Genomic DNA, 115,343 nt, shown 5'->3' with positions numbered 1-115,343 from the left:
GCGCTTGAAAAAGGTCTAGTCGATACCATAGAAACCAGTGATGACACATTGCTTAAGTATCAAGATGAGCGACAAATATATAAAATTAAATATAAAGTTAAAAAGAGCTTAAGCGACAAGCTTGCTATCGGGTTGAGTAACACTGTTAACAAAACCGGTATATCATTATTGTCTCGTTTAAAAGGGCTAAACCCATAAAGGTTTCCGTTATTAAATGATAAAAAAACCCGCAAATTTGCGGGTTTTTTTTATTTTTACAAGCACAACTTTAGTCAGTTGATCTGTGATAATCCTCTAAGTCTTTTGCTGCATTAGGGTCGTTAAATACGGCCTCATCTAGTTCACCTTCAGATTTAGCCACTACACATGTCACCATGCAATCGCCCGTTACATTGACCGCTGTGCGGGTCATATCAAGTAACCTATCAACGCCAATAATTATGGCAATGCCCTCAACAGGTAAACCAACTTGATTCAGGACCATGGCAAGCATGATTAATCCTACGCCAGGAACACCAGCGGTGCCTACAGACGCTAAAGTGGCGGTTAAAACTACCATTAAGTAATCTGAAATTGTTAGATCAACACTGAAGACTTGTGCAATAAATACCGTAGCCACACCTTGCATGATTGCTGTACCGTCCATGTTAATAGTGGCACCGAGTGGAATTGTAAATGACGCAACTGAATTTTTTGCCCCTAATTTTTTAGTGGCTGTTTCAAGTGTAATAGGCATTGTTGCACTTGAACTTGAAGTGCTAAATGCAAATAAACAGGCATGCTTCATTTTTTTCAAAAAGATAACAGGGTTTAATCCAGTTAAAAATTTCAGTAATAAACTGTAATTAATAAATGCATGGAAAAATAATGCAGCCACAACAACACCAAAATATTTAGCTAAGCTGACTATCAAGTTCAACTCGATAGTAGTGAAGAGCTTTGCCATTAAACAGAATACCCCATAAGGAGCTACGTTCATTAATAAGGTAACTAATTTTAAAATCACGGTATTTAAATCTTCAAAAACAACCGCTACTCGTTTACCTGCACTGCCGCCAAGTGCCATGGCAATACCAAATAGTAATGCAAATACAATAACTTGTAACATGTTTCCACTGGCCATGGCATCAATTGGATTGGTTGGGAACATGCCAATGATTACTTGTGCAAGAGTTGGTGCTTCTTTTGCGCTATACGTCGCTTCAGAAGGTAAGTTAATCCCTTCCCCTGGATTAACTAATAATGCCAAGGTAATCGCAACCGTAATTGCAATTGCGGTAGTAATAAGATAAAGAGCGATTGATTTACCGCCTAAACGGCCTAATTTTTTCGGATCACTTAAGCTACATGTACCACAAACAAGTGAAACAAATACCAGTGGTACAACTAACATTTTCAAACTGGCGATAAAAATTTGTCCACCAATATGAAATAAACCATCAACAAAAAAGCCTTTAATTGGCAAAGAGAATAATCCAAGTGGGATTAGATAATCGTCTTCGCCAGCTAATATTGCTTGGAATATGAAGCCTACAGCAACCCCTAGAAACATACCTATCATGATACGGGTGGTTAAACTCATTGAACGGATTTTTGACATAGTAACAATCTATTTTTTATAAATTTGCCATAGCCTACCAGCATGCAGATTTTTATACAGAAAAAATCGATAAATATGAAAAAAAAATATGGATCAAAAAAACAACAAAAAACAAATAAAAGTTGTGATTTCCAAGCGTGTTATAGGTTAATATTGAGTAAATGTATTATTTAAATAATTAATAACAAAGCTAGGGAGAGGGCAATGCCTTTAATGCGATGGCTCAGTGTCATACTGTTAAGTTTTTTTATCACTGCGTGTGGTGGCGGTGGAACACTTGAAAAGGACGGTGGAGGCCTTGATGGAGGGGGCACTGATTCTCCTTCATATACACTAAGTATTAATGGTTTGTCAGAAACCACTGGTGAAGCTGCTAACGACGTTTCTTCTGAACAACGTTTAGTGCTCGTGGCTAAGTTATTGAAAGATGGTGTAGCAGCACCTAATGTAATTGTCACTTTTACTACTGATGGCGGATATGGTGTGCTTGATCCTGAATCAGGCACTGTCAAGACTGGAACTGATGGTAGCGCTAAAATATACCTTTCCGTGGGTAATACAGCTGGAGCCGGTACCGTTAATGCGTCGGTCACAATTAATGGTGAAACGTTTAACACCACAGAGCCTTTTACTTTTACGTCGACAGGTGATCAAGACAGTACAGCCCAAGACACTTATACAGTTACTCTTCAAGGCTATAGCCAAGATACCGGAGCAATTTCAAATAGTGTAACAAGTCAAGCGCCTTTAGACTTAAGAGCAACTTTAAAGCAAAATGGCGAAATAGTCGCTGGCAAGCGTATTTTGTTCACGCTGACAGATGGGATTGGCCTATTACAGCCCACAACAGGCTCAGCATTAACTCAAAATGATGGTATTGCGACAATCGAACTTACTGCAGGTAAAGATGCGGGAGCAGGTAAAGTGACTGCCACTTATAATGTCGGTGGGGAGTCTTATTCTGGAACTTTTGATTTTCAGACTACGGGTGGCCAGGGTAGTGATACAGGGGTCTCGGGTACTATAACTCTAGAGCTAAATATCTTAGATCAAAATGGAGCAGTATTTACTGAGCTAAATCCGGTTAGTAAAGATAATAAAGGTGTTGTTTCTGCTACATTAAGAGATGATGGTGTGCCACTTGCTTCTCAATTAATTAGTTTTACATCTAAATTCACGGGTAAAATCACCCCAGAGTTAGGTACTGCATTAACTGATCAGAATGGTGTAGCCGTAGTAACACTAAGCAGTGGCAACTTCAAAGGAGCTGGTCAAGTTGTTGCAAGCTATGAATCTGAAAGTAACGAGATAATAACAAAAACAGCTGGCTTTGTTTCAAATGGTGACGATGCTCCGGTTGAAAGTGCTCAAGCAGAATTAGATATTAAACTTCTCCAAGGGTGTAATGCTAATTGGGATACAAATCGCAATACTGTCGCATTAAATCCGCTAGACCCTTCTAGTGGTTGTACAGTGACCAATACATTTTCATCCGATTCACTTATTGACGTACTCATTAAGGTTGTAGACACCAGTAGTGGTGATGGTATTTCAGGGATTATTGCTGAGTTATCTACAGATTTAGGTCAATTACTTCCTGATTCAGGAAAAGCCTTAACTGATAACTTTGGATTTGCGCTATTAAAACTACAACCAGGAGCAAGTAGTGGAGCCGGTACTCTAACTGCTACAGCAAAAGATACAAACTTAAATAAAGCATTTTCAATTAGTACGGCAGAATTAAAAGTATCAATAGATAATGGCTTGCCTAATTTATTAGATAGCTTAGGTAATCCAATTGAGGGTCAATATCAGCCACTAGCTGCAGGTGCAACAACCGTTATAACTGTTGAAATTAGAGATACTAATGATGATTTAATCGTAACGCCTTTTGATGTTCAGTTTACATCAAGTTGTGTTGAGAGTGGTAAATCAATTGTTGATGAAAAAGTGATCAGTATTGGTGGTATTGCTACGTCAACATATAGAACAAATGGCTGTAAAAGTGCACAAGGTGATACTGTTATTGCAACAGTATTAACAGGGGGCACGCCCGAAATAGCGTCAGTTAATATTCCTGTTTCTGAAGCTGATGTGGCGTCGATTGAATTTATTTCAGCGACTCAAAATGTAATTGCGTTAAAGGGTACTGGTGGTGTTGGTCGTAAAGAAAATAGTGAACTAACATTTAAATTAATCGACAAAATTGGCCAAGATGTTACGAGTAAACGCTTAGATTTCCGTCTTACTTCTACTAATGGTGGGATCAGTTTATCGCATCATAGTGTTGACACTGATGCTGCTGGCTTGGCCCGAGTTCAAGTGAATTCAGGTTTTGTGCCGATGGCAGTGCGAGTGCAAGCATGTTTTATTCCTGATGAGCAAATACCAGCCGATCAAAATGATAATGTAACTTGCTGGCAAGATGTATATACGCAATGCCAAAAAGCAGAGGCAGACCGTGACCAAGGAGTAAGCTGTCCAACAGGTAACTTGTCGTTGGTGTCATTGGATCAGCAAATTATCACCGTGTCTGATTTACTCTCTATTAGTACAGGGCTTCCTGATAATAATAGTTTTACCGCTTCGATTACTAACTATGCTACAGAGACTTTGCAATACGATAATGAAACGTTTGATATAACAGTGCTCATTGCAGACCATTTTAATAACCCGGTTCCAGATGGTACCTCAGTGTATTTAACAACAGAGGGGGGCGCTATTGGTACTTTAGATGGTGAAGAGGGCAATCCACAACTAGAGTGTCTCTCTGTTGATGGTGCATGTACAGTGCAATGGCGAAGCCAGAACCCTAGACCATTTACTGAAAATAAATGGGGAAATAAATTATCTGATTACAACCCTAAAAAGCTGCTACGTGTTAAAGCAAAATATTTGGAGGATATAGTTGGCGTTACTAATCCTACATTTGTACAAAGTAATGCCGTCACACTTACTCAGTTAAATGCAAATGCAAATTTTGCAGGATTGGTTGAAGAAACACGTAACTGCGATTTATATAAGAATAACCCTGCGCCTTGTATTGATGGGATTTTGAATGCTAACACGAATGAATTAGGTGTACCGCTTGGGGCACGTGCTACAGTTTTAGTTACAGCTAAAGGGCAAGAGTCTTTTATTGATATTAATGGTAATGGCCTATTCGATAGCAATGAATACTATTCAGGCTATGACTTAAATGAAGCGTTCGTTGATCATAATGAGAGCGGAACTTACGACGGTTTATCGGCAATTTATGACCCAGTGACAGCTTCATTAACTAAAGATGCACAAAGCTGTACAGATGGCTCAGATACTGATCCATGTAGTGAGTTTGCAACGAACGGAGCCCATTTTGAGGAGCCAATAGGTGATATAGACTCTAACGGTATGCATACATTACTAGATGGCAAATATAATGGGTTATTATGCACCGAAGCAGCACAGGCTGCTAACATGTGTAATAAAGAGCTTATTGATGTACGCCGTTCATTTGAAGTTATTATGTCCGGCAGTACAGTTTATTACCGTTTTGTAATTGACAAAGAATCATTACGTAATAAGTTTGCTGCGGCGTTAGCTGAAATTGAGTTAGATGACGCTGGTAATCCCACTGGAAATCTTTCAATAAATGCTCTGGGAGTAGCCAATAGTATTGATAGCTGTGAAAACATCACTAATCAATATGATGTTGGGACTACATCTGAGGTGATTCTTGGTCTTGAGGAGAGTGTTAACGATCAAATGTGTGATATCACAGAGCTCAATATTGCAAGCTATGATTCGGGTGTTCAGTTAGCTTCGTTATCTTTTAATTTTTATTACTCTGATATTTACAATAACCCGTTAGCTGCGGAAACAAATGTTGAGATAAGTACAGAAAACGGAGATTACAGTGGTACAGACGGATTTGTGATTGGCAATTCTTCAGCAACAAATGCTGCATTAATTGGCCTTTCTATAAGTCGTGAAGCGGAGCCGAATAAAAAATCTATTGGATTTTTAAAGCTTTCATTTACTTCGCCTAAAGAGAACAATACCACTGCACAATTACAAATTAGTGATGATGGTTAGCTAGTTTCAAACATTTAAATAAAATAAATGCCAACCATAAGGTTGGCATTTTTGTTGCTATTCTATATATTCCACTGCAAATACCTTAAAACACCGTTTTGTCTAAATTAACGACAATAATTGTTTAATTATTCATTAAAAGCAGAAAAGTTTGTATTAAAAGCTTGTAACAATTGGTGTTTGTAGATATACCTATAAATATTCGCGCCCGTAAATGGGCAAAACACATTTAAAATACTTGGTTAGAAATAGGCAACTATGGGCAAATCGCTAGTAATTGTAGAGTCTCCTGCTAAGGCTAAAACAATTAATAAATATTTAGGAAACGATTTTATCGTCAAGTCCTCTATTGGGCATGTACGAGATCTTCCTACCTCCGGTTCAGGCAAAACCAAAACGGCTGCTGTAAAAACACCTGCAGAAGTACGTAAAATGGCACCAGAAGAAAAGGCCGCGTACAAAAAACAGCGTGATTATACAAATTTAGTAGCTCGAATGGGGATTGATCCAGATAAAGGCTGGGAGCCACATTACGAAGTGTTACCAGGTAAAGAAAAAGTTGTTCAAGAATTACAAAAGCTCGCTGAAAACGCCGACCAAATCTATCTCGCAACGGATTTGGATAGGGAAGGAGAAGCGATTGCTTGGCACCTGCAAGAAATTATCGGTGGAGAGCCAGAAAAGTATAAGCGTGTCGTATTCAATGAGATAACTAAAAATGCCATTCAGGCCGCCTTTGAGGCCCCTGGTGAGCTAAATACCGACATGGTCTATGCCCAGCAGACTCGTCGCTTTTTAGATCGTGTTGTAGGCTTTATGGTATCGCCATTATTGTGGCAAAAAGTTGCCCGTGGTTTATCCGCTGGACGAGTACAGTCTGTCGCAGTACGTTTGTTAGTTGAGCGCGAGCGTGAAATTAAAGCGTTTATTCCTGAAGAGTTCTGGGATATTCATGCCGATGTGAAAAATACAGAGTCGGCACTTCGTTTAGAGGTGTTCAAGCAAGGTGATAAAGCCTTTAAGCCAGTCAATGAAGCGCAAGCTATGGCAGCTACTGCATCTTTAGAGCAAGCTGAATATAAAGTTGTTAGTGTTGAGGAAAAGCCAAGTAAAAGTCGTCCTAGTGCGCCACTAATTACTTCAACAATGCAACAAGCTGCGAGTACGCGTTTAGGCTATGGCGTTAAAAAGACCATGATGTTAGCGCAACGTTTGTATGAAGCAGGTTATATCACCTATATGCGAACTGACTCAACCAACTTGTCGAAAGATGCAGTTGCAATGTGTCGCGAGTATGTTTCGCAGCAGTTTGGTGATAAGTATTTACCAAAAGAAGCTATTAGTTATAGTTCAAAAGGCAATGCACAAGAGGCGCATGAGGCGATCCGTCCTTCAAGTGTTACTGTGTTATCTGGTCACCTAGAAGGCGTAGACCCGGATGCTAAAAAGCTTTATGAGTTAATTTGGCGTCAATTTGTTGCGTGTCAAATGGTCCCTGCTGAATATGACTTAACAACATTAACTGTTACTGCCGCCGATTTCCAATTAAGAGCCAAAGGACGGGTGTTACGTTTTGATGGTTGGACTAAAGTACAACCAGCAGTTCGAAAAAAGAACGAAGAAGATCAATCACTACCAGCTATTAAAGAAGGCGAGATATTAAGCCTTGTTGAACTTGATCCAAAACAGCATTTTACTAAGCCGCCAGCACGCTTTAGTGAAGCGAGTTTAGTAAAAGAACTTGAAAAGCGTGGTATTGGTCGTCCATCTACCTATGCATCGATTATTTCAACGATACAAGATCGTGGATATGTCCGTGTTGAAAGCCGTCGTTTCTTTGCAGAAAAAATGGGTGAAATTGTCACCGATCGTTTAGTTGAGAACTTTACTGATCTGATGAACTTTGACTTTACTGCAAAAATGGAAGGCCGGTTAGATGACATCGCTGAAGGTGAGCGTGTCTGGACACAGGTACTTGACAAGTTTTACGCTGATTTTTCTACACAACTGACTTTAGCCAGTGGTGAAGAAGATGAAGGTGGGATGCGTAAAAATGAAATGGTCGAAACTGATATTGACTGTCCAACATGCGGCAGAAAAATGGGTATTCGAACAGCCTCTACTGGCGTTTTCTTAGGCTGTACAGGTTATAATTTACCGCCAAAAGAACGTTGTACTACCACTATGAACTTAGTGTCAGGTGATGAAGCGGTTGCCGCTGACGTTGAAGATGTCGAAACCGAAACATTGATGCAAATGAAGCGTTGCCCAATTTGTGAAACGGCAATGGATTCATACCTGATAGATGAAACTCGTAAATTACATGTTTGTGGTAATAACCCTGCTTGTAAGGGCTATGTCGTTGAGCAGGGCACGTTTAAAATTAAAGGCTATGATGGCCCTATCATTGAATGTGATAAATGCTCATCAGATATGCAGCTTAAATCAGGGCGCTTTGGTAAATACTTTGGCTGTAGTAATGATGAGTGTAAAAACACCCGTAAATTACTGCGTAACGGCGAAGCAGCGCCACCAAAAGAAGACCCTGTTCAGTTACCAGAATTAGAGTGTGAAAAATCGGATGCATACTTTGTGCTACGTGACGGCGCTGCAGGTATTTTCTTAGCAGCGAATACCTTCCCTAAATCACGTGAAACTCGTGCCCCTAAAGTGGAAGAGTTACAGCGTTTTAGAGATCGTATTTCACCTAAGTTTTATTATCTAGCTGATGCACCAGTAAAAGATCCTGATGGTAACTTAGCAATTGTTCGTTATAGCCGTAAGAATAAAGAACAATATGTAATGACTGAGGTTGACGGTAAAGCAACAGGCTGGACTGCACATTTCAATGCAGGAAAGTGGGTTGAAGAGGCAAAGAAGAAAGCCGCACCTAAGAAAAAACCAGCCGCTAAAAAGGCAACAGTCAAGAAAGCCGCACCTAAAAAAGCCGCTGCAAAAACAAAAAAGGACGCTGAGTAGAATACTAAGCTCTGAAAACAAAAAAACCGGAATGCACACCCTTGTGTCAATTCCGGTTTTTTTATATCAAAAATTATGTCTTTAGAGGCATTTTTGACGTTAGATTTTTACGTCAGTGACTTTTTTATAGCCTTCTGATTCAAGTTCATCATTTACGCACTTTAGTACGTATGGTTTAAGCTCTTCATTGCTGATGTCGTCGTCTTTAGCCCAGTTTAAACACATCTCAGTGTATTCTTTAATTGTTTCGGCGGAAGCTTCAACAGCATCGTCAGCAACAGCAAAAGTTGCATAAACTGCAAATAATGGCGCTACGATAAGCGCTAGCAATGCTTTTTTCATTCGTGTATTCCTAAAAAATGTAGTGACTGCTGTTTTATATTCAAAAACAACAGTGATCCAATCAAGCAACATGCTGTTGGTAAGTGATTCTTAAACGAAATGACAATAAAAGATAACGAAATATTTTTATCGTAAAGACAAATATAATGTAATAAGAGACGGTAAAATAATGAGAAACTTATGTTAATCAATGCTATCTTACGCCAGCTATCAATTTAGGAATAATTATGTCTCAAAGCCAACTACCTGACACCACACCTCGTGTTGCATCTAAACTAGAACAGTTTGTTGAAAGCTTTATTTTTCGAGCCCGCTGGCTACTAGCTCCCTTTTTTATAGGCTTACTCGTTGCAATTGTACTGTTACTTTTGAAGTTTTTTAAATACCTGTATCAAATGGCGATAAATACATTTAGCGCTACTAATGAGCAACTACTGGTGGGTATTTTGACCTTGGTTGATACCGCATTACTGGCAGGATTATTATTAATAATTATTTTTAGTGGCTATGAAAATTTTGTTTCTAAATTAAATATTGGTAATCATGAAGATCGCCCTGCATGGATGGGTAAAGTAGGTTTTTCTGGTCTTAAAATGAAATTGATCAGCGCAATTGTTGCCATTTCTGCAGTCGAACTGTTAAAGGTGTTTATAAGCTCTACTAGTCACTCAAGTGATGAATTGATGTGGAAAGTAATAATTCATGTTACTTTTGTGATATCAGGTGTGCTATTTGCTCTCACTGATTTTATAAATAGCAAAACTCACAATCATTAAATAGCAGATAACGCAACGCTATCTGCCTATATGTTTTGTTATTTAAAGATACTCAACCACATAGCCTTTAAACTCGGTTCTTTTGCGTACATATTCATACCCATTTTAAAAATACGAGCGGCAAATATACGTAAGTAATAAAAACAGCCAATACTGAGAAGCAGGGATAAGAGTGCTTGCCAAATTGGTATTTCAACTAATGACATGCGCACCGGCATAACCGCAAATGCCGTGATCGGCAAGTAACTAAGCACGATTGTTAAAACACTGTTTGGTGCATCGATAACAAAAAATGCAATCACAATAGGTGCCAATGGCAGCATCATTAAGGCACTTTTACTACTGTGATTAGGATCATCAATACCCGCTGCGATCGCAGCCATAAATGCAGCGCAGATGCCAAGACCTACAATCGCATAGGCTAACAACCAAGGCAGTAATGACCAATTAATAAAGTCTAAATTGAGGGCTTGTTGTTTAATGATAACGGTAAAAAATAGCATCGATAAAATAATCGATAGCAAGGTGCCAATCATGGTTTTTACTGCAAGTAATATTTGCCCAAGTAGCTTACCATCTATCCATGTTTGTGGTGTCATGGTGGCCAGCAATTGCTCCGTTACGCGGTTTTGCTTTTCACCGGTAATACTGACAAAGAGTTGGCCAAAGATCCCAAACATCGCAACAAATAATAATATCAGTACCCCAAATGCTGTGTATGTTTGACTACGATCAGCTTGATTTTTCAAAAGCTCGTCAAGTACCCTATGTTCAATTGAAATATTTTTCGTCAATCCTAGTCGTTGTTGCTCGCTTAAGCCTAAGCTATCAAATTGAGCTTGTTGCAATTGCGCTCTAAGGAGCGATTGCAATGTTGTTTGCCATGCTGATTTTACAGCCGTTATTAACGTATATGAGTGAGTCGCTTGGTCAAACTTAAGTACGCCATCATAGCCAGTATCCTCAGCTAAATTTGCAATGATGGCAGTTAAATCATCATGTTTGGTAAACTTAAATTGTGTCGATGTAGGCTCTGTTTTGACGCTAAACTCGAGGTTGCTTGCTAAATGATAACCTTGTTCAAGTTGACTGTTTGCAGTGGCAAAAAAATAAATAACTCCAGCAATAGCGAGCATGATCAACTTCGAAATAATTTCTTGTTTTAATTTAAAAAAATGCAAGAACTCCCATTTTGCAACAATCCAGAGCTGTTGCTGTGTAAGCGATGATTTATTCATAGCGTCGTTCCTTGATCCAGTTTAGCGTTATGCTCAGCTACTGCGTGTAAATAAATTGCATGCAGTGACTGAGCTTTATTTTTGAGTTCACATATTTCCCCGATGCTGATTAACTGAGGAAGTAACTGGTTAAGTGATTGGTGTTGCTTTAGGGTGATAGTTAGTTGCTGTGCTTTTATTTGCTCAACACAATAATGTTCACATAGTTGCTCAAAGTAAGTTTGATTAATTGGATCGTTGAATACGACTTGAATACTATTATTTTGCGCGCTTTGAAGTATATTACTGAGTTTGCCGTATAAAACACTTTCACCTTGATTTAATAGCAATACCCGATCAGCAAGTTTTTCTACCATCGCCATCTGATGTGCACTTAAAATAACGGTCATGCCTTGCTGTTTTAATTGCGCTAAAAATTCAACAACTAATTCCTGATTAATAGGATCTAAGCCAGAAAATGGCTCATCTAAAATTACCCATTTGGGCTTATGTAAAATTGCAGTGATCAATTGGATTTTTTGTTGGTTCCCTTTAGAAAGTGATTTTAAGGGGTCATTCAAGCGTGCGGTTAAATTAAATTTAGCTAACCAATAGTCACAGCGCTGCGTAAATTCGCTATCTTTTACGCCGTGTAATGCTGCAAAAAATTGTAGATTTTGTTTTATTGTTTTTTCTGGATAGAGGCCTCGGTCTTCTGGTAGATAGCCCAGTAAATGTGCCGGAATAGATGAATACGCTTGTCCTGCATCATTGAGTTGAATAGAGCCACTATCTGGAGAGGAAAAACCAACGATCATTTTTACTAATGATGATTTCCCCGCACCATTGGGGCCAAGTAAAGCAAAAATCTCTCCTGGTTGCACATCAAATGACAGCTTATTAACCGCAGTAACCGTTTTATAGTGTTTTTCAAGGTTGTTAATAATTAACGACATGTGATCCCTACAATATTGTTTTTTTTGAGTTTAATCGGTTACAACCAAGAATGTAACTACTACCAGAGATGAAATTGTAAGCAAAGATTATGCAATAATTAAATAAGAAGTGTGCAGACACTGCAGTTAATACATATTTGCAAAGCTAATATAGTAAAATTACAAGTTGATTAACTTTTCCTTGATGATAGTTGGGTATTTATTAATATTATTTTCAATTGATTAATAATGAGTGCTGTAGTCTTACAGTTACTTTAGATGCGGTTCATGATGAAGCAAAACGACGGATAGTTTCGCTTTAATGAGCGGTATGATTTAGTCACTTAGGGTGCAAATCTTCGCCATTATAGGCATAATGAACGCGATATTTCGCGAATTCGGTGTAAGCAATGATAAAACAGTTTTTAGACGATCCAACTTTATTACTCAACGCTGTTGGTGAGGGAATATATGGCTTTGATTTAAGTGGTAATGCGGTATTTGTAAACCCCGCTGCTGAACGCATGACTGGATGGCATGCAGATGAGTTGCTGGGTAAAAAAATTCATCAGTACCATCATCATAGTCATGCTGACGGGCGGCCATATCCAGCAGATGAATGCCAGATTTATTGCACTATGTTTGACGGCAAGCATCGGCATGTTAAAGATGAGGTATTTTGGCGTAAAGACGGCAGCTGTTTTGCGGTAGAATATACATCTACACCCGTTTATAAAAATAATCAGTTGATCGGCGCTGTCGCGATATTTCGCGATGTATCAAAACAACACCAGACAGAGCACGCACTGCGTGATGCTTTAGCGCAAGTGAATCACTTAAGTGAGCAATTAAAAGAGCAAAATAGCTATTTGATAGCAGAACTTAATGAAGATTGGCAAGAGTCTGGTTTGGTAGGCAAAAGCCACGTATTTCAAACCATGCTTGAGCAAATAAAACTTGTTAGCCCGACCGATAGCACTGTGTTGATTTTAGGTGAGAACGGCACAGGAAAAGAATTAGTCGCTCGTAACTTACATCGCTTAAGTGGGCGCAGTGGGCAATCCTTTATTAAGGTCAATTGCGCCGCATTTACGCCAAGCTTACTTGAATCTGAGTTATTTGGTCATGAAAAGGGGGCTTTTACGGGGGCTAAGGAGCATCGTAAAGGACGTTTTGAGTTGGCTAATAATGGCACCATTTTTTTAGACGAAATTGGAGAGCTTGCTCTTGAAGCGCAAAGTAAGTTGTTACGGGTATTGCAAGAGCATGAATTTGAACGTGTTGGCAGTAGCCAAACACGTAAAGTTAATATTCGTGTAATTGCTGCGACTAATCGTGACTTATGGGCAATGGTGCAGTCAGGATGCTTTAGAATAGATTTATATTATCGACTAAATGTATTTCCAATCACAGTTCCACCACTGAAAGCGCGTAAAGAAGATATTCCATACTTGTGTAGTAATTTGATTGCACAATTAAATAAACGTCTTGGTAAACAGCTCAAAGGACTCAGTGAGAAAGCCATAACACAGCTACAAGCGTATGATTGGCCGGGTAATATTCGTGAATTACAGAATGTACTAGAGCGAGAGGCTATTTTATCAAAGCAGTCTGTATTGCAGTTATCGCAACCACTTGATGCCAATGCTAGCGCTAACCTAAACACGGATCTGAGCCTTGACGAAGCGCAGAGACAGCATATCATCGCAGTATTAGAGCTATCAAATTGGCAAATTTCTGGCAGTCAAGGCGCGGCAGTTAAATTAGGCATGCCGGAGAGTACGTTACGATCAAAAATGCGCAAGTTGATGATCCGTAAAAATCGTTAAATATCACGACACTCGCTAAATATCGCGATTTTAGCGAATTTATTAAATAAAAATTCATTAATATTCAGTTGCTTAATTTAATTTCAGTTTGGTCTGAAACTTGCAAACTTACAGGCCTAACCGTCACAGTAAGTAGTTATTATGAAATTTGATATTAAAGAAGAAGATATGATCATCAAGCCCTATAAGCATGAAGGGCCTATTTATATCCGTGAGCAAAAAGGATTTTTCCAGCGTATTCGCCGTAACCTTGGTTGGTTACTCATGCTTACATTCATTCTTATTCCTTGGATCCCATACAAAGGCCAGCAAGCGGTATTGCTAGATGTTGCGAGTCAAAAGTTTGCTATTTTTGGGCTGACCTTACTGCCCCAAGATTTTATGATCTTGGCGTTGTTATTTATGTTAGGCGCTTTTGCGTTGTTTTTTGTTACCAATTGGCTTGGCCGGGTATGGTGTGGATATACATGCCCACAAACAATTTGGATGCTGATGTTTTCATGGGTGGAGCAACGTATAGAGGGAACACGTAATCAACGTATAAAGTTAGATAAATCCGCGTGGACGTTATCAAAATGGCAGAAAAAAACAATCAAGCATAGCGCTTGGTTAATCATATCATTGTTTACAGCAACGTCATTTATGGCTTACTTTATTCCGGCTAAAAGCTTGTATGGGGATATGTTTACTCTGCAATGGTCGGGCATCACTAGTTTTTGGGTATTTTTGTTTGCCTTTTGTACTTATGGAAATGCCGGTTTCTTAAGAGAAAAAATGTGCACCATTGCTTGTCCATACTCACGGTTTCAGGCTGTAATGTTTGATAAAGATACATTACTTGTCACTTACGATAGTGCGCGTGGGGAAAGTCGTGGTCCACGTAAACGTAAGGCCGATCCTAAAGCGTTAGATTTAGGTGATTGCGTAGATTGCAATTTATGTGTGGAAGTGTGCCCTGCAGGGATTGATATTCGTAACGGCTTACAATATGAATGTATTAACTGTGGTTTATGTATCGATGCGTGTGACGACACAATGGATAAGTTTGGCTATCAAAAAGGCTTGATCAAGTACGCAAGCGAAAAACAGATGGCTGGCGAGCAAACTAATCCATACCGGTTGAAACTGGTTGGTTATGGCGCACTCACGGTTTTATTAATGGTCAGTATGTTAGCGTGGTTAGTTCAACGCACGCCAATCGAAGTGTCAGTACTGCGTGATCGTAATGCATTATATCGAGTAAATTATGAGGGCTTAGTTGAAAACCCTTACACCTTGACAATAATTAATAAAACACAACAGTTACTGCATTACCGAGTAGCGATTACCGGTCTTGATGTGGCTAAGTTACAGAGCCCTCAACTTACAGCTGTCGAGCCTGGTCAAATGAAGCGCATCCCGGTCACTGTGGTTGCAGATGGCTATGATTTACCAAATAAGCTCAACCAACTTGATTTTGTGATCACAGCCGAAGAAGACCGCGGTATTAAGGCATCAATAAGTAGTGTTTTTTATCGTAACTAAGTTATGCAGAGTGAAATTGAGCTGCTTTATCGTTCATTGTTTGGTGAACAAAGGTTTTAGCTTGCACTAAACATTTAAACAGACGATGGCGAACATCCACGCTAAGGCCTGCATTGTGAATAATGCGTTGCATTTGATTGATTACGATAGCTGAATCAAAAATATAAGCGCTAGCAATACATCCATTACGAACCATGGCAGAGGCCAACACTGTAAGTTGTTGCTCTGCCTGAGGAGTTGCAGCCAACAGGTTTTGAGAATTACTAATATATCCCCATGGTTTATTGGCAAGCTGACTAACCTGCTCAAATAAGCCATTGCTAAATGCAGTCACTAAACTGGCGTTAAGATTACCGTAAAAATCAGCAATGATAATATTTTGATCGCGGTGTAAACTAACCTGCCCATGTTTATTGCTAAATTTCAACGTGCTTCCTTGTGAGAAAATTTAAGAGCGCGAATTTTATACAATTTAAACGCGGAGTCTAGGTATTTTTTAATTTTTTATCAATTTGCATTAATTAATCAGTGAATAATATATAAGCAGATTAAAAATGTCAGAATAGGGCCTAAATATAATTACCAATAGACCCTCGCAATAATTATTTTGTAAGCAGGTGATCTAATGCACCTTTAATTGCAGCCACCTGTGCTGTAATACATAGCTCATCTGTTGCCGTCGGACTATCTGGGTACACTTCTGTCGTCGTGACATACTGTGCATTTGTAAAGCCCATGCATAAACCGAGTTCTCGTGCTGCATAATTGATCACACCATGTTGTTCTAATGGCACTCCAATGAGTTGATTGTTTTCATCACTGGGGGCAATTTGAGTCACATTAGCAACAGTGTCAATAATCGCTTTTTGGAATTGCGCTTCAGGTTTATTGCTATCAGCGACAAGATAAAAACCATCAGGAATATTCCAATTAGTGTTCACCTTGCCATCACGAGCCGCAAGTGCAGGGCGAAACTCACTGTTGTCAGTGTCAGTTGTTTCATGCAGATCAATATGCGCTAATAAAGGTATATTTTGTGCTTTAATATAATTTATTAGTGCTGCTGACTCTGGTGCTGGGCTTGGTGAATAAAACGAACGATTTGGATCTATGGCTGCTGGGTTCCAGCGATTAATGGTTTCATATCCCCACGGGCTAATACAAGGAGCAACCAGTAAGTTAAACTCTTTAGCATATTTCATACCTAGCGTTTTCATAAAATGTAATGCGCCATGAACACCGCTTGTTTCATAGCCATGTACGCCACCGGTGATCAATATGCTCGGTTTATTCGATGCCCACTGTTTTGATCTAATAATAAAAAGAGGGTAGCGAGTAGGATCAAAACTGAGCGCACCATATTGCTCAACCTCGAAATTATTATCCAGTTCGTTGATTAAAGTTACAACTTCAGATTGATAACTACGTTTAATCGTTTGTAGGTTAAACCAGCACTGTTTATCTTTATCATTCCAAGGCGTGCCTTGAGTACCTATTGGATAGTTATTTTCGCTCATAGAACCTTCATTTATTACAATAAAGGTTTAGCTTATCGCTGTACTAACCTCACTGCAACTAGCTGCGACTAATACACAACTGTGAATTATATTTATAAGCTGTTTGTGGACTCATATAAATTGGCATTTTGGCGCTTATGGGCTTCAAATAAATAAGCCCTTAGATGTTCTTTCCCTTGATGAATATGAGTGATCTTGGCAGCCATGCCTCGCTTACTAAAGCGTACCGGTTTGATGTCGATAGTAATATTTTTTTTGTTTGGAAGGGTTAATTTTATCTGTTGCTCAATCGCTAAAGGAGCTTTTTGAGTCGTTGATTTTAGAAAAAGTCCAGTACTTGAGATTGATTCAACTTCAAAGTCTTGGCTCTGAATATTGAGGTTCCCGCCACGCCAACAGCGCTTTATTCCTTGTGTGTCGATGACCTCTGGTGCGCTTAATACAGGGGTTACAACGCCTGTTTTATCAATTCTAATTTCAAGTGGAAACCATAATTGATAATCGCCAACTTCAGCCAGTAGTGTTAATTTTGTATTATTTAGTAATTCAGCAATATTGGCAGGGATAGAGCTTTGTAATGTCAGTGTATGATTGTCCCTCAATTTTGAAGGAACCGTCACTTGGAAAAGATCTGATATAAAATTTAGTTCTTCATTGGTCATATCCATTTAGCATCTAATCCCATGCGCGCGATAATGTAGTTAATACCGTATTTTTAAGTCGAGAGTTTAATTTCATACAATAATGTATAACGGCAGTGTAGTAACATACTTGAGTTATTTAACAAAATAAGCATATTGTGCGCCACAAAGTCGTCTTTTTGGATTGTTAAAATATATAAGAGCTAGCACTTTTATACACTGTCAGATGATAAATCTACCCTTATTTATTCTTACATGATAGTTTTTTGTTTGTTTAATGAACAGCGGCTAAGTTTTATTGCTAAAATAACGTAAATTACTGGACCTGATAAAGTTATTAAGGGTATTTTTAAATTGCGATTTCACTTTTATATTGTTTACATTAATCAACTGCTCTTTACGAATTTTCTCACGCCGAATATTTTCATCTGCTTACATTCCTTTAAATTATTCTGGTGTACTTCCAAGTGCATGTTTTTATGCACACGTAATTAATGGGCAATATATATGGACTATATTTTCTATCAACAATCAATAATTAACTTCGTTGCACAATATGCTGGTAATTCTACATCACAATTAACAGTGATGGTTGATGACACGCGCAGTATTTTAAGAGTTGATGCGTATAGGCTTTTTGAAAATATTCTTTTAAATTATCAACAATTGGGAGTAATTGAATATAGTAAAGTAGATTGCCTACTTAAAAGTGTTGCCGTGAATTTGAAAACTTCAAGTGAGTCTGAGTATTTTCTCGTTTCACAGTTAGCAACCTGGTGGCAAGAATGGCATTTCGCGCTATCGATGCGTGTAAAAACGAGTCAAAATAATGCTGTTATCGTGCAAAATAGTGATTGTTCAGCGCAAGATAATAAACCACTAACCCGTCAGCATGATTTGAGTGAGTACGTTAATTTATTTATGCAAGTGCCAATACCGTTGTGTAATGTATGTATGCTCGCTAAGGAATAATCCTTATAAACCAACGCTTTGTCGATGTGTTCGGTTACACTGTTGACGATGTTCCAACACTTAATGATTGGTGGCTTAATGCTTACCCAGATCCACATTATCTTGTGGGTGCGACAAACGTGGCAACAAGCTCTTAGCTTTGCGTTAGAAAATGATACTGATATTGAAAGGCTTTACATAGTGCATTTCAAATCCAGCAAGCAGTTAATAAATTAGCTATTAAGCATGAATATATAGATATTGGCTATATAACACTAAGCATGGGCATTAAAACTTTGCATAATCCCCAAACTGGCGATTATATCTATTTTGCTGATGCGGCAGATAAAGCTTTGTACCAAGCAAAAAGACAAGGGCGTAATTGTATCGTTGTTAGTGAAGATTGATACAAAAAATCAGCTGAGCGCTGCTAGGCATATTTGAAATAGCTGCGCTCAAGCACAGCTATAGTTCATCTGCGATTATTTTAAAATGGCCATTATCAATTCCTTTTAACGTATAGTCACCAATACGATAGCGGATTAAACGTAAAGTAGGGTGGCCAATATGTGCTGTCATCCTTCTTACTTGGCGATTACGTCCTTCGGTAAGGGTAATACTGAGCCAACTGGTTGGAATGTTTTTTCGCTCTCTAACGGGAGGATTACGTGGCCATAAAGTTGGCTCATCTATGCGTTTAACACCGGCTGGTAATGTTAATCCGTCTTTGAGCTCGACGCCTTGGCACAGTTGTTTAATTGCTGCATCAGTTGGTTCACCTTCAACTTGTGCCCAGTAAGTTTTACTGGTTTTTTTGTTTGGCGCTGTTAAAGTGTTTTGTAATTTCCCACAATTAGTGAGCAATAGCAGGCCCTCACTGTCTCTATCTAATCGTCCTGCAGCATATACATCTTTAATGGTAATAAAGTCAGCTAAGGTTTGTCTGTTTGCTTCATCAGTAAACTGGCACAGCACATCAAATGGTTTATTAAATAAGACAATTTTTCGCTCACTGGCGGCAATGGCTGGTTTTATCTCGCGCTTTATTGAGTTATTCACTTTTTTGGTTGTAATTGCACCGCGATTATAGCTACGGCCGCTATTTCGGCGTTTTGCTGTATTATTTGGTTTAGCTGTTGTCATTGCTAGATGCACCGTGCGGGTTTTGGTAAGCCAGCAATTTTAGTTGCTTGCTTAGCTGGGCCTTTAGGAAAAAGAGTATACAGATAAATACTATTGCCTTTATCTTCACCCAGTGCTTTTGCCATTGCTTTAACTAACATTCTTATTGCTGGGCTGGTGTTGTACTCCAAATAAAAATTACGCACAAAATGAATCACTTCCCAGTGTTGGGAGGTTAATTCAATGTTTTCTTGCTCGGCAATAACGCAGGCTAATTGTTCACTCCATAACGAGTGATCAAGTAAGTAACCTTGTTTATCCGTGTCGATAATTTGATTATTAAATTCAAGCATGTATTACCACGTAATAGAGTGAGATGTTGCTAATGTTAGTGCGACAAAGTCGTCATAACTAAGCGAGTGATCGGGCTGATTGATTGTGATATCTCGTACCTTGGCGTCATCAGCAAGTATTAATAAGTGCGTTGCAAGCTGTCTAAATTGGGCAATAGCGAAGCATGCGTCACTTAATAATAATACTTTGTCTGTTGACTGGATCAGGTTAACTAATTGATCCGTGTTGTAATAGCCAAGTGGCTTGGAAAATATGTGTAAAGTGCTCATAAGTTCACTATGTGTTGTTGCTGGGCAATAAGTTGAGTTTGCTGCTGATAATTAAGCGCTTTTACTTCTACTAACAAGTTATGTTTATCAAGGCCATACTCGAGCAGAGACTTTTCACATACATAAATGTTTTCAACATCGTAAATTTCTAGCGTTCTGATGGTCTTAAAGTAGTTCTTTAAACCTATATGCTCAGGTTGTTGATGTTTTTTTAGGGCAAGTACCGCAGGGCCGCTAAATAACCAACTAATATTTTGCTCAACAGCAGCGAATATTAATGTCATATCTAATGCATCACGAATATGTAAATCATCGAAAGGACTATGGTGGCTTAAGACTAATACATTGATCATTTAAATTGCACCCATTTATCCGCATCACTGGCAAGCATTGCAAACTCAGCTAACCCTGCGACTGCAAAAACACCGGTATTATTTATATCAAGGCCACGCTTTTCGGCAGCAGTAACACACAACATAAGATGAATCCCTTGCTCATGTAATTGTTGCCATAAAGCATTAATCGCTAATTCATCAGCTGCCAAATCTAGTTGCTCGCTGGCATGAAAAACGCCGTTTTGATACAAAAAAATGGCATCAATGTTATGCCCTTGTGTTAAACATGCTTGTGCAAATTTAACCAAACGTTGCGTGGTATCATGATCCGATGGTGCGCTGTGCAGAGAAAGTACAAATCGTGCCAAAACTATTCCAATAAAAAAGCCCCTAAAGAGGGGCTATTTTAACAGAACTATTTAATTAGTCATTATTTGCGCCAAGCAGTGCAAGCAATGAAGTAAACAAGTTATATACACTTAAATATAAAGAGACTGTAGCGCGAATATAGTTTGTTTCGCCACCATTGATGATGCGGCTTGTATCAAACAAGATTAAGCCAGACATGATCAATACAACCGCTGCATTTAATACCATAAACATTAGCGAGCTGTCGATGAAGATATTAACAATGCTGGCCACAATCACAACAATAAGGCCTACCGTTAAAAAACCGCCCATAAAAGAGAAGTCTTTTTTAGTATTTAGTGCATACGCAGACAAACCAAAGAAAATCAGTGCAGTTGAGCCTAACGCTTGCATGATAAGCATTGGGCCATTTGGCATCGCTGCATAATGGTTAAGTAACGGACCAAGTCCCGCACCCATTAAACCCGTAAAAGCGAATACCCATGCAACGCCTGACGCGCTTTCGGCTTTTTTATTTACAACAAATAAAAGGCCAAATGAAATAAGAGTAAAAACTAACCCCATAAAATAAGGTAGTTGTAATGCCATTGAGATACCAGCCGTCACAGCACTAAATGCTAATGTCATGGCCAATAAGAAATAGGTGTTTTTAAGTACCTTGTTTGTTTCAATGGTCGACATAACCGGTCTAGCGGTATTGTACGAATGATTAAATGCCATTTTAGAGCTCCTTTAGAAACCTATTGTAAGTTCCGATAATTAAACTGAAGTTAGATTACCAAGACTTCTATATTTGGGCAAACCTTTGTAGTTCAATAGACCGATAATTAAAAAGAAAAGTTCAATTTAGTGTGATTTTTACTCAGAGGTGAGTTAAGAATAAACAAATCAATGATTTTTTAAGCACTTGAACACTTTTTTGAAAAAAAAGCTTCACAAAGAGCACTGCCTTCTCTATTATGCAGGCCGTGCGGAGAGATGGCAGAGTGGTCGAATGCACCGGTCTTGAAAACCGGCAGGGGTTTATAGCCCCTCTAGGGTTCAAATCCCTATCTCTCCACCACCTAATTAAAATAATTGCGAGTACATTCTTATTCGTGATTTATAAATGTTTCGGAGAGATGGCAGAGTGGTCGAATGCACCGGTCTTGAAAACCGGCAGGGGTTTATAGCCCCTCTAGGGTTCAAATCCCTATCTCTCCACCATATAAAACAAAAAGGCCGTTGATAATCAACGGCCTTTTTGTTTCTGAAGTTCTCCATAAAGATTGACTAAGACAATGTATTTTCATAATGCGCCAAATAACATGCACTTCATATAAATCCGCATAAGCCTTTAAATAAATTAACGGATCAAATCACACGCTAAACTATTGGTCGATTTATCTGATAAGTTAATTGTTATCGGTGGAGTTGTTAGCTACTTGCAAGGCTTTGGTAATATCATTCATCGGGGCGCTGTGACTCTTCTCTGACCTGCGATATCAGATCATCATTCTTGTTCAAAGCAATAATGACTGTTTTATTATTATCTGGTGGTGCACCCAATGCTTTTTCTTTTAACTGTGAGTCAGAATCTAAGTTTGATCGTGGGAGTGTTGATGCACATCTTTCTTTGGTCTGGCCAATGACGTCCTGTTCTGACATAAAAAATGGTAAACTAACAGCCAATACGTCGCGAATCTGATATTTATTATGATCTATTTTTGAGCGTAATATGGTAACTCACTCCAGAGCGAACTTTTTTTGCTAGCTTGATAGACCGTTGAAATTTATTCATTGTTAATATTATCAAGCCATTGATGAGCTTCATTCAAAATTAAATTGTTTCTAATCTTTCATATATATCGGGTACATCCCAGTCAAAAATAGCGCGATACTTCTTAATTAAATTATTCACGTCTTCGATGATATCGTTGCGATGGGCTGCTAACTCTAATTTTTTATTTTAGCCATTTCAGTTCACCTTAGAATTTATAGATAAATCTAGACTAGGCTTTTATTCATGCCAGTTCTGTGCGAAAGCGAACAGATTTAATGAGAAATTTGTTGCAAGCTTTTAGATGAAAACTCTATCAGCGAAACAATGATTTATTGTTTATCATTTTTAATCTGGAGCAAATACGCCATGTTACATACTCTGAATAATTTAAAAAATTTAGCTATTCATGCATCGGATGGAGATATTGGGCTTACCAAAGATTTTTACTTTGATGATAAACATTGGGTGATCCGATATCTGGTGGTCGAAACTGGATCTTGGCTATTAAGTAAAAAAATATTGCTTTCACCTATATCAATCAAAGAGTTGAATCAGAAACCACAGACGCTCACTGTTACAATTTCAAGAAAACAAGTTAAAAACTGCCCTGACATGGATAGCGAAAAACCAGTTTCTAGGCAGTATGAGCTAGAATACATGCGATATTATGGTTACTCACATTATTGGGATAACACTGATATATGGGGTGATTATTCAAGCCCTAATATGATGTCACCTGGTTATTATAGTGTCGCACCAAAGCCTGATAACTTAGATGCACCAGATAATTTCGCAGATGTTGATGCTGCATTATCTCAAGATAATGATCATCATCTACGCAGTAGTAATGCAGTAACGGGTTATAAACTTGATGTCATAGACGGTGATCTAGGTCACTTACATGGTATGTTGATAGATACCGACACCTGGGAAATTCGTTATTTGATTATTAACACCAGTAATTGGTGGTTGGGTCATCTGGTTTTGATTGCCCCAAAATGGATTAAAGAGGTGAGTTGGCCCACTTCTAAAATCTATGTTGATATGACGCAGCAGCAAGTAAAAGATGCACCCACTTTTGATCCCTCAGTGCCTTTCAGTCTAGAGCATGAGCAAAGTCTGCAAACTCATTATGGTCGTAATGGTGAATAACAATATTACCTTTGAGTTAGGTGTTTGCTTGTCTTTTTTACGTTATTTATTTAAAAATTGTTATGTTAGTAAGTCATTTATTTCAAATATTTTATTCGAGAGTTTGGGTTTAAATCCCTATCTTTCGATCTTATAAAAAAAAGGCCTACTGCTTACCTTTATTAATGCTCCATTGAATCTATACACATTCGTTGGTATGACGCGTGAGGTAGTAATATAGAAGACTTCAAACACTATTTATCAGCGGCATTAGTAAGTTGTATACCTATGTTAATAGGCTACGTTTTTTTAAGTAATGAGCTAAATCTTTCTATATCAGAGGTTGTAACAGATTTATATATGCAGGCTTTTTTGAAGAGCTAGTCTTTAGAGCTGCTTTGTTTGGTATGTTGTTTCGTTTTTATCTTTGGGGTCATCCCAGCAGCACTAATTAGTACTATAATATTCTGCTTGGGTCATATTTATCAATGACATGATGCCATTTCAGCGCAAATGGCTGTTACCATCTCAACAATAGCAGATACATGGTTTACTTGGTTATATTGCGAATGCGGCTTACGTTATATTTAATATGTCTGGTGGCGCAGCTGGCGATTTAAAAAAATCTATTCAAAGCAAAAGCCATTATTCTGAGTATCGTTTACGTTAACCTACATATCCGACGTGGGAAAAAGCGTGAAGTAACACTCTCGTCACTATTTCAAAATCAACCACATAGTTCGACTCTGTTTATTAGAACACCCACTCAAAATATTTAATGGAGATAATGATGCTTGGATTGTTTTGGTCATGATAGTTTTTAGTTCACCTTTTGTATTATTGCTAATAATTAAACATTACTTTTTTTAGAAAAAATTAGTTAAAAGAGAGTTGTTTTTCTTAGAACAAGCAAAGAGAACCGATACTGTCTTAGCGATGCAAAAGAAATTAGAGATTCTAGTTGCAAGAGTCATTGAACTTGAAGAAATAGTGACCACAGTAGCATTGATTTATCGAGAAAAATCAATCAACTGTAAATTTATAGCCTCTGTATATACAGAGGCTAAATTATACTTTTCTGTAAAGTGAATAACGCTAAACTCTATAACGGTTTAAAACTGGATCTTGCTTAGGTTAAACGGGCATCAAAATTAGCCTATCATGATTGCTGTATGATTTATCATCGTAAATTACGACCATAGTCTCTATTTCGATGTTGTAAAACATCATGCATCCTTAGTATTTATTCAGGTATGATTTTAAGGACGCATTATGAAACATCGGCTTGCAAAAAGTGTTGGGTTATCATTACTTTCACCTGTGATCATTGGCAGTGTGTTAGGAGTTTATTATGCATTAACGCTCAATACCGATCCGCTGACTACCTTTTTTCAGTTACTTATGAGTGCGATAGCTAACGCGCATATTGTCGGTTTAACCATGGCTGCTTTTGTAGTACCCGGATATTTATTGATGTACAAGTACGCGAAAGTTAATTATTCGGGAGTACTGACATTAGGTTTACTCGGTGGTGCAATTTTTAGTTACTTACTCAGTGCAACAGGTGGTATGGTCTTTTTAATTAATACCGCGATGTCAGCTTTAGCGGCGGGACTGTTTTTATATGGATTAAGGTTAGGTGCGATAAAACAACAACCTCCTCAATAGCAGAATTATTAACCAAGCTTGCTGAAAATTAGGGCAAATTGCTTTTTTTTGCCCTGAAAAGGTTTCAATTATTGGCGACAAAGAGTACCTTTAGCTACTGTATGTTTGATAAGAAGTAGTTTGGTATGCAAAAGCAAGAATTTTACCAGTCATTAGTTAAACAAACTGAATCGCTAATTACTGGTGAACCTAACATTATTGCCAATATGGCGAATATTAGCGCGCTGTTATTTACGTCACTCGATGATGTAAATTGGGCTGGTTTTTATTTGATGGATTCACCAACTGAATTAGTGCTTGGTCCGTTTCAAGGTAATCCTGCATGTATCCGAATTCCTGTCGGAAAGGGTGTCTGTGGAACTGCCGCTGCAACTGCACAAACTCAACTAGTTGAAGATGTACATGCATTCGCAGGTCATATTGCCTGTGATGCAGCGTCTAATTCTGAAATAGTAATACCTATTCATAAAAATGGTGAAGTATTTGCTGTTTTAGATATCGACAGCCCAAGTATTGCTAGGTTTGATGTTGATGATAAGCAAGGTTTAGAAGCACTCGTCGCATGTTTTGAGGCAACTATTGCATGAAAGACTTAGTAAATGTACAGGATTATCTGTTTGCCATCACTGATGTAGGTGATTGGGAAGGGGATGAAGAGCATGTAGCGGAAACGCTCAACGATTTAATTCATATTGCATGGGATCGTCTTCCTGATGACACTGAATGTGAATTAATTGATGAAATAATTAACGGTATTTGGGAACACCTTCGAGGCGATATGGCTGTAATTGAAGCCGACTTTGAAGAGTTGGTCGACTGGGTAACACACTACGTCGATTCGTCCCTTGATGAAAAGATGTGAAAAATAGGTTCTAAAATGGAAACCACAAACAAGCTAAAAGATATTAATGAAGTATTGGAATTTTTATACCAAGAATTCCCAGAATGTTTTAAACAAAAAGACGGTATCAAGCCGCTGAAAGTAGGTATCTTTAAAGATATCGCTGAGCGAATTGAAGGTTCTGAAAAAGTAAGTAAGACGCAAGTACGTCAAGCGCTGAGAAAGTATACGTCTAACTGGCGTTATTTAGAAGCTGTTACTAAGTCTGAGTTTCGTATTGATCTTGATGGAAATCAAGGTGCTAAAGTGGAGCAAGAACATATTGATCATGCTCAAAAAGCACTTGAAGAAAGTCGGGCGAAAATGGCTAAACGTAAAAAGTCACAACGTCCACGTAATGATTCAGACACAAAATCTTACAAAAAGAAACCAGGCCAATTCGCTAAACCAGGCGATAAAAACGCTAAAGTTAATACCACACCAGCAAAAGCTGCGCCGGTTAAACGTTCAGGTAAAATTGAACCTTTACCAGCAAGTGAGGTCAAGGTTAATAACAAAGTTAAAGTTAAACTTGGCCAAGCCCTTGTTAATGCAGTAATCACTGAAGTGAACAAAGAAGACGTTCATGTAGAGTTGGTAACTGGCATGCAAGTTAAAACTAAAGCAGACAGCCTGTACATTATTTAAGCTGTATATAAATTAAGGAGTTGTGTATGAGTCAGAAGTTTAAGCTCATTCCGTTAGTTGCCGCCCTGTATTCAGGTTTATTATTTGCATCAGATATTGCTGATGTTAATGATGTAGTTACAGCAAAAGACTTGCCAGTACTTACGCAAGAGAGTCAGCATAGTACGGCTAGCAAACGGGTGACAAACTTATTTACTCGTGCACATTATAAACCAATTCGTTTTGATGACGCACTTTCAAGTAAAGTGTTTGACCGTTATATCGAATCCCTTGATTTTAATAAAAGCGTCTTTTTGGCTGCGGATATTGCCTCATTTGAGCAATACCGCAACCAATTTGATAATGCATTAACGACCGGTAAACTTGATTTTACCTTTGATATTTTCAACCTAAGCATGCAGCGTCGTTTTGAGCGTTATGAGTATTCTTTAAAGTTACTTGAAACACCAATGACCTTTGATAATGCGGATGAATATTACTTTGATCGTGAAGATGCTGATTGGTCACAAACGCAAGCTGAGTTAGATGAGCTTTGGCGTGAACGTGTAAAATATGATGCATTACGATTAAAAATGACCGGCAAAGATTGGCCTGGTATAAAAGAATTATTAACTAAGCGTTATCACAATGCACAAAAACGTTTAGTGCAAACCAATAGTGAAGATGTATTTCAGATAGTAATGAACTCTTTTGCGCGAAGTATTGAAGCACATACCTCCTATTTATCGCCACGCAGAGCTGAACAGTTCAAAATGGACATGGATCTTGAACTAGAAGGTATTGGTGCAGTACTAAGCTACGACGAAGACTACACGGTTATTCGCAGCTTGGTTCCAGGTGGACCTGCTGATAAATCGGAGCAAATTAAAGCTGACGACCGTATTATCGGCGTTGCTCAAGACAAAGAAGAATTTGTTGATGTCATTGGCTGGCGTTTAGATGACGTAGTTGATTTAATCAAAGGACCAAAAGGCACTAAGGTGCGGTTACAATACTTAAAAGGTGCTGATGATCATGGCGCGCCTAAAGTAGTTGAAATTATTCGCGATAAAATTCGCCTCGAAGATAGAGCTGCAAAATCAGAAGTATTCAAAGCAAAATATTCTGATTTAACCAGCAAAATAGGTGTTATTGAGATCCCTGGTTTCTACAACAACTTGTCTAAAGACGTTAAAGTAGAATTGGCGAAATTAAAAGAAGCCAAAGTAGATGGCATTATAATTGACCTACGTCAAAATGGTGGTGGTTCATTATATGAAGCAACACAACTATCTGGTTTGTTTTTTGACCAAGGTCCAGTAGTACAAATTCATACTCTAAATAATCGCATTGAAGAGCAAAAAGACCGTGATGGTGTTACGTTTTACGATGGTCCTCTTACGGTGCTTGTTGATCGTTACAGCGCATCTGCCTCTGAGATTTTCGCCGCAGCGATGCAAGACTATGGTCGAGCAGTAATAATTGGTGAGCAAACGTTTGGTAAAGGCACTGTGCAGCAGCATAAGGGCTTAGGCCGTGCTTACGATTTATACGATAATCCACTTGGCAGTGTGCAATATACGATTGCAAAGTTCTATCGTATCAATGGTGGTAGCACACAGCATAAAGGTGTGATCCCAGATATTTCATTCCCATCAGCAATTGATCCAGCGGAATGGGGTGAAAGCCAAGAGGATAATGCATTACCGTGGGACAGTATCGTACGCGCCAAATATAACTCGGTTGATGACTTACACCCAGCCATTGCTTACTTAAGCAAAGCGCATGCTGAACGCATTAAATCAGAACCAGAGTTTAACTATGTTTTTCAAGATATTACGCGTTATAAAGAAGAGAAAGACCGGAAAACTATTTCTCTTGTAGAAGCGCAGCGTATTAAAGAAAAAGACGATGGTGAAGCGCGTGCATTAGCTCGTACTAATGAAAGGCTTACTCGTTTAGGTGAAAAACCGATTGAGAGCTTGGATGATGCGCCTGATGTCTTAGACGACTTAGATCCATTCCTAGAAGAAGCTGCATTAATTACCCAAGATTATATTAAGTTTGGTCGTGTAGCTAAGAAATAACTTGTTTTACATATTAATAAAAAAGGCGCTTTGGCGCCTTTTTTGCTGCCTAAAACTCTTGATATTGCTATAATTACTGATTAAACGCTGACAAAAGTAAGTAACTTAGTTAGGCTAAGCGTCGCGTCTGTGCTAAAAAATAATAATTAAACGCGCATAAAAATGCGCGTAGGAGTCTCAATTTTGAATTCACAAAAAGAAAAACCCATCCTACAGGCCAGCTTTTTCGATGCCTTGATCCCAATTTCTGTACTGATTTGTTTATTAGGTGCTGCGGTCTATTTATTTGGCGATAGTTCGTCATCAGGACCGAATCAAATTGCGCTACTGTTTGCTACATTTACAGCTGCACTTATTGGCCTTAAAAATGGCTATACTTGGAAAAAACTTGAACAAGCGATGATAGAGGGGATCACTCTATCTTTGGGCGCTATATTAATTTTGTTAATGGTTGGCGCGCTGATCGGCACTTGGCTGCTGTCAGGCACTGTACCTACGCTTATTTATTATGGTTTACAGGTAATTAATCCTAGTTGGTTTTACGCAGCAAGCTGTTTAATTTGTGGCATTGTAGCAATGAGTATTGGTAGCTCTTGGACCACGGCGGCGACAATAGGTGTAGCGCTACTCGGTGTTGCTACTGGCCTTGGATTAGAGCAAACAGTGACGGCCGGTGCCGTAATATCTGGGGCTTACTTTGGCGATAAACTCAGTCCACTGTCTGAAACAACAAATTTAGCTCCTGCGGTTGTGGGAGCTGATTTATTCGAGCATATTCATCATATGCTATGGACGACTGTACCAAGTTTTGTGATTGCACTAATCATCTTTATTTTTATGGGCTTTAATGCCACAGCGTCAAGTGAGGCTGGGCGTATTGATGAAATAACCGCTATTCTACAACAAAACTTTAATATAGGTTTAGAGATGCTGGTGCCACTGATTGTTTTACTGGTGTTAGCAATTAAAAAAATGCCTGCATTTCCGGCAATTTCAATCGGTGCGGTACTTGGTGCAGTATGGGCAATGATCTTTCAATCAGACCTAATTGCAACACAAATTGATGGCTCTCAGGGGCAAATTGTCGGTTATTTTAAATTGGTTTGGAGTACATTTTTTGATGGCTTTAGTATCCTCACAGGCGATGAAAAAATGGATTCATTACTCAGTGGTGGTGGAATGTCTGGCATGTTAACCACAACGTGGCTGATTATGACGGCATTGATGTTTGGCGCCATTATGGAAAAAACAGGTTTATTAGATATTTTTGTAAAAAGTATTCTTAAAATTGCGAAAAGCACTGGCTCTTTAATTACTGCTACTATTGCGACCTGTATTGGTACCAATGTAATTGCTGCAGATCAGTATATCGCTATTGTGGTCCCTGGTCGGATGTTTAAAGAAGAATATGCAAAGCGTGGTTTGAAACCTGTTAATTTATCAAGAACATTAGAAGATGGCGGGACGATCACCAGTCCCCTGATCCCTTGGAATACCTGTGGTGCATATATGCAAAGTGTATTACTGATCAACCCATTTGATTATGCGCTATATGCATTTTTTAATCTTATAAATCCATTACTAGCTGTTATTTATGCTTACCTAGGCATTAAAATTTTACGTATTAAGCCAAAACAATAGCCATAAATTATACGCTCCTCTGCTAAGAGGAGCCACTTTGGAGTTTCACATGACTGCATTAAAAAAACCTCAAGCACAGTATCTTAAAGATTACCAAGCTCCACCATTTTTAATTGATCACATTGATTTGACCTTCGATTTATTGCCGTTAAACACCCGTGTTACGAGTGTAATGACGATCACGAAAAAAATAGCTGGTGTGGCAGATTTAGTGCTTGATGGCATTGATTTGACGCTGATCTCAATTACTGTAGATAATAACGCATATACAGATTATGACCTACTTGATGAGCAGCTTGTGATCCATAATTTACCAGCGCAATGCCAGCTTACAATCGTTAATGAAATAGCGCCAAAAACTAACACATCTTTAGAAGGTTTATATCTATCTGGCGGTGCGTATTGTACACAATGTGAAGCGCAAGGCTTTAGAAAAATAACCTATTATCTTGACCGCCCAGATGTACTTGCAAGCTTTGACGTGACGATTATTGCTGACGAGCAGTTTACTCATTTATTATCAAATGGTAATAAATTAGCGGAAGGTAAATTAGACAATGGCCGTCACTTTGCAAAATGGCAAGACCCATTCAAAAAGCCAAGTTACTTGTTCGCACTTGTTGCAGGGGACTTTGATGTACTTGAAGATACCTTTGTTACTCAAAGTGGTCGTACAATAGATTTAGCCTTGTTTGTTGATAAAGGGAATTTACCGAAAACTCCTCATGCGATGGCATCACTTAAAAAATCAATGCAGTGGGATGAGCAGCGTTTTAATCTTGAGTATGATTTAGATATTTACATGATCGTTGCTGTGGATTTTTTCAATATGGGCGCGATGGAAAATAAAGGTCTGAATATTTTCAACTCTAAATGTGTGTTGGCTAATCAAGAAACCGCCACTGATAAAGATTATCACACTATAGAGTCAATCGTTGGCCATGAGTATTTTCATAACTGGACAGGGAACCGAGTGACTTGTCGTGATTGGTTTCAACTGTCGTTAAAAGAAGGCTTAACAGTTTTTCGTGATCAAGAGTTTAGCAGTGATTTAGGCTCGCGGGCACTGAATCGTATTGATGCGGTTAAAGTAATGCGTACTCATCAATTCAGTGAAGATGCCGGTCCTATGGCACATCCGATCCGTCCTGAACAAGTGATTGAGATGAATAACTTCTATACAGTAACTGTGTACGACAAAGGCGCTGAAGTTATCCGTATGATGCACACGTTATTGGGAGAAGAAAAGTTCCAGCAGGGCATGGCACTTTATTTTCAGCGTCATGATGGGCAAGCCGTTACCTGTGATGATTTTGTTGCGGCTATGAGTGATGCCTCAGGTATCGATTTAACTCAGTTTAAACGTTGGTATAGCCAAGCTGGCACACCACGGCTAATCGTAAAACAAGAGTATGATAAGCTCAGTGGTACTTTTTCACTGCATATAGAGCAGCTGGCACCGCTTAATCAGCCAGAAAATGCGCCATTACATATCCCATTTGCTATTGAGCTACTTAATCAACAGGGCGAGTCTGTCTCTTTACAGTTTGAAGGACAGCCACTTGATCATGTCTTAGATGTCACAACAGCGCAGCAAACGTTTAGCTTTGATGGTTTAACCGCGAAGCCTGTAGCGGTGCTACTAGAGGATTTCTCTGCGCCGTGTATTGTTGAGCAACAAAATACAGCCACTGAATTATTACACATTATGCGCTTTGCGCGCAGTGACTTTTCGCGTTGGGATGCTCAACAACAATTGTTCATTGGGGCGGTTAAAGGGGCCATTATAACACCTGAAAATAATCAATTGGATCCAGCAATTATTACTGCATTACGTAGTTTATTAGTTGATCAGGAGGGAGATTTAGCTTTAATTGCTGAATTATTAAAGCTGCCTAGTTTTGATACCCTCGCAGCTGAGTTTAATGTGATCCCTGTGGATCAATTGGTTGCGGTGACAAATCAGTTTGAGTTACAAATTGCTCAGCAACTGCGTAGTGAGTTATTAGACTGTTATCAAAGTTTAATTGATGACGGCTCTGTAAGTGCAACAGCTGTCGCTATACGTGCATTAAAAGGTATGTGCTTGCATTATTTGGCAAAAATTAATGAGCTTGATATCAATCAACTTCTTGTTAGTACTGCTAATTCAAACAATATGACCAATGTACTCGCCGCGCTCAGTGCAGTGGTAAAAGCTGATAATCCATTAGCAAAAGAGTTGTTAAACCAATTTGACAGTCAGTGGCGCCATGATGTGTTAGTGATGGATAAGTGGTTTGCATTGCAAGCAATGCAAGGTGGCGATGACGCCATTACTAATATCAAAAAGTTATATGATCACCCTTGTTTTGATTTTTCAAACCCAAACCGTGTCAGGGCACTAGTGGGCAGTTTTAGTCATTTTAATACCGCACAGTTTCACCGTGAAGATGGTACAGGTTATCAATTGCTAGGTGACTTACTAGTTAAGCTTAATGCAATCAACCCCCAAAATGCATCACGTATGTTAACGCCATTTATGTCATGGCGCAGATATGATGAGGTACGTTCAGTTGCAATCAAAGCTCAGCTGCAACGCCTAGCTTTGCTTGATAATTTAAGTGATGACTTGTTTGAAAAAGTTGATAAAGCACTACAATAAATTATGATCGAATATTATTTTTTACTGAACTTAACCTACAAGCAGTGCATGGATTACTACGAAGGTAAGTATACATCAGTTCAAGTAATTGAAGATGGTGGCAAAAAAGTACGTTTTGCCGCCAGCCATTTGCGTCCTTTTATTTCCTCTTTAGGGGTAAGAGGGCGCTTTCGACTTTTGCTTACTCCAGAGTATAAATTTTTACGTTTGGAGCGTATTGCCTAAAACAATATTTTAAAATAATCACTTATAATATTGTTTTTTTGTTAATTCGATTTGTCCTATTGTTAATTTACGTGTATAAATTATCTGGTAGGACGTCTTACCATTAGGTTAACGTCAACTAAACAGAAAAATTATGACCGATTGAACGCGTTCTATTTGTAATTTCTTTATTTCGCTTCTATCGTTACGACTACACTAAAAACAATAACTTGATCACAAAATTACCCGCGACAGGGGGAACACACAATGATAAGAAGATCGCTTTTTGTTAAAAATAAACTAGTACTAGGCATCGCAGCCGCTACTTTAGGGTTATCAGCAGCACACACACAGGCTGCAACGTTTGAGGCTGGAGGGTTTGATATAACCTTCGACTCTGCTTTTTCTTATGGACAAAGTATCCGTGTTGAAGACCGAAACTTTAACTTAATAGGTAAAAGTAATAACCCGTCTTTTGATTGGACAGGTTATAACTCTGTATTAAATCCAATTTATTCAGCGCAAGATGTCTGGGCCCAACCTGGCTCTTACTCTAATAACGGCGACGCTGGTGATTTGAACTTTGATAGCGGTGAATCTTTTTCAAAGCTGTTGAAAGGGACGCATGATTTATCTATCAACAAAGATAACTATGGTCTATTTACTCGATTTATGTATTTTTATGATTTTGAATTGATGGATGGCGATCGTGCCTATGTTAATCCAACTTCAGGGCAAGGAGTTGATCCTTGTGATGATAAAGACACAAAGAAACAAAGCTGCGCAGATATTCGTCTATTAGATGCTTACGTATGGGCTAACTTTGATTTAAATGACGGCAATAACCCACTTTCTATTCGTCTAGGACAACAAGTTATAAACTGGGGAGAAAGTACATTAATTTCTCACGGTATTAACGTAAATCCGGTCGATATTGATCGGTTAAAAGCGCCGGGTGCAGAGCTTAAAGAAGCTTTTATTCCAGTTGGTATGTTATGGGCATCTTTAGGGATCACTGAAAATGTGACTTTGGAAGGCTTTTACCAATACCAATGGCATGAAACACGTTTACCTGCAGCTGGAACGTATTTTTCAACCAATGACTTTGCCGCTGAAAATGGTTATCAGCAAAATGTACAGCTTGGTTTTACCTCCAACCCAGATATCGATTTAGCGTTTTTAACTGATAGCTTAAATAATTTGATGACTACCTTTGGTCAAGCTGCTGCCGCTAAAGGGATCGACCCTGCAAGTCCCGCAGGGCAAGCATTATTGGCACAAACTTATCTGGCATACCCTACTAAAGTCGCTCTTAAAGGCAAAGGGGATGATGGTAAAACTGAGCCTGATGATGGTGGTCAATATGGTTTACGTTTAGGTATGTTTTTACCAGATTTTTATGACACTGAAGTTGCACTTTACCATGTAAACTACCATAGCCGCCGTCCTCTTATTTCAGGTCGCGTATCTAACTTTACACAAGCGTCACTGGCCCAAGATTTAGCCATGTTAGCAACGACTAAAATTACCTCTGACAATGTCTCTGATTTAAAAGCATTTGCTAAAGCAACCAATGAGTATCCAGAAGATATTAAATTGTATGGGTTAAGCTTTAATACATCAATAGGTGAAACGGCGTTTGCTGGTGAGTTCACCTTCCGTGAAGACGAACCACTACAAATCGATGACGTAGAATTGCTTTATGCTGCTATGCCTGAGCAATTAGCGTTAGCGGGACTTCGTCCTGAGTTTGCCGGTATTTCACAAATGAGTCAGGGTAACGCAGTTAGTGTTGTAGGCCCTGGGGAATTAGCAAAAGGTTATATTGAGCGTAATACTAGCCAATTGCAGTTTACAGCAACACATTTATTTGGCCCATCACTGGGTGCAGATAGCTGGGCTGTAGTGGGTGAAATTGGCGGCGTGCGCATAAATAATATGCCTGAATACGATGAAATGCGTTTAAATGTTTCAGGCACTGGTCGAAGCGGTATTATGACCGGCCCTAATGCAGATGATTACTCAACACTTCATATGGCTTTGTCTAATGGCCCCGAACAAAAAGAGTTTGCGACAGCATCATCATGGGGATATCGCTTAATTGCTAAAGGCGATTATTACAACTTCTTTAAAGGAGTTAATTTTTCACCTCGCTTTGTTTTCTCACATGATGTAAATGGTAACACACCAGACCCGATGTTCTTGTTTATTGAAGATCGCAAGTCACTTGGAGTGACAGCCAACTTTAATTATCAAAATGCATGGTCATTTGACTTTAGCTACAACTCTTTCTGGGGTGGCGGAGATACCAATACTTTCTCAGACCGTGATTTTGTTTCTTTTAATATTAAATATTCAATTTAAGGGTATCATGATGATAAAAAAACCTACCCTCATTGCACTAACGCTATGTAGTTTATTTTCTACAACAGCGGTCGTTGCAAAAATGACGAGCGAAGAAGTTGCGCGCTTAGGTGCAGATCTAACCCCATTAGGTGCTGAAAAAGCGGGTAATGCTGATGGCTCAATTCCGGCATGGACAGGTGGTATTACTAAAGCACCGGCAGGTTATACGCCGGGAATGCATCATCCAGATCCGTATGCTGACGACAAAGTACTTTTCACCATTGATAAATCAAATGTTGATAAATACAAAGCAAATTTAAGTCCTGGTCAAGTAGCTCTTTTTGAAGCGTATCCAGATACGTTTAAAATGAACATCTATACTACTCATCGCAGTGCTTCAAACCCACAGTTTGTCTATGATGCAACAAAACAATACGCACCAACTGCAGAGTTGATTGAAGAAGGTAATGGGATAAAAAATACTGCTATTGGCATTCCTTTTCCTATTCCAAAAACTGGCTTAGAGGCAATTTGGAACCATTTATTACGCTACCGTGGTCTGTCAATTGAGCGTTTTGGCGGTCAAGCGGCTCCAACAGCCTCAGGTTCGTATAATATGGTTGGCTTTGATGAGCAACTGTTAGTTAAGTACTCAGATCCAAAAGCAACACCTGCAGAGTTACAAGAATCTAATATTTTGTTTAAATTTAAACAAAAAGTCACCGAACCTGCGCGTTTAGCTGGCACGGCGCTATTAGTTCATGAAACCATGGACCAAATTTTAACTCCACGACAAGCGTGGACTTACAATTCTGGCCAGCGTCGTGTTCGTCGCGCGCCTAATGTTGCTTATGATGCACCAGGAACAGCAGCTGATAGCTTGCGTACAACCGATGATTTCGATATGTTTAACGGTTCGCCAAACCGCTATACATGGACGCTCAAAGGTAAGCAAGAGCTTTATGTACCATACAATAGTTATAAGCTACACAGTGATAAGTTACAGTATGACGATATTCTGATGGCCGGTCACATCAACCCGGAACATGTGCGTTATGAAAAACACCGTGTTTGGGTTGTAGAAGCAGATCTGAAAGGCGACACTCGTCATATTTATAAGAAGCGCGTATTTTATATTGATGAAGATAGCTGGCAAGTTCAAGTGACGGATATCTATGATAACCGTGACCAAATGTACCGTGTAGCGATGGCTCATACAATTAACTATTACGATGCGCTCACTAACTGGAGTACGTTAGACGTTTACTACGATTTGAATTCACGCCGTTACCTAGCGATTGGTTTAGATAACCAAGAGAAAATGTATGATTTCTCACAATCGTTTAATGATAATGAATTTACCTCAAGTGCACTGCGCCGCGAAGGTCGTTAATACACTCTAAGCACCTGGAATTATCTAGGTGCTTTTTTATTATTTCAAATCGCGTTTGTCACTCTGACACGCACTGGGTCATGACACTAACCGAGTCCCCCGACTGCACGTTATATACCGACAAACACATTCTTTTCAAGGCGATTTTAATTTATGAAGTACATGCTTTATGCAGGTCTTGCCGCTGTGGCGAGCCTTTCAACTCTTTCTATTGCAGCTGAACCACTTGCTGCAATTGTCGCAACTAAAGCAGATAAAACCCTGTTGACTGATATTGAATACACAGGAAAGCAACTGGTCGCTGTCGGAAAACATGGCACTATAATTACAAGCAGTAATGCAAAAAATTGGCAACAAGCGAGCGTTCCAACGCAAGTGTTATTAACGGCGGTTGCCTTCAGTGGCAGTGAACTTGGTTGGGCTTGCGGGCATGATGCGACTATTATTCATACCAATGATGGTGGTGCAAACTGGCAGTTGCAACAGGTGAACACGCAATTAGATAAACCTTGCTTAGATATTTTATTTACCAGTGAACTTCACGGCTTTGCTGTGGGTGCCTATGGTATGTTTTATGAAACCAGTGATGGTGGCAAACATTGGCAAAAGCGATTTCTGGATTCTTTATTATTTGCAGATGATAGAGATTACTTAAATGATTTAAAAGAATCAGATCCACAAGGCTATGAAGCCGAAACTGCATCAATATTGCCGCACTTTAATCGTATTGTCACAACAAAAGATAAACTTATGTTAGTGGGCGAAATGGGTTTGTTAGCGCACAGTACAGACAACGGAAAAACATGGCAACGCGATGAAGAAATCTACCGGGGTTCCTTTTTTGCTTATGCCAGCGATGAACAAGGGCAAGAAATAGTTGCGGGTTTAAGAGGCAATATTTTTAGCCGTCAGGTAGGTGAGCAATGGCAACCAATAAGTAATAATAAAACCGCCACAATCAATAGTATTATCGCTAGCGGTGATAATCAATGGTTGTTACTTGCCAACAGCGGTGTGATTTTCCACTATAAAAATAATCAACTTACTATTGAGCAGTTAGCGGATGGTAAAGCAATTCTTGATGCCGTTATTTTTGAAAATCAATTGGTTATGGCATCAGAAAATGGCATTAAAGTGAAGGGGATGGCTCCATAATGCACACAATCGTCAATTTTTTAGAGAAAGCAGTTTTTCGTCATCGATTAATGATGGTGATAAGTTTTATTTTAATAACATGTTTTTTAGGTTTTAAAGCCACACAAATCCAACTTGATGCTTCATTTAATAAAAATATTCCGCTTAATCATGATTATATGAAAGTGTATTTAAAGCATGAAAAGCAATTTGGTGGCGCAAATAGTATTTTGATCTCAGTGTGTGATGATAGCGGTGATATTTTTAATCCTGAGTTTTTCACCCAATTAAAAGCCGTTCATGATCAGTTATATTTTATTCCTGGGGTGAATCGTCCGTTAGTGAATTCAATTTTTTCACCCAGTGCACGTTTTGTTGAAGTTGTTGAAGACGGTTTTGCGGGTGGGCCAATTATTCCCGCCAATTTTACTGCTGATCAACGAGGCTTAGCGGTTGTTAAAGAGAATATCGAAAAAGCGAAAGTCGTAGGCAGGATGATTGCCTCTGATTATTCGTGTGCGATGGTAACCGCGCAGTTGATGGAAACTGATCCGCAAACGCAAGAAAAATTAGATACGTTAGCGTTTGCACAAAAGCTAGAAAGCGAAATTAGAGAGCCATTGAGCACTGATAAAGTAAGTATCCACATTATTGGTTTTGCCAAAATGGCCGGTGATATTGCCGAAGGTGCGAAAGGGGTTGTGTTATTTTTTGCTATTGCTATCGCGTTTACTTTCATCATGGTGTGGTTATTTTGCGGCAGCATCAAGCTCACTATTTTACCTATAGCCTGTTCAATTATTGCCGTGGTTTGGCAGTTAGGGATATTGTCGAGCTTAGGCTTTGGTCTAGATCCAATGTCGATTCTAGTACCATTCTTAGTGTTCGCAATCGGCGTAAGTCATGGCGTACAGATGATCAATGCAATAGGTAAAAAAGTCGCCGAAGGAAGCAGTAATACGCGTCTTTGCTGTCAGGCTAGTTTTAGATCGCTGTTAATACCCGGTGGTATTGCATTGCTGTCAGACACGGTCGGCTTTTTGACGTTACTAACCATAGATATAGGTATAATTCGTGAACTGGCTATCACAGCAAGTTTAGGTGTGGCTGTTATTATTTTTACTAATTTGATTTTATTGCCAGTATGGGCATCGTATATGCGCTTTGAAAACACAGTTCATATTCAATCAGGCAACAGCGAAAAACCAAACTTACTTGATTCAATTCGTGATCTGTTAGTCAAAGCCACGGATCCAAAATGCGCGAAAATCATTATTGGCTGCACCTTAGTATTGTTTGCTGTAGGTTATTGGCAAGCAGGGAAAATGCATATCGGCGATTTACATGCAGGTGCACCGTCATTGCATCAAGATGCCCGTTATAACCAAGATACCTTTTTAATATCGGACAAATATACGATTTCATCCGATATTCTAAAAGTGATTGTCGAAGCTTACCCTGCAGCATGTACTGAGCACGACGTAATGGAGCGCATTAGTCGTTTTCAATATAAAGTTGAAAACTTAGCAGGTGTTCAATCAGCAGTATCCCTAAGCTCAGTAGCGCAGTCGGTTAATGCCGGGTATAACGAAGGTAATTTAAAATGGCAAAGTTTGCCTCGTAATACGGCAAGTTTGGTGCAATCTACCTCACGAGTCGAAACCAGTACCGGTTTACTCAATGGTGATTGTTCAGTTATGCCTGTGATTATCTTTTTAGATGATCATAAAGCGCAGACCATTGAACATATCATTGCCAGTGTTAAACAATTTGCCATTGAAGAACAAACCGATATGCTGCAGTTTAAGCTGGCCTCAGGGCCTGTCGGCGTCATGGCTGCGACGAATGAATCAGTTTCTGCTGCACAATTACCTATGATGTTATACGTTTATGGTGCAGTTATTATTTTATGCTTGATTAGCTTTAAGAGTGTAAAAGCGACCATAGCGGTAGTGTTACCCTTGTATATTGTATCGACTCTTGCGCAAGCTTTAATGGTACAACTTGAAATCGGTCTGACGGTTTCAACGTTGCCAGTGATTGCACTAGGTGTAGGTATTGGGGTGGATTATGGGATTTATATTTTGTCATCGATGATGGGGCAATTAAAGCAAGGTGTTGCCTTACCAGTGGCGTATCGTAATGCACTCGTTGAGCGTGGTAGTGCGGTGTTATTTACCGGTATCACGTTAGCTATTGGTGTGAGCACCTGGATTTTCTCTGATCTTAAGTTCCAAGTGGACATGGGAATATTGTTAACCTTCATGTTTTTAGTCAATATGCTTGGCGCAGTATTACTTTTACCAGCAATTGGTAGTTTGATCTGGACTGACCAGAAAAAATAATGTGAATAATTTTGCTCCTAAATGGCCTGTAAAGGCCATTTATATCTATAATTTGTGAATAGATGACCAAATAGCTGAAATGCTTAAAATGTTTTCATCGAAAGGGCTGTTTATTAATTTTAAAAGGGTTAGAATTTGCCTGACTCCACACAATAAATTGCTGTACAAATTTTCCATCTAAGTAGGTGGTATAGATTTAAGGAACATGTAATGACACGAAATGAAGGGCAAGCCTCGGTTATCTTAGATAATGTCTGTAAGCTGATCCAGAAAAAAGTTCACGCTGATAATGTGTTACTCGTTGAGAAATTCGCCAAATCCTTGTACAGCAATATGTCTAAAGAAGATTTGGCACATCGCAATGATAGTGACTTATATGGCGCTGCACTTAGCCTATGGAACTCGCTAGAAAAAAATACCTCTGATGATGCGGTGATCCGCGTTTTCAATCCTGAAGTAGCAAAAGATGGCTGGCAGTCATCACACACAATCGTCGAAATTATCGCTAAAGATATGCCATTTTTAGTTGATTCTGTTCGTATGGCGATGACCCGCGAAAATATCGCATCTCACTTGCTATTACACAGCCCACTTAAGATTCAACGCGATAAAAACGCTAAAATTTCGGCTTTATCAAATTTAAAAGCCGAACAAGAGTCTAGCTCTACAAAAACAGTGTTTTTTATCGAAATTGATCGCCAAACAGATTCTTCAGTGATTGACTCGTTCAAAAAAGAGCTTGAGTCAGTGTTGAACGATGTGTCTACTGCGGTAGAAGATTGGCAACCGATCCGCAAAAAGTTAATTGCGGTCAGTAAAGAATTACCAAAACGTAACCATAACAACAATGCAAGTGAAGTTGCAGAGACTGTTGAATTCTTAGATTGGTTAGTAAAAGATAATTTTACATTAATGGGCTATCGCCAATACGATTTGTCGCCAGTACAAGGCGATTACCAGCTCAAAGGTAAAATCGAGGGCAGCTTAGGTTTGATGAAGAATTCAACCGAAGAGCATTCTCGCCTGTTATCTGAATTACCAGAAGTTGCCCGTCAAGAAGCCCGTAGCAATAACCTGTTGATCCTTACAAAAACCAATTCGTTATCACGCGTACATCGCCCAGCATACATAGATTATGTAGGGATTAAACGTTTTGATGATGAGGGGAATGTGATTGGCGAAGACCGTTTCATCGGGTTGTTTTCATCAAGTTTTTATAACAACAGCGCCGCTGATGTGCCAGTTTTAAAAAGTAAAATAAATCGCATCATGGAAATGTGTGATTTTGCCAAAGGCACTCATGCTTATAAAGCGGTATTAAATATTCTTGAAACCTATCCGCGTGATGAACTTGTTCAGGCCCGTGAAAGCGAGTTACTTGAAGTTGCAATGGGTGTTTTACAAGTACAAGAGCGCGATATGTGTCGCTTATTTGTGCGTAAAGATGCCTATGGTCGTTTTTTCTCTTGCATGGTCTATGTTCCGCGTGAGCGTTATAACACAGCACTGCGTCGTGAAACACAAGATATTTTAGGCAATGCATTTAATTCAGACGATAAAGTCGAATTTACTACCTTCTTCTCTGAGTCTACACTGGCGCGTACTCATTATACCGTGCGTGTGACTGACAACAATATAGAATATAACGTGAAAGACATCGAAAATAATTTAGTAGAAGCCGCTCGTACTTGGGAAGATAAATTACAATCAGCACTGTTAGAGTCTGCTGGTGAAGCACGTGGTAACGAATTAAACCGCAAATATTGTAATGCGTTTGCTCGTTCATACAAAGACGAAGTACTGCCAAGTGCCGCTGTTGTTGATATTGAAAAGCTTGAACTATTGAATGACGATAACAAGCTTGAAATGTTGTTTTACCGTCCGCAAGAAGAAGCGAACAGCAACATTGTACGTTTGAGCTTATTCCACAAAGATGAGCCAATCCATTTATCAGACGTTATGCCAATGCTTGAAAACTTTGGCTTGCGCGTCATTGGTGAAACGCCTTATTCGGTTAAAACCAGCGATGGCCGTATCAACTGGATCATGGATTTCTCAATGCTACTTGATAGCAAAGGCATTGCAGATTTCGATAAAGTATCAGCACGTTTTCGTGCCGCACTTACTAGTGTGTGGAGTAACCGTTTAGAAAATGACGGCTTTAACCGTTTAGTGTTAATGGGTGGCTTAACTGGTCGCGAAGCCTCAATTTTACGCGCTTATGCAAAATACATGCGCCAAGTTGGGGTTACTTTCTCGCAAACCTACATCGAGAGCACATTAGCTAATTACCCGCACATTGGTTCGCAAATTGTTAATTTATTTGCTAAAAAGTTCTCTGTTAAAAGCCCTGCTAGTGTTAAAACGCTTGATAAGCTAATTGCGCAAATTTATGTAGAACTTGAAAACGTTGCTAACTTAGATGATGACCGTATTATTCGTTTATACGTCGATATGATCATTGCTACGCTGCGTACTAACTACTTCCAAAAAGATGACAAAGGTCAGTTTAAGTCTTATGTGTCGTTCAAAGTAAATCCAAGCTTAATTCCAGATATGCCATTGCCATTACCGGCATTTGAAATATTTGTTTATTCTCCACGTGTAGAAGGTGTGCATTTACGTGGTGGTAAAGTTGCGCGTGGTGGCTTGCGTTGGTCAGATCGTCGTGAGGATTTCCGTACGGAAGTACTTGGTCTAGTTAAAGCACAACAAGTAAAGAATACAGTTATTGTACCTGTAGGCTCAAAAGGCGGCTTTGTTTGTAAACAACTGCCTACGGATCGTGACGCATTCTTCAAAGAAGGCCAAGAGTGTTACAAAATCTTCATTCGTGGTTTATTAGATATCACAGATAACATTATCCAAGGTGAAATTGTGCCGCCGGTTGATGTAACTCGTCATGATGAAGATGATGCATATTTGGTTGTAGCAGCTGATAAAGGTACAGCTACTTTCTCTGATATTGCCAATGGCATTGCCAATGAATATAACTTCTGGCTAGGTGATGCATTCGCATCAGGTGGTTCAGTAGGTTATGACCATAAGAAAATGGGTATTACGGCCAAAGGCGCATGGGAATCGGTTAAACGCCATTTCCGCGAAATGGACATTGATACACAAACAACTGATTTTACGGTAGTTGCAATTGGTGATATGGCTGGGGATGTATTTGGTAATGGTATGTTGTTATCCAAGCATATCCGTTTACAAGTGGCATTTAACCACATGCATATCTTTGTTGATCCAAACCCAGATTCAGCAACGTCTTACCCAGAGCGCGAGCGCCTATTTAACTTACCTCGTTCATCGTGGGAAGACTACAACAAAGACTTGATTTCAGCGGGCGGCGGGGTGTTCTCACGTGCGGCTAAATCAATCACTTTAACGCCAGAAATGAAAAAAATGTTGGGCACTAAAAAAGCCAGCATGACACCAAACGAGTTGATCAAAGCATTCTTAATGATGGAATTCGATCTATTATGGAATGGCGGTATTGGTACTTACATTAAGAGCAGTAAAGAAAGCGATGCAGATGTAGGCGACCGTGCAAATGACGCCCTACGTATCAATGGTAGTGAGCTTGGTGCAAAAGTACTCGGTGAGGGTGGCAACTTAGGTGCAACCCAATTAGGACGTATTGAATTTGCTGCTAAAGGCGGTCGCGTTAATACTGACTTCATCGATAACGTAGGTGGTGTTGCGTGTTCTGATAACGAAGTAAATATCAAAATTTTACTTAATGGTTTAGTTACAGCCGGTGATTTAACGCGTAAACAACGTGATGAACTACTGTATTCAATGACCGATGAAGTTGCACAACTGGTACTGAAAGATTGTTATCGCCAAACGCATACACTGTCAATTACGCAATCAAAAGGCTCATCAACGCTTAAAGAAAAAGTACGCTTTATTCATGCCCTTGAAAAAGATGGCAAGTTAAATCGTGCAATTGAATTTATTCCAAGCGATGAAGAGTTGGCAGAACGCGCTGCAGCGGGTAAAGATTTAACTCGCCCAGAGTTATCTGTGCTTGTGTCGTACGCTAAAATGGTACTTAAAGAGTCACTCGTGACTGACGACATCACAGGAAATCCATATTATCGTCAGCTATTAGTGAAGTCTTTCCCTTTACCACTACGTGAAAAGTTCAATACTGCGATGGATAATCACCCACTGCGTAAAGAGATTATTGCTACTAAATTAGCTAATAATATCGTTAACGATATGGGTCTGAACTTCATGGTACGTATGCATGAAGAAACTGGCGCAAACGAAGCTGAAATAGCGTTATGTTACTCTGTTGCCAGTGAAGTATTCCAAATGCGTGATACTTGGTCTGCAATTGTTGATCTTGATAACAAGATCCCAGCCGCAGTGCAAACTGAAATGTTGTATCAGTTACGTCGTACAGTACGCCGAGCAACACGTTGGTTCTTACGTCATCGCAATAAAGCGCAAAATATTGAGCAAACAATTGCCTTCTTTGCACCGACCTTCGCTGATTTAAGTGCAAACTTAACTAACTACATGGTTGAAAAAGAAAGTGAACGTTTATCTGCGGCCGCAGACAAGCTTATTGAAAGTGCAGTGCCAGCTGAGCTTGCAACACGCATTGTATCGCTCTCTAGCTTGTTCTCAGTAATGGACTTAGCAGAAGTTGCTGCAAATTCAGGGCGTAGTATTGATATGGTATCTAATACCTACTTCAAACTAGGTGCACGGATGGGACTGCATTGGTTCCTTGACCAAATTACTCATCAGCCGGTGGCGAATCATTGGCAAGCATTGGCCCGCGCTTCATACCGTGAAGAACTTGATTGGCAACAACGTACACTATCTGAAGTTGTTTTAAATAACTTTGCTGGTGATAACAAAGATGTCGACGGTCAAATTGATCAGTGGATGGACAGCCAAGATTTGTTACTACAACGCTGGAAGCAAATGTTAGCTGAATTTAAGACTTCACAAAGTCATGATTTTGCTAAGTTCTCAGTTGCATTACGTGAACTTATGCTACTTAGTCATAACTGTGATACATCTGCAAAATAAGCAATTGACACTGACTGGTTATTTTCTCACATGAAAATAATGAGTTAATTGTTAAAATTGTTATACAATACCCCAGCCTAGTCTGGGGTATTTTTTTATTAAGAGGATTATTTATGTTTTACGATCTTGCTCGCCGTTTTATGTTCACCCGTGATGCGGAATGGGCCCATGAATTTGCACTTCATAACTTACGCCGTTTTAACAATACCCCATTCAGTGCTGCATGGTCGCAATCAGTGGCAGATCGTCCAGTCGAATTTTTAGGTTTACAGTTTAAAAACCCAGTAGGATTAGCAGCTGGCCTTGATAAAAATGCAGAATGTATTGATGCGTTTGCAAAGATGGGTTTTGGCTTTATTGAGGTAGGTACTGTGACACCTCGTCCACAAGTCGGTAATGACAAGCCGCGTATTTTCCGTCTGCCAGAGTCAAATGCAATTATCAATCGTATGGGCTTTAATAATAAAGGTGTTGATAACCTAATTAATAACGTTAAGGCTGCTAAATACGACGGCATTCTAGGTATCAATATTGGTAAGAATAAAGATACCCCAAATGAACAAGGTAAAGACGATTACATCCACTGTATGCGTAAAGTGTTTGAACATGCCTCATATATTACTGTCAATATCTCATCACCAAATACGCCTGGACTTCGTGATCTGCAATATGGTGCTGCACTGGATGATCTATTGCAAAGCCTTAAAAATGAGCAGCTTGATTTGATCGCCAAACATAATAAACAAGTGCCAATGCTAGTAAAAATTGCTCCAGACCTTGATGCTGTGCAAATAGCTCAAGTTAGTGAATCATTATTAAATAACAACATCGATGGTGTAATAGCGACGAATACTACCTTAGAGCGCGCTGCGGTGCATGGACAACAATATGCTGATGAAGCCGGAGGCCTATCAGGTCAGCCAGTACGTGAGCGATCCACTCATGTAGTGCAAGAATTAAAACGTTTAACCGCAGGTAAGTTGCCGATCATTGGAGTGGGCGGAATTGATGATGCAGCCAGTGCGAAAGAAAAATTATCAGCAGGTGCAGATCTTGTACAGGTATACACTGGATTTATATATAAAGGACCGCAATTGGTAAAAACGATCCTGCAAGGCTTATAAGGATCCGTTATTTAAGCTTTTGATCGTTCAATAAATGTTCTAAAGAAATATATATTAATTGGTCAAAAGCCGCTATACTACAATATTCATAAGATTAATTAGTAAGGGCGTAGGGAACGCATGTTACAAGCATCAAAGCAGTGGAAATGGATTGCTTGTCCAGTAAGAAATCGTTTATTGATCGATTTAGATCAAGATATGCAGCTGTGCACGCCTTATAAACTACGTCAACTCACCGATGCTATTTTAACCCAACCTAACTTTAGTTTAGAAGATGCCGCCTTTTATCAGCAGGTTTACCAATATCTTGCTGGATTTAATCTATGGAATGGCGCGCAGCTATGTCAAATTGCGCTAAATGCGACAGCAGCTAAATTTTATTTAAAGCCAATGCTGGCAAAAAGTTGGTTTTTCGAACCCTACAAAGGCAATGAGCCCAGTATAGAAGCAGTTATAAAATTGCAAACTAGCGAACAAAGTGGTGAGTTTTTGATTGTTGACCACTGTAAAGAAGCCTCTTTATGCATTTGTCTATCTGAGCATTTTAAGCTTGATGAAAACTTAAGCCTTAATCAATTTGAAGCTATTCGTATACTTAACAATCGTGTCCATCCAATTTATAACCACGCACAAAACAGTAAAACAGCCTAGCATATTTTTTATAGTTCCTTTGTTTATCGCGTGTTTGTCTCCCAACCTATGTTATAATCCCGCGCAATTAGCTATTAAGGGTTATTACTTTGCATTTTATCGCACTTACTTCTATCGGAATCGAAAATTTATTGGTTGATGAACTTACTGACATTGGCGCTACGGTGACCAAACAAACAGTCGGTTCTGTGCGTTTTGACGCCGACACTACATTAGCACAAAAGGTCTGTTTAATGAGCCGCTTCGCGACACGAGTGCTGATGTTGATCGAAGAGAAAGAGGGCGTAAATAATAAAGAAAGCCTTTACAATTTTGCTCGCTCACAGCCTTGGCAGGAATGGTTTGGTCCAACGCAAACTTTTGCAGTCGACTTTAATGGTACCAACGACTCACTTAAAAATACCCAGTTCTCAGGTTTAGTGATCAAAGATGCGATTGTTGATTATTTTAATGATTTATTTGAACAGCGGCCAAACGTTGATAAACAAGATGCCAATGTACGCGTTGTTGCGCGTTTATCGCGTCAAGGTGTGGCCATGTATATCGATTATTCAGGGCCGCGTTTATCTGAACGTGGTTACCGAGAAGGTCAAGGTAAGGCACCTATTAAAGAGCATTTAGCGGCAGCACTGATCAAACGCAGTGGTTGGCTTGAGAATGTTCAACAGCCGCTATTTGATCCCTGCTGTGGTGCTGGCACTATTTTGATTGAAGCTGCTGGCATGGCGCGTAATGAAGCGCCGGGTTTATTCCGTGAGGGATTTGCATTTGAGCGCTTACCAAGTTTCCGTATTGCTAAATACAAAGAGTTAAAAGAGCAGCTTACAGCACAAATTACAGATCCTAAATTATGGCTTATTGGTCATGACAATGACGCTAATGTACTAAGCAAAGCAGTAGATAATGCTCGTAGAGCTGATCTAGGTGATGTGATCAAGTTTAAACAAAGCGATGCAACTAAGCTTACCTCAGTGGCAAAATTACCAGGTGTGGTTATTTCAAATTTACCATATGGTGAACGTATTGGTTCGATGGCTGAGTTGGTAAGTTTACACAGTGCTTTAGGTACAGGCTTTAAAAAACATTTTAATAACTGGAAACTTGCCCTACTAGGCATGGATGAGAGTTTATTTAAATTATTAAAGCTGGTGAAACTCAAGCGTTATAAATTTAAAAATGGTCCACTTGATGTGGTACTTAATTTATATCAACTTGATGACAAACAAGTCAGCCAAACAACTGAAGATAAGCCTGCATTGAACTTTGAAGGTTCAATGTCGTTTGCTAATCGGGTTAAAAAGAATAAGCAAGGCTTGAAAAATTGGCTCAAACAAAATGATGTGCAGGCCTATCGTGTCTACGATGCTGACATTCCTGAATACAATGTAGCCGTTGATATTTATGGTGATTCAGCGGTAATATTTGAGTACGCTGCGCCGAAAGAAATTGACGATGTAACAGCGCATAAACGTTTACAAGACGTGATTTCGTTAACCTCACAGCAGCTCAATATCGCACCTGGAAATATTGCTGTAAAAGTACGTAAAAAGCAAAAAGGTGAAGAGCAATACACACCAATGGCTAAGCAAAATCGTACTCAAGTAGTTGAGGAGTTTGGCGCGAAGTTTAAAGTCAATTTATTTGATTACTTAGATACTGGCTTGTTTTTAGACCACCGTCTTGCTCGTCGTTATATCCAAGAAAATGCCAAAGATAAACGCTTCTTGAATTTATTTGCCTACACAGGGACAGCCTCTGTACATGCAGCTCTGGGTGGCGCTAAAGCGATAACCACGGTTGATCTATCGAAAACCTATTTAAAATGGGGCCAAGATAACTTTGACCTGAACAATATCAGTAATACCCGTTATCGTTTTGAACAGGCTGATTGTTTGAAGTGGCTTGAGCATGCCACAAGCCAATACGATTTGATCTTTTTAGATCCGCCAACGTTTTCAAATTCAAAACGCATGAAAGATGCTTTTGATGTACAAAATGATCATATTAAATTACTGACATGGGTTAAAAAAATTCTCAGTCCATCTGGCACGTTGATTTTCTCGAATAATATGCGTGGCTTCACCATGGATGAAGTGGGCTTGATTGGCTTAGGCTTAAAAGCTGTTAATATTTCAGAGCAGACGATTTCTCCTGACTTTAAACGCAATAAAAAAATACATAATAGCTGGTTGATAACCCATGGCTAAGTGGATTTTGTATCATACCGATGGCTGTCATTTATGTGAGCAAGCGCAGGGCTTGATCACGCCGTTGTTGGGTGATGATCTGTTACAGCTTGTTGATATTATGAGTGATGAAGAATTAATTACAGAATATCAGACCAGTATACCCGTTTTAAAAAGCGATCAAGGCCCGCAATTATTTTGGCCTTTCACTGCGCAAGATGTGCGTCAGTTTTTTACGCAAACAGAATAAGAGTAAACAGATAGTATGGATTTAATTAGAATTTCTAAAGCTCAACTCGCGTATGGTACGCATCCACTGTTAGACAACGCTGATGCCGTCATCGAAACTGGTGAGCGTGTGTGTGTAGTTGGTCGTAATGGTGCGGGTAAATCAACGTTACTAAAAGTCCTTGATGGCCAAGTTATTTTAGATGATGGTGAAATAAATCAGTTAGGTAGTATTAAAATATCTCGTCTAGAGCAAGATCCACCAAAAGGAGCTAGTGGCTCGGTGTTTGATTATGTTGCTCAAGGTATGCCTGAGATTGCAAATTTATTAATTGATTTTCATCACGTCAGCACTGAGTTACAAACTGACTGCACAGATAAACTACTTAATAAACTTGAACGTTTATCAAATCAACTCGAAGCTGCAGATGGTTGGCGTTTTGATAGTAGAATTCAACTTGTATTAACACAGTTAGAATTAGCACCAGAAGCCAAACTTGAATCACTTTCTGGTGGCTGGTTACGCAAAGTTGCCCTTGCACGGGCACTTGTCAGTGAGCCGGATTTATTATTACTTGATGAGCCTACTAACCATTTAGATATGGAAAGTGTAATGTGGCTTGAACAATTCTTAAAAGAGTTTAAAGGCGGTATTGTCTTTATTTCTCACGACCGTGCGTTTATTCGTGCAGTGGCGACGCGGATCTTAGACTTAGATCGCGGTAAGCTGATTTCATACCCTGGCGATTATGCTACTTATTTAGAGCAAAAAGCCCATGATTTAAAAGTAGAAGAAACGCAAAACGCATTATTTGACAAACGCTTAGCAGAAGAAGAAACGTGGATCCGCCAAGGTGTAAAAGCACGTCGAACGCGTAATGAAGGCCGTGTCCGCGAGCTTAAACAGCTACGTAATGAACGCAAACAGCGTGTTGATCAAGTGGGTAAAACTGACTTCAATATTGAAACGGCAGACCGTTCAGGAAAATTAGTATTTGAAGCTAAACATCTAAATCATGCATTTAATAAAGACAAAGTAATTGCCAATGACTTCTCTACTTTAGTTATGCGTGGCGATCGTATTGGCTTAGTTGGCCCTAATGGTATTGGTAAGACGACTTTATTAAAACTGCTATTTGGTGATATTGAAGCTGATGCAGGGATTGTTAAGCAAGGGGTGAACTTAGAGTTTGCTTACTTTGATCAATACCGCCAAAAGCTTGATGAAGAAGCCACCGTACAAGATAACGTTGCCGAAGGTAAGCAAGAAGTAATGATGGGCGGACGCTCACGTCATGTACTCGGTTATTTACAAGACTTTTTATTCCCGCCTGCGCGTGCTCGTACACCGGTTAAAGCACTCTCTGGCGGTGAAAAAAATCGCTTATTATTAGCTAAACTATTTTTAAAACCATCAAATATTCTTGTGCTTGATGAGCCGACCAATGATTTAGATATAGAAACCCTCGAGCTGTTAGAGGATATTATTAATCAGTATCAGGGAACCGTGTTAATTGTAAGCCATGACCGTGAGTTTATTGATAATACCTGTACCAGTGTTTGGGCATTTGAAGGTAATGGGGTAATTACAGATATTGTCGGTGGTTACAGTGATTATGAAGCCTATGCTAATTATTTATCACAGGAACAAAAAAAACAGCTAACTACACCTGCTAAAAAAGAAGCAGTCGTTGCACCAGCTCCTGTGGCTAAAGCAGATAACAAAAGTAATAAACTCTCTTACAAATTAAAACTTGAATTAGAACAATTACCCAGTAAGCTGGAACAACTTGAACAAGCATTAGAAGCGCAGCAAGTTGTGGTTAATGACGCTGATTTCTTTAAACAAGATGCCAGTGCGACAACCAAAGAATTGAACCATTTAGCACAACTTGAGTCTGACCTTGAAGCCGCTCTGGAGCGCTGGGAAGAACTTGAAGATTTAAAGAATCAGTAGTAAGGACTAAAATGAAATATAAATTACTCGCGGCTAGTATTCTAGCTACGATGAGTACATCAGCAATCAGTGCAACATATCAGTTGACAGAGCTGAGTTCTTTAGACGAAGCCAAGCATAATTACGTAAAAGATGTCAGCGAAAGCGGCTATATTATCGGGCAGTCTAACGGCTTATATAACTTACCCATAGATGTGAGTTACATCGATTTTACAGATAACTTAATTAAAAATGCATATAGCAACCAAGAAAACTACTTTGAGTTAATTGATAAAGAAATTACCTTTACCTTAGATGATATTGAAAACAATAATGCAGCGGCGACTAACCCAGACGCACATAGTTTTATGCTTTCATTTTTATCAGCACAAGCTAACAACCCAGAATATCAAAAATTGGCTAATATCATCGGTTACAATATTTTGGACGGTATAGCGCAAGAACAAGTTCTTTTTGATGTTGCATCAGTTGATTATGATGGCCTAACACGATCAGTTAGCAATAACTATAATGCAGTAGCAGAAGACGGTATTACGGTAGGTTGGGGCAGTGCGCCTTATGAAAAAACCAGTTTTCTTCCTGATGGTGAAACTGAAGAAGAAACACAATTTGTGCGTGATTTTATCTCCCGTGGCGTTGTTATATCACCATCCGGTTTAAATGTGCCATTAGTGCCAGAATATGCTGAACATGGCGGCTTAAGTTCAGCCAACGGTATAGTTAAAACCAACACAGGATATATTGTTGTCGGGCAAGTATCAACGGGGATCCCAGTTGATAGACAAGAAAATATTGATGATAACTGTGATGGTGAAGATGAACCTGTCAGTGTTTGTATTGAAAATTTGCATAGAAGTACATCATCACGACTGTTTGATAGCCGTGCTATTAAGTGGACACTTGATACAAACTTAAATATTACTAAAACTGAACCGCTTGGTTTAGGCCTTACGCCAGAAGAGGATGACGGGTTTGCATTTATAAGTAATGCACTCGCTGTTAATAGTAATGGCATTGTTGCTGGTTACTCTGACATTCGTGATAATGATAGATCGTCAACAATCAGAGCATTACCTGTTTATTACAAAGACGGTAACGTTGTTGAAATCCTCAATCAAGAAGATGATTGGACTGGTGGTAAGTCAGTAGCCATTAATGAAAATAACATTATTGTTGGCTATGGTATAAAAAGAATTGAAGGCGCTGATCGTCTTAAGTTTTTCTATCATGATATTGCCAGCAGCAGTACTGTATTCCCAAAAGATTTCTTTAATAGTTCTACTTCAGTTGCCAATGATATTAATGATAATGGTTATATTGTTGGTGAAGGTGAAACTGACGTATTTAATGTTGGTGCGCGTCGCCGAGAAGGTTTCCTGTACAAGATTGGTGAAGATGCGATTACAAACATAAATGATTTACTGCCTTGCTATGAAGCAGACGGTGAAACTCGTTATGGTTATGTCGTTGCAGAAGCGAAAGTGATTAACAATAAAAATGAAATTTTTGGTGTTGCTACTAAAACAGTAGAAAAAACTGATTCATTAGGTGGTATTGTTCGTGATATTAATGGTGAGATAGAATACGAAAGTATTGCTGTGCCAGTGAAGTTATCTCCTATTAATGGGACTATTGATAGCTGCTCTGATCCTGAAACTGACACATATGAGCGTCAATCGTCTAGTTTCCCTTGGTATACGTTATTATTACTTCCTCTAGTTGGTCTACGTCGTATATTTCGTTAGTTTTTGAAATTATTACTGGGTGATCCAGCATTAACGGTCACTTAGTATTGAAAAAAAACCCTGCTTTGCTAAGCAGGGTTTTTTTTGTCTATACTTTAAATTAGAAACAGTTATTTTTTATGACGATTTAACCATGCTTTACGCACTGAACGACGCCATAGTAAATCAACACCGAAGTAGCCTATTACTGATGCGATACAAGCACTGATCAAAGAGCCAACTAAAAAAGCAGGGCCAATAGTTGTTAAGCTTTCCATAAACCATTGCCAACTTGGTTGAAATGCAAAATGTTGTTCCGGCTGTCCTAACACTAATGTGCCAATTAAATACGAACAATAAAAGATAGGTGGCATGGTTAGCGGATTAGTGATCCAAACTACTGCGACAGAAATAGGAAGATTTACTCGTAACGGAATTGCCAATGCAGCAGCAAGCACCATCTGAAAAGGAACCGGAATGAAAGCAAAGAATAAACCGACGGAAAATGCCCCACGAGCTGAACGACGATTTAAATGCCATAGATTGGCATCGTGGAGTAAACGACCAAAAATTTTTAAATATTTATGATGTTTAACTTTATTGTGATCGGGTAAAAACCGTTGGATCGTTTTTTTAGCCATTTAAAGCAACCATTTACATCTGTTTGGTTAAGTGTTGGGTTTGTCGTTGGTTGTATTATAACCGTTTTTTATTATCAGACCCTTGTATTTACAGTTTTCGCGTTATCTCTGTTAATTGCGAGTCTCTATTTTAAGCCGTTTTACAGTGTATTGTTAGGTTTTATTTGTGGAATTTTGTGTGTATGGGTACATTTTACCAGCTTCTACGCAATTTCCAGCTTGGCTTTGGATGAAAATAAACCATATCTAAGTAATATTACGATTGTTGAGGTTATTTCTCAGCGTGATCACTATTATTTAAAAGTTCGGCTCAATAAGATAGATAATCAACCTCTATCAAATATTAAGCCTCCTTTTGCATTGCTGACTTTTAATAACGACCAGTTACTTAAGGTGGGTGATCATGTTAAAACGTGGCTTGAATTAGAAAAATATCGCAGCCAAAAAAATTATGATGTGTTTGATAAAGAGCGTTACGCATTTAGTGAGCGACTATTTTTTAAAGGCAAGCAAGTTGGTAGTATTATCGAAATCTCTAATAACTATGAAGCTGACCTAATTGAAAAATACCGTAATTTTATCAAACACACCTACCAACATAACTCGCTAAATTGGCTGTATTATCCGCTACTGACTGGCGACCGCAGTGCTATGAGTTTTTCACAAAAGCAAGAATTACAACAATTTGGTATTAGCCATTTATTAGCCATTTCTGGATTACATATTGGCTTGATGTTTAGTATCGGTTTTTTTATAACCCGCTACTTAATAAGTTTTTTTATTTTTGTGGTTAAACCAACAGTACAGCAGATCAATTTGTCGCTTATTTATAGTTTAGGTGGATTTGTGCTTGCTTTTAGTTATGTGTACTTAAGTGGTTTTATCGTATCGGCAACTCGCGCTTTGATCATGTTAGGATGTTATTTAGTTATTTATTACTTTGCTAAACAGGCACTGCGCTGGCGATTTATCTTGTTTGCATTAGTATGTGTATTGCTCATCGACCCATTTAGTTTACTTAATCCAGGACTTTATTTTTCATTCACTGCGGTAGCAATTATCTTTTGGGTTTTTAGTGTCATAACCATAACCAGCTCCGGCTTTTTAGCCATCATAAAAACACTCATTACCCTACAGTTTGCTTTGTTTATTGGTTTATTACCGCTATCGCTTTATTATTTCAATGGGGTCAGCGTAATTGGCTTAGTTGTTAATTTAGTGGCTATCCCATTACTTGGTTTTATTATCATGCCTTGCTTAGTATTATTTTCCGCAATCAGTGTATTTATTGATATTAGCGGGTTGATTAGTGTGTTTGATTCATTATTACAGCATATTTATCAGCTCTTATTGTTGATCCCACAGAATTTTCGTTGGTTTGATACCACAAATTTTAGCCAGCAATTGCTTGTTAGTAGCTATATTGCAGCAATAATTGTGTGTTTTTTGCCCTGGCGTTTGTTGGCATGCATACCATTACTACTGGTTGTACTCGATCACTATTTACTGACCAAACCGCGCTGGCAGCTTAATGTATTCGATGTGGGTCATGGCACCATGGTGTTAGTCAGTAATCAAGACAAAGGTTTTATTTATGATCTTGGCCCAATTTATTTTAATACATTTACGCGGGTCAATAGCACCTTAATACCCTATTTAAAAAGAAACGGTATTGATGTTGAAGTTTCGCTTATTAGCCACATGGATAAAGACCATGCCGGAGGGCTTACCCATTGGTTAGAGCATGGTTACCAGCATACTTTTAAATTGCTACAACCAACTGGCCCAGAGCAAGTTTGCAGAGCGGGCGAATATAGTTTTTATGACTTAATCATTACCGTGAGCGAGCCGGCACAGCATTTAATAACTGACAATGATAACTCTTGTGTAGTGCATATCAGTGATGGCAGGTTCAGTGTTTTGCTTCCTGGTGATATTTCAACAAAAAGAGAAGCACAACTAATCCAGCAGCAAGGTGTGCTTAAAAGTACGGTATTATTGAGTCCTCACCATGGTAGTAATACCTCATCAAGTGATGCATTTATTCATGCGGTTGCTCCTGAGGTTGTTATTCATTCAACGGCATATAAAGGGCAGTGGCAATTTCCACGTACAGAAGTTTTAGCACGTTATGCTAAGCAGCACGCTTTACAATATACAACAGCTGAAAAAGGGCAGGTTAAAATTGAGTTTTATCAACATCACTACACAGTAAACCTAGCTCGTGAAGATGAAAGTTATTGGTTTCTAAAAGATTGAGTTTAGTTTTGTGCAACTGGAGGCTACAATAGCCACAGATTATGAATAAGAGAGTACTATGGACCAAACTACATCACAAATTTATAAGCGTTTATTGACGTATGTGGGGGATTATAAAAGCGTTGCCATTTTTGCTGTGATTGGCATGATTGGCTACTCAGCTATGGATGCTTTATTTATCCAACTAATGAAGCCATTTATAGATCAGGGCTTAAATCAACGCAACGCTGAAGTATTAAAATACGCACCATTTGTTGTCATCGCGTTAGTGTTTGGCCGGGGTATTTTTAACTATATCTCGTCTTATTGTTTAAGTTATGTGGGTTCACAAGTTGTCCGCTCGTTACGTCAGCAATTATTTGAGCATATTTTACATTTACCCGTTGCCTTTCATGATCAAAATTCAACTGGGGATTTAATTTCAAAAATAACGTTCGATACCGAGCAAGTGCAGCAAGCGATCACCAAAGCAATGCTTATAGTAGTCAGAGAAGGCGCATTTGTGGTGTTTTTACTGGCTGTTATGTTTTATACAAGTTGGAAGCTGTCATTAATCTTTTTGATCATAATCCCCCTGGTGGCAGTTATTGTTTCCGTTGTATCAAAACGTTTTCGTCTTATCTCTAAAAATATTCAATCGGCAATGGGGCAAGTTACCCGTAGCTCAGAGCAAATGCTCAGTGGCCATAAAGTGATTCATGGCTTTGGCGGTCAACAGCAAGAAATAACCCAATTTGCAAAAATTAATAATCATAATCGTCAGCAGCGTATCAAAATGGATGCCACTAAAGCACTTAGTGTGTCTGTGATTCAAATTTTGGCTGCAAGTGCAATGGCAGTTATTCTCTGGGTGGTTTCTATGCCATCAATGATTGATACAGTGAGCTCTGGGGATTTTGTGGTGCTTATTTCATCGATGATGATGTTATTACGCCCTTTAAAGCAATTAGCTAATGTAAATAGCGATTTACAGCGTGGCATATCCGCAGCGCAAAGCATTTTTTTAGTGCTTGACCAAGAGGCCGAAAAAGACGTTGGTACAATTAGTGTAGATAAAGTAAAAGGTATGATTGAAGTTAAAAATGTCACCTTTAATTACCCAACGAAAGCAGAAGCTGTATTAAAAAACTTATCGCTCACTATAAAAGCGGGCGAGAGTATTGCGTTAGTTGGGCGTTCAGGTTCTGGTAAATCAACTATTTCAAACTTATTACCACGTTATTATGACTTACAACCGCCAAGCGAGATTTTACTCGATGGCGTGCCACTGGCGGATTATAAGTTAACAGATTTACGTCGCCAATTTGCTCTAGTATCACAGCAAGTAGTGTTGTTTAATGACACCATTGCCAATAACATCAGTTATGGTATTGCACGTCCACTTAGTGATGACGAGGTCTTGAATGTGGCAAAACAAGCACATGTGTGGGAGTTTGTGAAAGATTTACCCGACGGTCTAAATACCATGGTCGGTGAAAATGGCGTGATGTTATCTGGCGGGCAACGCCAGCGTATAGCGATTGCAAGAGCAATCTTAAAAGATGCACCAATTTTGATTTTAGATGAAGCAACTTCTGCATTAGATACAGAGTCTGAAAAACTGATCCAGCAAGCTTTAGAAGCATTAATGAAAAATAAAACCTCTATTGTGATTGCTCACCGATTATCAACAATAGAACAAAGCGACCACATCTATGTTATTGATAATGGTCAAGTGATAGAAAGTGGTGATCACATCAGCTTACTGGCTAATGATGGCACGTATGCAGCGCTTTGCAAGATGCAATTTGGTGAGCACGGGTGAGTAAATTAGAACAAAGCTGGTATCGAGGTATAAGCTTTCTTACCGTATTACTTTTACCACTGAGTGGATTATTTTGGTTTATAAGTAATCTGCGTAAATTAGCGTATGCGCTAGGTTTATTGAAGGCATACCAAAGCCCTGTGCCAGTTATCGTGGTAGGTAATATTAGCGTCGGTGGTAACGGGAAAACTCCCTTTGTGATCTGGCTTGCGGATTACCTACAGCAGCGTGGCTTAAGGGTTGGCATTATTAGTCGAGGCTATGGCGGTAACAGTGATAGCTATCCACTCACTGTGACTGAGCATACTGATACGACTCAGGCAGGTGATGAGCCGGTACTTATTCAACGCAGGCTTGACTGCCCTGTAGTTGTAGGCCCAGATCGACAAGCTAATGTAAAGCAATTAATTGCGCAACATCAGCTTGATGTGATTATTTCCGATGATGGTATGCAACATTATAAAATGGCCAGAACAATAGAGTGCTGTATTGTTGATAGTCAACGACGTTTTGGCAATGGCTTGTTAATGCCTGCGGGGCCACTGAGAGAAACACAAAAACGTTTAAAATCAGTTGATTTGGTTATTGAAAATGGGGGGAATGCCATGTTTAATTATCAGCTAAGAAGTGCTGATTTAGTAAATGTTGCCACTAATATAGCCACTAAAGTCCCGCTTTTGAGAGGTCACGCAGTGAGCGCCATTGGTAATCCACAACGTTTTGAAAATAGCTTACGTCAACAAGGCATTACATTGCTAAGTTGTCATCATTTTCGAGATCATTATGGTTATACAGCACAAGATTTCATAAAATTTAATGATGAAATAGTGTTTATGACGGAGAAAGATGCGGTAAAATGTCACTCATTTGCAAAACCAACGTGGTATTTTTTACCTGTTGACGCAGAGCCATCCCCTGCGGTGGTATCTAAACTTAACTTATTACTGAGAGAAAAAGGGATCCTAGATGGCCTTTGATACAAAATTACTTGAAATAATTGCTTGCCCAGTGTGTAAAGGCAAATTACGTTTAGACAAAGAAAACAGTGAATTGATCAGCACAGCTGCAAAACTTGCTTACCCTATTCGAGATGATATTCCTGTATTACTAGAAAATGAAGCGCGTGAATTGTGCTTAGAAGAGATTGAAAAGTGGAATTCGTAGTCGTTATTCCAGCGCGCTTTGCATCGAGTCGTCTACCAGGTAAACCCCTTGCTGATATTTGTGGCAAACCTATGATTCAACATGTTTATGAAAAGGCGATGGCGTCAGGGGCTAGTAAGGTCGTAATAGCCACCGATCATCAACAGGTTTTTGATGTTGTCAAAGGCTTTACTAATAATGTCTTAATGACTCGAGATGATCATCAGTCAGGCACTGAACGGCTAGCTGAAGTTGTTGATTTATTATCACTTAATAACGATATTATTGTAGTGAATGTGCAAGGTGATGAGCCTTTATTAGCCGCTGAAAATGTCTCGCAAGTTGCAGCTTTACTTGCTAATTCAAGTGCGCCAATGGCGACCTTGAGTGCCGCCATTGAGAATGTCGATGAGATCTTTAATCCCAATGCAGTTAAAGTCGTCAGCGATGTAAATAAAAATGCACTGTACTTTTCTCGTGCCAGCATTCCCTATGATCGAAGTCATATGTACACAGGTGAGAATAACGGATTAGACACACAAGATTTTCAACGTCATGTGGGTATTTATGCATACCGCGCTGGTTTTATTAAACAATACATCTCACTGACGCCATCCCCATTAGAGCAACTTGAATCTCTTGAGCAATTACGTGTTTTATATCATGGCTATAAAATAAAAATAGAACAGGCAAAAATAACACCGCAAGCAGGGGTTGATACGCCTGATGATTTAGCGCGTGTAATTGCTATACTGCAAAGTCATTAAGTGGTGAACACGTTCACATTACTCAAGGTTATAGCAAAGCACCTTGATTTTTATATTATAGAAAAACCTGCCGGGCTTAATTTCCATAGTGAAGAAGGCCCAGGTTTTGTAGTACTCGCTGAGCAACAACTCGCAGAAAAGTTATATGCTGTGCACCGCCTTGATAAAGTGACATCGGGGCTAATAATTTTAGCACGCAGTAGTGAAGCGGCTGCAAAGCTGACAGTTTTATTTACTGCTCATCAAGTTAATAAGTTTTATTTGGCGATAAGTGATTGCAAACCGAAGAAAAAGCAAGGTTGGATCAAAGGGGATATGGCTAAATCACGCCGTAGTACCTATAAGCTACTAACAAGTAAAGAAAACCCAGCTATAACTCGCTTTTATTCTATTAATTTTAAAGCCAATAGAAGGGCATTTATCTTAAAGCCTTACTCGGGTAAAACGCACCAATTACGGGTCGCGCTAAAAAGCCTTTCTGCGCCGATTTTAGGTGATGTAATATACGGTGGTACTGCTGCTGAGCGCACCTATTTACATGCTTTTGCACTAAGTTTTGTGTGGCAAGGTAAACTACAGCAATTTAGTTTGTTACCGCATTACGATGATGAGTTTACAACATTAATTGAACATGAAAATTTTCAGCCTTGGCAGACACCATGGCAACTGGATTGGTAAATGAGTGAAAAAGTAACCGATATCCGTTTTGGTGGTATCAAAAGATTATATGGCAACACTGAATTTGAATGGCTACAACAAGCCCACTTTTGTGTTATTGGTATTGGTGGCGTGGGCTCGTGGGCGGCAGAGGCTCTAGCACGTACTGGAGTTGGTAAAATAACCTTAATTGATCTTGATGATATTTGTGCAACCAACGTGAATCGGCAAATACATGCATTAACAGGCACGGTGGGTGAAGCAAAGGTTGTCGCAATGAAGGCCCGCTGTGAATTGATCAATCCACTGTGTGAGGTCAGTGTTGTCGATGATTTTATTACTTTAGATAATATTCGTGAGCATATAAGTGGTTTTGACTATGTCATAGATTGCATTGATGCAGTAAAAGAAAAAGCGGCATTAATAGCGCATTGTAAACGTAACAAAATACCGGTGATCACCACCGGTGGTGCTGGCGGTCAAACTGATCCGAGTCAAATCACTTTTGGTGATGTAGCAAAGACCACCCATGATCCATTACTGGCAAAAGTCCGATATATTTTGCGCAAACAGTACAACTTTAGTAGTAATCCAAAGCGAAAATTCAACATCGATTGTGTTTATTCAACTGAGCAATTGGTATATCCAAGTACTGATGGCAGCGTTTGTCATGCTAAACAGGGGGCTGATGGCTCCATGAATATGGATTGTAACAACGGTTTTGGTTCAGCGACTATGGTAACCGGAAGTTTTGGTTTTTTTGTCGCAGCAAAATCAATACGTAAATATTTAGATCGCTGCGCACGTACCGTGAAAAATTAGTTTTTCTGTTCTGCCATGGTTTGAATACGCTCAACCATGGCTTTAATACCGTTGCCTCTGGAAGGACTAAGGTGCTGGATAAGCCCTAAATGATTAAACTGTGCAAATGCGTCAGTGTTAATAGCTTGTTCAGGGGTTAAACCATTATAAAGCGACAGAATAATCGCTAATAACCCTTTTACTATACGGGTATCTGAGTCACCAATAATAACCAAGCAATTTTCTTCAAGATCAAAATCCAAATACAGCCAAACTTTACTCTCACAGCCAGGTACAAGGGCATCGCTGGTTTTTAAAACAGCCGGCATAGCTGGTAATTGTTTACCTAGTAGCATTATTTCACGGTATTTTTGTTGCCATGATGGCGAGCTCTCAAGCGATGAAGCAATTTCTTTAAACGTTTTAATCATGTCTTATCCATAATTAGTCTAATAACTCTAAGCAATTTTGCAAAGCAGCGATAAATAAATCAACATCGCTATGGTTATTATAAAATGCAAAGCTGGCTCGAACACTGCCATTAATACCTAAATGTTGCATTAATGGCTGCGCACAATGATGACCGCTGCGAACTGCTATACCATAACCATCTAAAAGTGTTGCTATATCGAAAGGGTGTTCGTCTTTATAATTGAAACAAAGGGTACCAATATTGTTCTCAATGTTGCTATAAACGGTAATTCCTGCGATGGCTTGCAGTTTTTCTGCCGCATAATTAAAAATTACTTGTTCATGAGTATATACATTAGTCTTATTTAAACTGGTTAGATAATCGATTGCAGCTGCAAAAGCGATCACTGCAGCAATGTTTGGTGTACCTGCTTCAAACTTTGCTGGTGCCTGACGAAATATTGTTTTTGCTAATGTAACAGTTTCAATCATTTCGCCACCAGTTTGATACACGGCTAAACTATTTAATCGATCATAACGACCATATAATCCTCCTAATCCGGTCGGCCCGAGCATTTTATGAGCCGAAAAAACATAAAAATCACAACCAAGTTGAGGTAAATTTGGCTGTAAATGCAGCGCAGCTTGCGCACCATCCACTAAGGTAATTGCGTCATGGCGTTTTGCGGCATGTAATATTTGGTCAAGATCTGTGATATTACCAAGTGCATTAGACGCGTGAGTGATAGCAAGTACAGATGGCTTATGCTGACTGATGAATTCAACACATGCTTGAACATCAAAGCTGCCATTTTTTTGTAACGGAAGTGCCAGCAGCTTTGCTCCCGTGCGCTTTGCTAACTGTTGCCATGGCACAATATTAGCGTGATGCTCTAAGGCTGAAATGATGATGGTTGAATCATTATCAAGCTGCTCAGTTAAACCATTCGCAACTAAGTTTATTGCCTCAGTAGCTCCTTTGGTCCAAACTAACTCATTTGCGTCGATATTAAAATAATTGGCAACGGTCTGTCTTGCTTGTTCATAGGCGTGGGTTGCTTGTTCGCTTAAGGTATGGCGGCCACGATGAACGTTAGCATTATTACGTGCGTAAAAATGCTCAGTCGCGCTGATAACTGACAGTGGTTTTTGGGTGGTTGCAGCCGAATCAAGATAGACCAGCGGTTGCCCGTTGATGAGTTGTTTTAGGGCAGGAAAGTCTGCGCGAATTTTTTCTATATTAAACATAACTTTTCAACATCAAGCACACCAAAGCCGAATTAAAAACTGAACCGGAATTGTAATGGCTTTGTGATATTTCTCAAGGACTAGATACAAAAAAGGCCGCAAATGCGGCCCTTTTTAGCATCAACTATAAAATTAACGCTTGTCTGTTGCTACGTAATCACGGTGTGTGTGACCAGTATATAGCTGACGTGGACGGCTGATCTTATGACCAGGTTGAGATAACATCTCGTCCCAGTGTGTGATCCAACCAACAGTACGTGCCATTGCGAAAATCACAGTGAACATGCTTGTTGGGATACCAATTGCTTTTAAGATAATACCTGAGTAGAAGTCTACGTTAGGGTAAAGTTTCTTCTCAACAAAGTATGGGTCTTCTAATGCAATTTGCTCAAGTTTCATTGCAATATCTAGCAACGGATCTTGAATATTAAGCTCAGCAAGTACTTCGTGACAGGTTTGACGCATTACAGTTGCACGCGGATCGAAGTTTTTGTAAACACGGTGTCCAAAGCCCATAAGACGGAATGGGTCCGACTTATCTTTTGCTTTAGCAACGTATTCGTCGATGCGATCAACAGAGCCAATTTCTTCTAACATGTTTAAACATGCTTCGTTAGCACCGCCATGTGCAGGGCCCCAAAGTGATGCGATACCTGCGGCAATACATGCATATGGGTTAGCACCAGAAGAACCAGCTAAGCGTACTGTAGACGTTGATGCATTTTGCTCGTGATCAGCGTGAAGCATAAAGATTTTATCCATTGCTTTTGCAGTCACTGGATTAACTTTATATTCTTCAGCTGGTACAGAGAACATCATATGTAAGAAGTTTTCTGCATAGCTTAAATCATTGCGTGGGTAAACGAATGGTTGACCTACGTTGTATTTATAAGCCATCGCTGCGATAGTTGGAAGCTTAGCAATTAATTTTACAGCACTTGTTTTACGTTGTGTTGCATCAGTAATATCAAGATCTTCATGATAAAAAGATGATAATGCACCAACTACACCACATAGCATAGCCATTGGATGGGCATCAAAACGGAAGCCTTGGAAGAAGTTTGCAATTTTCTCATCAAGCATCGTGCTATGTGTGATTTGTGATGCAAAATCAGTATATTGCTCTTTAGTTGGTAATTCACCGTTTAACAGTAAATAACACAACTCAACATAATCTGAGTCTTCGGCTAGTTGTTCAATTGGGTAACCACGGTGAAGTAATATCCCTTTGCCACCGTCGATATATGTAATTGAAGATTCGCAAGAACCAGTCGACATGAAACCTGGATCATATGTGAAATGACCGTGAGCACCTAACGTACGTACATCGATTACATCCTGACCAGCAGTACCTTGGTAAATTGGAAGTTCGATTGGATCTAGACCATCAATATGGACTGTGGCTTTCTTATCCGCCATCTATTTATCTCCTATTAAGATAACAACTCTGATTGTTATGTTCTGAATCTGTTTAAGCACATCCTTTTCATTTTAACGTGAAAGAGGGGGTTAAAGTCAATTTTTATAAACATTATGCACAAATGTATAATAAATATTCTGACGGGATTAAATATTATACCATTGGCTAATTCGCAAATAGCTCTAACTAAACAAGAATTGTAAAAAGACCTTTGGCTATATATACTATCGAAGGTTTTATACCGTATTGTCTGTAGGTAAACGTTATTTTTACAGCTAATCTTTGCAAAAATGTGAATTTTAGTCGTAACAAAAAGCTTTACTTAGATAGTTCCATCAGAAAAATCGTTTTCTGGTGGGTTAAGAAAAACAAGTAGATGAGCTCCTAGTGGGCAAGATGGGCAAGTAACTGTGAAAAAGCAAAGACCTGTAAATCTAGATCTAACAACTATATCAATGCCGGCAACGGCTAAAGCATCAATTTTTCACCGCGTCACCGGTGTTGCGTTATTTTTTGCTTTAACGTTTGTCATTTGGGCTTGGTCTGAGTCTCTTTCTTCTGCTGAAGGTTTTGAATTCGTCAAGGGTCTGTTTAGCGGATTCATTGCCAAATTTATAGCTTGGGGCACCATTTCCGTATTGGCATACCACCTTATCGGCGGTATTCGTCATATCATTATGGATATGGGACATTGGGAAGAACTTGAATCAGGTAACCTCAGCGCTAAAATTGCTATGGCACTTGGCGTTGTGGCTTCTGTTCTAGCAGGGGTGTGGATATGGTTTTAAATCAAGCAACTCTAAAGCGTGATGGTGTACAAGATTATGTCTCATTACGTACCACGGCACTAGTAATTACCGCGTATGCGATTTTTATTATCGGCTACTTCTTATGTACACCAGAAGTTACTTTTGAAGCATGGCAAGGCCTGTTTTCAAACCTCGCAATGAAAGGGTTTACGTTAATTACCCTCGTTTGCATTATGGTTCATACCCGTATTGGCCTTTGGCAAGTACTGACTGATTACGTGAAAAATGCAACATTACGCGCTGTTTTAGGGTTTGTATTAAACCTTATGGCCGTTGCATACGTAGCTATTGGTCTAATCGTTTTATGGGGTGTTTAAGTGAAATATTCTGTTCGTGAATTTGATGCCGTTGTGATTGGCGCAGGTGGTGCGGGTATGCGCGCAGCACTTGCAATCACTGAATCAGGTAAAACCTGTGCGCTTATCTCTAAAGTATTCCCAACCCGTTCTCACACTGTGTCTGCACAAGGTGGTATTACGGTTGCTTTGGGTAACTCACATGAAGATAACTGGGAATGGCACATGTACGATACTGTTAAAGGTTCCGATTTCATCGGTGACCAAGACGCTATCGAATATATGTGTAAAACAGGCCCAGAAGCAATTACTGAATTAGAAAACATGGGTCTACCATTTTCTCGTTTTGAAAATGGCCGTGTTTACCAACGTCCTTTCGGTGGTCAATCGAAGAATTTTGGTGGTGAGCAAGCTGCACGTACTGCGGCTGCGGCTGACCGTACTGGTCATGCGTTATTACACCTTCTTTACCAGCAAAACGTTAAAAACAAAACCAATGTATTCTCTGAATGGTATGCATTAGATTTAGTTAAAAACGATGATGGTAATGTTGTTGGTTGTACTGCAATCGATATCGAAACTGGCGAAGTTGTTTACTTTAAATCTAAAGCTGTTGTATTAGCAACGGGTGGCGCAGGTCGTATCTTCGCATCAACGACTAATGCACACATCAATACTGGTGACGGTGTTGGTATGGCAACTCGTGCCGGCATTTCTATGCAAGACATGGAAATGTGGCAATTTCACCCAACCGGTATTGCTGGTGCGGGGACGCTAGTAACAGAAGGTTGTCGTGGTGAAGGTGGTTATCTTTTAAATAAAGATGGCGAGCGTTTCATGGAACGTTATGCACCGAATGCAAAAGATTTAGCGTCACGCGATGTTGTTGCTCGTTCAATGATGACAGAAATCCGTGAAGGTCGTGGTTGTGATGGTCCTTGGGGTCCACACATTAAGCTTAAGCTTGATCACTTAGGTGAAGAAACGCTTAACCTACGTCTTCCTGGTGTATGTGATCTTGCTAAAACATTTGCTCACGTTGACCCTGCTAAAGAGCCAATTCCAGTAATTCCTACTTGTCATTATATGATGGGTGGTGTGCCAACCAATGTAAATGGTCAAGCACTACAAATCGATGCCCAAGGCAATGAGAAAGTAGTTCAAGGCTTATTTGCAGTTGGTGAGATTGCCTGTGTATCTGTACACGGTGCAAACCGCTTAGGTGGTAACTCATTGCTTGATTTAGTGGTATTTGGTCGTGCGGCGGGTAACTTCTTAGGTACTTACTTAAATGATGTTGAAGTATCTAAAGATGCCTCTGAGTCAGATTTAGAAGCGTCACTTGCTCGCTTTAATCGTTGGGAAAACTCAACAATTGGTCAAGGCGAAGATCCAGTCCAAATCAAGAAAGATCTACAGCAATGTATGCAACTTAACTTCTCGGTATTCCGTGAAGGTGAGTCTATGGCAGCAGGTCTTAAAGAACTTAAAGAAATTCGTGAACGTCTGCAGCATGCACGTCTTGATGATAAATCATCAGATTTCAATACTGCGCGTATCGAATGTCTAGAGTTAGATAACTTGATGGAAACAGCGTACTCAACTGCAGTCGCTGCAAACTTCCGTACAGAAAGCCGTGGTGCACACTCTCGCTTTGACTTCCCAGATCGTGATGACGAAAACTGGCTATGTCACTCTGTTTTCAATCCGGTAACGGATGAAATGAGCAAACGTGATGTTAACTATGCGCCTAAACTGCGCGAAGCATTTCCACCTAAAGCACGTACCTACTAGGAGCGAGACGATGGCACAAGTACAATTTTCTGTTTATCGTTATAATCCAGATGTTGATAACGCCCCACGTATGCAAGAATATACTTTGCAAACGGAAGAAGGCCACGACATGATGGTTTTGGATGCACTTTTATTATTAAAAGAGCAAGATCCAACATTATCATTCCGTCGCTCATGCCGTGAAGGTGTATGTGGTTCTGACGGTGTTAACATGAATGGTAAAAATGGTTTAGCATGTATTACTCCTTTATCTACGCTACAAAAAAATGGCAAAGGTAAAATTGTAATACGTCCATTACCAGGTTTACCTGTGGTACGTGACCTTGTTATTGACATGAGTCAGTTCTACACTCAATACGAAAAAGTTAAACCATACTTAATTAATGACACGCCAGCGGCGGGTGAACGTCTTCAATCAATCGAAGAACGTGATAAGTTAGATGGCTTGTATGAGTGTATTCTATGTGCATGTTGTTCAACATCGTGTCCTTCGTTTTGGTGGAATCCAGACAAGTTCATAGGTCCAGCTGGTCTTCTTCATGCTTACCGTTTCTTGGCTGATAGCCGCGATACGGCAACTGAAGAGCGTTTAGCTGATTTAGACGATGCATTCAGCGTGTTCCGTTGTCACAGTATCATGAACTGTGTTAGCGTTTGTCCTAAGGGTCTTAATCCAACTAAGGCAATCGGACAAATCAAATCAATGTTAATAAGCCGTTCGGTTTAATAATCTTGATAAATGTAAGATGGCTAATGTGAATTGGCCATCTTGTTATTACAATTAATTTCTGCGCTAAAGAAAAGGGCTTATAAATGCACGAAGGTGTGATGAAGGCATGGCTAGAATCTTCACATTTAAACGGCGGCAACGTTGCTTATATAGAAGAGCTTTATGAAGCGTATTTAGACAATGCGACTTCTGTGCCAGAAGAATGGCGAGAAGTGTTCGAACAATTACCAAAAGTTGATGGTGTGGATGTTGAAGTTAAGCATTCAGAAGTTCGTGCACAGTTTGCGGCGCTTGCGAAAAACAAGCATAGAGAAGTAGTGGTAGCAGAAGGTGGAAGCAGTGACCCTAAACAAGTCAAAGTTCTCCAGCTTATAAATGCTTTCCGTTTCCGTGGTCATCAAAATGCCAACCTAGATCCATTGGGCATTTGGCAACGTGAACGTGTTCGAGACTTAGAGCTTGAATATCATGAATTATCTAAAGCTGATTTTGACCGTGAATTTAACGTGGGATCGTTTGCCGTAGGCCGCGATACCATGCCTTTAGGTGAGTTATATCAAGCTCTAATGACCACATACTGTGGTTCTGTTGGCGCTGAGTATATGCACATCACATCAACTGAAGAAAAGCGTTGGTTACAGCAACGTTTAGAGTCAGTGCAATCACGTCCAACATTCAGTAAAGATGAAAAGTTGCGTATCCTTAAAGGATTAACCGCAGCGGATGGTCTTGAAAAATATTTAGGGGCTAAGTTCCCCGGTGCTAAACGTTTCTCACTTGAAGGTGGTGATGCATTAGTACCAATGCTTAAAGAGCTTATTCACCGTGCTGGCGAAAGTGGCCAACAAGAAGCGGTTATTGGTATGGCTCACCGTGGTCGCTTAAATGTTCTTGTCAATGTGCTTGGTAAAAACCCATCAGAACTATTTGATGAGTTTGCTGGCAAGCATAAAGAAACATTAAGCTCAGGTGATGTTAAATACCACATGGGTTACTCTTCGGATTTTGCTACTAAAGGTGGCAAAGTTCATATGGCTCTTGCCTTTAACCCATCGCATCTTGAAATCGTAAACCCAGTAGTTATGGGCTCGGTTCGTGCACGTTTAGACCGTTTGGGTGACAGTTCAGGTATTAAAGCACTACCTATCACCATTCATGGTGACTCGGCAGTGGCAGGCCAAGGTGTTGTTCAAGAAACCTTTAACTTATCGCAAACAAATGCGTTTAGTTGTGGTGGTAGTATTCGCATTGTAGTGAACAACCAAGTTGGTTTTACTACAAGCAAACAATACGATGTACGTTCAACAGATTACTGTACAGACATCGCAAAAATGGTGCAATCGCCTATTTTCCACGTTAATTCAGATGACCCTGAAGCGGTTGCATTTGTTACGCAAATCGCACTTGATTTCAGAAATCAATTTAAACGTGATGTGGTTATTGATTTAGTTTGTTATCGTCGTCACGGCCATAATGAAGCGGATGAGCCGAATGCGACTCAACCGATCATGTACCAAAAAATCAAAAAACACCCAGTGCCACGTTTGATCTACGCAGATCAGTTAATGGCTGAAGGCTCGTTTACTGAAGATGAAATTAAAGCACTGGCTGATGACTACCGTAATGGTTTAGACGAAGGCAATTGTGTTGTTGAAGAAATTCAACCAGAAACATCACACTCATCTGATTGGGCTAAGTATGTTGGCCATGAATGGAGTGTTGATTACGATGCCAGCGTTCCAGTTGAAAAATTAAAAGAACTAGGTAACAAAATAGCAAGTTACCCTGAGCAATATAAAGCTCAGTCTCGCGTTAAAAAGATTTACGATGATCGCAAATTAATGGCTAACGGTGAGAAACCACTTGATTGGGGTATGGCAGAAACACTTGCTTATGCAACGATCGCAACTGAAGGTACTGATATTCGTTTAACAGGCCAAGATTCAGGTCGTGGTACTTTCTTCCACCGCCATGCAGTTGTACATAGTCAAACTGATGGGGCTACTTACACGCCTTTACAGCACTTAAGTGAAGATCAAGGTACTTTCCAAGTATTTGACTCAGTGCTTTCAGAAGAAGCGGTTGTGGCGTTTGAATATGGTTATGCGACAGCAGAGCCAACATCACTAGTACTGTGGGAAGCACAGTTTGGTGATTTTGCTAACGGCGCACAAGTTGTATTTGACCAATTCTTAAGTTCAGGTGAGCAAAAATGGGGCCGCTTATGTGGACTGACCATTTTATTGCCACATGGTTATGAAGGGCAAGGTCCTGAACACAGTTCAGCACGTTTAGAGCGTTTCTTACAGCTATGTGCTGATCACAACATGCAAGTATGTGTGCCTTCAACACCGGCACAAGTATATGCAATGTTACGTCGTCAATCAGTAAGACCACTGCGTCGCCCACTGATTGTTATGACACCTAAATCATTGTTACGTCATCCACTTGCAACGTCGTCGCTTGAAGAGCTTGCAGAAGGTGTATTCCATAATATGATCGATGAAATCGATGATATTGATGCTAAGAAAGTAGAACGCGTAGTATTTTGTAGTGGTAAGGTTTACTACGAGCTATTACAAGAGCGTCGTAAGCTTGAGCAAGAGAATGTTGCTATTGTGCGTGTTGAACAGTTATACCCATTCCCACATGATGAAATGGAAGCCATTATGGCGCGTTATCAACATGTGAAAGACTTTGTTTGGTGTCAAGAAGAGCCGCAAAACCAAGGTGCTTGGTATTGTTCACAACACCACTTTGTAGATGCAATCCCACAAGGTGCGAAGCTTAAATATGCAGGTCGTAAAGCCTCTGCTTCTCCAGCGTGTGGTTATATGTCAGTGCATACTAAAGAACAACAAGCGCTTGTCGCAGACGCGCTTACTATTGAAAATAAAGGATAAGCAATGAGCACAGAAATTAAAGTTCCTGTTCTTCCTGAGTCGGTTGCTGATGCTTCCGTTGCTACATGGCATGTAAGTGTTGGCGACAAAGTAAGCCGTGATCAGAACTTAGTAGATATCGAAACAGACAAAGTTGTTTTAGAAGTTGTTGCACCACATGACGGTGTGATCACTGAAATTTCACAAGAAGAAGGTGCAACCGTACTTGGCGACCAAGTGATCGGTATCATTGGTGAGGCTGATGCAGCTACGCCAACTGAAGACGCAAAGAGCGAAGCTGCACCAGCTTCAGACAAACAAGAAAACGCGCCAGCGGCGCAATCAGCACCAGCATCAGAAGGTAAAGAAGTGGACATTAAAGTACCTGTACTTCCAGAATCAGTCGCAGACGCGACAGTAGCTACTTGGCATGTGCAACCAGGTGACGCAGTAACACGCGATCAAAACCTAGTTGATATCGAAACTGATAAAGTTGTTCTTGAAGTTGTTGCTCAAGAAGATGGCGTAATGGGTGAAATTATTCACGCAGAAGGCGATACAGTACTGGGTGACCAAGTTATCGGTAAAGTTAAAGCCGGTGGCGCACCAGCTGCAGCCCCTGCAGCAAAAGAACAAGCTCCAGCTGCTGATTCTAGCGATAGTTCAGACGTGTTAACACCGTCAGTGCGTCGTTTAATCGCAGAAAAAGGCCTAGATGCTTCTAAAATTAAAGGCTCTGGTAAAAATGGTCGTGTGACAAAAGAAGATGTTGATCAATTCTTGAAGTCACCAGCTCCTGCGGCTAAAGCTGAAGCAGCGCCAGCGGCACCAATGGGTGACCGTACACAAAAACGCGTTCCTATGACACGTTTACGTAAAACCATTGCTAATCGTCTTCTTGAAGCGAAAAACTCTACTGCAATGTTAACGACATTTAACGAAGTTAACATGAAACCAATCATGGATCTTCGTAAGCAGTATCAAGAAGTGTTCGAGAAACGTCACGGTATCCGTTTAGGTTTCATGTCTTTTTACGTAAAAGCAGTTACTGAAGCACTAAAACGTTTCCCTGACGTAAATGCATCAATTGATGGCGATGATATCGTATACCACAACTATTTTGATATCAGCATTGCAGTTTCTACGCCACGTGGCCTAGTGACTCCAGTACTAAAAGATTGCGATAAGCTATCTGTTGCTGAAATCGAAAAAGGTATTCGTGAATTAGCACTTAAAGGTCGTGATGGTAAGTTAACACTTGACGACATGACTGGTGGTAACTTCACTATCACTAACGGTGGTGTGTTCGGTTCGTTACTATCAACACCTATTATCAACTTACCGCAGTCTTCAATTTTGGGTATGCATAAAATCCAAGATCGTCCAATGGCTGTGAATGGTAAAGTTGAAATTCTTCCTATGATGTATTTGGCATTATCTTATGATCATCGCCAAATAGATGGTAAAGAATCTGTTGGCTTCTTAGTAACAATTAAAGAGTTACTTGAAGATCCAACTCGTTTATTACTGGATGTTTAATTCAGTAGTATAAAATATAAGCTGTGAGTCATATTCACAGCTTTTTTTTTGCGCCTTTGGTCGTACTGGGGTTTTCATGTTAAGCCTTGGGATCTATACTAGGTGCGCAATTTGGGATAGCTGTCTATTTATAAAAATAGTCAGCTCTTTTAGTATAAAAAATTGGATAAAGCATCATGAATTTGCATGAGTATCAGGCAAAACAACTTTTTGCCGAATATGGTTTACCAGTTTCTCAAGGTTTCGCTTGCGATACACCTGAAGAAGCTGCAGCAGCTGCTGAGAAAATCGGCGGTGATATGTGGGTTGTTAAAACTCAGGTTCACGCAGGTGGACGTGGTAAAGCTGGCGGTGTAAAGCTAGTTAAAACTATCGACGAAGTTAAAGCGTTTGCAGCTAACTGGTTAGGTAAAAACCTAGTTACTTACCAAACAGACGAGAATGGTCAGCCAGTTGCTAAAATTTTAGTAGAAAGCTGTACTGATATCGCCAACGAATTGTACTTAGGTGCAGTTGTTGATCGTGCATCTCGCAAAGTTGTTTTCATGGCGTCTACTGAAGGCGGTGTTGAAATTGAAACTGTTGCTGAAGAAACACCAGAGCTTATCCACAAAGCAGAGATCGACCCATTAGTAGGTCCTCAAGCTTACCAAGCACGTGAACTAGGTTTTAAATTGGGTCTTAACCCAGTACAAATGAAACAGTTCGTACAGATCTTCATGGGTCTTGGTAAAATGTTTACTGATTTCGATTTCGCTCTACTTGAAATCAACCCGCTTGTTATCACTGATGAAGGTAACCTTCACTGTCTTGACGGCAAAATCGGTATCGATGGTAATGCCCTTTACCGTCAACCTAAAATGCGTGATTTCCACGATCCATCACAAGAAGATGCACGTGAAGCACATGCAGCAAGTTTTGAACTTAACTACGTTGCATTAGACGGTAACGTTGGTTGTATGGTTAACGGTGCAGGCCTAGCAATGGGTACTATGGACATCGTAAACCTACACGGTGGTAAGCCTGCAAACTTCCTAGATGTTGGCGGCGGCGCGACTAAAGAACGTGTATCTGAAGCATTCAAAATCATTCTTTCAGATGACAACGTTAAAGCTGTTTTAGTTAACATCTTTGGTGGTATCGTTCGTTGTGACATGATCGCTGAAGGCATCATTGGCGCAGTTAAAGAAGTTGGCGTAAACGTACCTGTAGTTGTACGTTTAGAAGGTACTAACGCTGAGCTAGGTCGTGAAGTTCTTAAGAATTCTGGTCTAGATATCATTGCTGCTGAATCACTAACAGACGCGGCTGAAAAAGTTGTTGCTGCTGCGGAGGGCAAATAATGTCTGTATTAATCAATAAAGATACAAAAGTTATCTGTCAAGGTTTCACCGGTGGCCAAGGTACTTTCCACTCAGAGCAAGCGCTTGAGTACGGTACACAAATGGTTGGTGGTGTAAGCCCAGGTAAAGGCGGTCAAACGCACCTTGGTCTTCCAGTATTTAACACTGTACGTGATGCTGTAGAAGCAACAGGTGCAACTGCATCAGTTATCTATGTACCAGCACCTTTTTGTAAAGATGCTATCTTAGAAGCAATCGATGCGGGCATCGAGCTAATCGTTTGTATCACTGAAGGTATCCCTACACTTGATATGGTTGACGTTAAAGTTAAACTAGATCAAACAGGTACTCGTATGATCGGTCCTAACTGTCCAGGTGTTATCACTCCTGGTGAGACTAAGATTGGTATCATGCCTGGTCACATCCACAAACCTGGTAAAGTAGGTATTGTTTCTCGCTCTGGTACTTTAACGTACGAAGCTGTTAAACAAACTACAGATGCAGGTTTCGGTCAGTCTACCTGTGTTGGTATTGGTGGCGACCCAATTCCTGGTACTAACTTTATCGACGTTTTAGAAATGTTCGAAAAAGATCCACAAACTGAAGCGATCGTAATGATCGGTGAAATCGGTGGTACTGCAGAAGAAGAAGCTGCAGAGTACATCAAAGCTAACGTTACTAAGCCTGTTGTTTCTTACATTGCTGGTGTTACTGCACCAGAAGGTAAGCGTATGGGTCATGCTGGCGCAATCATCGCTGGCGGTAAAGGTACTGCTGATGAGAAATTTGCTGCATTAGAAGCTGCGGGCGTAAAAACTGTACGTTCACTTGCTGATATCGGTAAAGCACTTAAAGAAAAAACTGGCTGGTAATAACCTGCTATGTTTTGAAAAAAGGCTCACTTATTGAGCCTTTTTTTTGCCATTATTTATAAAGTATTATGTCTAGATAATGATAAATTTCCGAATCTCTAGCTGTTTATTTAATAATAAAAATCAATAGCTTGTTTCAATAAACTCTACTGGTAATAATCAAAACTGCCGTTATAATGTGCGATTGCTTTTTATCATTGGAAGATCTAGCAGTAATGCGAATAATTTATTTTACAGTCTACCTTGTATGCTTTTGTTGCTCTTTCAATTTATTTTCATCTACTTCATTTCGTACCGCATTTTTAGTAACCGAACAACGCGCATTAGCTGAACCAAATCAGTTGATCGAAGAATTAGTTATTACACAAGCAGCTCAGCGTATTTCTACCACTGAACACGCTTATAATAATACTTTGTTAGCGCGGCTGTATTTATTTAAAGGTGATATCGCACGTTCACAAAGTTACTTTGAACTTGCCCAACAACAACTGCCTAAAGACGATGATTGGATCCAAGGTTATTGGTTAATGTATCGGAGTGTTTTTTCTTTAGAAGAAGGGCTGTTACCTGAAAGTATTAAACAAATCCGCTTAGCACAAAATGCCTTTATTCAAGCAAACGATTTAGAGATGTTGGTACAAGCTGAGTCAATTTAAGGGGCTCTGTTGCTCTGGCAAGAGGAATACCCTAAAGCAATAGAAATTATCGAAAATGCCTACATTGAAGCCAAAACTGCGAATATGTCATCAACTACCATGCTTTATGTTTATGATAGTTTAGCTGCATATTATTCGACCATGTCACTATTTGAGAAAGGTAAGCAATATGCAGTTTTAGCACGCGATCTCGCCAGTAAAAACGGCAATTTTGTCAATGGTTTGCCTGTTATCTATATCTTATGCATGACATATGAGCGCGCCGAAAAACTTGATTCAGCGGCGGCTTGTTATGAAGAAATGATAATGTTATCAGCAATGGTAAAAGCACCGCGCTATCTTTTTTTAGCGCCAGCTGGTAAAGCAAATGTCACTCTGAAGCAAAAAAAATATTCGCAAGCGTTGCAACTACTATACTTGGCTAAAAGTTATGTTAATAAAGTGATTGTAAATCCAGCGCATATAATTGCGTTAAATAATGGATTTGCTAAAACTTTCTTAGCATTACAGCAACCAGAGCAAGCACTTGAATATATTCAAGCATCAGAGTTATTGTTGACTGATTACGATAGGCCGCTTAATAACCGTTACAGCCGGAATACACTCAGCTTAAAGGCGCAAAGCCTAGAACAATTAGGTCGTTTTGCAGAGGCTACTAATGCACTGAAGTTATTGATTAAGCTTACAGAGCAAGCAAAAGAAACAACGCAGCAGAAACTCGAGCAAGAAGCACGCTCACGATTTGAATCTACTCAACAAGATATCAAATTGCAGTTTGCTGAAGAGAAATTAAAATACCAACAAATTACTTTAGATAAGTTAGCTAAAGAAGGACAGTTACAAGCAGCCTATTCTGTTATTGGTATATTAGCGATATTAAGCATTACAATTTTCGCATTAAATCAACGCAAAGCATATTTACGAAGCCAACGCAGAGCAAATACAGATCCACTCACTGGAGCTCATAACCGTCGCTATATTCTCGATTTTATTGCAGCGCAACTTATCGGGAAGCAACAAAACTTTTCAGTTTCAATTTTAGATATTGATCATTTTAAACAAGTAAATGATCAATATGGTCATGATATCGGTGATCAAGCCCTAATTGCTTTTAGCGCGTTACTTACAGAGCAGTTAGCTGATACTGAGTATCAATTTGCTCGCTTTGGTGGTGAAGAGTTTATTGTGGTAATGCCAAACTTAACACTTGCACAAGGGCATGATTTTATCGGTAACTTATGCATTTGTTTAAAATCGTTAAGCTTGACCGGTAAAAAAATCACTTTAACAAGCAGTGCTGGTGTAGCACAAATGCAGCCAGGACTCGCCCTTAATACGTTATTAAAAGTTGCTGACACAAACCTTTACCATGCTAAAAATACTGGCAGGGATAAGGTCTGTAGTTAACCTGAACTTAGCTTAAGGGGTTCATTATCGACAAGCTCGCTATTATAGATAATGATTGATATGTTGAAAAAATCGCACAGTGATATCTTGGCGCTCTATATTAATAGATAATGGTTCGATGAGTGTACGGATCACACTTTCAACTTGATTCATAAACCGACCGTGGCCAATTCCTTGTTCGTCTTTTTCACTGGCAACAATAACAAAATGCAGTGAATCTACTAGTTTTTCATCATGCCAATAATGACTATATTGCGTTTTTTGATCGTCGGTTGAAAAACTTAGCTTTTGCAATTCATGATTGCCATCGTTGTTATCAGTCTTACTGTTTCTAATTATTGGCATCGTACCATTTGCTATCATCGCCGCTAAATGTAAATTTTTGGCGGCGCATTGCTTAATAAATGCGTCATAAAAGTGCTGGTAAAACTCTGTGAATGTTGGCTTATTAAGTAAATGATGAAACTGAGTTTTAATAGTACGTGTTATTGGGATCGCAAATGTCGTATAGGTCATCTCATTATGTTCTGCAGGGAGTGTACAATGGCGGCTTTGGTAGCGAGGGTAGAGTCCTCTGAGTTTATAACCGTAGCTTTCTTTACATCCTTTCGCTTTGGCGAACAAGTCATAGGTTAAATGTTGATGATCACGCACTTTTATTGCTGCTTCATCGATCAATAATGTGCTTTGTAGGTATTCGAGTACTTTTTTAACCCGAGTATGGAATATGGCAGCATTCGCACGCAAGTCTTCACCAGTAGCAAGGAAGAGTAAGCGAATTTTTTTACTGGGTTTGCTGCTGTCGTAAATGCATTTATGCGCTTCATGGTAACGCGGGTTATAAAAGAATAAAATTTGTTTTTCTGTTTGTAAACAATACGACTCTTCATGAAACCTAACAACGGGGAGCTTATCGTTTGCTATCAAATGTACATTGTGTAGCTCGTATTCATCACATGAAGAGAATAGCTGTCGTGCTAAACGTTCATAACATTGCTGTATATTACTAAAACGTGCGTATAAATCGGCACTGGGTACGAACTCCGCTAAGATATATTGGTTTGCGCGTGCAGTAGTTGGGATATAAACGCGATGCTGTGAAAGTGAAGCCATTATTTTCTCCTTAAAAGAATTACTTTAATGACGTCACTGTAGCTTGGTTGAATGACTGTTTTATTGCGCTAGAACAATTTATCGTCATTAAGAGATTAAATAACAACCCAGGCGTGGTTCTTTAGCTAGTATTTTCCGCTAAGCACACAATATGTAATAAACCCGCATCTATTACTGTATGTTAAAGTTTGTTTTTATAATATACCCAAACCACCTCAATATGCAGAATTCAGCGTTTCACAGGGGCTTAATATCAAGGCGTTACTTTGCAACAATGGCAGTCCCTTTTAAGAAGTAACAACGATGAGAGTAAGTGCTTGCGAAACGCCCAACGGGTTGGTTTAAAAGCGATTTATACTGCGTTATTGATTTTACCAATAGAACCACTATTATTTGCAATCAATGCCTTGCCTAAATCGCTTTTAATTCCAACTGAAACTCGCATCTTGGGGTGGTTTGGGTATAATGCAGTAGTTTTGTCACCATGCACTATTGTGAGGATTGTATTCCTATGGCGGAAATTGAGAATCGCCCAAGTAACTTTATAAGAACCCGTATTGATGAAGATTTAGCATCAGGTAAACATGCGTCTACATATACTCGTTTTCCACCAGAGCCAAATGGTTTTTTACATATTGGTCATGCTAAATCAATTTGTTTAAATTTTGGTATTGCGCAAGACTACAGTGGTCAATGTAATTTACGTTTTGATGATACTAACCCTGAAAAAGAAGATATTAACTACGTTAATTCAATCAAAGAAGATGTTCAGTGGTTAGGTTTTAACTGGGATGGTGAAATAAAGTATTCGTCAAATTATTTTGATACTTTGTATGACTATGCTGTAGAGCTTATTAATAAAGGCTTAGCCTATGTGTGCTTTTTAACAGCTGATCAAGCGCGTGAATATCGCGGCACGTTAAAAGAGCCTGGTAAAAATAGTCCAACCCGTGATACTAGTCCTTCAGAAAACTTAGCACTATTTGAAAAAATGCGTGCTGGTGAATTTAAAGAAGGCGAGTGTGTATTACGCGCAAAAATCGATATGGCCAGCTCATTTATGGTGCTGCGTGATCCTATTATTTATCGTGTGCGTTTTGCTCATCATCATCAAACCGGTGATAAATGGTGTATTTACCCAATGTATGACTTTACGCACTGTATCTCAGATGCGCTAGAGGGCATTACCCATTCATTGTGTACACTTGAATTTCAAGATAACCGCCGTCTATATGATTGGGTGTTAGATAACATAAGTATTGAATGTCATCCACAACAAATTGAGTTTTCAAGGTTAAACCTTGAATACACTATAATGTCAAAGCGTAAGCTAAATGACTTAGTGGTCAATGAGTATGTTGAAGGGTGGGATGATCCGCGTATGCCTACTATTGCAGGTCTTCGCCGTCGTGGTTATACACCAGCATCAATTCGTGAATTTTGCTTACGTATTGGCGTAACCAAACAAGAAAACATGGTTGAAATGGGCATGCTTGAAGCCTGTATCCGTGAAGACTTAAACGAACATGCTCCACGTGCCATGGCCGTTCTCGATCCGGTTAAAATCATCATTGAAAACTATGCTGTTGATACCGTTGAAACCTTATCAATTGCAAATCATCCAAATGATGAAAGTATGGGTCGTCGTGATGTTCCGTTCACCCGTGAAATTTATATTGAACGTGAAGACTTCAAAGAAGAAGCAAATAACAAATTCAAGCGCTTAGTACTTGATAAAGAAGTTCGATTACGTGGTGCTTATGTTATTAAAGCAGAGCGTGTTGAAAAAGACGAAAATGGCGAAATAACCACGATTTTTTGTAGCTATGATCCACAAACGCTGGGCAAAAATCCAACTGATGGACGTAAAGTGAAGGGCGTTATCCACTGGGTGTCAGCCAGTGAGTCAATCACCGCAGAAGTTCGTTTATATGATCGGTTATTCAGCGTACCAAATCCTGCAGCAGCTGAAGACTTTGCAACAACTTTAAATCCTGATTCATTAGTGGTTTTAGTAAACGCAAAACTTGAGCCATCACTTGCTAATGCAGAGCCTGCACAAGGTTTTCAATTTGAACGTACAGGGTACTTCAGCCGTGATACTAAGTCAGAGAACATTGTATTTAACCAAACAGTTGGTTTACGTGATTCTTGGACTAAAACACAGCAGTAGTTTTTTATCCCTTCGCTCAAAGGCGAGGGGATAAAAGTAACAGACATAAAAAAACCTGCAATTTGCAGGTTTTTTTTATTCAGCTAATAAATTATTGGCTATCAGCAAATGCTTTACATGCTGCAGTGTCAGTACACTCACCATACAAATAAAGAGAGTGGTTGGTTAATTTAATACCATTTTCTTCTGAAATTTCAAGTTGACGACGTTCAATCATTTCATCTTCAAATTCAACAACTTTACCACATTTTAAACATACTAGGTGATCATGGTGTGTGCTACCAGAGAGTTCAAATACAGACTTACCGCCTTCAAAATGGTGACGGCTAACAATACCCGCATCATCAAATTGGTTAAGTACGCGGTACACAGTAGCAAGGCCAATTTCTTCACCTAGGTCCAAAAGAATTTTGTAAACATCTTCAGCGCTGATGTGTTGGTTATCTGGAGATTGTAAAATCTCTAAAATTTTAATACGCGGCAAAGTTACTTTTAAGCCGGCTTTTTTTAATTCCAAGTTATGATCAGTCATTAAATCTGTCTCAATTATATTTGGTTATACTAGACACCTTACAAAGATGTACACGACACATTAGCAACGATAAGAATAACGTGCCTAGTCATTAAGTGCAAAGATCAATTGCTAGAAATACTTATAAAATGTGTAATAGGAAAACGAACGTCACTATTTTATACGATTACTAGCAATAAAGTGCATTTAATCAGCAAGTTCACTTAAACACATTTCTTCATAAACTTGTGCTGACCATGCTTTTACACGTTGTTCAGTAAGCTCTGGTTGACGGTCTTCATCAATGCCTAAACCAACAAAATGGTTGTCATCAGCCATGCCTTTCGAGGCTTCAAAATCATACCCTTGTGTTGGCCAATGACCCACAACAATAGCGCCACGCTCAGTAACGATGTCATTGATCATACCCATCGCATCAAGGAAGTATTCAGCGTAGTCTTCTTGATCGCCACAGCCAAAAATAGCCACAAGCTTGCCTTCAAAATCAACTTCTTCTAATTCAGGGAAAAAGTCATCCCAATCACATTGTGCTTCACCATAATACCAAGTAGGAATGCCAAATAAGATTAAATCAAATTCTGCGATCTGTTCTTTTGAACTTTTAGCAATATCATGCACAGCCACTAACTTTTTACCCAATTCTTTTTGGATCATTTTAGCTACGTGTTCTGTGTTACCTGTGTCACTTCCGAAAAAAATACCTACACTTGCCATGGATTTAAAACCTTTTATCTATCAATAGCCAATCTTTCTTGTAAAATAGTTTCAATCAGCGCACTGCGGCTAATATTTTGTGCATCGGCCATATCGCTTAACGCTTGATATAACTGCGATGAAACTTTAAATTCGACACGCTTTAAACCACGTGCTTTATCTCTTTTTATTTGATTACGTTTATTTACCTTTAACTGAACCTCCCTTGGTAGGGGATTCGTTTTTGGTCTGCCGGGGCGTTTTTCGTATTCAAATAAATCGAGCGTTGTTCTATCTGTTTCAGACTTAGCCATGGTTAACCCACACCCGCACCTTGCCAAAAAACTTGAATAAGTCCTTTAGCGATAAAACCAGAACACCCTAAAAATAGCACAAGCCATACTACATAACGGCCAAATTTAGGCACATTACCTTTTTTTAGTACGTCTTGGATAGCCATACCGATAAAAAAGAACACACCGGCTAAGCCAAAGTACAACCCAAGGGTATCAAATTCGTTAATTAACTGACTGACCATCAACGTATAACCTTTAAATTAAACGGCGCGTACTATAGCATATAAAATTGTAATAATTTAGTGCGCTAAGTCAAAAATACGTGATTAAATTTTGCTTTATTAAGCCATTAAAAAATCATTGATAGACTTATTAACCGCCATTGGTTTTTGGGCATGCAACCAATGACCTGCGCCATGAATAATTTTTGCTTTTGCGTTGCTAAATTGAGCCATAATAGCTTCACGATATTCAGGCAATATATAATCAGAATCGTTCCCTTTGATAAATAAAGTATCGCATAAACAAGAATCATTTGCTTTAATATTTGCTAAAATATTGCGATATTTTTCACTTAGGGTAGTCAAATTAAAGCGCCACTGCAGTTCACCAAGTTCGTTTTTCGCATAGCTTTTTAGCAAAAACTGGCGAACACCTAATTCAGGTATTAGCTGCGTCATTAATTTATCCGCTTCTTTGCGGTCATTAATAGCATGGCTTTTTACCAGCTTTAATGCCGCAATGATATCATCATGACGACTTTGATATGCAACAGGAGCGATATCTAATACTACGAGCTTATTTACTGAGCTTGGATTAATATGTGCTATTTGCATAGCAACTTTCCCGCCCATAGAATGACCGACTAAATGGGCTTTATCAATACTTAAATGGTCCATTAAGGCGAGTACGTCGTCAGCCATTGCCGGGTAATCCATAATATCACTGTGTGGTGAACGGCCATGGTTACGTAAATCAAGATTCGTTACTGTAAAATTTTCTGCCAATGCATTGGCTATAACATTTAAATTTTCCAGTGAACCAAACAATCCATGGATCAAAATTACATGCGGCCCTTGGCCAGTTTGTTTGTAATTTAACAGCATCACAGTTTCCAAAAACAATCTCATAAAAGTGTGCCTAGTTTGCCTAGTGAAATAACAAATTGCAAAACATAGAGAATTAAATCAGGTTTGGGTATAATCAGCATGGATGAAAAAAATGTGACCCGTAACGACAGGAATAACATGAAAAAAATTGACATAGACGACGAGTTATATCAATACATTGCAAGTAACACTCAAAGTATAGGCGAAAGCGCCTCAACTATTTTACGTCGTTTATTAAATATTCACGGCGAAAATGATTTAGCCGCGCAAGAAAAACCAGAACAGCCCGTCACGCATGAGGTTGCAAAGACGACTCAAACAACTGAACACACCTCATCGACCGAGAATAAAAAGTCAGCCGCTGTCACACCATTGACACAAGCGCATGCCAGTGTTTTTAATATACTCAATAAAGAAGAGTTGGCGATGCAAAAAGGCGTAGTAGGGCGCTTTTTGTTTATTTTATCTGCTTTACATAGAACTCATAAAACTGATTTTTCAGCGGTATTGGATGTGCAAGGGCGTGATCGCGTTTACTTCGCAACCAGCAAAGAAGCGTTAGTAAACAGTGGCAGCAGTATGAATCCAAAAAACATTACCGACAGTGAATACTGGGTAATGACCAACTCAAATACTACCCGTAAGAAAATGATGCTACACGAAGTGGCACTTGGCTTAGGCTATAGTGCTGAACAAGCTGAAAAAATTCGAGACTACTTATAAAGGAAATGTAATGGCGATTCATTCCGGTGCAGGGAAACCTGCAACACAATCAGATTTAGTAAATGTACCAAAATTAGTGTCTGCTTATTATTTAAATGAACCCGATCTAGAGCAAAACCCTGAACATTGTGTTGCTTTTGGTACTTCAGGGCACCGAGGTTGTTCATATGATGTGAAATTCAATGAATCTCACATTCTCGCCATTACTCAAGCAATTTGTGATTACCGAAAACAAAATAATATTTTTGGACCGCTATTCTTAGGTAAGGATACGCACGCGTTAAGTGAGGCGGCTTACAATTCAGCGATTGAAGTGCTTGTTGCTAACGAAGTACAAGTGATCACGCAAGAAAACGACGATTTTACACCTACACCGGTGATTAGCCACGCGGTCGTGTGTCATAACAAATTACATCCTCATGAATTAGCTGACGGTATTGTTGTTACACCTTCACATAATCCTCCAGAAGACGGCGGTTTTAAATATAACCCACCTAATGGCGGGCCGGCAGATACTGACGTTACTAAGTGGATAGAAGACAGAGCAAATCAACTACTACTAGAAGATTTAGTTGAGGTTGAGCTATTCCCATTTGCAAAAGCTGCCCGTTCAGGTTTTATTAAATACCAAGATTTAATGACTCCTTATATTGAAGATTTGATTAATGTTGTTGATGTAAAAGCGATTGCAAAGGCAAATATTAAAGTGGGTATTGATCCGCTCGGTGGTTCAGGGATCAACTTTTGGCCTATTATCGCCGAAAAATTTGCTTTAGATTTAACAATCGTCAATGAAAGTGTCGATCCGCGCTTTGCATTTATGCCACTTGATAAAGATGGCAAAATTCGTATGGATTGCTCATCACCTTATGCGATGGCAAACTTAATCGCCCTTAAAGATGATTTTGATATAAGCATTGGCAATGATCCAGACTATGATCGCCATGGTATTGTAACTCCTGACGGCTTAATGAATCCTAATCACTTTTTAGCGGTTGCCATTGATTACTTATTAAATCATCGTGATTGGTCCAAAGACGTTGAAATTGGCAAGACACTTGTTTCAAGTGCGATGATTGACCGAGTAGTTGCCCGTAATAATCGTCAAGTACGAGAAGTACCTGTTGGTTTTAAATGGTTTGTCGAAGGGCTAAGTACTGGAACACTCGCGTTTGGCGGTGAAGAAAGTGCCGGGGCATCATTCCTTCGTTTTGACGGTACAGTATGGAATACCGACAAAGACGGTTTCATCATGGGTTTATTAGCCGCGGAAATTTTAGCTGTAACAGGAAAAACTCCATCAGCACTTTATAAAGAGCTTGAGCTCGAATTTGGTGCGCCTATATACAAACGTATAGATGCACCTGCAAGTTCTGCCCAAAAAGAGCGACTTAAAGGGCTAAGTGCGAAAGATGTTACGGCAGATACACTTGCGGGCGAGCCTATTTTACAAAAGCTAACTCATGCGCCTGGTAATAATGCCGCTATTGGTGGTTTAAAAGTAGTTACTGAAAACGGCTGGTTTGCAGCGCGTCCATCAGGGACTGAAGACATTTATAAAATTTACCTTGAATCATTCAAAGGTGAAGAACATTTAGCGCTATTAGAAAAAGAAGCCAAGAAGTTGGTTGATTCAGTGATTAGTTAATAACGCTTAGACTATTTTATAACGGCTGATTTATTCAGCCGTTTTTGTTTCTCATTTGCATAATAATATGAAGGCATTTGGATTATGACAGCCAACTCAGAGTATTTAAACGAATTACAACAGCAAGGCGATTTTTTAACTCTCAGCCGTAATAATGAATGGCACTTAGCACCGAGTGCTTTTACTTTAAGTAATGGTACCACTGTAACTATTCATGACACCGGCGTTATAGAGTTTCAACCAAAATGCGCTACTACAATCGATGTGGTACTTTCAAGTGCGATCCATGGTAATGAAACAGCACCTATTGAAATTTGCGATGAATTAATTAAGCGTATTATCTTAGGCGATTTACAACTAGCACAGCGTGTACTGTTTATTTTTGGTAACCCGCAATCAATTAATATTGACAAGCGTTTTGTAGAAGAAAATCTAAACCGTTTATTTAATGGTCATCACACTGTCGAAGGTGTAAAGATGAATAATGAGCGCACACGAGCGGCCAAGCTTGAACAATATGTTAGTGACTTTTATCAACGCGGTGGGCAGCAGCGAGAGCGCTGTCATTACGATTTGCATACTGCTATTCGTGGTTCAAAAAATGATAAATTTGCTGTATATCCCTTTTTACATGGTAAACCGTGGAAAAAATCGCAACTACAGTTTTTATTAAGCTGTGGAGTAAATACGGTGCTAATGATGAAATCACCAGCCACCACTTTTAGTTACTATTCTTCTTTTGTTCATGGTGCAGATTCATTTACCGTTGAACTTGGTCAAGTAAAACCGTTTGGTGAAAATGATATGAGTCGTTTTGCGAAAACCAAAGCGACCCTAATCGCATTAATTAGCCAAAAAGAAGTGATATATAAAGAATTTGATGCAAGTGACTTTGAGTTATTTGCTGTGCACCGATCAATCAATCGCACTGAACACGATTTTTCGTTTCCTTTTTCGGATGATGCCGAGAATTTTACCGGGTTTAGCAAAGGTGATTTACTCGCAACGGATGGTCAGACCTGTTATTACGCAGATGTTGAAGGCGAAGCAATTATATTTCCTAATGCCGATGTTGCCCTTGGACAACGTGCATTATTAACGGTAATACCATTACAACTGACTGATAATATTATTTAATTTGTTGCTTTGCAGGTCAGCTCAAATCGTTAACTATATGATTGTATATACTTTATGCTCTTGTATAGTTAACTTTCCAATGCCACTGTCGCCAATTAACTTTGTTTCGTCTATGATTAGTTGAATAACACTTTACGTTAACGTAAAGTGTTAGCAGCTTTAATTTAAATACAGTACAGTTTCTGCAAAGTTTATCCTGCAGAGCACAGCCAATAATAACAACTGACTTGTACTGTTTACGACAACAAAAGAAGGTAGGTTATGAGCAATCCAAATAACGTATCGCTGAATATTAGTCATGATCTCTCATTTATTGACGGTCATGCCTTGAATATTCCGACCTTGAGTATTTTAAACGAGGATGGCGATATCCACGACGGTGCAACAGCCCCCGATATTGATGAAAGTACTGCGCTGCGGTTATATGAAACAATGCGTTTTATTCGTGCACTTGATGAGCGTATGCAAGCTGCTCAACGCCAAGGCCGGGTAAGCTTTTACATGCAATGTTTAGGCGAAGAGGCGGCAGTGACAGCGTCTGCTGCGGCACTTGATCAAGACGATATGATCATGGCGCAATACCGTGAGCAGGCTGCACTTCATTATCGTGGCTTCACACTTGATCAGTTTATGAATCAAATGTTTTCAAATGAGTTGGATTTAGGTAAAGGTCGCCAAATGCCAATTCACTACGGTTCAAGTGCACTTAATTACATGACTATCTCATCGCCGCTAGGCACTCAAATACCGCAAGCAACAGGTTACGCGTACGGCCAGAAAATTAAACACATAGATGCAAAATCAGGTGAACTAAGCTCAACGATAGATAACATAACTATCTGCTACTTTGGCGAAGGAGCTGCTTCAGAAGGAGACTTCCATGCTGGTTTAAATATGGCCGCAGTGCATAAGTCACCGGTTATATTTTTTGCTCGCAATAACGGCTATGCGATTTCAACTCCTGCGGATGAGCAATTTAAGGGCGACGGCATCGCTTCTCGTGGCGTAGGTTACGGTATTAAAACGATTCGTGTTGATGGTGCTGATGCACTTGCTGTTTATGCCGCAACTAAAAAAGCCCGTGAACTTGCCACTAAAACAGGTGAGCCGATTTTAATTGAATCGATTGCATATCGCCTTGGCGCGCATTCTACATCAGATGATCCTAGTGGCTATCGTTCAAAAGACGAAGAAGCAAATTATCAATCTTGTCCAATCGAACGTTTTCGCAAATGGTTAATTAAGCAAAACTGGCTTAATGAAGAAGAAGACAATAAAGCCAAAGAGCAAATTCGTGAAGATATCCTAGCCGCATTAAAACGCGCTGAAGTGATTGCAAAACCGGCCTTAGAAGAGTTGGTGTCGGATGTATATGATACACCGATCCCTTCTTTGCAACGTCAATACGAGCAATTGAAAACGCATATCAAGCAACACCCCGATGCTTACCCAGTGACTGCAGGGAGAATTAAGTAATGGCTAAAATGAATATGTTACATGCGATTAATTCAGCCCTTGATATAACCATGGCTGAACATCCGCAAGCGTGTATCTTTGGTGAAGATGTTGGCTATTTTGGCGGCGTATTTCGCGCAACGTCTGGACTACAAGAGAAATATGGTCAGCACCGTGTATTTAATACACCATTAACCGAACAAGGGATCATGGGTTTTGCTAATGGCTTAGCAGCGTTTGGCGCACCAGCACTTGCTGAAATTCAATTTGCCGATTATATATTTCCAGCCTTTGACCAAATAGTAAATGAGTCTGCTAAATTTCGTTATCGTAGCGGTAACGAGTTTAATGTTGGCAACCTGACTATCCGTACTCCTTACGGTGGTGGTATTGCCGGTGGTTTATATCATTCGCAATCACCTGAAGCTTATTTTGCACATACCCCGGGACTTAAGATTGTTGTCCCTCGAAACCCTTACCAAGCAAAGGGCTTATTACGTGCTGCAATTAAAGATGATAATCCAGTTATTTTCTTTGAGCCTAAACGTTTATATCGTGCATCAACGGGTGAAGTTCCTGAACAAGATTACAGCATTGAACTTGGTAAAGCTGAAATAGTTAGTGAAGGTACGGATGTAACACTACTTGCTTGGGGCGCACAGATGGAAATCATCGAAGATGCTGCAAAACGTGCAAGTGAGCAGGGTATTAGTTGTGAAGTGATTGATCTACGCAGTATTTTACCATGGGATATGGAAACGATTGTTAACTCAGTGACAAAAACAGGGCGACTTATTGTTAGCCATGAAGCACCAATCACTAATGGTTTTGGTGCAGAAATTGCGGCGACAATCCAACAAGAATGTTTTTTGCATTTAGAATCACCTATCTTACGTGTTTGCGGCTTAGATACTCCGTATCCATTAGCGCTTGAAAAAGAATATGTACCTGATGCGTTGAAAGTGCTCGCAGCAATCAAGCAATCGGTCGAATTTTAGGAGTCATCATGGCAAAAGATTTTATTTTACCGGATATCGGTGAAGGTATCGTTGAATGTGAAGTTGTTGAATGGTTAGTAGCCGAAGGCGACACCGTAGCTGAAGATCAACCGATTTGTGATGTAATGACAGACAAAGCACTGGTGCAAATTCCTGCGGTTCATGATGGTGTGATCAGTAAGCTCTATTATGCTAAAGGGGATATTGCTTTAGTGCATGCCCCGCTGTTTGCAATGGATGTAGCTGGTGAGACTACAGCCGATCATACTCAACCAGAAACAACCAGCGCGATAGAACACACGCAAACAAATACTCACTCTGAAGTCGTTGAGGATTTTATCCTTCCCGATATTGGTGAAGGAATTGTTGAGTGTGAAATTGTTGAGTGGTTAGTCAGCGAAGGCGATTTGATAGAAGAAGACCAAGCCGTTTGTGATGTAATGACAGATAAAGCACTCGTACAAATTCCAGCTAAATATACCGGCACAGTGGTAAAACTTTATTATGCTAAAGGGGATGTTGCACAAGTACACAGTCCACTTTTTCAAATGTCGATTGCAGGTACTCAAGCAAACGTTGTCGATATCAATGATGCATTAGTGAAAGCACAAACCAAAGCGGTAGAGCAAAAACCAGCAGTAGTTGAAAAGTCAGTGACAGCCCCTGTAATTAATAAAAAGGCGGTCGCATCACCGGCAGTAAGACGCAAAGCACGTGAACTTGATGTTGATCTAACCACAGTCCCAGGCAGTGGTAAGAATGGCCGTATTTACAAAGAGGACATTGAACAGTTTGTGAAAGGGGAAGTGCCAAATAGTATTGATACATCACCACTGCAAACGAAGCCTGACGTTACGAAAACCACAGCTAGCGACACTGGCGGCATGCGCATTGAGCCAATTAAAGGCATCAAAGCAGCAATGGCTAAACAAATGGTTGCTTCGGTAACGACTATCCCACATTTTACATTTTGTGATGAGATTGATTTAACAACTTTGATTGCTTTGCGCAGTGATTTAAAAGAGCAATATAAGCAACAAGGCGTTAAATTGACAATGATGCCATTTTTCATCAAGGCCTTATCGCTGGCTATGAAAGAATTTCCGGTATTAAACTCGAAAATAAATGATGAATGCACTGAGCTTAGCTACTTTGATGATCACAATATCGGTATGGCAGTTGACTCTAAAATTGGTTTGTTAGTGCCAAATATCAAACAATGTCAAACAAAGAGTATTGTTGATGTAGCCAATGAAGTAACGCGATTGACGGATGCTGCCCGTGAAGGACGTGTTAGCCCTGACGATCTCAAAGGCGGAACAATTAGCATTTCTAATATTGGCGCGATTGGCGGAACAGTTGCGACGCCAATTATCAACAAGCCTGAAGTGGCGATTGTGGCATTGGGTAAATTACAACATCTACCGCGTTTTGATGCCAAAGGGCAAGTGGTGTCTGCTGCAATTATGCAAGTTAGTTGGTCAGGCGATCACCGAGTGATTGATGGCGCTACGATAGCGCGATTCAATAACTTGTGGAAATCGTATTTAGAAAACCCAGCCAAAATGATGATGGCAATGAGTTAATACTTTTTAATTACTTTTAAAATATTACCTATTTTAAAACCAGCTTAATGCTGGTTTTTCTTTTACAAATAGTTGTTTTTAATTAATATACGAGGGTTACTGAAAAGTAATAAAGGCCCTATTAGGGAATATAAAAAATAACACTAAGGAAATACAATGGAACATTATATGAATGCGTTGCGCAGCTACGCGGATTTTTCAGGTCGTAGCCGTCGTAAAGCTTACTGGATGTTCGTATTATTTAATACGATTTTCTCAATTGTATGTAATGCAGTTGATAGCTTATTAGGTACAATGTTTATTGGCACTATCTATAGCCTCGCGCTATTGATCCCAGGTCTAAGTGCTGGTGCTCGTCGTCTTCATGATACGAATCGTTCAGGTTGGTGGCAGTTACTTTGGTTAGTACCAGTAATCGGCTGGATTGTTTTAATTGTTTTCTATGCACAAAATTCGCAAGAAGGGGAGAACGATCATGGCCCAAATCCAAAAGAAGTTGCTCTAGAATCCGCTACTGTTTAATTAAATAATGAATAATACCAATTGACTTAAATATTTAACCATTCTAGCGAGCTAAATAAAGCGCTAACTGCGTTATAATTTTTCAAGTAGAACAACTACATGTCAAAATTTATGCCTTGTTATCACTGTATTTATCTGTCGCTATAAATGGTCAGTAACTTAACACGATTGGTATAATGAAAAGCTCAGCAGTCGCTGAGCTTTTTTATATCAGTGACTTACACCTCAAATAAATATAAGCCATAGCCAACGAGTAAAGCGGGAATTGCCGAATATATTGTTGCCACAAATGCGGCACGTGGTGCCATTGCGATTGCAGGGAAAAGGGCATCGCCGTCATTTGATATTGCATTCGCAGCTAAGGCACTAAAGGGAATGATGCCTTGAATATACAATGTAGTTACCACTATTTGTGGTCCACAGCCAGGTAAAAAACCAATCAAAACGGCAATTAAAGGCGCTAAGTATGCATAGTGAGTAAACCAGGCTTTTAAATCCACACCGGCAAATGTTACTAATAACTCAAATAGCATAAACGAGGCAACTACCCATGCGGTGACAAAGTGGGTGTCTTGCAAAACTTTATATAGCTTTGAAGGGGGCGTTATAGTTTCTTCTTCTGAAGTTACTTGTTGATAGCTTTGACCCTTCGACGACAGCGCCCAAGTGGTAACAGCCAATAGCGCCATAATAGCGCCAAATAAGGTTATTGATTCAGCAAGTAGAGCGTCAAAGACTGAAAAGTTAGTATTGAAAGCAATCATTATTGCCACAATAAGACTGGGCATCATAATAATTTGCCAAATTGATTTACTGACTATAATTGCCTTACTAGGCTGATTTAAGCACTCATCAGCATAATCATTTTTTGCTGGGCGAAGATAATCTTGCTTATGAAATGCATTGACTAAGGAGCCGCTGATAATACCAACGCTCAGGCCAATAATCATAATAAGTAAGCCTTCAAGCGGCTTCGTTGCTAATAGTAAAAATGCAGCGTCGCCCATGGTCGCTGTTAATACAGCAACGATAGAGCCAAAGCTCGCTTGTCCTTTGGTAAATTGTGTCACTACTATGATGGCGCCTCCGCAGCCAGGTAAAGCACCGAGTAATGAAGCAAAACTAATTTCTAACAAGGGTGATTTTTGACTTAAATAGCCAAGCTCTAAGTGAGGCAACCGATCGATGGCGTAGTAATAGATAAATAAAGTGGCGGCAACAAATATACTAACTTGAAAAAACGCATCACTCATTGCCGTCAATGTCATTGCTCGCAAAGGAGCATAAGCTAAACAACACAACAACAATAGCGGTAATATCAGCCGTTTATTACTGGTAATAAAATGTGTGGACGCTGGAAAACTAATTTTGGGCAGTGAAAGTGAAAACATAAGTGCAACCTAAAAACTATCTAAGTTGCACTTTAGATTTAAATTAAATGAAAATCAATATCATTTGCATTATTTTCTTTGGAATTCTGAGTTCGCATTCCATTTTGGCCATTGTGGTTGCTCAGAAATGTCAAAACCTACTTGATAAAACAGTTGTAAGTCTTGTACAGCTCCCGATAGATCCCATTCGTCACGGTATCTGTCACATGGTTGATGGTAACAACCACGTAGCACTAAGCTCATTCGTTTACGATAATTAGCCGTATCTTCGTCAAGTGCTTCACTGCCACCACCCGCATACATCGCTGGAATACCCATGTTGGCGAAAGCAAAATGATCAGAGCGATAGTACCCGCCTGAAGATGGTTTAGGATCGCCCGAGACAGTGCGTCCTTGTGCATTAGCTGCCTGTGCTAATAGCGAGTCCATTTCTGATTTACCAATACCAACCACGCTGATATCTTTTACTTTGCCTAACAAGTTCAAGCTATCCATATTAATATTAGCGACTGTCTTATTTGCTGCTATCACTGGGTGTGCAGCATAATACTTAGATCCTAATAAACCTTGCTCTTCAGCTGTCACTGCCAAAAAAGTCATTGAGCGGCTAGGGTGCTTTGGTAAGCTTGCAAACGCTTCAGCTACTTCAATTAAGCCTGCAGTGCCTGTCGCGTTATCATGTGCTCCATTGTAGATTTGGTCGCCTTTACGGTTTTTATCAGTACCTAAGTGATCCCAGTGTGCTGAGTATATAATATGCTCATCTGGTTTTTCACTACCGGGTAAAGTCGCAATGAAGTTATATGAAATTGATTTTTTGATGGTGTTTTTAACCGCAACAGACGCTGTTAAATCGCCCATATCAACATGATAAGCGCCTTTTGCTGCATTGGCTTTCGCACTGGCAAAATCTAAACCTGCTTTAGTGAAAAGCTCGTTAGCAACCTCTGTGGTTACCCAACCTTCAACAGCGACTCTGTCCATATTATTGTTTTCTTTTTGAAAACCAAACTGCTCGCCGCTCCATGAGTTTTCAACCACAGACCAAGGGTAAGAGGCCGGTGCAGTTTCATGAACGATGATAGCCCCAGCAGCACCTTGACGGCTGGCTTCTTCGTATTTGTAAGTCCAACGGCCATAGTAAGTCATGGCATCACCGGTAAACAAAGCAGGATCTTTAGTGGCAAAACCAGGGTCGTTGACTAAGATCACCACAGTTTTACCCTTAACATCTAAACCTGCGTAATCATTCCAATTATATTCTGGGGCATTAACACCATAACCAACAAATACCAGTTCAGAGTCTTTAATACTTTGGCGTTCGCTAATGCGACTGCTGCCCATTACCATGTCTTTTTTATACTGGTAATCTTTGCCGCCGATAGTTAACACCATGTTTGGATCTGCTTCAAGAGACACCAACGGAACTTCTTGTAAGAAGCTGTCGCCATTACCTGGTTGATAACCTAGTTTTTTAAATTCTTCAGTAAGGTAAGCTAGTGTGAGTTCTTCACCTTTTGAAGATGGAGCGCGGCCTCCAAATTCATCGGAGGCAAGCACTTTGACATGCTCTGCGAGTTGTTGAGCATTGATTGAATTATACCCTTTGCTAACATCATCAGAGGTGAGACTTGTTGTTGCACATCCTGCAAGTACCGCAGTTGCAAGGAGTGTCAGAGAAAAATAACGTTTCATAGTCGCTCTTTTTTTGTTTTAAGTGAGCTCAGTATAAGAACTTCTATTAAAGAGAACCAGTTTTTGCGGTAAACTCCAACCATAATAATTGTAAAGCTAAAGATACTCATGAAGCGTTTTACCCCTTACGAACAATGGCATAGCCCCAGTTTAGAAAATGGTGCATTTAGCCATTTAAATACACTGTTTTCTTTAAATGGTTTATCCGACTGGCCGCAATGTGCGTGGTTTTCATCATTTTTAGATGCTAAAAATGCAAATCAGCAAACAATTCGCTTTGTTGATGACGCCTGCTTTAGTGAGGAAGAGCGCTATTATGAGCAAATCATTTTTGATACCGGTAAAGTACCAACGCGACAACAAAATTGGCATGACTTATTTGGTGGACTTATCTGGTGTTTATTTCCTAAAACTAAAGCATTAATCAATCAACGCCATGTTGAAGAGATCACACTTCACGGCACTAAAGTACGCTCAAAACACCGCAATGCCTTAACCTTGTTTGATGAATGTGGGGTTGTACTTGCTGTAAGTGATGATGTTTGGCCTGCGTTACTTAAAAATCATCAATGGCAGCAGGCATTTATTGAGCAAAGAGCGTTGTGGGGGAAAACCATTGCGCCATTTATGTTCGGCCACGCTAATTATGAAATGCTAACAAAGCCGTATATTGGTCTGACAGGTAAAGCATTATTTGTAAAAGTACCGAGTGACATATTTTGTAAAGATTTAGCCCAGCAGTATCAGTATATTGATCAAACCCTTTATGAGATGATTAGCGTCGATAACTGTTTAAGGGACAATAGCCAGCTCTCACCATTACCACTGCTAGGCGTACCAGGCTGGTATGATAATAATAACCCCGAGTTTTATAGTAATACAGATTACTTTAGACCAAAACGAAGGACACGAACATGATAGAAGTTACGGGGCTTAAAAAGAAATTTAAGCTAACTAAAGACCATAAAAAAAACAAAGTCGATAAAATAGATCCCCGTGAAGATAAGGATTATTTTCATTCGGTGCGAGATGTCAGCTTTCATTGTAATAAAGGCGAAGTGCTGGGCTTACTCGGCCCTAATGGTGCAGGAAAAACCACCACGCTAAGAATGATCTCGACAGCGTTAAAACCCGATGAAGGGCAAATAATTATTGCTGGTGAAGACATCATAAAAAAACCACTATTTGGTCGTAAGTCTATTGGTTTTCTATCTGGCAGTACCGGTTTATATGGCCGTTTAACGGTAAAAGAAAATATCGAATATTTTGCAAAACTGCACGGTATGGGTAAAGACGCGATTAGGTCACGGTGTGAAGAGTTATTTGATTTACTCGACATGCATAGCTTTATTGATAAACGTGCTGATAATTTATCAACGGGTATGAAGCAAAAAGCCAATATAGCCCGCGCAGTTGTGCACCATCCGGCAGTCGTGGTACTTGATGAGCCAACCACGGGATTAGACATTATGACCACTCAAACGGTGATCGAGTTTATCAAACGGCTTAAAGCACAAGGGACTCCTGTTATATTTTCAACCCATCATTTAGATGAAGTAGCGCTACTGTGTGACCGCGTTGCGGTGATCAACGAAGGTATCAGTTGTTTTGACGGCAGTCTTGACGAATTTAAAAAAGTGGGTAAAAGCGACGAACTAAATCAAGCGTTTATGAATATTTTGACGGAGAAAAATAATGTTTGAAGTATTTAAAAAGGAATTAAAGGAGCTATTACGAGATAAAAAAACACTCATTTTTATTGTCGCATTACCAGTTGCTATCTTTCCATTATTATTTGCGGTGATGGCATTTATTAGTTCTCAAGCAACACTTGAAGCCGAACAAAAAGTTCATACCTATGCCATTATCAATGGCGAATATGCGCAATCATTCACAGATAAAGTTTTTTATCATAAAAGTTTTCAATTATACAAAGGTGAACACACCTTTAATACAGTTGCAGAGCTTACAGAGGCCGTTAAAGCCGGCACCATTGATATGGGTATTTTCTTACCCGCAGATGCCAAACAAAACCTTGATGACGCAAAACAAAGCCAGTGGCAAGTGGTTTATAACGATGCCAAAGCGATTAACTTTTTATTCGACAGAGTAACAGAGCTTGCTGAAGAATTTGGTAATAAGCTAAGAGCTGAAAAACTATTGAGCTATGGTGTTTCAGTTGAGCAACAAAGTGCGATTATTGATCCAATCAAAGTTGTAAAAGTTGATACTGCTGATAAACGAGAAAATTTAGGTGAGAAAATAGGCGGCTTTATCCCTTACTTACTGATCCCATTAGTATTGATGGGAGCAACATACCCAGCAATTGATTTAGGTGCAGGTGAGAAAGAACGCGGCACATTAGAAACGTTACTACTGACACCAATCACCCGCACGCAACTTGTATTAGGTAAATTTATTACTTTACTTGCAGCGTCAATCGCCACCACAACGATAACCGTGTTGAGTATGGGCGTTTGGATCAGTATCGCGATTTCTTTCATTGATTTGGATGTGATAAAAACAGCATTTAGTTCATTACGCGTATTAGATTTGGCACTCATTTTTATTATTTTATTACCCGTCGCCGCGATTTTTTCTTCTCTTGCATTAGCAATATCGATTTATGCGCGTAGCTTTAAAGAAGCACAAAATTACATGACACCACTGAGTATGGGGGTGATATTTCCTATCATTGTTGCTTTACTACCGAATGTTGAGCTAACAGCTAAAACCGCATTTATACCGGTTACTAATGTGGCTTTAGCGATTAAAGAAATTATCAAAGGTACGATTGATTACACGTTACTTGGACTAATCTTTTTAGCGACCGTCGTTGTTGCTGGTGCACTATTAGCATTTTGTGTTAAATGGTTTAATAAAGAAGAAGTCTTATTTAGGTAACAAATTATAAAGAAGTAGGCTGGGCGTGGTTGTTACAATACTCTCAGTTAAATAATAAAAATGACGGGCTAGCTCGTCATTTTTTATTACTATAGTTTCCTTAGAAAAACTAAGAATCGATAAAAAGCGCAGAGATAACTTTTTAATTGCTCTATAATATAGTTTGTTTTGAAAGAAAACTGGCAATTTTGATGCGCAACTCACTGACATTTTTTAATTTATTTCGCAGTAATAAACTTTCTTTATTAGCATTGCTGTTTTTTTTCATCCTCGCAATACCTGCTTTATATATATTTGAGCTGAAAGTACGCAAAGATGTTTACCAGGTTGCCCAAACCACACTACAGCAAGAGCTTGATACAAAAGCACTGATGTTAAAAGGACATTTAAAAGACAGTGTTTCGTCAATCAACTTTTTAAATGCCACACCGCCTATCAGTGGCATCAGCCGAGCCGCTGCAAATGACCTTATTGATCCACTATTAAATACTCCCATCGCAATATGGCAAACGCGTTTAGCTGAAATATTTAGTGGCTTTATGCGCACTGACCCGCAGCTATTACAAGCCAGATATATTACCCTTGCTGATAATGGTCAAGAAATTGTCCGTGTTGATAGGATCAATGATGCTTTGGTTCGCCTAGAGGGAGACTTATTACAACAAAAAGGGCAGCGGGATTACATGCTTAATGCCAGCAAGTTAGATAGTGAATCTGTCTATATATCACCGATTAACTATAACCGAGAGCATGGCCAAATTCAGATCCCCTACGTGAGTACCTACCGAGTTGCTAAGCCGGTATTTAATAAACAAGGAACAGTGTTTGCTGTATTAGTAACCAATTATTTTGCTGATGAGTTATTTAATAATGTTACTTTTAGTTCACCTGCTGGGGTTGATGTTTATCTGTTAAATGATCAGCAGCAGTTTTTATTTCACCCAGATCCTAAACTACGATTTGGTTTTGAGTTTGGTCAAGACATTACTTGGTCAAGTGTATTTAGTCAAAGCCAAGATATGAGCAGCCAAGCGACTTTACCTTTTCATGATTTACCAAGTCATTATTATTTAAAACAACGTATTAGTTTAGAAAATAACATTAGCATGTTGCCCCTTGAACTTGCGGTATCAATTAATACCGATATTTTGGCAAAAGACGTTGCTAAGCGTCGAGATCATTTTGTGCTGGTAATTATTTCACTTTTCACTGCTTTGTGGTTATTAGTGTGGTTATACCAAAGGTATATAAACCGCAAATTAGAGCTTCACTCCTTGAAGGAGCGTAATAACAAGATTATTGAAAATTCTCTCGATGCAATTTTAACCGTACAAGAGGATGGCCTTATCAGTAATGCTAATAAAACAGCGTTACAGTGCTTTGATATCATTATTGATCACACCCGGTTTACGCAACTATTTACGCTTACTGAAAGTGACAAGTCATGTATTGATGAAACAATAGCACATGGATCAAAGCCACAATTTGAAGGCGTGTTTATCGATCCTCAGGATCAACAACACTTTTACTCAATTACACTTACTAGCGTGTTTGATATTTTTACCCAGCGCTACCAAGTTGCAGCGATTTTACGAAACATTAATTCACTTAAACAGACTCAAGTTGAGCTTGAAAAACTCAATAGTACGTTAGAGCAAAAAGTACGACAACGCACAACTGAACTTGAAAGTGCGATTGAACAAGCCTTGGCAGCCAGTAAAACAAAAAGTGATTTTATTGCTAATATTTCCCATGAAATACGTACGCCTATGAATGGTGTATTAGGGATGCTGGAAATGCTCAAAGAAGACACGCTAACGCAGCAGCAACAGCAATATTTAGAGCTGGCCAATAGCAGCGCTAACTCATTAATGACATTGATTAATGACATCTTGGATTTTTCAAAAATCGAAGCTGGTAAACTTGATATTGATAATCACAGTTTTGATGTGATTACTGTATGCAGTGATATGATCACCTCAATGGCACTGCAAGCACAGCGTAAAGGCTTAGAAGTGTTTTTGTATACTGATAAAGTTATTGACCGTATGTTAGTCGGAGATAGCCACCGATTAAAACAAATATTAATAAACTTACTTAATAATGCATTCAAATTTACTCATCAAGGTGAAGTCAGTTTGACTGTTGGGTGTCAGTATCTTACTGAAGAAAAGTTATTAATGAGCTTTGTTATTGAAGACTCAGGCATCGGCATTGCTGAAAAAAATATCGATAAGCTGTTTGAGGCCTTTACCCAAGAGGACACCAGTACCACTCGCCACTTTGGAGGTACAGGGCTTGGTTTATCAATTTGTCGTAAGCTGGCACAATTGATGGGCGGTGATATTAGTGTAACCAGTGAAAAGGGCAAGGGAAGCTGTTTTACAGCGCAAGTGCAATTACATATTGCAGCCGAGAAAAAGCTTAATACTGCCGTTGAGTTGGCAAAAGATATTCAGGTTGGCGTGCTAATAGATAGCGACAGTGTATATAACAATGTCACTAATTTATTGATTAAAAATTGCCAAGTAGCAGCCAATAATATTCAACGATTTGACTACCAAGCACAATATCAAGAGTTAAAAGTTGATTTACTGGTTGTTGATAATGATCACCCATACTTACAAACACTGATTAATTTATGTAATAAGCAGAATAAAAAATATGTATTAATCTTGCGTGATTTATTGCTTAGTAAAAAAGCCAAAGAGCAGGTACCTGAAAATTGCCATGTACTTAATAAGCCGCTTACTCAAGATCAATTTAGCTATAAGTTAGCAAGTTTGTTTGGTGTTAATAATAGTTTTTTGGTTGCTAGCCAAGGTAGTGAGCAAACAGAATATGTTGAATACGATTTCTCAAATTTTAAAGTGTTATTGGTTGATGATAATATGATCAACCTTGAAGTTGCCAAAGCAATATTAAAAAATACCGGTGTCACTATTGTATGTGCCAGCGATGGCCTCGATGCGCTAGAAATATTAAATACAGAGCAAACACTTTTATTTGATCTGATTTTAATGGATTGCCAAATGCCAAACCTCAATGGCTATGACACGACCTCTGCAATTCGCTGCAACAAAGCTGGTGCTGACTATGCGAAAGTGCCTATTATCGCTATGACTGCCAGCGCTATGGCAGGTGACAGAGAACGCTGTATTACAGCTGGTATGAATGATTATATTACCAAACCCATAAAGCCAAAAGTTTTGAAAGACAAATTAGCGATGTGGTTAAAATAAACCACACAGTCTAAATTTTAAGCTACTGATTTTTCAGGTTTAGCCTTTGGTCCACCAAGATTTTGATTAAGTTTGGTAATATCAGCAGAATTAATCACTGTTTGAGTGTCAGACCAGTGTAGCAATTCGATACGACCATTTTCTTGCTCTACTACTGCGGTACAACTTTCTATCCAATCGCCATCATTACAGTAAACAATGCCATCAACGACTTTGAGTTGTGGGTGATGAATATGACCGCAAATAATACCGTCTACGCCTTGCTTTTTAGCCTCATGAATAGCAGCATTTTCAAATGCCTCTATTGCTTCACGCGCTTTATGAACGCGGGCTTTTATCCAAGCAGCAAGTGACCAATAGTTACCACCATATAGGCGTCGAATACGATTAGTCCAGCGATTTAAAAACAGTAAAAAGTCATAACCTGTATCACCGGCAATACTGATCAGTTTGTTATACCGAGTTGCTGAGTCAAAATCATCACCGTGAACCAGAAGAAATCGTTTGTTGGCTTTGGTTGTGTGAATAAACTGCTGGTGGACTTCAATACCAAATAGGCTGTTATTGACGTAGTGTCGGAATGTTTCATCGTGATTGCCGGGAATATAAATCACTCGAGTACCTTGAACTGCTTTGGCTTGAATACAAGCTAATACTTGATAGTGACTAGGGTGCCAATAAAAATTTCGCTTCATAGACCATAAATCGACGATGTCACCCACTAGATAAAGGGTATCGCACTCAATACTATTTAAAAAGTCGAGTAGGTAATCTGCTTGACAATCTTTATAGCCTAAATGTACATCTGAGATCCAAACAGCTGGGTAGTACTTTTTATCACTTTTTTCGATGTCGTGCATAGGAGGTTACTCACGGTGTAATAACAACAAAGTTAAGCAACTTGAATGACGTTTATAAGACTGTTTGACGAAACATCTATGACAATTAATGATCGTGCAAAAACAAAAAAACCGCATTACGCGGTTTTTTTTTTCAGAAGGTGCTGATGATTAAGCGTTCATGGCCGCTTTGATTGCTTCAACAGCGGTATCAATATCTATCATTAATTTTTCACCAGTACGGCGATTTTTCAACTCAACCTTGTTTTCATCAAGATTACGCTCACCAATTACCAACGTGAAAGGTACACCGAGTAATTCCATGTCGTTAAACATCACACCTGGGCGCTCTTTACGGTCATCAAATAACACGTCTAAGCCTGCGGCTTTTAAACCGTCGTAAAGGTTATTAGCGATATCCGGTATACGATGCGATTTATGCATATTCATTGGCACAATGGCTAAATCGAATGGGGCGATTGGCTGTGGCCAAATAATGCCGTATTGATCATTATTTTGTTCAATAGCCGCTGCGACAATACGCGATACACCAATACCATAACAACCCATAGTCATTATTTGGTTTTTACCGCTTTCGTTTAATACTCCCGCTTTCATCGCTTCTGAGTACTTAGTACCAAGCTGGAAGATATGGCCAACTTCAATACCGCGTTTAATATGTAAAGTACCATTACCACATGGACTAGGATCACCTTCGACAATATTACGTAGATCAGCAACTTCATACTCAGTTACATCGCGATCCCAGTTAATACCGCTGTAATGCTCGTCATCTTTGTTAGCACCAGCTACAAAATCAGCCATTACGTTGGCTGTACGGTCTACTAAAATTGGCATGTTTAAGCCAACAGGGCCTAATGAACCCGGTTTAGCACCAATGGCTGCAATTATGTCAGCCTCGTTTGCCATTTCCAGTGGAGAATCTACTAATGGATGTTTTTCAGCTTTAAGTTCGTTAAGCTCATGATCGCCACGTATTACTAATGCAACTAAACCACGTTGACCATCTTCATTTGGCGCGCCGTAAACAATCAGTGTTTTAACACTGCGATGAGGTTTAACACCATAGTGTTTCTTTAGCTCGTCGATAGTTTTCGCATCAGGCGTTGGGAATGCTTTTAATTCTTTTGCGGCAGCAGGGCGCGCTTCACTTGGCGCTAATGCTTCTGCTTTTTCGATGTTTGCTGCATAGTCACTTTTATCACTAAAGGCGATAGCATCTTCACCTGATTCAGCTAACACATGAAATTCATGAGATACACTACCACCGATAGAGCCGGTATCAGCAATAACAGGACGGTAATCAAGGCCTAAGCGATCGAATATATTACAGTATGCTTTGTGCATTACTTGATAAGTTGCATCTAAACATTCTTCACTTAAATGAAATGAATAGGCATCTTTCATAGTAAATTCACGCGCGCGCATAACCCCAAAACGAGGACGACGTTCGTCGCGCACTTTTGTTTGTACTTGGTACAAAGTAAGCGGTAATTGTTTATACGAACTTACTTCTTTACGAACAAAGTCAGTGATCACTTCTTCATGGGTTGGTCCTAACGCGAAAGTACGATTGTGACGGTCAGTAAAACGCATAAGTTCTGGGCCAAACTGCTCCCAACGGCCAGACTCTTCCCATAGATCCGCAGGTTGAATAACAGGCATCAACATTTCGATTGCACCTGATTTGTCCATTTCTTCACGCACAATGTTTTCGACTTTTCGTAACACGCGTAATCCAGAGGGTAACCAAGTATATAGGCCCGACGCGACGCGACGGATCATGCCCGCTCTTAACATTAATTGATGCGATACAATTTCAGCATCTGATGGCGTTTCTTTAAGTGTTGCGAGTATATATTGACTGGTACGCATGTTTATTCCGATAGTTATAAAATTATTATTTCAATTGGGCACTCAGTTTAGCAGCGGTTGCTTTTACACTAAAGCGCTAAGTGTGTTTTTCTAACTTTTTTCTATGCTAGTGACATAGTTATGCTCGTCGTTTACTTGCCAACGGATATTAAAATCATACAAGGTCATTCCATAACTTTGTTCACCCTCTTTTTGCTTTTTATAGGCAGGGCGAGGATCTTGCTTAAGTACATTACTAATAAAGTCATGCAACTGTGGGAAGTTGGTTTGCTGTTCAATAAACGCCTGCACTTGCGGGCTAAACTCAACGGTCATTTGCGTTTCTGGGCGCGTGTCAGCAAAGCCTGCAGTGGCATCAACCATGGCATCTGAATAAGGTAAATATGGTTTGATGTCTAAAATCGGGGTGCCATCAAGTAAATCTATGCCTGCCAATAATAAACACAGCTGGCCATTTTTATACTCTATGCCTTCAAGCTTGACGGCACTCATGCCTATGGCATTGGGTCTAAAGGTCGCGCGTGTGGCAAATACGCCTTTGCGCTCATTACCGCCTAAACGCGGTGGTCTAACCATGGCTGAGTAGCCTTTATCAGCAGTTTCATGAAAGCGAAACAATAACCAAATATGGCTAAATTCATCTAAACCACGAACAAATTCTTCACGGTTAAAATCAGCAGCAAATACCAACTTAGCTTTTGCTTGTGGAACTAAACGCGGTTGGCGAGGAATGGCGAACTTTTGTTTATAAGGAGATTGAATATGGCCAATAGCCGTTAGTTGAAAATCGCTCATGAAACTCAATTACTGTTAAAGATACGATATTCTAACCGCTAACAACAAAAAAGGCAGCTCGAAGCTGCCTTTTACTGCTAAATAACCTCAAAATAGGTTAAGCATTTCTTAGAACATATATTGGAATGAAACCGATGCTACATCCATTTCTGGATCAATTTCATCTTTTAGTTCATAGCGTTCATACTCAAAGCGTACCTGCATGTTGGTGGTGAATGCGTATTCGATACCTGCACCATAAAATACATCGCCTCCACTTTGATCTGCTGATATCTTACCAATAGCAGGAAGGTCGCTGGTTACCTCAGCATCCCATTCTAGCCAACCACCTTTAGCATAGACAGAGAAGCTATCCGTAATAGGGGCAGCTAACCGTGCGGCCAAAGACACACCATCAACTTCAGCATAGCTATCAATATCGCTTACTTCATCAAAGTTTTGATAGGCAAGCTCTAAACTTAAATACTTATTAAATTGCGTACCAACGTAACCCTTAAGCATTTGTGAATCATCATCAAAATCGATGTCGTCATCAGAGTCTTCAAATTTGAATGAGTATTGACCATAGCCAATACCTGTATATACGCGAGGGTAATCCATGTTTGTTGTTTCTGCGCTAGCTGCAGTATTAAAACCTAACAATGCTAATGAGATAGCAGAAAGTGAAATTGATTTAATCATTTAATAGCTCCTTTACAAAATAAAAATATAACCTTTAAATTACCGGTTAATTTTAATATTGCATGGTGCGTGCCATGATTAATTTGGCTTAAAAACAGCCAGTTATAGTCTTTTATAGCATATAAAGTATACCAATGAGCGCTATTTAAACGCTCGTTCAGTTTGGCTGGAGAAAAGATTTCTGACTAGGATGTAGCTTTTACAGATAGATAGTTTAGGTGATTAGGGTTCTGATTTATGCAATAAAGTTTCAGTTTCTATGGCAATCTCTTTCATCTTAATTGCGTAGTTTTCTAATTTTTTGTCTTCATTACTCACTGCGATGTATTCTGGCACTGCTACGGGGTAACCTGTTTCGTCCATGGCAACAAAGCTAATTACACAGTGGTTAGTCTCAACTAAATTACGTGTTTTCGGATCGCCACAACGAACTTGTATAAAGATTTGCATACTGGTTTTACCAGTGTGGGCAATTTTAGCTTCAACTTCAACAATTTGACCAACTAGAATAGGGCGACGAAATTTAACCCCAGCGACAGATACAGTGACACAGTAATGACCACTCCAACCAGCAGCGCAGGCATAACCTGCTTGGTCAATCCACTTCATGACGACACCGCCATGAACCTTCCCGCCAAAATTCACATCGGTGGGCTCTGCTAAAAAACGGAATACAACATTAGACGACGGCATAAAAATATCTCACTCATATATAATTCTTATTAGCATAGCGCAAAAAAGGGGCCGAAGCCCCTGCAATTTAGGATAGGTTTATAATTTATATGTAAAATATTATTTTAACGCTGTATCAAGCGCTTTAATTGTATTTAGATTACATATTTGGGTAGTTGGGACCACCGGCTCCCTCAGGTGTTACCCAGGTGATGTTTTGGCTCGGATCTTTAATATCGCAGGTTTTACAATGCACGCAGTTTTGTGCATTGATCACAAACTCGTCTTTGCCGGCAATTTGCTGTATCTCATACACACCCGCCGGGCAATAGCGCTGAGCAGGCTCGTCAAATTTAACTAAGTTAACATCGATAGGAATAGCGCTATTTTTTAGTTTTAAATGACACGGCTGAGATTCTTCATGATTGGTATTTGATAAAAACACCGAAGATAATTTATCAAAGCTGAGTTGACCATCAGGCTTCGGGTAATCAATGACACTGGCCTGATTTTTATCAACTAGCGTTGCGTGATCTGGGATATTATCTTTAAAAGTAAAAGGTAATGCCCCTGCAAAAATATTTTGATCAAGGGTGTTATACGCACCACCAAGAAATTTTCCTAGCTTATGCATCACAGGGCCAAAGTTACGTGATTGGTATAGCTCTTTATAAGCCCAGCTTTTTTTAAATGCTTCGCTGTAGTCAACTAAGTCAGTATGCTGTTGCTCGTTTGTAAGCGCGCTAAAGATCACCTCAGCGGCAATCATACCTGACTTCATCGCTGTGTGGTTGCCTTTGATTTTGGCAAAATTCAAGGTGCCAGCATCACAGCCGACCAACAAACCACCCGGGAAGTGCATTTTTGGTAATGAGTGCAAGCCACCTTTTGCAATCGCACGAGCGCCATAAGCAATACGTTCGCCACCGGCTAATACATCTTTAAATATTGGGTGGTGTTTCATGCGCTGAAATTCATCAAACGGGCTTAAATGCGGGTTTGAGTAATTTAAATCAACAATTAAGCCGACTACAACTTGATTATTATCACTGTGGTACATAAACGCACCACCGTTAGTATCTGCACTTAAGGGCCAACCGGTGCCATGAACTACCGTGCCTTGCTTGTGTTTAGCAGGATCGATTTGCCAAATTTCTTTAAAGCCTAAACCATAATGTTGCGGTGAGGCATCTTGATCAAGTGCAAATTGATTGATCAGCTGTTTACCTAAGTGACCACGACAACCTTCAGCAAATACAGTGTATTTAGCACGAAGTTCCATGCCAGGCATAAAGCCATCTTTTTCATTACCATTGCTATCAAGGCCCATATCGCCGGTAATAATGCCTTTTACTGTGTCATCTTCAATAATCAGTGAGTGTGCGCTAAAACCTGGGAAAATCTCAACCCCTAGGTTTTCTGCTTGCTCTGCAAGCCAGCGGCATACATTACCCATAGAGACAATATAGTTATCAGAATTATGAAATGTTTTAGGTGCGGCAAAGTGAGGGATAGCGGTGGCTTTGCTGTCATTATTAAACCAATATATTTCATCACTGGTTACTTTAGTGGTCACTGGTGCGCCAAGTTCTTGCCAATTGGGCAGTAACTCGTCCAAAGCGGTGGTTTCAAATACTGCGCCCGATAAAATATGGGCGCCCACTTCGGAGCCTTTTTCAACCACGCAGATCATGCACTCTTGTTGTTTTTCTTGTGCTTGTTGCGCTAATCGTATGGCGGTAGCTAAGCCTGCTGGGCCTGCGCCGACAATAACGACATCAAATTCCATGGTTTCGCGTTCGACCATATTAACCTCTTTTATGTGACGGACCTGTGCCTTTACGAGGGCAATTTCATACTTGCAAATGAAACGTTACAGGCGATGAATAGTTTAAGGTTATTTTAGGTTGACGTTTACGTCAACAGGAAGTAGTCTGATTTCATAAAATAAATAGGTTGACGTACACGTTAGCTTGTAGGTTTAAATAATTATGGAGTTCCTATGAAAGTTCTCGTTCCAATAAAAAGAGTTATCGACTACAACGTAAAAGCACGCGTTAAAGCAGATAATAGCGACGTTGATCTAACTAATGTGAAAATGGCACTTAACCCATTTTGCGAAATTGCCATTGAAGAAGCTATCCGCTTAAAAGAGGCGGGCACTGCCACTGAAGTGATTGCTGTAACCATTGGTGCTAAAGCATCTCAAGAACAATTACGTACAGCTCTGGCACTGGGCGCCGATAAAGCGATTCATATTGAGACTGACGAAAAATTAGAATCACTGCACGTTGCAAAGCTGCTTGCTAAAATCGTCGAGCAAGAAGCCCCTGAACTGGTAATTTTAGGTAAACAGTCGATTGATTCAGATAACAATCAAACAGGTCAAATGCTGGCGGCTCTTACTGGGCGCGGGCAAGGTACGTTTGCATCAAAGGTCGACATAGCAAATGGCACTGTTAATGTGACGCGTGAAGTTGATGGCGGTTTACAAACCGTGGCATTAAAGTTACCGGCCGTAGTCACAACAGACTTACGTTTGAATGAACCCCGTTATGCATCATTGCCAAATATTATGAAAGCCAAACGTAAACCACTTGAGGTAATTGCAGCTGATAGCTTAGGTGTAGACTTAACCCCGCGTATCGAACTTGTTGCGGTACATGAACCGGCAAAACGCAGTGGCGGTATCATTGTTGATGATGTAGCGCAGTTAGTTGATTTATTAAAAACACAAGCGAAGGTGATTTAAATGAAAACATTAGTTATAGCAGATCATGACAATGGCAGTTTAAAGCCTGAAACTTCTAAAACCATAAACGCAGCATTAAAGCTTGGTTTTGCTGTTGATGTACTAATTGCTGGTGAAAACGTAGCACCAATGAGTGAAATAGTGGCCAGTATTGCAGGTGTAAACACTGTGCTGGTGGCTGATCATAGCGAGTATGCGCATCAGTTAGCTGAAAACATCGCAGATTTAGTATTATCGCTTGCGCCAGATTATTCGCATCTTGTTGCTAGTGCCACTACAACGGGCAAAAACTTTATGCCACGTGTTGCTGCATTACTTGATGTTGCACAAATTTCAGAAATCATTGATGTGGTTGACGCTGATACATTTAAACGCCCAATCTATGCAGGTAATGCCATCGCAACTGTAAAATCACTGGATAGCAAAAAAGTGCTCACCGTTCGTGCAAGTAGCTTTGATCTGCAAGGTGAGCAAGCTCCCGCTGAGAGTCGTGTTGTTGATTCTGTGTTTAGCAGTGAATTAAGCGCATTTGTAAGTGTAGAGCAAACCGAATCTGAGCGTCCAGAGTTAACTGCTGCGCAAGTGGTTATATCAGGTGGACGCGGTATGCAAAATGGCGAGAACTTTTCATTACTTAATGGTATTGCCGATAAACTAGGCGCGGCAATTGGTGCGTCTCGTGCTGCGGTTGACGCAGGCTTTGTGCCAAACGATATGCAAGTGGGTCAAACCGGTAAGATCGTTGCGCCTAACTTATATATTGCCGTAGGTATTAGTGGCGCAATTCAGCACTTAGCGGGTATGAAAGACTCAAAAGTAATTGTGGCTATCAATAAAGATCCCGATGCGCCAATCTTCCAAGTGGCGGATTATGGTTTAGTAGCAGATTTATTTGATGTGCTACCAGAGCTTGAACAAGCACTCTAATTTATAACGATTCTGGTTGTTAAAAGCTGTTGTGATCAGTTCGCTGATCACGCGGCTTTTTTTCTTTTATTTTACCAATCAGAAAGTCTGTATTATCTAACTAAGCAATTACCATGAATAAGGAGTATCACCTGTCGTTTAGTGAGTTGGGGGCATTATTTTTTAACACAGATTGCCTTTTTACACTTTTTTTGCGCAAAATGTCAGGACACGCTAAGCTGAGGCTAAATGACTAGAAATTTAGAACTAAAAAATTAATAATCAATAAGCTAGCGTCACCCTTATCCCTTACATTTTTTAGAATACGTTGAGACCTCGCAGTGAAAACCAAAGCAATCCGCAATTTTTATATCAATGAAGAGCAGTCGGTCTATTTGCTTTCGCACCATGACGCCAAAAAACACCGCCAATGGTTGAATATCTGTATTAAGCAACTCACTAATTTAGGCTACAGCCAGGTTGAAATGATTGGCTCGGGTGCTTTTGGATTTGTATTTGCGGGTTTAGATGAGCGTAAACTTCCTTGGGTGTTTAAATTTTCACGTATCACCTTGGCGCAAAGTGTACGTGATCGACTTGAGGACGAAGCGTATATGCTCTCGCAAGTTGATAACCCATTAGTGCCTAAGTTTTATGCTTTTGAACGGATAAAAAAGCAGGGCATTTTAATGATGGCCCGCGCGCTGGGCGAAGACTTAGAAAAAGTATCACTTAAAAAAGGCCGCTTTAGCGCCGCAGCAATCACCAGTTTAGCGCTAAAACTACGTAATGTATTAATAGACCTACGCACTCAGCAAAATGGCATAACGCCACAACCGATTGTGCATGGCGATATCAAGCCCTCTAATCTAGTGTGGGATGAACATACCCAAGGCTTATCGCTGGTGGACTGGGGCAGCTCAGTGTATGCCCAAATAGACAGTAATGGCGAGCCAATCACCAGTAACTTTATGGATTTAATGTCTGGCGATTTAAGTACCACCAATGCGCGGATGGGGGATGTGTATTTTATTGGTGATGAGCAAATGTCAGGTGCTAAATCATCGCCGCGTTTTGATGAGCAAGGCGTGGCGTCGACCTTATACGCACTGGCTTCTGCACAATCATGCCGATTTGGCGCGCAAGTGATCCCAGCCAGTTCACTAGGGCTCCCTATGGAGCTTGCAAAAGTGATTGACGGTATGCTCTCTAAAAATAAAATTACAAGAGACGGGGCGGGTGATTACTTTATGCGAAATATGCCTGCTATGGCTAAAGCATATTTACCAGAGCTCAATTTAGCTGAAGATGTGCGAGCCAATATTCCATTTTGGTTTGGTAACGATGACGAACTACCTGATACTGTGGTTTATAGTTCACGTAAACAATTTTTACGCCAAGCCGACCATAACCAACAACTGCTTGATGTAAATGACGCTCAATTGGACCGATATTATAAAGAATTCCTGTTTGATACTGGCGATACTGAAAAAGCATTTTTAGCGTCTATCAGCCGATTAGCGAAATACCCAGTAGTAGGTGGCTTAAGCTTTCATTGGAAAGAAGAATCACTGTTCGTTGAATCATCACTGATCATGCATGACGAAAGTCTAGGCCATGCTTTTACCCAAGCGGTTAATAATACCGTGATGTTGGCACAAGGCATTCATCAAAAAGGCTTATTTAAGTGTTGTTTATTTGATGCCAGAAAGACCATTCAACTGGAGCGTGATGGCACAGGGGCATTTAAGTTTGAACAACTTCCAGAGCTTGACTATGAGGTAATGAATTTAAAAAGCTCAGAAGTCACCCGACCACATTCTTATTTTGAAGACGGTAAAGATCCGGACGAGCAACTGCAGCTACCTAAAAAAGTGATCAAATGCGTATTTGAGTTAAACCAAATACATCATACCGGCTGCATTATTTTTGAAGCTTTACCAGATAGAATGAAAATACATCATTACTATCGTTTGTTAGATGGCACTAAAGAAGCACAGTTTAAGCGTTTGCTTAATAAGTTGATGCAATATGCGGTGAGCATTACTGATGTGGGGGTTGCCGGGTTTATGAAACTACCTTACAAAAATACCCGTGAGTTTGCCTTGTGTGATCGCCAGCCTGATTTTTTCTATCCTAAAGATCCTAAACGTTTTGGCGCTTAATTTTGCCGTGTAAATACGTTAAACTAATGCATCAAAAAAAGGATAAATAATGGCAAAAACTAAGCCCGCAATCACTATGCAAAGCTTTGGTATTTATACAAAGTGGGACTCATCATCAAAAGCCTTGCCGCAAATTCAAGCATTTACCACAAAAGTACCCGCACAACTCGATGTGGAGTTTGGTTTTATTATTAATATTAAAAAAGCCAAAGGCGAAAAGCTTCATTATTGTATTTATCATCCTGACATACCGGATGCTGATGGTGAGGTAATGCCACCATTTGACGGCTTTGAATACGTTAAAGACAATGACTGGCACTTTTACTTAGGTGATACCTTGTGGCAACCTATCAGCAATAAAATAGGTGACTGGCGCATGACCATAGAGCTAAACGGTAAACTGATTGCCGATAAAACATTTTCAGTGTTTGAACAAGAGTCCATGTCAGAAATTGAGTTTTGGCAAAAGCGCGGGTATTAAATACTTTATGTGTATATAGGCTTATTGTATTTGTAGTAAGTGTAATTGTTGAAAATAAATTAGGACGAGGTGGTTACTCCACCTCATGAAATAAATTAGATTTTAATTACTTTGAGCCAGCTCATTTCTAATAATCTCTGCGCCTGCGGTTAACGCATTGAGCTTACCTCTTGCAACTGCGCGAGGTAGCGGAGCCATACCACAGTTAGTACACGGGTAGAGCTTGTCAGCATCGACAAACTGCAGTGCTTTACGTAGCGTATTTGCCACTTCCTCTGGTGTTTCTATGGTATTGGTGGCAACGTCAATGGCGCCTACCATTACTTTTTTACCGCGAATAAGTTCAAGTAGTTCCATTGGTACATGAGAGTTGTGACATTCTAATGAGATAATATCAATATTAGATTGCTGCAGTTTTGGAAATGCTTCTTCGTATTGTCGCCATTCTGAGCCTAACGTTTTTTTCCAATCTGTATTGGCTTTGATGCCATAACCATAACAAATATGCACGGCCGTTTCGCATTTAAGGCCTTCAATGGCTCTTTCTAAACACGCAATTCCCCAATCATTTACCTCATCAAAAAACACGTTAAATGCAGGCTCATCAAATTGAATGATATCAACCCCCGCAGCTTCTAGTTCTTTGGCTTCTTGATTAAGAATTTTGGCAAATTCCCAAGCGAGCTGTTCGCGGCTTTTATAATGGTCATCATAAAGTGTATCTATCATAGTCATAGGACCTGGTAGCGCCCATTTGATCGGTTGTTTGGTTTGGCTGCGTAAAAACTTAGCATCATCAACAAAAACCGGTTTTATACGACTAACAGGACCTACCACAGTAGGTACACTGGCATCATACCGGTCACGAATTCTCACCGTTTTACGGTTTTCAAAATCTACACCGTTAAGGTGCTCAATAAATGTGGTAACAAAGTGTTGGCGTGTTTGTTCGCCATCACTGACAATATCAATACCTGCGCGTTGTTGCTCTTGTAGAGAGATCCGTAATGCATCTTGTTTGCCGTTAATTAATTCATCACCTTGAAGTTTCCAAGGTGACCAAAGAGTCTCTGGCTCTGCAAGCCATGAAGGTTTAGGTAAGCTGCCTGCAGTTGAAGTCGGTAATATTGTTTTGCTAATAGATGTTTTCATAATAAATAATGCCATTTATTTGGGTTAACTTTTTAAGTTGCGATTGAATCTAACGATTTAACTCGCTATTACGCGTAATTAGCAGACCATTGCTCAAGCACTGTTTGATATGGCTTGATGAAGTGCTGCTCAGCAAATTTCCCCTGTTCATTCGCCAATTTACTGCGCTCTTCACGGTCATAAACAATTTGCGTGAGTGAATGATCTAGGTTCTTCAAATTTGGTTGATATGATTTCCCCGCAGTCGCATTGGCATTATAGATCTCTGGTCGGTAGATTTTTTGAAATGTCTCCATTGTGCTAATAGTGCTAATAAGCTCAAGATGAGTGTAATCATTTAGCAAATCACCAACAAAATAAAAGGCTAAGGGCGCTACACTATTTGGCGGCATAAAATAACGCACCTGCAAGTCCATTTTTTTGAAATATTGCTCAGTCAAAGACGGTTCATTTGGCTGATATTCAACACCTAACGCAGGGTGTTGATTTTCAGTACGATGATAGGTCTTGTTATCCGAAACACTTAGGCATATTACTGGCGGCTTTTTAAAGTGCTTTTTGTAGCTGTCAGAACTAATAAAATATTTAAATAGTTTGCCATGCAGCTCGCCAAAGTTATCAGGAATACTAAATTTAGGCTGATCTTTATTATGTTTTTGCAGTAATACGCTAAAATCATAGTCGCGCACATAGGAGGAAAAATTATTTCCTACAATGCCTTCAATGCGTTTGTTAGTGTGATGATCAACAATATTTGTTTTCAATATTTCAATCGATGGAAAGCTATTACCACTGCCAGCAATATCCATATCAACAGAGATGATTTCAAGCTCTACAGAATAACGATCCGCTTTTGGGTTATCCCACTGCGCCAAGGCATTAAAACGGTTATCGATCATTTTTAAGGCGTTGCGTAAGTTTGCTTGGCGATAACTGCCTCTGGCCAAGTTTGCAAAATTGGTAGTGATACGTGTATTAGCTGCTGGATGATAATTTTCATCGAGACAAATACTCTTAATAGTAAATGTGAAATCTTTAGTCATTGTGATCTGTATCCAATTATCTGATTTAAAACCTGCGTTTATGCTGTGCTCTTGAGCGAATTAACGTTACTGATCTCTCGGTAAGTGATGTTCACAGTTTTTGTGTTGTGCCTGATGGCTTGATTAAAACCGCTGTAAAACTGTGTTGTCTCTAAGAGTTGAGCTATTTATACGTGTATCGGTACATGAATAAAAACGGTTTAATTTCACCTAAAACATGAGCTGTATTCATCAACTAATAATATTGCACGCCATTAGCGATAAATTATCTGAAGTGGCACTTGAAAAAACAGAGTTCCAACTTGGCTATCCAAACATTTAGACTTCTAGATGGGTGGCTTGTATTTATTTCATCTAAAACATGAGGATTATTCAGGGCTTAATGTAGCCAAATATATCAATAGGCATCAGTTATATTGATATACTCGCGGCCAATATGGTGAGTGATAGCTGCTCAATAGGAAATAGAATCGCATTCATTTAGCATGAGTGCTCCCAAATTATAATAAGAGATAAACGCAATGAGTGAATTGATAATGTTGATTTTATACTGCGCCTTACTTGGCAGTGGCGTAGGTTTTTTAGCAGGGCTGCTAGGTATTGGGGGCGGACTGGTTATTGTTCCTGTGTTGAGTATTATTTTACTGCATTTTGAAATTCTACCAGCTGAGCAAGTCGTTATTGCCGCAATTGCAACGTCATTAGCATCAATATTATTTACATCAACGTCTTCCGCAATCGCACATCATAAAAATGGCAATGTTCCATGGACTCTTGCTCCTTGGGTAATGACGGGCGTTGCACTGGGGGCGCTTATCAGTGGCTTTATAGCGGCACTATTACCTGAGCAGGTTGTTCGCTTAGTGTTTGCTGTCACAGTGGTACTTATTGCGATAAAGATGTTTGTAAGTAATAAGCGTGAGCCATCGGTTGAGCGTGACATGCCCAATAAAGGTGTGTTAACCATTATGACCACTATCACCGGCGGCTTGTCTGCGATGATCGGTATTGGCGGAGGCGCGCTTTTGGTACCATTGTTAACGTTCTTCTCAGTCGATATGAAAAAAGCCATAGGGTGTGCATCCGCATGCGGCATTGTTATCGCATTATTTGGTTCAATTGGTTACATCAGCGCAGGTAGCGGCCATTTTGCACTAGAAGATGGATTTGCTGGATTTGTGTATTTACCAGCGTTATTCGGTATTATTTGCACATCCTGGTTTACCGCCCCGTTAGGCGCCAAAGCCACCCATTACTTACCAGTCTCGTTAGTCAAAAAAATCTTCGCCGCATTATTGCTAGCAACCGCTGTCAAAATGATTATGTATTAAATGAAAGGGTGCTGCAGTGATACGATTAGAGCCAATAATTAATCAAATCGGCTCTATTTGCGTAGGCTAGCTCTTTAAGCGCAGCGAACCTTAATTTCTTTGTGAATAATTCACTAAAATTTTATTGCACAAAGAGGAAAGAATGAGAAATAAATGAGGGCTTAAATCTGAGAAAGCTAAGTCGTTTTTTAAATGAAAGTACATTAGAACATTTATGAAAAGTATCCGTATAAACGCAAAAAAGCTGGCACTGCCAGCTTAATTATTAAAACATTTGTTAGCACCTAGCACCTAGCACCTAGCACCTAGCACCTAG

General features: G+C 39.6%; 95 protein-coding genes, 2 tRNA genes and 1 pseudogene (1 of these 98 running past the window's edge). 64 read left to right on the top strand and 34 right to left on the bottom strand.

Going from position 1 to position 115,343, the window contains the following annotated elements:
• A protein-coding gene (gene sohB, locus H5183_RS03610) for a protease SohB (protein ID WP_182730965.1) crosses the window boundary here: on the top strand, window positions 1–198 show its end. The gene continues 819 nt to the left of window position 1, outside the view; only the last 198 of its 1,017 coding nucleotides appear in the window; its start codon lies off the left edge, out of view; the stop codon is at window positions 196–198.
• A 70-nt stretch (window positions 199–268) separates the two neighbouring features.
• Here sohB and H5183_RS03605 read toward each other — a convergent pair whose 3' ends face one another.
• On the bottom strand, window positions 269–1,600 hold the full coding sequence (locus tag H5183_RS03605; protein ID WP_182730964.1) for a dicarboxylate/amino acid:cation symporter: 1,332 nt from the start codon (window positions 1,598–1,600) through the stop codon (window positions 269–271).
• Window positions 1,601–1,804: 204 nt separating this feature from the next.
• Here H5183_RS03605 and H5183_RS03600 point away from each other — a divergent pair, with 204 nt between their 5' ends.
• The gene (locus tag H5183_RS03600) at window positions 1,805–5,674 is read left to right on the top strand and encodes a hypothetical protein (protein ID WP_182730963.1); all 3,870 of its coding nucleotides are present in this window, start codon (window positions 1,805–1,807) and stop codon (window positions 5,672–5,674) included.
• A gap of 258 nt (window positions 5,675–5,932) precedes the next feature.
• Window positions 5,933–8,653 carry a type I DNA topoisomerase gene (gene topA / locus H5183_RS03595; protein WP_145233762.1) on the top strand — a complete coding sequence of 907 codons (2,721 nt, stop codon included), beginning with the start codon at window positions 5,933–5,935 and terminating at the stop codon, window positions 8,651–8,653.
• 99 nt (window positions 8,654–8,752) lie between these two features.
• Here topA and H5183_RS03590 read toward each other — a convergent pair whose 3' ends face one another.
• Window positions 8,753–8,995: a hypothetical protein gene (locus H5183_RS03590; protein WP_149981038.1), complete on the bottom strand. Its 243-nt coding sequence runs from the start codon at window positions 8,993–8,995 to the stop codon at window positions 8,753–8,755.
• Window positions 8,996–9,222: 227 nt separating this feature from the next.
• On the opposite strand from H5183_RS03590, the gene H5183_RS03585 reads away from it, so the two are divergent.
• Window positions 9,223–9,771 (top strand): TIGR00645 family protein, encoded by a 549-nt coding sequence (locus tag H5183_RS03585; RefSeq protein ID WP_145233766.1) that lies wholly within the window; start codon window positions 9,223–9,225, stop codon window positions 9,769–9,771.
• 38 nt (window positions 9,772–9,809) lie between these two features.
• Here the strand turns inward: H5183_RS03585 and H5183_RS03580 are convergent, their stop codons facing one another.
• Together H5183_RS03580 and H5183_RS03575 are read right to left on the bottom strand one after the other, a co-directional pair.
• Window positions 9,810–11,009, bottom strand: coding sequence for an ABC transporter permease (locus H5183_RS03580; protein ID WP_149981040.1), 1,200 nt, complete (start codon window positions 11,007–11,009; stop codon window positions 9,810–9,812).
• Window positions 11,006–11,944, bottom strand: a complete 939-nt coding sequence (locus H5183_RS03575; RefSeq protein WP_149981041.1) for an ABC transporter ATP-binding protein — start codon at window positions 11,942–11,944, stop codon at window positions 11,006–11,008. The genes H5183_RS03580 and H5183_RS03575 overlap by 4 nt, the downstream gene beginning before the upstream one ends.
• A 389-nt stretch (window positions 11,945–12,333) precedes the next feature.
• Here H5183_RS03575 and H5183_RS03570 point away from each other — a divergent pair, with 389 nt between their 5' ends.
• Both H5183_RS03570 and ccoG read left to right on the top strand, forming a co-directional pair.
• Complete coding sequence (locus H5183_RS03570; RefSeq protein ID WP_149981042.1) at window positions 12,334–13,752, top strand: sigma-54-dependent Fis family transcriptional regulator; 1,419 nt, start codon at window positions 12,334–12,336, stop codon at window positions 13,750–13,752.
• 141 nt (window positions 13,753–13,893) lie between these two features.
• A complete protein-coding gene (ccoG, locus tag H5183_RS03565) occupies window positions 13,894–15,276 on the top strand; it encodes a cytochrome c oxidase accessory protein CcoG (RefSeq protein WP_145233771.1) in 1,383 nt (460 codons plus the stop codon).
• A 1-nt stretch (window position 15,277) separates the two neighbouring features.
• Here ccoG and H5183_RS03560 read toward each other — a convergent pair whose 3' ends face one another.
• From H5183_RS03560 to H5183_RS03550, 3 genes are all read right to left on the bottom strand, one after another.
• Entirely contained in the window at window positions 15,278–15,703 is a 426-nt protein-coding gene (locus H5183_RS03560) for a hypothetical protein (protein ID WP_182730962.1), read from the bottom strand.
• Between the two features lie 175 nt (window positions 15,704–15,878).
• Window positions 15,879–16,793, bottom strand: coding sequence for a M14 family metallocarboxypeptidase (locus H5183_RS03555; RefSeq protein ID WP_182730961.1), 915 nt, complete (start codon window positions 16,791–16,793; stop codon window positions 15,879–15,881).
• Window positions 16,794–16,885: 92 nt separating this feature from the next.
• Window positions 16,886–17,461: a hypothetical protein gene (locus H5183_RS03550; protein WP_182730960.1), complete on the bottom strand. Its 576-nt coding sequence runs from the start codon at window positions 17,459–17,461 to the stop codon at window positions 16,886–16,888.
• Between the two features lie 480 nt (window positions 17,462–17,941).
• Between H5183_RS03550 and H5183_RS03545 the strand changes: the two genes are divergently transcribed.
• Together H5183_RS03545 and H5183_RS22005 are read left to right on the top strand one after the other, a co-directional pair.
• A complete protein-coding gene (locus H5183_RS03545; RefSeq protein ID WP_182730959.1) occupies window positions 17,942–18,406 on the top strand; it encodes a hypothetical protein in 465 nt (154 codons plus the stop codon).
• 182 nt (window positions 18,407–18,588) lie between these two features.
• Window positions 18,589–18,792: pseudogene (locus H5183_RS22005) on the top strand (GGDEF domain-containing protein); the annotation flags it as partial.
• A gap of 58 nt (window positions 18,793–18,850) precedes the next feature.
• Here the strand turns inward: H5183_RS22005 and H5183_RS03535 are convergent.
• Genes H5183_RS03535 through H5183_RS03510 form a run of 6 tightly spaced genes read right to left on the bottom strand, consistent with a single transcriptional unit; the run spans window position 18,851 to window position 21,554 of the window.
• Window positions 18,851–19,528: a pseudouridine synthase gene (locus H5183_RS03535; protein WP_182730958.1), complete on the bottom strand. Its 678-nt coding sequence runs from the start codon at window positions 19,526–19,528 to the stop codon at window positions 18,851–18,853.
• Window positions 19,529–19,530: 2 nt separating this feature from the next.
• A complete protein-coding gene (locus H5183_RS03530) occupies window positions 19,531–19,860 on the bottom strand; it encodes a TusE/DsrC/DsvC family sulfur relay protein (RefSeq protein ID WP_145233784.1) in 330 nt (109 codons plus the stop codon).
• A 3-nt stretch (window positions 19,861–19,863) separates the two neighbouring features.
• Entirely contained in the window at window positions 19,864–20,130 is a 267-nt protein-coding gene (locus tag H5183_RS03525; protein ID WP_145233786.1) for a DsrH/TusB family sulfur metabolism protein, read from the bottom strand.
• Window positions 20,127–20,483, bottom strand: a complete 357-nt coding sequence (tusC, locus tag H5183_RS03520; RefSeq protein WP_145233789.1) for a sulfurtransferase complex subunit TusC — start codon at window positions 20,481–20,483, stop codon at window positions 20,127–20,129. Before tusC ends, H5183_RS03525 begins: the two co-directional genes overlap by 4 nt.
• Complete coding sequence (gene tusD / locus H5183_RS03515) at window positions 20,480–20,833, bottom strand: sulfurtransferase complex subunit TusD (RefSeq protein ID WP_149981050.1); 354 nt, start codon at window positions 20,831–20,833, stop codon at window positions 20,480–20,482. Before tusD ends, tusC begins: the two co-directional genes overlap by 4 nt.
• Window positions 20,834–20,888: 55 nt before the next feature.
• Window positions 20,889–21,554 (bottom strand): Bax inhibitor-1/YccA family protein, encoded by a 666-nt coding sequence (locus H5183_RS03510; protein WP_182730957.1) that lies wholly within the window; start codon window positions 21,552–21,554, stop codon window positions 20,889–20,891.
• Between the two features lie 252 nt (window positions 21,555–21,806).
• Here H5183_RS03510 and H5183_RS03505 point away from each other — a divergent pair.
• Window positions 21,807–21,897 (top strand) — tRNA-Ser (locus H5183_RS03505).
• A 52-nt stretch (window positions 21,898–21,949) separates the two neighbouring features.
• Window positions 21,950–22,040 (top strand) — tRNA-Ser (locus H5183_RS03500).
• 237 nt (window positions 22,041–22,277) lie between these two features.
• On the opposite strand, the gene H5183_RS03495 is transcribed toward H5183_RS03500, so the two are convergent.
• A complete protein-coding gene (locus tag H5183_RS03495) occupies window positions 22,278–22,481 on the bottom strand; it encodes a hypothetical protein (RefSeq protein WP_182730956.1) in 204 nt (67 codons plus the stop codon).
• A gap of 481 nt (window positions 22,482–22,962) precedes the next feature.
• Here H5183_RS03495 and H5183_RS03490 point away from each other — a divergent pair, with 481 nt between their 5' ends.
• The 20 genes from H5183_RS03490 to H5183_RS03395 all read left to right on the top strand — a co-directional run bounded on the left by H5183_RS03490 (window position 22,963) and on the right by H5183_RS03395 (window position 53,639).
• Window positions 22,963–23,748, top strand: a complete 786-nt coding sequence (locus H5183_RS03490) for a PRC-barrel domain-containing protein (RefSeq protein WP_182730955.1) — start codon at window positions 22,963–22,965, stop codon at window positions 23,746–23,748.
• Between the two features lie 1,251 nt (window positions 23,749–24,999).
• Window positions 25,000–25,395 carry a hypothetical protein gene (locus H5183_RS03485; protein ID WP_145233799.1) on the top strand — a complete coding sequence of 132 codons (396 nt, stop codon included), beginning with the start codon at window positions 25,000–25,002 and terminating at the stop codon, window positions 25,393–25,395.
• A gap of 125 nt (window positions 25,396–25,520) precedes the next feature.
• Window positions 25,521–25,982, top strand: a complete 462-nt coding sequence (locus H5183_RS03480) for a GAF domain-containing protein (RefSeq protein ID WP_145233801.1) — start codon at window positions 25,521–25,523, stop codon at window positions 25,980–25,982.
• Window positions 25,979–26,257, top strand: a complete 279-nt coding sequence (locus H5183_RS03475; RefSeq protein WP_064666123.1) for a hypothetical protein — start codon at window positions 25,979–25,981, stop codon at window positions 26,255–26,257. Before H5183_RS03480 ends, H5183_RS03475 begins: the two co-directional genes overlap by 4 nt.
• 15 nt (window positions 26,258–26,272) lie before the next feature.
• Window positions 26,273–26,923 (top strand): RNA chaperone ProQ, encoded by a 651-nt coding sequence (gene proQ, locus H5183_RS03470; protein WP_145233803.1) that lies wholly within the window; start codon window positions 26,273–26,275, stop codon window positions 26,921–26,923.
• A 26-nt stretch (window positions 26,924–26,949) separates the two neighbouring features.
• Window positions 26,950–28,989: a carboxy terminal-processing peptidase gene (gene prc / locus H5183_RS03465; protein ID WP_145233805.1), complete on the top strand. Its 2,040-nt coding sequence runs from the start codon at window positions 26,950–26,952 to the stop codon at window positions 28,987–28,989.
• Window positions 28,990–29,151: 162 nt separating this feature from the next.
• Window positions 29,152–30,630 carry a Na+/H+ antiporter NhaC gene (gene nhaC, locus H5183_RS03460; RefSeq protein WP_145233807.1) on the top strand — a complete coding sequence of 493 codons (1,479 nt, stop codon included), beginning with the start codon at window positions 29,152–29,154 and terminating at the stop codon, window positions 30,628–30,630.
• A gap of 49 nt (window positions 30,631–30,679) precedes the next feature.
• Complete coding sequence (gene pepN / locus H5183_RS03455) at window positions 30,680–33,274, top strand: aminopeptidase N (RefSeq protein WP_182730954.1); 2,595 nt, start codon at window positions 30,680–30,682, stop codon at window positions 33,272–33,274.
• Window positions 33,275–33,277: 3 nt separating this feature from the next.
• A complete protein-coding gene (locus tag H5183_RS03450) occupies window positions 33,278–33,499 on the top strand; it encodes a DUF2835 family protein (protein WP_182730953.1) in 222 nt (73 codons plus the stop codon).
• Between the two features lie 246 nt (window positions 33,500–33,745).
• Window positions 33,746–35,842, top strand: a complete 2,097-nt coding sequence (locus H5183_RS03445) for a DUF1302 domain-containing protein (protein ID WP_145233813.1) — start codon at window positions 33,746–33,748, stop codon at window positions 35,840–35,842.
• A gap of 10 nt (window positions 35,843–35,852) precedes the next feature.
• Window positions 35,853–37,217 carry a DUF1329 domain-containing protein gene (locus H5183_RS03440; RefSeq protein WP_145234104.1) on the top strand — a complete coding sequence of 455 codons (1,365 nt, stop codon included), beginning with the start codon at window positions 35,853–35,855 and terminating at the stop codon, window positions 37,215–37,217.
• 153 nt (window positions 37,218–37,370) lie between these two features.
• On the top strand, window positions 37,371–38,372 hold the full coding sequence (locus tag H5183_RS03435; RefSeq protein WP_145233815.1) for a YCF48-related protein: 1,002 nt from the start codon (window positions 37,371–37,373) through the stop codon (window positions 38,370–38,372).
• Window positions 38,372–40,696 carry an RND family transporter gene (locus tag H5183_RS03430; RefSeq protein WP_145233817.1) on the top strand — a complete coding sequence of 775 codons (2,325 nt, stop codon included), beginning with the start codon at window positions 38,372–38,374 and terminating at the stop codon, window positions 40,694–40,696. Before H5183_RS03435 ends, H5183_RS03430 begins: the two co-directional genes overlap by 1 nt.
• A 210-nt stretch (window positions 40,697–40,906) precedes the next feature.
• Complete coding sequence (locus tag H5183_RS03425; RefSeq protein WP_182730952.1) at window positions 40,907–45,748, top strand: NAD-glutamate dehydrogenase; 4,842 nt, start codon at window positions 40,907–40,909, stop codon at window positions 45,746–45,748.
• A 113-nt stretch (window positions 45,749–45,861) separates the two neighbouring features.
• Window positions 45,862–46,872: a quinone-dependent dihydroorotate dehydrogenase gene (gene pyrD, locus H5183_RS03420; RefSeq protein ID WP_145233821.1), complete on the top strand. Its 1,011-nt coding sequence runs from the start codon at window positions 45,862–45,864 to the stop codon at window positions 46,870–46,872.
• Between the two features lie 120 nt (window positions 46,873–46,992).
• Window positions 46,993–47,523, top strand: coding sequence for a cell division protein ZapC domain-containing protein (locus H5183_RS03415; protein WP_145233823.1), 531 nt, complete (start codon window positions 46,993–46,995; stop codon window positions 47,521–47,523).
• A gap of 89 nt (window positions 47,524–47,612) precedes the next feature.
• Complete coding sequence (gene rlmKL, locus H5183_RS03410; protein ID WP_182730951.1) at window positions 47,613–49,730, top strand: bifunctional 23S rRNA (guanine(2069)-N(7))-methyltransferase RlmK/23S rRNA (guanine(2445)-N(2))-methyltransferase RlmL; 2,118 nt, start codon at window positions 47,613–47,615, stop codon at window positions 49,728–49,730.
• Complete coding sequence (locus tag H5183_RS03405) at window positions 49,723–49,959, top strand: glutaredoxin family protein (protein ID WP_182730950.1); 237 nt, start codon at window positions 49,723–49,725, stop codon at window positions 49,957–49,959. Before rlmKL ends, H5183_RS03405 begins: the two co-directional genes overlap by 8 nt.
• A gap of 15 nt (window positions 49,960–49,974) precedes the next feature.
• Window positions 49,975–51,894 carry an ABC transporter ATP-binding protein gene (locus H5183_RS03400; protein ID WP_145233830.1) on the top strand — a complete coding sequence of 640 codons (1,920 nt, stop codon included), beginning with the start codon at window positions 49,975–49,977 and terminating at the stop codon, window positions 51,892–51,894.
• 11 nt (window positions 51,895–51,905) lie between these two features.
• A complete protein-coding gene (locus H5183_RS03395) occupies window positions 51,906–53,639 on the top strand; it encodes a DUF3466 family protein (RefSeq protein ID WP_145233833.1) in 1,734 nt (577 codons plus the stop codon).
• Between the two features lie 110 nt (window positions 53,640–53,749).
• Here the strand turns inward: H5183_RS03395 and H5183_RS03390 are convergent, their stop codons facing one another.
• Window positions 53,750–54,259 carry a DUF2062 domain-containing protein gene (locus tag H5183_RS03390; protein WP_145233835.1) on the bottom strand — a complete coding sequence of 170 codons (510 nt, stop codon included), beginning with the start codon at window positions 54,257–54,259 and terminating at the stop codon, window positions 53,750–53,752.
• Window positions 54,260–54,484: 225 nt separating this feature from the next.
• Here H5183_RS03390 and H5183_RS03385 point away from each other — a divergent pair, with 225 nt between their 5' ends.
• The 7 genes from H5183_RS03385 to tcdA are packed head-to-tail and all read left to right on the top strand — an operon-like array spanning window position 54,485 to window position 61,711.
• Window positions 54,485–56,518 carry a DNA internalization-related competence protein ComEC/Rec2 gene (locus H5183_RS03385; RefSeq protein ID WP_310736576.1) on the top strand — a complete coding sequence of 678 codons (2,034 nt, stop codon included), beginning with the start codon at window positions 54,485–54,487 and terminating at the stop codon, window positions 56,516–56,518.
• 58 nt (window positions 56,519–56,576) lie between these two features.
• Window positions 56,577–58,322, top strand: a complete 1,746-nt coding sequence (msbA, locus tag H5183_RS03380) for a lipid A export permease/ATP-binding protein MsbA (RefSeq protein WP_145233839.1) — start codon at window positions 56,577–56,579, stop codon at window positions 58,320–58,322.
• Complete coding sequence (gene lpxK, locus H5183_RS03375; protein WP_182730948.1) at window positions 58,319–59,299, top strand: tetraacyldisaccharide 4'-kinase; 981 nt, start codon at window positions 58,319–58,321, stop codon at window positions 59,297–59,299. Before msbA ends, lpxK begins: the two co-directional genes overlap by 4 nt.
• Entirely contained in the window at window positions 59,289–59,486 is a 198-nt protein-coding gene (locus H5183_RS03370) for a Trm112 family protein (protein ID WP_182730947.1), read from the top strand. Before lpxK ends, H5183_RS03370 begins: the two co-directional genes overlap by 11 nt.
• Window positions 59,474–60,232, top strand: a complete 759-nt coding sequence (gene kdsB / locus H5183_RS03365) for a 3-deoxy-manno-octulosonate cytidylyltransferase (RefSeq protein WP_145233845.1) — start codon at window positions 59,474–59,476, stop codon at window positions 60,230–60,232. Before H5183_RS03370 ends, kdsB begins: the two co-directional genes overlap by 13 nt.
• A gap of 3 nt (window positions 60,233–60,235) precedes the next feature.
• On the top strand, window positions 60,236–60,910 hold the full coding sequence (locus H5183_RS03360) for a TIGR01621 family pseudouridine synthase (protein WP_257325926.1): 675 nt from the start codon (window positions 60,236–60,238) through the stop codon (window positions 60,908–60,910).
• Window positions 60,911–61,711 (top strand): tRNA cyclic N6-threonylcarbamoyladenosine(37) synthase TcdA, encoded by an 801-nt coding sequence (gene tcdA / locus H5183_RS03355; protein ID WP_182730946.1) that lies wholly within the window; start codon window positions 60,911–60,913, stop codon window positions 61,709–61,711.
• On the opposite strand, the gene H5183_RS03350 is transcribed toward tcdA, so the two are convergent.
• The 3 genes from H5183_RS03350 to H5183_RS03340 form a co-directional block, all read right to left on the bottom strand.
• The gene (locus tag H5183_RS03350; RefSeq protein WP_145233851.1) at window positions 61,708–62,121 is read right to left on the bottom strand and encodes a SufE family protein; all 414 of its coding nucleotides are present in this window, start codon (window positions 62,119–62,121) and stop codon (window positions 61,708–61,710) included. The two genes, tcdA and H5183_RS03350, sit on opposite strands and share 4 nt — an antisense overlap.
• A gap of 13 nt (window positions 62,122–62,134) precedes the next feature.
• A complete protein-coding gene (locus H5183_RS03345) occupies window positions 62,135–63,349 on the bottom strand; it encodes an aminotransferase class V-fold PLP-dependent enzyme (protein ID WP_182730945.1) in 1,215 nt (404 codons plus the stop codon).
• 132 nt (window positions 63,350–63,481) lie between these two features.
• Window positions 63,482–64,768: a citrate synthase gene (locus tag H5183_RS03340; RefSeq protein ID WP_145233855.1), complete on the bottom strand. Its 1,287-nt coding sequence runs from the start codon at window positions 64,766–64,768 to the stop codon at window positions 63,482–63,484.
• A 411-nt stretch (window positions 64,769–65,179) separates the two neighbouring features.
• Here H5183_RS03340 and sdhC point away from each other — a divergent pair, with 411 nt between their 5' ends.
• The 10 genes from sdhC to H5183_RS03290 all read left to right on the top strand — a co-directional run bounded on the left by sdhC (window position 65,180) and on the right by H5183_RS03290 (window position 77,097).
• Entirely contained in the window at window positions 65,180–65,557 is a 378-nt protein-coding gene (gene sdhC / locus H5183_RS03335) for a succinate dehydrogenase, cytochrome b556 subunit (protein ID WP_145233857.1), read from the top strand.
• Window positions 65,548–65,895: a succinate dehydrogenase, hydrophobic membrane anchor protein gene (gene sdhD / locus H5183_RS03330; RefSeq protein ID WP_145233859.1), complete on the top strand. Its 348-nt coding sequence runs from the start codon at window positions 65,548–65,550 to the stop codon at window positions 65,893–65,895. Before sdhC ends, sdhD begins: the two co-directional genes overlap by 10 nt.
• Window positions 65,896–67,668, top strand: a complete 1,773-nt coding sequence (sdhA, locus tag H5183_RS03325; protein ID WP_182730944.1) for a succinate dehydrogenase flavoprotein subunit — start codon at window positions 65,896–65,898, stop codon at window positions 67,666–67,668.
• Window positions 67,669–67,678: 10 nt separating this feature from the next.
• Window positions 67,679–68,395, top strand: a complete 717-nt coding sequence (locus tag H5183_RS03320) for a succinate dehydrogenase iron-sulfur subunit (RefSeq protein WP_016709644.1) — start codon at window positions 67,679–67,681, stop codon at window positions 68,393–68,395.
• 86 nt (window positions 68,396–68,481) lie between these two features.
• Window positions 68,482–71,301 (top strand): 2-oxoglutarate dehydrogenase E1 component, encoded by a 2,820-nt coding sequence (gene sucA, locus H5183_RS03315; protein WP_145233864.1) that lies wholly within the window; start codon window positions 68,482–68,484, stop codon window positions 71,299–71,301.
• A 3-nt stretch (window positions 71,302–71,304) separates the two neighbouring features.
• Window positions 71,305–72,819, top strand: a complete 1,515-nt coding sequence (gene odhB, locus H5183_RS03310; RefSeq protein WP_145233866.1) for a 2-oxoglutarate dehydrogenase complex dihydrolipoyllysine-residue succinyltransferase — start codon at window positions 71,305–71,307, stop codon at window positions 72,817–72,819.
• 176 nt (window positions 72,820–72,995) lie between these two features.
• Window positions 72,996–74,162, top strand: coding sequence for an ADP-forming succinate--CoA ligase subunit beta (gene sucC, locus H5183_RS03305; protein ID WP_145233868.1), 1,167 nt, complete (start codon window positions 72,996–72,998; stop codon window positions 74,160–74,162).
• The gene (gene sucD / locus H5183_RS03300; RefSeq protein ID WP_145233870.1) at window positions 74,162–75,034 is read left to right on the top strand and encodes a succinate--CoA ligase subunit alpha; all 873 of its coding nucleotides are present in this window, start codon (window positions 74,162–74,164) and stop codon (window positions 75,032–75,034) included. The genes sucC and sucD overlap by 1 nt, the downstream gene beginning before the upstream one ends.
• 215 nt (window positions 75,035–75,249) lie before the next feature.
• The gene (locus tag H5183_RS03295; RefSeq protein WP_182730943.1) at window positions 75,250–75,690 is read left to right on the top strand and encodes a hypothetical protein; all 441 of its coding nucleotides are present in this window, start codon (window positions 75,250–75,252) and stop codon (window positions 75,688–75,690) included.
• A gap of 9 nt (window positions 75,691–75,699) precedes the next feature.
• Complete coding sequence (locus H5183_RS03290) at window positions 75,700–77,097, top strand: GGDEF domain-containing protein (protein WP_182730942.1); 1,398 nt, start codon at window positions 75,700–75,702, stop codon at window positions 77,095–77,097.
• Window positions 77,098–77,139: 42 nt separating this feature from the next.
• On the opposite strand, the gene H5183_RS03285 is transcribed toward H5183_RS03290, so the two are convergent.
• Entirely contained in the window at window positions 77,140–78,210 is a 1,071-nt protein-coding gene (locus tag H5183_RS03285; protein WP_145233874.1) for a DUF3083 family protein, read from the bottom strand.
• Window positions 78,211–78,721: 511 nt separating this feature from the next.
• On the opposite strand from H5183_RS03285, the gene glnS reads away from it, so the two are divergent.
• Window positions 78,722–80,383 (top strand): glutamine--tRNA ligase, encoded by a 1,662-nt coding sequence (gene glnS / locus H5183_RS03280; RefSeq protein WP_182730941.1) that lies wholly within the window; start codon window positions 78,722–78,724, stop codon window positions 80,381–80,383.
• A gap of 91 nt (window positions 80,384–80,474) precedes the next feature.
• Here glnS and fur read toward each other — a convergent pair whose 3' ends face one another.
• The 5 genes from fur to H5183_RS03255 all read right to left on the bottom strand — a co-directional run bounded on the left by fur (window position 80,475) and on the right by H5183_RS03255 (window position 83,010).
• Window positions 80,475–80,915: a ferric iron uptake transcriptional regulator gene (gene fur / locus H5183_RS03275; RefSeq protein WP_145233880.1), complete on the bottom strand. Its 441-nt coding sequence runs from the start codon at window positions 80,913–80,915 to the stop codon at window positions 80,475–80,477.
• 186 nt (window positions 80,916–81,101) lie between these two features.
• On the bottom strand, window positions 81,102–81,629 hold the full coding sequence (gene fldA / locus H5183_RS03270) for a flavodoxin FldA (RefSeq protein WP_145233882.1): 528 nt from the start codon (window positions 81,627–81,629) through the stop codon (window positions 81,102–81,104).
• Between the two features lie 14 nt (window positions 81,630–81,643).
• Window positions 81,644–81,922: a LexA regulated protein gene (gene ybfE, locus H5183_RS03265; protein ID WP_016709654.1), complete on the bottom strand. Its 279-nt coding sequence runs from the start codon at window positions 81,920–81,922 to the stop codon at window positions 81,644–81,646.
• A 2-nt stretch (window positions 81,923–81,924) separates the two neighbouring features.
• Window positions 81,925–82,146, bottom strand: coding sequence for a DUF2788 domain-containing protein (locus H5183_RS03260; RefSeq protein ID WP_054204660.1), 222 nt, complete (start codon window positions 82,144–82,146; stop codon window positions 81,925–81,927).
• Between the two features lie 99 nt (window positions 82,147–82,245).
• Entirely contained in the window at window positions 82,246–83,010 is a 765-nt protein-coding gene (locus H5183_RS03255; protein WP_145234106.1) for an alpha/beta fold hydrolase, read from the bottom strand.
• A 141-nt stretch (window positions 83,011–83,151) separates the two neighbouring features.
• On the opposite strand from H5183_RS03255, the gene seqA reads away from it, so the two are divergent.
• The 7 genes from seqA (at window position 83,152) to H5183_RS03220 (ending at window position 91,082) form a co-directional block, all read left to right on the top strand.
• On the top strand, window positions 83,152–83,736 hold the full coding sequence (gene seqA, locus H5183_RS03250) for a replication initiation negative regulator SeqA (RefSeq protein ID WP_182717858.1): 585 nt from the start codon (window positions 83,152–83,154) through the stop codon (window positions 83,734–83,736).
• 10 nt (window positions 83,737–83,746) lie between these two features.
• Window positions 83,747–85,384: a phosphoglucomutase (alpha-D-glucose-1,6-bisphosphate-dependent) gene (gene pgm / locus H5183_RS03245; protein WP_182730940.1), complete on the top strand. Its 1,638-nt coding sequence runs from the start codon at window positions 83,747–83,749 to the stop codon at window positions 85,382–85,384.
• Window positions 85,385–85,468: 84 nt separating this feature from the next.
• A complete protein-coding gene (astE, locus tag H5183_RS03240) occupies window positions 85,469–86,521 on the top strand; it encodes a succinylglutamate desuccinylase (protein WP_145233889.1) in 1,053 nt (350 codons plus the stop codon).
• Window positions 86,522–86,782: 261 nt separating this feature from the next.
• Window positions 86,783–87,997, top strand: coding sequence for a thiamine pyrophosphate-dependent dehydrogenase E1 component subunit alpha (locus H5183_RS03235; protein ID WP_145233891.1), 1,215 nt, complete (start codon window positions 86,783–86,785; stop codon window positions 87,995–87,997).
• The gene (locus H5183_RS03230; protein ID WP_145233893.1) at window positions 87,997–88,974 is read left to right on the top strand and encodes an alpha-ketoacid dehydrogenase subunit beta; all 978 of its coding nucleotides are present in this window, start codon (window positions 87,997–87,999) and stop codon (window positions 88,972–88,974) included. The genes H5183_RS03235 and H5183_RS03230 overlap by 1 nt, the downstream gene beginning before the upstream one ends.
• A gap of 8 nt (window positions 88,975–88,982) precedes the next feature.
• A complete protein-coding gene (locus tag H5183_RS03225) occupies window positions 88,983–90,560 on the top strand; it encodes a dihydrolipoyllysine-residue acetyltransferase (RefSeq protein WP_182730939.1) in 1,578 nt (525 codons plus the stop codon).
• Between the two features lie 156 nt (window positions 90,561–90,716).
• Window positions 90,717–91,082 carry a DUF805 domain-containing protein gene (locus H5183_RS03220; protein WP_182730938.1) on the top strand — a complete coding sequence of 122 codons (366 nt, stop codon included), beginning with the start codon at window positions 90,717–90,719 and terminating at the stop codon, window positions 91,080–91,082.
• A gap of 218 nt (window positions 91,083–91,300) precedes the next feature.
• On the opposite strand, the gene H5183_RS03215 is transcribed toward H5183_RS03220, so the two are convergent.
• Together H5183_RS03215 and H5183_RS03210 are read right to left on the bottom strand one after the other, a co-directional pair.
• A complete protein-coding gene (locus tag H5183_RS03215; RefSeq protein WP_182730937.1) occupies window positions 91,301–92,473 on the bottom strand; it encodes a putative manganese transporter in 1,173 nt (390 codons plus the stop codon).
• Between the two features lie 69 nt (window positions 92,474–92,542).
• A complete protein-coding gene (locus H5183_RS03210; RefSeq protein WP_182730936.1) occupies window positions 92,543–94,168 on the bottom strand; it encodes a M28 family metallopeptidase in 1,626 nt (541 codons plus the stop codon).
• 108 nt (window positions 94,169–94,276) lie between these two features.
• Here H5183_RS03210 and H5183_RS03205 point away from each other — a divergent pair, with 108 nt between their 5' ends.
• From H5183_RS03205 to H5183_RS03190, 4 genes are all read left to right on the top strand, one after another.
• Window positions 94,277–95,086: a DUF3025 domain-containing protein gene (locus H5183_RS03205; RefSeq protein ID WP_145233905.1), complete on the top strand. Its 810-nt coding sequence runs from the start codon at window positions 94,277–94,279 to the stop codon at window positions 95,084–95,086.
• A complete protein-coding gene (locus H5183_RS03200; protein WP_145233907.1) occupies window positions 95,083–95,871 on the top strand; it encodes an ATP-binding cassette domain-containing protein in 789 nt (262 codons plus the stop codon). The genes H5183_RS03205 and H5183_RS03200 overlap by 4 nt, the downstream gene beginning before the upstream one ends.
• Window positions 95,864–97,072, top strand: a complete 1,209-nt coding sequence (locus tag H5183_RS03195; RefSeq protein WP_182730935.1) for an ABC transporter permease subunit — start codon at window positions 95,864–95,866, stop codon at window positions 97,070–97,072. The genes H5183_RS03200 and H5183_RS03195 overlap by 8 nt, the downstream gene beginning before the upstream one ends.
• A 191-nt stretch (window positions 97,073–97,263) precedes the next feature.
• On the top strand, window positions 97,264–100,314 hold the full coding sequence (locus H5183_RS03190; RefSeq protein WP_182730934.1) for an ATP-binding protein: 3,051 nt from the start codon (window positions 97,264–97,266) through the stop codon (window positions 100,312–100,314).
• Between the two features lie 17 nt (window positions 100,315–100,331).
• Here H5183_RS03190 and H5183_RS03185 read toward each other — a convergent pair whose 3' ends face one another.
• The 6 genes from H5183_RS03185 to H5183_RS03160 form a co-directional block, all read right to left on the bottom strand.
• Entirely contained in the window at window positions 100,332–101,174 is an 843-nt protein-coding gene (locus H5183_RS03185; protein ID WP_182730933.1) for a UDP-2,3-diacylglucosamine diphosphatase, read from the bottom strand.
• 150 nt (window positions 101,175–101,324) lie between these two features.
• Window positions 101,325–103,049, bottom strand: coding sequence for a proline--tRNA ligase (locus H5183_RS03180; RefSeq protein ID WP_182730932.1), 1,725 nt, complete (start codon window positions 103,047–103,049; stop codon window positions 101,325–101,327).
• A gap of 90 nt (window positions 103,050–103,139) precedes the next feature.
• Window positions 103,140–103,844 carry a tRNA (N6-threonylcarbamoyladenosine(37)-N6)-methyltransferase TrmO gene (tsaA, locus tag H5183_RS03175; protein ID WP_182717847.1) on the bottom strand — a complete coding sequence of 235 codons (705 nt, stop codon included), beginning with the start codon at window positions 103,842–103,844 and terminating at the stop codon, window positions 103,140–103,142.
• 108 nt (window positions 103,845–103,952) lie between these two features.
• Entirely contained in the window at window positions 103,953–104,525 is a 573-nt protein-coding gene (locus H5183_RS03170; protein ID WP_182717846.1) for an outer membrane beta-barrel protein, read from the bottom strand.
• A gap of 222 nt (window positions 104,526–104,747) precedes the next feature.
• A complete protein-coding gene (locus H5183_RS03165; RefSeq protein ID WP_145233918.1) occupies window positions 104,748–105,218 on the bottom strand; it encodes an acyl-CoA thioesterase in 471 nt (156 codons plus the stop codon).
• 139 nt (window positions 105,219–105,357) lie between these two features.
• Window positions 105,358–107,004, bottom strand: coding sequence for an electron transfer flavoprotein-ubiquinone oxidoreductase (locus H5183_RS03160; protein ID WP_182730931.1), 1,647 nt, complete (start codon window positions 107,002–107,004; stop codon window positions 105,358–105,360).
• A gap of 195 nt (window positions 107,005–107,199) precedes the next feature.
• On the opposite strand from H5183_RS03160, the gene H5183_RS03155 reads away from it, so the two are divergent.
• From H5183_RS03155 to H5183_RS03140, 4 genes are all read left to right on the top strand, one after another.
• A complete protein-coding gene (locus H5183_RS03155) occupies window positions 107,200–107,949 on the top strand; it encodes an electron transfer flavoprotein subunit beta/FixA family protein (RefSeq protein WP_149981096.1) in 750 nt (249 codons plus the stop codon).
• Window positions 107,950–108,876: an electron transfer flavoprotein subunit alpha/FixB family protein gene (locus tag H5183_RS03150; RefSeq protein ID WP_149981097.1), complete on the top strand. Its 927-nt coding sequence runs from the start codon at window positions 107,950–107,952 to the stop codon at window positions 108,874–108,876.
• 320 nt (window positions 108,877–109,196) lie between these two features.
• The gene (locus tag H5183_RS03145; RefSeq protein ID WP_149981098.1) at window positions 109,197–111,020 is read left to right on the top strand and encodes a protein kinase domain-containing protein; all 1,824 of its coding nucleotides are present in this window, start codon (window positions 109,197–109,199) and stop codon (window positions 111,018–111,020) included.
• Window positions 111,021–111,069: 49 nt separating this feature from the next.
• Window positions 111,070–111,501 carry a DUF3859 domain-containing protein gene (locus tag H5183_RS03140; protein ID WP_182730930.1) on the top strand — a complete coding sequence of 144 codons (432 nt, stop codon included), beginning with the start codon at window positions 111,070–111,072 and terminating at the stop codon, window positions 111,499–111,501.
• A 102-nt stretch (window positions 111,502–111,603) separates the two neighbouring features.
• Here the strand turns inward: H5183_RS03140 and H5183_RS03135 are convergent, their stop codons facing one another.
• Both H5183_RS03135 and H5183_RS03130 read right to left on the bottom strand, forming a co-directional pair.
• On the bottom strand, window positions 111,604–112,653 hold the full coding sequence (locus tag H5183_RS03135) for a methionine synthase (RefSeq protein ID WP_182730929.1): 1,050 nt from the start codon (window positions 112,651–112,653) through the stop codon (window positions 111,604–111,606).
• Between the two features lie 68 nt (window positions 112,654–112,721).
• Window positions 112,722–113,696 carry a DUF1852 domain-containing protein gene (locus H5183_RS03130; RefSeq protein WP_182730928.1) on the bottom strand — a complete coding sequence of 325 codons (975 nt, stop codon included), beginning with the start codon at window positions 113,694–113,696 and terminating at the stop codon, window positions 112,722–112,724.
• Window positions 113,697–114,217: 521 nt separating this feature from the next.
• Between H5183_RS03130 and H5183_RS03125 the strand changes: the two genes are divergently transcribed.
• On the top strand, window positions 114,218–115,027 hold the full coding sequence (locus H5183_RS03125) for a sulfite exporter TauE/SafE family protein (RefSeq protein WP_145233936.1): 810 nt from the start codon (window positions 114,218–114,220) through the stop codon (window positions 115,025–115,027).
• Window positions 115,028–115,343: the final 316 nt, after the last annotated feature.

The organism is Pseudoalteromonas sp. SR44-8, from assembly GCF_014163635.1.
GTDB lineage: Bacteria > Pseudomonadota > Gammaproteobacteria > Enterobacterales > Alteromonadaceae > Pseudoalteromonas > Pseudoalteromonas rhizosphaerae.
This window is presented reverse-complemented; position numbering and strand designations above follow the sequence as displayed.

Coding starts and splice junctions, on each gene's coding strand:
- H5183_RS03570 (WP_149981042.1), top strand. CDS start 12,334: ATGATAAAACAGTTTTTAGACGATCCAACTTTATTACTCAACGCTGTT.
- topA (WP_145233762.1), top strand. CDS start 5,933: ATGGGCAAATCGCTAGTAATTGTAGAGTCTCCTGCTAAGGCTAAAACA.
- H5183_RS03485 (WP_145233799.1), top strand. CDS start 25,000: ATGAAACATCGGCTTGCAAAAAGTGTTGGGTTATCATTACTTTCACCT.
- H5183_RS03530 (WP_145233784.1), bottom strand. CDS start 19,860: ATGCTTGAATTTAATAATCAAATTATCGACACGGATAAACAAGGTTAC.
- pgm (WP_182730940.1), top strand. CDS start 83,747: ATGGCGATTCATTCCGGTGCAGGGAAACCTGCAACACAATCAGATTTA.
- H5183_RS03170 (WP_182717846.1), bottom strand. CDS start 104,525: ATGATTAAATCAATTTCACTTTCTGCTATCTCATTAGCATTGTTAGGT.
- H5183_RS03230 (WP_145233893.1), top strand. CDS start 87,997: ATGGCTAAAATGAATATGTTACATGCGATTAATTCAGCCCTTGATATA.
- H5183_RS03395 (WP_145233833.1), top strand. CDS start 51,906: ATGAAATATAAATTACTCGCGGCTAGTATTCTAGCTACGATGAGTACA.
- H5183_RS03285 (WP_145233874.1), bottom strand. CDS start 78,210: ATGGCTTCACTTTCACAGCATCGCGTTTATATCCCAACTACTGCACGC.
- H5183_RS03150 (WP_149981097.1), top strand. CDS start 107,950: ATGAAAACATTAGTTATAGCAGATCATGACAATGGCAGTTTAAAGCCT.
- H5183_RS03215 (WP_182730937.1), bottom strand. CDS start 92,473: ATGTTTTCACTTTCACTGCCCAAAATTAGTTTTCCAGCGTCCACACAT.
- H5183_RS03525 (WP_145233786.1), bottom strand. CDS start 20,130: ATGAGCACTTTACACATATTTTCCAAGCCACTTGGCTATTACAACACG.
- H5183_RS03160 (WP_182730931.1), bottom strand. CDS start 107,004: ATGGTCGAACGCGAAACCATGGAATTTGATGTCGTTATTGTCGGCGCA.
- pepN (WP_182730954.1), top strand. CDS start 30,680: ATGACTGCATTAAAAAAACCTCAAGCACAGTATCTTAAAGATTACCAA.
- H5183_RS03320 (WP_016709644.1), top strand. CDS start 67,679: ATGGCACAAGTACAATTTTCTGTTTATCGTTATAATCCAGATGTTGAT.
- H5183_RS03370 (WP_182730947.1), top strand. CDS start 59,289: ATGGCCTTTGATACAAAATTACTTGAAATAATTGCTTGCCCAGTGTGT.
- H5183_RS03550 (WP_182730960.1), bottom strand. CDS start 17,461: ATGGATATGACCAATGAAGAACTAAATTTTATATCAGATCTTTTCCAA.
- glnS (WP_182730941.1), top strand. CDS start 78,722: ATGGCGGAAATTGAGAATCGCCCAAGTAACTTTATAAGAACCCGTATT.
- H5183_RS03345 (WP_182730945.1), bottom strand. CDS start 63,349: ATGTTTAATATAGAAAAAATTCGCGCAGACTTTCCTGCCCTAAAACAA.
- H5183_RS03440 (WP_145234104.1), top strand. CDS start 35,853: ATGATAAAAAAACCTACCCTCATTGCACTAACGCTATGTAGTTTATTT.
- H5183_RS03295 (WP_182730943.1), top strand. CDS start 75,250: ATGCGAATAATTTATTTTACAGTCTACCTTGTATGCTTTTGTTGCTCT.
- H5183_RS03155 (WP_149981096.1), top strand. CDS start 107,200: ATGAAAGTTCTCGTTCCAATAAAAAGAGTTATCGACTACAACGTAAAA.
- ccoG (WP_145233771.1), top strand. CDS start 13,894: ATGAAATTTGATATTAAAGAAGAAGATATGATCATCAAGCCCTATAAG.
- fur (WP_145233880.1), bottom strand. CDS start 80,915: ATGACTGATCATAACTTGGAATTAAAAAAAGCCGGCTTAAAAGTAACT.
- H5183_RS03255 (WP_145234106.1), bottom strand. CDS start 83,010: ATGCTGTTAAATTACAAACAAACTGGCCAAGGGCCGCATGTAATTTTG.
- H5183_RS03555 (WP_182730961.1), bottom strand. CDS start 16,793: ATGAGCGAAAATAACTATCCAATAGGTACTCAAGGCACGCCTTGGAAT.
- odhB (WP_145233866.1), top strand. CDS start 71,305: ATGAGCACAGAAATTAAAGTTCCTGTTCTTCCTGAGTCGGTTGCTGAT.
- seqA (WP_182717858.1), top strand. CDS start 83,152: ATGAAAAAAATTGACATAGACGACGAGTTATATCAATACATTGCAAGT.
- H5183_RS03130 (WP_182730928.1), bottom strand. CDS start 113,696: ATGACTAAAGATTTCACATTTACTATTAAGAGTATTTGTCTCGATGAA.
- H5183_RS03185 (WP_182730933.1), bottom strand. CDS start 101,174: ATGCACGACATCGAAAAAAGTGATAAAAAGTACTACCCAGCTGTTTGG.
- sucA (WP_145233864.1), top strand. CDS start 68,482: ATGCACGAAGGTGTGATGAAGGCATGGCTAGAATCTTCACATTTAAAC.
- H5183_RS03605 (WP_182730964.1), bottom strand. CDS start 1,600: ATGTCAAAAATCCGTTCAATGAGTTTAACCACCCGTATCATGATAGGT.
- H5183_RS03225 (WP_182730939.1), top strand. CDS start 88,983: ATGGCAAAAGATTTTATTTTACCGGATATCGGTGAAGGTATCGTTGAA.
- H5183_RS03425 (WP_182730952.1), top strand. CDS start 40,907: ATGACACGAAATGAAGGGCAAGCCTCGGTTATCTTAGATAATGTCTGT.
- H5183_RS03200 (WP_145233907.1), top strand. CDS start 95,083: ATGATAGAAGTTACGGGGCTTAAAAAGAAATTTAAGCTAACTAAAGAC.
- proQ (WP_145233803.1), top strand. CDS start 26,273: ATGGAAACCACAAACAAGCTAAAAGATATTAATGAAGTATTGGAATTT.
- H5183_RS03580 (WP_149981040.1), bottom strand. CDS start 11,009: ATGAATAAATCATCGCTTACACAGCAACAGCTCTGGATTGTTGCAAAA.
- H5183_RS03350 (WP_145233851.1), bottom strand. CDS start 62,121: ATGATTAAAACGTTTAAAGAAATTGCTTCATCGCTTGAGAGCTCGCCA.
- astE (WP_145233889.1), top strand. CDS start 85,469: ATGACAGCCAACTCAGAGTATTTAAACGAATTACAACAGCAAGGCGAT.
- H5183_RS03545 (WP_182730959.1), top strand. CDS start 17,942: ATGGACTATATTTTCTATCAACAATCAATAATTAACTTCGTTGCACAA.
- nhaC (WP_145233807.1), top strand. CDS start 29,152: ATGCGCGTAGGAGTCTCAATTTTGAATTCACAAAAAGAAAAACCCATC.
- msbA (WP_145233839.1), top strand. CDS start 56,577: ATGGACCAAACTACATCACAAATTTATAAGCGTTTATTGACGTATGTG.
- H5183_RS03405 (WP_182730950.1), top strand. CDS start 49,723: ATGGCTAAGTGGATTTTGTATCATACCGATGGCTGTCATTTATGTGAG.
- H5183_RS03210 (WP_182730936.1), bottom strand. CDS start 94,168: ATGAAACGTTATTTTTCTCTGACACTCCTTGCAACTGCGGTACTTGCA.
- tusC (WP_145233789.1), bottom strand. CDS start 20,483: ATGATCAATGTATTAGTCTTAAGCCACCATAGTCCTTTCGATGATTTA.
- H5183_RS03575 (WP_149981041.1), bottom strand. CDS start 11,944: ATGTCGTTAATTATTAACAACCTTGAAAAACACTATAAAACGGTTACT.
- H5183_RS03205 (WP_145233905.1), top strand. CDS start 94,277: ATGAAGCGTTTTACCCCTTACGAACAATGGCATAGCCCCAGTTTAGAA.
- H5183_RS03190 (WP_182730934.1), top strand. CDS start 97,264: ATGCGCAACTCACTGACATTTTTTAATTTATTTCGCAGTAATAAACTT.
- H5183_RS03125 (WP_145233936.1), top strand. CDS start 114,218: ATGAGTGAATTGATAATGTTGATTTTATACTGCGCCTTACTTGGCAGT.
- H5183_RS03195 (WP_182730935.1), top strand. CDS start 95,864: ATGTTTGAAGTATTTAAAAAGGAATTAAAGGAGCTATTACGAGATAAA.
- H5183_RS03400 (WP_145233830.1), top strand. CDS start 49,975: ATGGATTTAATTAGAATTTCTAAAGCTCAACTCGCGTATGGTACGCAT.
- ybfE (WP_016709654.1), bottom strand. CDS start 81,922: ATGGCTAAGTCTGAAACAGATAGAACAACGCTCGATTTATTTGAATAC.
- H5183_RS03475 (WP_064666123.1), top strand. CDS start 25,979: ATGAAAGACTTAGTAAATGTACAGGATTATCTGTTTGCCATCACTGAT.
- H5183_RS03180 (WP_182730932.1), bottom strand. CDS start 103,049: ATGCGTACCAGTCAATATATACTCGCAACACTTAAAGAAACGCCATCA.
- H5183_RS03590 (WP_149981038.1), bottom strand. CDS start 8,995: ATGAAAAAAGCATTGCTAGCGCTTATCGTAGCGCCATTATTTGCAGTT.
- H5183_RS03390 (WP_145233835.1), bottom strand. CDS start 54,259: ATGGCTAAAAAAACGATCCAACGGTTTTTACCCGATCACAATAAAGTT.
- sdhD (WP_145233859.1), top strand. CDS start 65,548: ATGGTTTTAAATCAAGCAACTCTAAAGCGTGATGGTGTACAAGATTAT.
- H5183_RS03535 (WP_182730958.1), bottom strand. CDS start 19,528: ATGACAACAGCTAAACCAAATAATACAGCAAAACGCCGAAATAGCGGC.
- H5183_RS03220 (WP_182730938.1), top strand. CDS start 90,717: ATGGAACATTATATGAATGCGTTGCGCAGCTACGCGGATTTTTCAGGT.
- prc (WP_145233805.1), top strand. CDS start 26,950: ATGAGTCAGAAGTTTAAGCTCATTCCGTTAGTTGCCGCCCTGTATTCA.
- H5183_RS03430 (WP_145233817.1), top strand. CDS start 38,372: ATGCACACAATCGTCAATTTTTTAGAGAAAGCAGTTTTTCGTCATCGA.
- H5183_RS03495 (WP_182730956.1), bottom strand. CDS start 22,481: ATGTCAGAACAGGACGTCATTGGCCAGACCAAAGAAAGATGTGCATCA.
- H5183_RS03510 (WP_182730957.1), bottom strand. CDS start 21,554: ATGGCATTTAATCATTCGTACAATACCGCTAGACCGGTTATGTCGACC.
- H5183_RS03260 (WP_054204660.1), bottom strand. CDS start 82,146: ATGGTCAGTCAGTTAATTAACGAATTTGATACCCTTGGGTTGTACTTT.
- H5183_RS03340 (WP_145233855.1), bottom strand. CDS start 64,768: ATGGCGGATAAGAAAGCCACAGTCCATATTGATGGTCTAGATCCAATC.
- H5183_RS03490 (WP_182730955.1), top strand. CDS start 22,963: ATGTTACATACTCTGAATAATTTAAAAAATTTAGCTATTCATGCATCG.
- H5183_RS03445 (WP_145233813.1), top strand. CDS start 33,746: ATGATAAGAAGATCGCTTTTTGTTAAAAATAAACTAGTACTAGGCATC.
- sucD (WP_145233870.1), top strand. CDS start 74,162: ATGTCTGTATTAATCAATAAAGATACAAAAGTTATCTGTCAAGGTTTC.
- sucC (WP_145233868.1), top strand. CDS start 72,996: ATGAATTTGCATGAGTATCAGGCAAAACAACTTTTTGCCGAATATGGT.
- H5183_RS03235 (WP_145233891.1), top strand. CDS start 86,783: ATGAGCAATCCAAATAACGTATCGCTGAATATTAGTCATGATCTCTCA.
- H5183_RS03135 (WP_182730929.1), bottom strand. CDS start 112,653: ATGAAAACATCTATTAGCAAAACAATATTACCGACTTCAACTGCAGGC.
- H5183_RS03600 (WP_182730963.1), top strand. CDS start 1,805: ATGCCTTTAATGCGATGGCTCAGTGTCATACTGTTAAGTTTTTTTATC.
- H5183_RS03415 (WP_145233823.1), top strand. CDS start 46,993: ATGTTACAAGCATCAAAGCAGTGGAAATGGATTGCTTGTCCAGTAAGA.
- tcdA (WP_182730946.1), top strand. CDS start 60,911: ATGAGTGAAAAAGTAACCGATATCCGTTTTGGTGGTATCAAAAGATTA.
- H5183_RS03140 (WP_182730930.1), top strand. CDS start 111,070: ATGGCAAAAACTAAGCCCGCAATCACTATGCAAAGCTTTGGTATTTAT.
- H5183_RS03165 (WP_145233918.1), bottom strand. CDS start 105,218: ATGCCGTCGTCTAATGTTGTATTCCGTTTTTTAGCAGAGCCCACCGAT.
- tsaA (WP_182717847.1), bottom strand. CDS start 103,844: ATGAGCGATTTTCAACTAACGGCTATTGGCCATATTCAATCTCCTTAT.
- H5183_RS03435 (WP_145233815.1), top strand. CDS start 37,371: ATGAAGTACATGCTTTATGCAGGTCTTGCCGCTGTGGCGAGCCTTTCA.
- fldA (WP_145233882.1), bottom strand. CDS start 81,629: ATGGCAAGTGTAGGTATTTTTTTCGGAAGTGACACAGGTAACACAGAA.
- pyrD (WP_145233821.1), top strand. CDS start 45,862: ATGTTTTACGATCTTGCTCGCCGTTTTATGTTCACCCGTGATGCGGAA.
- H5183_RS03585 (WP_145233766.1), top strand. CDS start 9,223: ATGTCTCAAAGCCAACTACCTGACACCACACCTCGTGTTGCATCTAAA.
- H5183_RS03480 (WP_145233801.1), top strand. CDS start 25,521: ATGCAAAAGCAAGAATTTTACCAGTCATTAGTTAAACAAACTGAATCG.
- H5183_RS03450 (WP_182730953.1), top strand. CDS start 33,278: ATGATCGAATATTATTTTTTACTGAACTTAACCTACAAGCAGTGCATG.